The following is an 81,895-nucleotide window of genomic DNA, read 5'->3' on the forward strand; positions in this document are numbered from 1 at the left end:
CCAGCAGCTTCTCGCGCTGCACGAGGTCGACCTTGTTCAGCACCAGGATCTTCGGATGCGCGACGGTCTCGAGCTTGGCCAGGATCGCGTTGGCCTCCTCGTCGATGCCTGACTTGGCGTCGAGCAGCACGCAGACCAGATCAGCATCATGGGCGCCGCTCCAGGCGGTCGACACCATGGCGCGGTCGAGCCGGCGCCGCGGGGCGAAGATGCCGGGGGTGTCGACCAGGATGATCTGCGCGTTGCCCTCGATTACGATGCCGCGGATCAGCGCGCGCGTGGTCTGCACCTTGCGCGACACGATGGTGACCTTGGAGCCCACCAGCGCGTTGACCAGCGTCGACTTGCCGACATTGGGGGCGCCGATCAGCGCGACGAAGCCACAGCGCGTCGCGTCCCCCTGCCCTTTGGCTTCGTCAGTCATTGGTACCGACGCCTTCACGCTCGATCATCGCGGATGCTGCTGCCTTCTCTGCCGCGCGCTTGTTGCCGCCAAGGCCCTCGGCGGAGGCGAGGCCCGGCAAGTCGACTGCAACGCGGAATTGCGGATCGTGGTGCGGGCCGGTGCGTTCGACCTCGCGATAAACCGGTGTAGGCAATCCCTTGCCCTGCGCCCATTCCTGCAACACGGTCTTGGGATCGCGCAGCGGCCGGCGCAGCTTGTGCATGCGCTCGGTCCAGTTGCGCTCGACGAACTGGCGCGCGGCTTCGTAGCCACCGTCGAGGAAGATCGCCCCGATCACCGCCTCGCAGATGTCGCCGAGCACGGACTTGCGCAGCCGCGCGCCCTCGACCGCCTTCACCATGCCGAGCTTGATGTCCTCGAGCAGCCCGAGCGACTTGGCGACGTCGGCGCAGCTCTCCTTGCGCACGAGGTCGGCGAGCCGCTTCGACAATTCACCCTCGTCGGCCTTCGGGAACGCCCGGAACAGCATGTCCGACACGATCAGCCCGAGCACGTGGTCGCCGAGGAATTCCAGCCGCTGGTAGCTGTCGGCGCGGTTGCGAGTGGCGGGCTTCAGCGCGGAGACGTGGGTGAACGCGGTGGTCAGCAGCGCAGCGTCCGAGAACGTATAGCCGATACGCGCCTCGGTGCCGGCGATCGCCGCCTTCTCTTCAGCCGCCTTCGCAGCCTTGCTGCGCCGCTTCTTCGGCGCGGCTGTGCTTTCGGCGGCAGGCGTCGGGCTCGGCTCGCCGGTCGGCGCTTGATCGTTGATGGCTGCGGTATCGTCGTTCATCGCACGATGGAGAATAGGCGATTCCACCGCACCGCGAACGGCCAGCGCCAGACCATCCAGGCCTGCTCACCCTCGGCGATCGAGAAGAAGATCATCTGGGCACGCCCGATGATGTTCTCGAACGGCACGTAGCCGACCTGCGACAGGAAGCGGCTGTCGGTGGAGTTGTCGCGGTTGTCGCCCATCATGAAGAAATGCCCGGGCGGAACGGTGTAGACGATGGTGTTGTCCATGTAGCTGTTGTCGGTGCAGTCCAGCGTCTCGTAGCTGACGCCGTTCGGCAGCGTTTCCTTCCAGCGCTTGACCCGGGCGGTGGCATCCGCCGAGCCACAGGGGTCCTCGCCGACGAAATCGCTCAGCCGCTCGCGCTTGATCGGCTCATCGTTGATGTAGAGCAGCCCGCCCCTCACCTCGATGCGGTCGCCCGGCAGGCCGATGACGCGCTTGATGTAGTCGGTGGAGTCATCGCGCGGCAGGCGAAACACCACGATGTCGCCGCGGTTCGGCTCCGAGCCGAAGATGCGGCCCGAGAAAATGTTCGGCGAGAACGGGATCGAATAGTGGCTGTAGCCATACGAATATTTCGAGACGAACAGATAGTCGCCGACCAGCAGCGTCGCCTTCATCGACCCGGAGGGGATGTTGAACGGCTGGAACAGGAACGTGCGGATGACAAGCGCGATCAGAAGGGCATGGATGACGACGCGGATGGTTTCGCCCAAGCCGCTCTCAGATTTGGTCCCGGTGGTCGCGCTCATTGCTTTCCCAATTCCCGCAGGCCCTGATGCCCACGCGGTGGCAGAACGTTCTCTCCACGCGAGGCGTTCGCCCCCCGCGTGAGGAAAATGGCCTTGATTCTGATCTTGAGGGCAAATTCCGGCGTAAACCCGAAATCCGCGTCTCGCTCGATATACCCTGCGGCGTTTTAGACGGTTGTTCGCAGGGGCGCAATCAATCGCCGCCTCAAAACTTCGCAATTCATTGAAATGTCAATGATTTTTTAGTTTGCTGAAGTTTTCTGGCAGATTCCGGCGCCGCGCGCTCATCTGGCCGGGGCAACCGCCGAAATTATGACGAAGGCCTGCGCCAGCGGCCAGTCGTCGGTGATCGAAAGGTCGATCTGCGCCTGCATGCCCTCGGGCGTCAGTTCCTGGAGCCGGGCCAGCGCGCCGCCGGTCAGGTGCATGGACGGCCGCCCTCCCGGCAGGTTCACCACCCCCATGTCCTTCCACCACACCCCGCGCCGGATACCGGTGCCGAGCGCCTTGGAGCAGGCCTCCTTGGCGGCGAAGCGCTTGGCGTAGGTTGCGACCACCATCTTCTCGCTGTTGGCGCGGCGCAGCGCCTTGGCACGTTCGGCGTCGGTGAAGATGCGGTCGAGGAATCGCTCGCCATGGCGCTCGATCACCTTCGCGATCCGGGTGATGTCGATCAGGTCGGAGCCGATGCCGATGATCATGCGCCGGCCTTGCCGCGGCCGCGGTCCATCGCCGCACGCATCTCGCGCACCGTCTCCGCAATACCGACGAACAGCGCCTCGCCCATCATGAAATAGCCGATGTTGAGCTCGCGGATTTCCGGCAGCGCGGAGATCGTCTCCGCGGTCTCATAATCGAGCCCGTGGCCGGCATGGACCTCGAGCCCCGCCGCCTGCGCGAGCCTTGCGCCGGCGACGATGCGCGTCCATTCGGCCTCCGCCTTGTCCTTGTGGCCGTCGACCACGGCATCGCACCAGCCGCCGGTGTGGATCTCGATCACGGGCGCCTTCAGCTTGGCCGCCATCTCGATCTGCCTGGGATCGGCGGCGATGAACAGCGAGACCCGGATGCCCGCGTCATTGAGCCGCGCGATGAACGGCGCCAGCGCATTGTGCTGGCCGACCACGTCGAGGCCGCCTTCGGTGGTGAGTTCCTGGCGCCGTTCCGGCACCAGGCAGACCGCGTGCGGCTTGGTCGCGAGCGAGATACGCAGCATGTCGTCGGTCGCCGCCATCTCGAAATTCAGCGGCTTGGAAATCTCGGCCTTGAGCCGCGCCATGTCCTCGTCGCGGATATGACGGCGGTCCTCGCGCAGATGCGCGGTGATGCCGTCGGCGCCGGCCGCGATCGCGGCAAGCGCCAGCCGCACCGGATCGGGCCGCGCCCCGCCTCGTGCATTGCGCAGCGTCGCGACGTGATCGACATTGATACCAAGACGGAGCGGAGCAGCCTTTGACATTTCACTAACCTGCAATTCTAGCCTGTCATGCGCGGGCGCAACCGTTCAAAGGACGCCGTCGCGTCCGCTCGCCGGCGCATCCATCCTACCCATTGACGCGCTCGACCTTTGCGACAACGGCCTTGGCGCGCAACTGCGCGATGATAGCGAGGAGATGCTTGAGGTCATAGACCTCAAGATCGATGGTCAGCTCCGTGAAGTCAGGCGACTGGCGCGACATGTGGATGTTGTCGATATTGCCGTCGTGCTCGGCGATCACGGTCGCGATCTGGGCGAGGCTGCCGGGTTCGTTGACATTGTGGATCAGGATGCGCGCCGGGAAGCGCTGCGGCATGGTCTCGTCGATGTCCCAGCGCACGTCGAGCCAGCGCTCCGGCTCCTCCTCGAAATCCTTCAGCGCCGGCGACTGGATCGGGTAGATCGTGATCCCCTCGCCCGGCGTCACGATGCCGACGATCCGGTCACCCGGCACGGCGCCGCCGTTCGGCGCGAACTTCACCGGCAGATCGGAATTGATGCCGCGCACCGGGATCACCGAAGCGGCGCGCGCCGGGTGCGGCGGGGTCTGCGTCTTCAGCTTGGCGGCGAGCCCCTTCTTGGCACCGTAGCGCACCAGCCGCTCTTCCTTGTAGTCGGGATACATCGCGCGCGCGACGTCGGAAGCCTTGATCTCGCCGCGTCCGACCGAGGCCATCACCTCCTCGATCGAGGTGCGCGCGAGCCGGGGCAATGCACCCTTCAGCTTGTCGTCGGCATATTCGATCTTGGCGCGGGCAAACAGGCGGTCGACGATGCGGCGGCCGAGGCCGGCATACTGGTCGCGCACGGCGTCGCGGGTGGCACGCCGGATCGCGGCGCGCGCCTTGCCGGTGCGGGCGAGCGCCTCCCAGGCCGACGGCGGCGCCGACTGCGCCTTCGAGGTCAAGACCTCGACCTCGTCGCCGTTCTGCAACTCGGACGACAGCGGCGCGAACTTGCCGTTGATCTTGCAGCCGACCGCGCTGTTGCCGACGCCGGTGTGCACGGCATAGGCGAAATCGATCACGTTGGCGTTGCGCGGCAGCGCGATCAGCTTGCCCTTTGGCGTGAAGCAGAACACCTGGTCGTGGAACAGCTCGAGCTTGGTGTGCTCGAGGAATTCCTCCGGATTGCTGCTTTCGGAAAGGATGCCGATGGTGTGTCGCAGCCAGGCGAAGGCGTTGGACTCGTGCTTCAGCCGCTCATGCGGCGAGCCCGCGCTTCCTTGTAGAAGGCATGCGCGGCAATGCCGAACTCGGCGATCTGGTTCATCTCCTCGGTGCGGATCTGCAATTCGACGCGCTGCTTGCCCGGCCCGATCACGGTGGTGTGGATCGACCGATAGTCGTTCTGCTTCGGGGTCGAGATGTAGTCCTTGAAACGGCCCGGCACGACCGGCCAGGTGGTGTGGACGATGCCGAGCGCGCGGTAGCAGGCGCCGACATCGTCGAGGATGACGCGGAAGCCGTAGATGTCGGACAGTTGCTCGAAGCCGACCGACTTGCGCTCCATCTTGGTCCAGATCGAAAACGGCTGCTTGCGGCGGCCGAACACCCGCGCCGTGATGCCGTTCTTCTGCAGGTTCTTGGAGAGCTGGGTTTCGATCTCGCCGATCAGGTTGCGGTTGCGCTCGGCCAGTGAATCGAGCCGCTGCTTCACCACCGCATAAGCCTCGGGATCGAGCACGAAGAACGACAGGTCCTCCAGCTCCTCGCGCATCTCCTGCATACCCATGCGGCCGGCCAGCGGCGCATAGATGTCCAGCGTCTCCTCGGCGATGCGGCGGCGCGAGGCCGGCGGCATGAACTCCATGGTCCGCATGTTGTGCAGGCGGTCGGCGAGCTTGATCAGCAGTACGCGAACGTCGTCGGCGATCGCCAGCAGCAGCTTGCGCAGATTCTCGGCCTGCTTGGCCTCGCGCGACACCAGTTCCAGCCGCTTCAGTTTGGTCAGGCCCTCGACCAGCGCGCCGATCTCGTGGCCGAACACGTGGTCGATCTCGGCCCGCGTCGCCTCGGTGTCCTCGATCGTGTCGTGCAGCAGCGCCGCCACGATCGTGGCATCGTCGAGCTTGAGATTGGTGAGGATCGCCGCGACCTCGAGCGGGTGCGAGAAATAGGGATCGCCGGAGGCACGCGTCTGCGTCCCGTGCGCCTTCATGGCGTAGACATAGGCGCGGTTGAGCAGGTCTTCGTTGGTGTCGGGGTTATAAGAACGGACGCGTTCGACGAGGTCATATTGTCGCATCATGCGCGTCCGCGGCTTGGCCGGCCTCTCCGCCGTGGACGACGCCGGCGCCACCGCGACCGTTTCGGTTGCAGCCTGCATCTGGATGGAACTGCGGCGTCGATACGCCATGAACTCGCTGCCTCTCGCGGGACCCGATCGTCCCTTCTTGCTCAATCTAGTGCGCTTTCGAGTGAAGCTGCACCCCGCGCGGGCCCTGGAACCATTCAATTTCCCGCGCCCGCATAGGACGCACCGTAACAGCAAAATTGTCAACAAAAGCAAAGGCCCGGAGCGATGTCCGGGCCTTTTTCAAATCGGTACGAAACCGGGAGCTGAACGACGAGCTTACTCGTCTTCCTCGGGCTGCTCTTCCGGGGGCGCGAGGCCCTCGAGGCCCTTCAGCAGTTCTTCCTCGGTCATGCGCTCGACCGCGACCTCGGTGTCGTCGGCATCGACGCTGGCGCCGGCGGAACCGATCAGCGGCACAGTGTCCGGCTCGGGCTCGTCCACCTCGACGAACTTCTGGAGGGAGTGTACCAGTTCCTCCTTCAGGTCTTCCGGCGAGATCGTCGAATCGGCGATCTCGCGCAACGAGACGACCGGGTTTTTGTCGTTGTCGCGATCAACCGTGAGTTGCGACCCCGACGAGATCATCCGGGCGCGATGTGCGGCCAACAGGACGAGGTCGAAACGATTGTCGACCTTATCAATGCAATCTTCGACGGTGACGCGAGCCATCTCGAGGCGCTCCGTGGTAAAAGGGACCGAACATGTAGGTTATGAGGGTTAGTTATAGGGCTAGCCCCAGTTTCGCAAGGTAAAATTTGTGATTTGCCTTCCCAACAGGCTCTGATAACCCGGTCTGCCGGGGCCAGAAGGGCCGGAGCGTCTGACGACATGGCTAGGTTGCTGTCCCGGACAAGTAAATCTCTTCATTGCAATGTCAAAAGTCTAGGCTTTTTGCCCTCGCCTCACCATAATTGCGGTGGTGATTGTCGTGGGGAAAGATTCACTGAACTTTAGACAGCAACGCTGGAAATTGCGCGCGGTTGATCGCCGTTGCGCTAAGAACACTAACAACTACGCGAGAACACTTTGATGTCGTCACCTGTTTCCAACAAGATCGCGCTCTTCATCGATGGAGCCAATCTTTACGCAACCGCAAAGACGCTCGGCTTCGACATCGACTACAAGCGCCTCCTCAAGGAATTCCAGAGTCGTGGCACACTGCTGCGGGCGTTCTACTACACGGCGATCATCGAGGATCAGGAGTATTCGTCGATCCGTCCGTTGATCGACTGGCTCGACTACAACGGCTACACCGTCGTCACCAAGGCGACCAAGGAATTCATCGACGCCAGCGGCCGCCGCAAGGTGAAGGGTAATATGGACATCGAGCTCGCCGTCGATGCCATGGAACTTGCCGAGCACATCGACCAGATGATCCTGTTTTCCGGCGATGGCGACTTCCGCTCGCTGGTCGAGGCCGTGCAGCGCCGCGGCGTTCGTGTCACCGTGATCTCCACCATTGCCAGCCAGCCGCCGATGATCGCCGACGAGCTGCGCCGCCAGGCCGACGTCTTCACCGACCTCGTCGAGCTGCAATCCAAGCTTGGCCGCGATCCGTCCGAACGCCCGGCCCCGCGCGAACCCCGTCACCACTCCCCGCAATTCCTGCAGCGCGCGACCACCATGGCCCCACGGGGAGCCGATGACGATTTCGACGAGTAACCTCGTCGCCGCACCGCAGCGTCCCGACAGCAACTGTCAGCTCTGCCCAAGGTTGGCGGGCTTCCGCGCAGAGACCCGGGCGCGCCAACCGGACTGGTTCAACTCGCCGGTGGAATCGTTCGGTGATCCGAATGCGCGGCTCCTGATCGTCGGGCTCGCGCCGGGGATGCAGGGCGCCAACCGGACCGGCCGCCCCTTCACCGGCGACTATGCCGGCGACCTGCTCTACGCCACCCTGCTCGAATACGGCTTCGCCAGCGGCGTCTATCAGGCGCGCCCGGACGACGGCATGAAGCTGGTTGACGCCCGGATCAGCAACGCGGTGCGCTGCGTGCCGCCGCAGAACAAGCCGCTGCCGGCCGAGATCAACACCTGCCGGCAGTTCCTCAGCGCCACCATCGCTGCGATGCCGAACGTTCGCGCCATCGTGCTGCTGGGGCGCATCGCCCACGAATCGACCTTGAAGGCACTCGGGGTTCGCTTGGCCGCGGCGCCGTTTGTGCATGGTGCCGTGCATAGCATCGGCAAGTACAAGCTCTACGACAGCTACCACTGCTCGCGCTACAACACGAACACCGGCGTGCTGACGACCGACATGTTCCGCAAGGTGTTCGCGACCGTGCGCAAGGAACTCGGCTAGCGCTCCTTTCGGTATCCGCTTCGCGAAACCGCTATCCGAAGCCCGCAAATGCAGCGGGACAGACGTGCATTGTTTTCGGAATAATAGAAAAATAACCCTGAGTTGCCCGACGTGTCAAGTTGCCTGGCCGAACGCCGGCCGCCTCCGGCTGCTTTGCATGGGGTTGTTTTCGAGATTTTAGCAGCGCTCCCTGCGACGGCTGCTCCAGCTAGTCCTTCCGCGGATTGTCCTTCAGCCATTCCAACACGTCGCTCGCGTTCCGGTCGGGCGGAAACACCGGATAGAACACGTGCGTGATGCGCGCATCGTCGATCACAAGCGCGAGCCGCTTGATCAGGGTCAGGCCCGCCACCGACATCGTCGGCAACTTCAGCGCGTGCGTGAGTTCGAGCGCTTCGTCCGACAGCACCGGGAACGGTAAATGCAGGCGCGACGCCATCTCGATCTGATAGTCATTGCTTTGGGTCGACAGTCCGAACACCTGGGCGGCACCGGCCGCCTTCAGGTCGGCGAACAGGTCGCGGAAGGCGCAGGTCTGCGGCGTACAGCCACGGGCGCCGGGGATCATGTCCCAATCGTCGACCAGCCCGATCTTGCCGGGCTCGCCGGTTCGCGGATAGGCGAACACCACGGTGCGGCCCGCAAGCGCCGACAGCGTCACGGACGTGTCGTTGGTCGCCCGCAACGTCACAGGCGGAATCGTCATGCCGGAAAGGTGCGCCGCGCCACCATCGTCCTTCGGCGCCGGGATCTTGCTCCAGTCGACGTCGGTGAGGCTGCCTTGGCTCATCGGCCCATCTCCATCCGTCGTCATCGCAATGACGACTTGAACGCTACCCCCGCGCCCGCATCAGGCGGCCCTTTTCGCGGGACCAGTCACGCTTCTTCTCGCTCTCGCGCTTGTCGTGCAGCTTCTTGCCCTTGGCGACCGCGAGCAGCAGTTTGGCACGGCCGCGCTCGTTGAAGTACAGTTTTAGCGGAATGAGCGTCATGCCCTCGCGGTCGACCGCCCCGAGCAGCTTGTTGATCTGCTTGCGATGCAGCAGCAGCTTTCGCGGCCGCTTCGGCTCGTGGTTGAAGCGGTTGGCCTGGAGATATTCCGGGATGTTGGCGTTGATCAGCCAGATCTCACCGTTCTTGGAATCCGCATAGGATTCCGCAATCGTGCTCTTGCCGCTGCGGATCGACTTCACCTCGGTGCCGGTCAGCGAAATGCCGGCCTCGATGGTGTCCTCGATGGCGTAGTTGAAGCGGGCCTTTCGGTTTTCGGCGACAACCTTGATTGGGCGTTCGTTCTTGTCGGCCACTTTAGCTCTTCTTGAGGAGGTCGCGGATTTCCGTCAGCAGCACGACCTCGGCGGACGGCTTCGGCGGCTCGGCGGGCGCAGCCGCCTCCTTGCGCTTGAACTGGTTCATGGAGCGAATGACCATGAACAGCACGAACGCGACGATGATGAAATTCACGATCAGTGTGATGAAGCTGCCGTAAGCCAGCACCGCGCCCTGCTTCTTGGCATCGGCGAGGTTGGTGGCGACCACGTTCTTGGAGAGCGGGATGAAATAGTTGGAGAAGTCGAGACCGCCCAGCATGCCGACGATCGGCATGATGATGTCGTTGACCAATGACGTGACGATGCCGCCGAAGGCCGCACCGATGATCACGCCGACGGCGAGGTCGACGACATTGCCTTTCATGGCGAAATCGCGGAATTCCTTCAGCATCCCCATTCCCTTCTGTTCGACATTGCGCACGGCATTGTTTACGGCAGCACCGTCCCGGCTCAGTTGATCAGTCCGGCATGCACCATGGCGCTGCGGACGGCCTGGCGGGTGGATTCGGTGACCGGCACCATCGGCAGACGCAGCTTCTCCTCGAGCTTGCCGAGCAGCGACATCGCATACTTCACCGGCGCCGGATTGCTCTCGATGAACAGGTTGGTGTGCAGCGGCATCAGCTTGTCGTGGATCTTCAACGCGGTGGCGACGTCGCCTTCTGCCAGGCGGTCTGGAACTCGGAGCACAGCCGCGGCGCGACGTTCGAGGTGACCGAGATGCAGCCATGGCCGCCATGCGCCATGTAGCCGATGATGGTCGCGTCCTCGCCGGACAGCTGGTTGAAGTCCTCGCCCATCGCGGCGCGCTGCTGCGAGACCCGCACCATGCTGGCGGTCGCGTCCTTGACGCCGGCGATGTTCTTCAGCTCGAACAGCCGCTTCATGGTGTCGACCGACATGTCGATCACCGAGCGCGGCGGGATGTTGTAGATGATGATCGGAATGCCGATCGCATCGTTGATCGCCTTGAAGTGCTGGTACATGCCTTCCTGGGTCGGCTTGTTGTAGTACGGCGTCACCACCAGCACCGCGTTGGCGCCGGCCTTCTCGGCATGCTCGGCGAGCTCGATCGCCTCCTTGGTCGAATTCGACCCGGCGCCGGCGATCACCGGCACCCGGCCCTTGGCCTCCTCGATGCACCACTCGACCACGCGCTTGTGCTCGTCGTGGCTCAGCGTCGGGCTCTCACCCGTGGTGCCGACCGGCACCAGGCCGTGCGTGCCCTCGGCGATCTGCCAGTTCACAAGGCCGCGGAACGCCGCCTCATCGACCGAGCCGTTTTTGAAGGGCGTCACCAAGGCAGTGAATGATCCCCGGAATTTTGTCTTGGCTGCCATGGACTTCCTCCAAACGCTTCAGGCTAAAGGCTAGGTCGACGGACCCTTGTTGTTGTCGTGCTTTACGTCCGTGCAACCGGCACCCGGTTGATGCGAAACGCCATGAAAGGCAATTCATATCGGGTCTGGCCGACAGGCGAAAGGGCCGTACCGTACCTATTCCCAACGGTAATCCGCGGCGCGCGAAACCGCTTCCAGCCGCGATTTTGCCGTTGTGCTGGCGCAAACAGCCGCACCGGCAGGCTTCTTAGTATTTTGTCTACGTTTTCAATCAAATAAGAACCCATGGCCCAAACGACCAGATGATTCGGGGCCGCAGAGGACTTCTGTGATCCGTTCCGTTCGCGCAGGCACATTGCGGTTGACGGCGCTGGCGACGAGCCTGGCGCTCATGATCGGCCTTGCCTCCATCACGCCCGATGCCCGGGCCGCCGAGGATGCTCCAGCCGCAAAGCCGGCTGCGCAAGACACAGCTTCAAAGACCACAGCGCCGAAGACCACGGCTTCCAAGGCGGCTGCACCCAAGACCGGCGACGCCAAGAAGGGCGAAACCAAGCACGGCGCAGCCAAGACGGACACCACTAAGACGACTTCTTCCAAGTCCGGCGCGGCCAAGAGCGACGGTGCCAAGACCGGCGGCAAGGCCGCGGCTTCCAAGGCCACGGCTTCCAAGAGCGACACTCACAAGGCAGCGGCTCCGAAGACCACCGAGTCCAAGAGCACGGCGCCCAAGACCACAGCATCCAAGACCACAGCATCCAAGCCGGCCACTCCTGCTGCAACAGGAAGTCTGCCGACCAACAAGCCGGCCCCCGCCCGCACTGCAGCCCCCGCGCTGGTTCCGGCAACCCGCCAGCATGCCGCGCCGATCGCGCGCAAGCCGGTGCTGCCTGCGGCGGTGGCCGCGACATCGTCGACGTCGCAGTCGGACAAGGAAGCGCTCGCCAGCGTCGTCGAGCTGTTGCGCAAGCGCAGGCCCTCCGACGCGACCGAGGCCGAGGCTTCGATCTCCGATCCGGTGGCGCGCAAGCTTGCCGAATGGCTGATCCTGCGCAGCGAGGACAATGGCTCCTCGGTCGAGCGCTACCGCGCCTTCCTCGATGCCAATCCGAGTTGGCCCTCGCAGACCTTCCTGCGCCGCCGCATCGAGGCCTCGCTATGGGACGACCATCGCGACGACTCGACGGTCTGGGCCTGGTTCCAGAATGAATCGCCGGTCTCGGCCAAGGGCCGGCTTGCACTCGCCAAGGTCATGCTCGGACGCGGCGACCGCGGCAACGCCGAGCGCCTGGTCCGCGAAGCCTGGCGCAATGACGGGATGAGCGAGGAGACCGAAACCACCGCGCTCGAAATGTTCGGCTCGTTCCTGACCGCCGCCGACCACAAGGCGCGCATGGATACGATGCTCTACGGCACCGACAACGAGGCAGCCGGCATCCGCGAGGCCAAGCGCCTCGGCTCCGGCTATCTGGCGCTCGCCAGGGCGCGCATCGCCGCCAACCGCAAGGGCTCGAACCTGCGCGCGCTGCTCGAAGCGGTGCCGAGCGAACTGACCGGCGACACCGGCTATCTGTTCGCCAAGATCCAGCTGCTCCGCCGCGAGGAGAAGTTCACGGACGCCGCGCGGCTGATGCTGAGCGCGCCGAAGGACCCCGCGCGGCTCTACAATGCCGACGAATGGTGGGTCGAGCGCCGCCTGCTGGCGCGCAAGATGATCGACGTCAACGAGTTTCGTACCGCCTATCTGATCGCGCGCGACGCGGCGCTGCCGGCCCGCGACATCTACAAAACCGAGCAGGAGTTCACCTCGGGCTGGATCGCGCTGCGCTTCCTCAACGATCCCGCCCTCGCCTCCCAGCATTTCGCGCGGATCGGCGTCGGCAGCACCAACCCGACGGCGCTCGCGCGTGCCGGCTATTGGCAGGGCCGCGCCGCGGAAGCCGCCGGCCGCGGCCAGGAGGCGCGCGCGGCCTATGCACGCGCGGCCGAGCAATCCACTAGCTATTACGGCCAGCTCGCCCGCGCAAAACTCGGCCTGCCGCAGATCGAGCTGAACAGCGCGCCGCGCGGCCGCGGCGCCGACCGGCTGGAAATCGTGCGTGCGGTCGGACTGCTCTATGAAATCGACGCGCGCGAGCTCGCGATCCCGATCTTCGGCGACATGGGCGATAATGGCGATCCGGAAGCGCTGGCCGGTCTCGGCGAGCTCACCGCACGCCATGGCGATGCGCGCGGCATGCTGCTGATGGGCAAGTCGGCGCTCAACCGCGGGCTGCCGTTCGACCACTATGCTTATCCGGTGAATGGCATTCCGTCGTTCCGCCAGGTCGGGCCGGAAGTCGAACAGAGCGTCGTCTACGCGATCGCGCGCCAGGAAAGCGCGTTCAATCCGGCCGTGGTGTCGCCGGCGCAGGCCTACGGCCTGATGCAGGTGACGCCCGACGCCGGGCGCTATGTCTGCAAGCGCGCCGGCATCGGCTTCGACCTCAACCGGATGAAGACCGACCCGGTCTACAATGCGATGCTCGGCGCGGCCGAGCTCGGCGGCCTGCTCGAGGACTATCGCGGCTCCTACATCCTGACCTTCGCCGCCTACAATGCCGGCCGCGGCAGCGTGAAGAAGTGGATCGAGCGCTACGGCGACCCGCGCGACCCCAAGGTCGACGCGGTCGACTGGGTCGAGCTGATTCCGTTCTCGGAGACGCGGAACTACGTCCAGCGGATCATGGAGAACCTGCAGGTCTACCGCGCCCGCTTCGGCGGCGGCACCAGGTTGCAGATCGAGGCCGACCTGCACCGCGGCACCAGCGCGGAGTGAGCCGGCGCGGCCGGTTTTCAACAGCCTTGCGACCAGCAGCATGCAGGCTCCGCTAAATTCAACCTAACCCATTGTTATGTCTTCGATTTATTCCACTCAGGCGGACCTACACCGCCAAATCGCGGCTCTATATAGAGGCTCTGCGCCCGCTCCGGGCTGACTGGCGGCCGAGTTGCCCCTAAATCACCTTGTCGCAATCTGAATCTGCCGCTTGCGGCTCAGCGCCCAGTCGGGCATATCGGCGCGACCGGAGAGGTGGCCGAGTGGCTGAAGGCAACGCTTTGCTAAAGCGTCATACGGTCTCAAGCTGTATCGAGGGTTCGAATCCCTCCCTCTCCGCCAGCCACACAACCGGCTGCCCAACGAGGGTGTCCAAGTATCTCCGTGGAGATATGCGGGCTTCGGCCCGCCGGGTGTGAGCCGGCAGTCACCTCCGCGTGAATGAAACATCATTCCCGGCGCCGCGAAGCGAGCACGCAACAAATCGCGCCCAGCATCGTCGCACTGTTTTTCACCTGAACATTTCCGGGGTAAAGCCATGCAGCACCACGATGGCATTCAATTCCAGGATCTCGACCAGGTTTTGCGTAACGCCCAGCTTCGGCGCTCCGCCGACTTGAGCCCGCTGCTGGGACAGCGCTTCGCATCCAAGGCAGGCAGGTTCCTCATCGCAACTTCGCTGGCTTGCATGGTTGTTGTGCTGGCGATCATTGCTGCTCCACGGCAAGTCTCCAGCGCTGCGCTTGGCAGCGAGTGGCAATGCAGCAAGGCGGCGTTTGTATTGACGACCTGTCGTCAATACGGCTCTGCGCGCTCGTAGCAAGCGGCCGCTTCCTTCAGGGAACGTCGCCCGTGAAACCACGAGCCCTGCAGCTCCGTAGCTGGAGCGCCGGCCCATTTCTTCCATTTTGGTCCTACGGGCCGGCTGGGGCCGTTCGGTCTTTCCCAGTCTCGGACGGCCTCATCTTTGAGTAACGCCCAGGTAGCAAGCAGCAGGCTTCCCCTCGAGTCGATTATTTGGCATCAAATCGTCACGGAGCCTGTACGAAGAAGCCACCGGCTAGCGAGATCGGGCTGAAGGCGAAGAAACAAGATGGATGGCCGAACTCGCAGTCTCAGGTTGGCGATCTGCTGCGCACTGGTGATCGTCCTGCCTGCTGCGCAGACGCCGCCAAAGCTGCATTCACGGGACGAGTGGCGCGTCGTTGACAAGGAATGTCGCGATGTGTTGCCTGCGCAAGCAAAGATACGTGCGTGCCTCAACCTGCTGAGCGATCAACGGCTCTCGACCGCCTACCTTGCGCCGATCAACGGCGAGATATCGAGCACGTTCCAGAGCTTGCGGGACTACGACAACGCCATCAAGTACAAAAAGATCGAGATCGAACGCGCGAACAGCGCGGCGAAGCAACCTTCATCGTCGGACGAAGCACTGCCTGCAAGTTTTGGCGCGATGTCTCTGCGTTACATGGAGCTCGGATCACTCCAGTCGCTCAATCGCCTCGCCAACTTCAACAGCCAGTCGGATGAGGCCCGCCAGGTGGCCACTGAGGAGCAGAACAACTACAATCTGGCGCTCTCCTATAACCCGATGAACTACAGGGCCTATCGATACCGGGCTGAAATTCACAGCCTGTTCTGCGACAGCGCGTCCGCCGCGCAAGACATGGACGCCGCAGTCAGGTTTGCCGAGCAGACCGGAGATCAGGATGCGGCCCGCGACTACAAGCGCGCCACGCTCGGCGCCTGCATTCCGGCGTGGCGGAAAGACTAGTCTACGGCCCGTCAGACCGACGCCACCCGGCAGCGGCTCCCGTGCCAGACCCAACCGTATTGTTACGGGGCCGCGATTGGCAGGCTATTTGCGATGCATCCGTCAATGGTTCGGCGCCGGCTGTTCCCGGTGTGCCGAACTCAGACATTCGGAGCACGCACATGAACATGCACCATCGTTATGAGACAGTTCGCGGACGCGCGGGACGGGAGTCGACGATCAGCAAGATGCTGTCCGATCTTGTCCTCGCTTGCCGGCAGATCGAAACCGACATCGCGACCGAAGAGGCGCGCGCGGGAATTCATGACCGCTCGGACGCCAGGTACCCGATTTTGGCAAGGTCGCTCAATGAGCGGTACGCCAATCTCAAGGGGACCATCGCCACGCTCGAGCAGCGTGTCACCGGGAGTTCTCAGCACATGCCGGTCACCGACGCAGCATAGCCGATCCTTTGACTGCGTCCTGCTCGACGGAGAAGGTATTCCACCATCTCCGCCGGCCGCGGCACCGAGTCTTGGAAACGAAGGGGCCCGCTGCAAGCAGGCCCCTGTTTCCTTACTGGATCCCGATGCACTGCCGCTTGCCGTCATTGGGGCAGTAGAAGCAGGCCTTCGAAGAGCAACCCGACAAGTCTCCAGCCTTGTTCAGGGTGTAGTTGCACCCTGCGGTTCTGTCGCACGCCTTCACGACTGCCCCGATCGGGGCGGCAGACGCCGACTGACCGAACGTGAACAGAGCAATCGCAGTTGCAACGGCGAAGCTCAGTGTAATTGAACGCATGATTTACCCTCCTCCACATTGGGCCGACACACCATTGCATCGCCCTAGCCGGAACTCTCGTCGAACTGTTCCTCAACCGATGTGAGGCGGGTCACTCAGGCCTTCAGCTGGATGCGTCGGTGCAGCGCTGACCACGTCAGCCGCTGCCGCGGGTCGATGGATCGAGATTCCTGTTCTCGCCCGGCGGGATCGGCCCGAAGCCTGGATAGACGTAGCGGTCCGGCGGCACGACCTGTTCGCTTGGATGGAAGATGAGGTGCTGTCGCACGCGCCGGTGATGCCCGGTTGCGGCGTCAGCCGCACTGCACAGGGTCACGAGGGGTAGCATCAAGGCCAGGGAAATAGGTAACGAAATTCGCAAGGCAACACGCATGGCGATCACTCCGTTTCCGCGAACAAGTGATCGCGGACCGCGGCACCCTATTCTCGTCCGACCTTTCACACGGGATCAAAACCACGAGATCAGCAAGGTATCGCCTGCGAGTGATCACGCGCAGCTCCTGCGAGCCGGCAGTGCGAGCGATGTCTAATGATTTGCCTTAGCCGGGCGAGCCGGTGTCCATTCCGCCCAGTACTTCAGGAGCGGGATCGCACTTCCAACCCAACCTCCCGCCATCTTAGCCTCTTCCTCCTGATCCAGCATGCCGCCGGCAGCAGAGAGTTCGCCGATCGAATAGCGCCGCGATGGACACAGGATTTCACTCGCTTGCGCCCAGCAGTCCCACTCGCCAATCGTGACGCCTCCGAGCGCACCCGTCTTGCGGTTATAGAGAATTGCATTAGGTGATGAATTGGAGACGATGACAAGCCAATTTGGATCGCTGGCTATGCCGGTCGCGTAGAACGGCCACTCGCCGCCGAACAGGTCTCCGCGGCCAGGCATCATCAGCAGCGTGCCATCGCTCGCCGCCAACGCACCATAGGCAGCACGCACCGTCTTATCGAACATCTGGTAACTCGGCGCATCGAACCGGACGGATCCGTGCGAGGCAACGAAGGGATATCGAAACCTCGATTGATCAGCGATGTATTTCCATCGCGGCAACCCGAACTCGAAAGACGTCGTAGCCGCGTTGCCGATGGCGACGATCCTGTCCTGGTAAGTTGACAAGACATAAGCTGCGTCTTTGTCCCGATAGGCGCAGAACGGCGCCGACAGATTGGCAAACGTCGGACCGTTCGCGCCGTATATGTCCTTCAACTGAAGGCCCTTCGTCATCGTGAAAACGACGCCGGCCATTGGATCAGAACCTATCAGATCGCCCGAGCTCTCGTCTTCGTTGATGCAAGTGGCGAATTGAATCGATTCAGTGCCGATATTCGCAATCCTGGCGAGCTCTTGCCCGGTTTCAATTGACAGCTTGACGATGCTCCCCTGGCCCGAGGCGAAGACCTCTTCTCCGATGATCGTGATGCCGTGAGAGGCCAGCAGATCCCGCTTCCAGCGCGGAACCCATTTATCATCCACTCGTTCGAACATGGAGACCACGTTGCCGTCGTAGTCCGCCACGCCCATAAATCGACCTCCTCGCGAAATCGCCACTCCCTCCGCGCCCTTGATTCCGATATCCGCAATGCGCTCGGTGACCCGAAGCCTCGCACCGGTCGCGGTATGCTCAAGCTGCGCGACGATGATGTCGCCTCCGGCGTAGTTCGCGATGAAGATCCGATCATAGAAGGCCGAGTAGAACACGGCCGTCGGATTCCAGACGGGGAGCTCGAGGTCGATCTCGAGCGGGACCGCGGTGCGCTGATCCTGGTCAAACAGATAAACGTCCCGATAATTGGCGATGAGAAACTCTCGCGCTGAGATTTTCGTCATGGAGACCGGCGTCATCGGTCCATCTTCGCTCTTGAGCAGCGAAACGCGAATTGAGTTGCCCTGCAGATCGGGCGCGGGCCGACCGCGCTTCTGCCGATCGATCGCCACACCAAGGTCCGCCCGTAGCCTCTTTGCGGTCTCCTCGAGCTGACTTGCAGTCTGCTCCAGCCTGTTTGCAGCCTCCCCCTGCTTGCCTGCGGTCTGCTCCTGCTTGCTAGCAATCTGTTCTTGCCGACTTGCAGTCTGCTCAAGCCTGCCCGCGGCCTGCTCCTGCCTGCCCACAGCCTGCTCTTGCCTGCTTGCAGCTTGCTCCTGTCTGCCCACAGCTTGCTCTTGCCTGCCTGCAGCCTGCTCCTGCTTGCTTGCAATCTGCTCTTGCTTGCTCGCGGTTTGCTCCTGCGCGTCCAGGCGGTTGATGATCATAGCCGTGCGTTGACCGCTGAACAGCAGTGTCTCCGTCAGGAGATTCGCGGCGGTTCTGATCTTGTGCGCGAACAAGACCAGGACGATCGCGCCAACCAGAAGCGTGCCATATGCGATCTTCTTGTTCATGCCTCGCTCGAGACGACCACCGATGAAACCAGGAAACCCTCACGACTCGAAGTGAGAAGCTAGATATCCTTTAGTTTGATCGCGCTCGACGCAGAGCTCATCATCCAAGCGAGCTATGGGCACGCCGATTCGTCGGTGATCGAACATCAATCAGCAATGATTAGAAACATTCCCGCGTCTGGAACCGGTGAGTTGGGCCGGCACGATCAGTCATTGCTGTGACGATCGGTCACATCGACGGGAGAATCGTTCCATCGCGCTCAAGCACGCTCCGCTCGCAACAGCGGTCGGGGAAACGCCTGTGCGCAGGCGACACCGAGCAACGCTAGGCCGCCGCCGATGACATGGAATGACCTCACCGGCTCGCCCAGCATCACGATCGCGGCCGCGGCGGTCAGCACTGGCAGCAGGTTCATGAAAATCGCGCAGCGGTTCGGACCGAGCTGGGCGACACCGCGAATCCACAGGAACGGCAGCACCACCGACGCCAGCGCGCCGGCATAGACGATCAGCGGCCACGTCTCGGCGTTGATCTGACGTAGCGGCGCCGGCGTCGCAAGGAAGGCGGGAAACATCACGGCCAGCGCGCACAGCGCCTGCATGTAGGTGGACTGCCAGCCGGTGATCGGCAGATTCCAGCGCTTCAGCAGCACGCCGTACAGCGCGTAGACGATCGCGGCCAGCAGCATCAGGGCGTCGCCCGCATGCACGCCGTTTTGCAGCAACGACGACAAGTCGCCGCCGCTGACGAGATAGACGAGGCCCGCAAACGACAGGGGAGCGCCGCAAATCATGCCGAGCGTCGGCCGCTCGCCGAGCAGCGCTGCACTGAGGCCGACGGTCAGGAGCGGCGTCAGCGCGGTGAAGACAGCCATGTTGGTTGCAGTCGTGGTCTCCGCCGCCAGATACGACAGGCTCTGGAACAGGCACATCGCCAGGAAGCCGAGGATCGCGAGCGGCCCGAGATGGGGCCAGATCGCGCCGCGATCGTGCCAGGCGGCGCGCGCCACGAACGGAGACATCAGGAGGACCGCGACCAACAGACGATAGAAGGTGATCGCCTGCGGACCGATGGTGTGCGCCGACAGACGGGAGACGATGACGTTGCCCGCCCACAGCACGATGGCAACGAAGGGATAGAGAAGTGCGGCATTCTTCTTGAGCATGACCTGACGGAGCGTTGGTGAAGGAGGCTCCAGCAACTACCCGTCGCGCCGTGGTCCGTCTCACGCTAGAATGACCACACCTAGCGAGATTGGGACATGCGAGATTAAGACGTGTTGGACGAGCTCATCACACGGCACCTCGACTATCACGCCACGGCCCGGCCGATGGCGGCGATGGAGATCGACTACCCGAGCGGCGCGTCGACCGGCCTGCATGCGCATCCGCGCGGCCAGCTGCTCTACGCGATCGAGGGCGTGATGATCGTCCGCTGCGCCGAGGGCACCTGGGTGGTGCCGCCCAATCGCGCGGTGTGGCTGGTGGCCGATCTCGAGCACGAGGTCCGCATGTGCGGCGCGGTCAAGATCCGCACCGTGTTCGTCGACGCGGCCGTGGCGCCCAACCTGCCGCAGACCAGTTGCGTGTTCACGGTCTCGCCGCTGCTGCGCGAATTGTTCGTCGCCGCGATGCGGGTGCCGCTGGACTATGCGCCCGGGACTTCAGACGAGCGTCTGATGCGGGTGCTGCTCGATCAGCTGCGCGAAGTCGACGTGCTGCCACTGCACCTGCCGATGCCGCGCGACCAAAGGCTCGCACGGGTCTGCGCGGCGCTGCTGGCCCGCCCGGACGATGCCTCGACCGCCGAGCAGTGGGCACGCCGCTTGAGGTTGACGTCGAAGACGATCCACCGTCTGTTCGCCAGGGAAACCGGCATGACGTTCGGCGAATGGCGTCAGCAGGCGCGCCTGCTGTTCGCGCTTGAACGGCTCGCACGCGGCGCGCGGGTGGTCGATGTCGCGCTCGATGCCGGCTATGCCAGCCAGAGCGCCTTCACCGCGATGTTCCGCAGGCATTTTGGCGTACCGCCCAACGCGTTCTATCGGTAGGGCATCGGGGCGAAGAGCTAGCGCTCCGCAAGCGCCGACTGCGCCATCGGCCCCAGGATCCACTCCCGGAATGCTGCGATCTTCGGCAGCCCCTGGCGGTTGTCGGGGCACACGAGATAGTAGGCGAACTCCTCCAGATGTGCGGTCGCCAGCAGCTGGACCAGCTCGCCGCTCTCGATCTCGTTGGCGACCATCGCCGCCGGCAGCAGCCCAGCGCCCTGCCCGGTCAGCACGGCCTTCAGCAGCAGACCGCTGTCGTCGAACGAGGGTCCGCGCGGCGTGCGCACCTCGGCAATCCCGTTGGCCTGAAACCACAGGCTCCAGCCCTTGCGATCGGCGTCATGCACCTGCGGCCAGGTCGCAAGATCGCCGGGAGACGGCGGCCGCCCGAGACGCGCGACCAGCGAGGGCGATGCGACGGCCACCATCTCGACGGTGACGACGCGGTCGCTGCGCAGTCCCGGATAACGGCCGAGGCCATGGCGCACCGCGACGTCGATGCCGCTGCGCGAGAAATCGACCAGCGTGTTGCTGGTGACGATCTGCAGGTCGATCTCCGGATGCGTGCTCTGAAACGACGCCATGCGCGGCACCAGCCAGGCCGACGCAAAGAACGGCGTGACGCTGACCGTCAGCGTGCCGACATCAACGGATGCAGCGACGCGGCGCGATGCCTCCGCGATCTGGCGAAACGCGTTGCGGATCGACGGCAGATAGTCGCGTCCGGCGTCGGTGAGATAGATGCCGCGTGGCACCCGCTCGAACAGCTTGACGCCGAGATGGGCCTCCAGCGTCTTGAGCATCTGGCTGACCGCGCCCGGCGTCACGTATAGCTCCTCGGCCGCGAGCTTCACCGAGAGATGGCGGGCCGCGGATTCGAACGCCTTGAGTGCGTTCAGGGGCGGAAGCCGGTTTTCCATGATTTAGATTTTCTAATCTCGGTCGCGCAGCAAATCTGGTTTGCCAATCCGAGGGCCTAGGCGCTCAATCAGCATAACTTAATGCTGAAAGCCGCGTCAACGCAGAGAAAGTCGAACCAAGAAGATTAGATTATCTAATCTTTCGTTCCGGCACCCGCCAGCGGCTTTCGGTTCCTTGATGAAGCCAGGACTGATGGAACCAGGACATGATTGAGGCCCCAAACACACTCGCTCTGCATGAGACCGGTGCAGACGGCCATCCCAACCAACTCGTCGATCGCATCAATGCATCGCAAGTCGGCAGCCTGCCCGGACTGCTCGACTTCCGGTGGCTCGAAGCCGGACGCGGCCACATCAGCGGCCGCTTCGAGATTGCCGCGAAGCACTTCTCGCCGCACGGCCTGCTGCATGGCGCAAGCATCGTCGCGTTGGCGGACACCGCATGCGGCTTCGGCTGCCTCGCCTCCTTGCCGGATGGCGCGATCGGCTTCGCCACCGGAGAGTTGAAGACGAACTTCATCGGCGCCGCGCGCGAAGGCGTCGTGAGCTGCGATGCGCACCTCGTTCACGCCGGCCGCACCACCCAGGTCTGGGATGCCGAGATCCGCAGCGAGGCGACGGGCAAGACCATCGCGCTGTTTCGCTGCACGCAGATGCTGCTCTATCCGCCCGCCAAGGCAGGCGGTCGCACACCAAAGGGAGAACGATCGTGAGGAACGCCGTCATGCACGCCGGTTATCAAAGAGCAAAGCCGTTCTACGGCTGGGTCGTCGTCGCAGCGGCTTTCGTCCTGACGTTCATCGGCTTCGGCAGCGCCTACACGTTCTCGTCCTTTGTCGAGTCCCTGCAGCGGGAGTTCGGCGCTCGCGCGGCTCGGTGTCGCTGGTGTTCTCCTTCGCGGGCTTCCTGTATTTCGGTCTCGGCATCGTCTCCGGTCCGCTTGCGGATCGCTGGGGCGCACGCAGGCTCGCCGTCCTCGGAATGGCCCTCGTCGGTCTCGGCATGGTGCTGGCGGGACAGGCGCAGACCATCCTTCAGGTCTATGCCGCCTATAGCATCGGGATCGGCGCCGGGGTCGGCTGCGCCTATGTCCCGACGCTCGGCGCCGTGCAGCGCTGGTTCGTCAAGCGGCGCGGTTTTGCGTCGGGCCTCGCGGTCAGCGGGATCGGGGTCGGGACGCTGGTGATGCCGCCGCTCGCGACCTGGCTGATCACGAGCCTCGGCTGGCGCGATGCCTACGTGGTGCTGGGCGTGGTCGCCGCCGTCGCCGGGATCGGTGCATCGCTGCTGATCGCCGACGACCCGCGCCGCTACGGCACCGGACCGGACGGCGATCCGCTTGAGGCAGTCTCCGGCGCGCCGCTTCGTCACGGCGTCTCGATCCGCGGCGCGGTCAAGACCGCGCGCTTCGCCGGGCTCTATGCGGCCTGCCTGATCAGCGCGTTCGGGGTGTTCGTGCCGTTCGTGCACCTGGTGCCGTTTGCGGTTGATCATCGGGTGGCGCCGGCACTCGCCGTGCTGCTGCTTGGGATGATCGGCGTCGGCAGCACCGCCGGCCGCTTCTTCCTGGGCGGCATCGCCGACCGGGTCGGCCGCGATGCGTTCCTGATCGCGATGTATCTCGGCATGGCGGTCTCGCTGGCGATCTGGGCGATGGCCGGCAGCTTCTGGTCGCTCACGGTGTTCGCGCTGCTGTTCGGCGTGTTCTATGGCGGCTGGGTGGCGATCCTGCCCGCCGTGGTCACCGACCATTTCGGCGGCCGCAATGTCGGCGGCATCATCGGCATCCTCTACACCAGCGTCGCGTTCGGGACGCTGCTCGGTCCGAGCGCCGCGGGCTTCGCGTTCGACATCAGCCACAGCTATTTCATTCCGGTGGTGATCAGCGCCGCGGCCAACATCGTCGCCGCCTTGATCGCTGCCGCGACGATGCGAACGGCCTCGCCGATCGCCTCGATCGCACGGCCGTGACGCCTCATGACGGTCGGTGACATCAGTGCTAGGCTTGGGGATCACCGCCTCCTCGGTTCGAGACCCCCCGCGACCCCCGCTTCGCCATGACCAATGCCTGGAACTATCGGCGAGCAGATCGTGACGACATCGTCGAGCTGGCTTCGTGGCGCGGCGCCGGCTCGCTCGGCCTCAGGCCGCACTTCCATGATGAAAGCCAAATCGTGCTGGTGCTGTCGGGGTCACGCGCCTTTCGCATCGATGGCGCAACGGTGACGGTACCGGCCGGCCATGCGGCGCTCATCCCGGCGGGCATGTTGCACGCACCGCTGCCGATGCCGGACGAGGAGACGGTTTGCCTGAACGCCTATGTTCCGGCGAGCCGCGCCTGCTCGTCACTCCGGGTCATCGGCATCGGAGCGCGCTGGCAGCGCGTCGGCGAGATATCGCCCGAGCACATCCTCGAGATCGCCGACGACATGCTTTCGCGCACGCCGTCTCCATCAGCCGGGCTCGTCAACCGGTCCAGGCTCGGCGCCGCCCTGACGCAGAGCCTCGAGCCGATCGGCGCGGTTGCCGCAGGCTTCGGGCGAAGCCGCGAAGGGTTCAGCCGCATGGTGAGGCGCGAACTCGGCGTCGCGCCGCATGCGTTCCGCCTGCTCGCCCGGCTCAATCTTGCCCGGCAGTTGCTGCGCGCGGGCGAGCCGATCGCTGCGGTTGCGGCCGATGCGGGCTTCTCCGACCAGAGCCACCTCACCCGGCTGTTCCGCCGCACCTTTGGCACGACACCGGGCGTCTATTGGCGCGACTGAAGCGGCGTCACAGACGTTCCAGACGGACCGCGGCTCCGCCCGCTAGCCTGCTCACCCTCGAATTGGGTGACGCATGGATATCCAGACAAGTCTTCTGCTGCTCGCCGCCGGTATCGCCGGAGGCATCATCAACGCCCTGGCGGGCGGCGCGACGCTGATCACGTTTCCGGCGATGCTCGCGGCGGGCTTGCCGGCCGTCATCGCCAACGCATCGAATGCGGTGGCGATCTCGCCGGGGCATCTGATCGCAGCGCTCGCCGATCGCGGCAAGCTGCCGCCGCCGACACCGCGCACGATCAGCTTCGTCCTCGTCTCGACGCTCGGCGGCGCGATCGGCGCCGGCGTCCTGCTGCTGCTTCCCGAGCGGCTATTCGTGCTGCCGGTGCCGGCCCTGATCGGCTTCGCGACGCTGTTGTTTGCCTTCGCGCCGCAGATCCAGAGCCGGACCATCGGGCAGCAGAAGACCGCGACCCTGCCCTCGACCCGCGCGAGCGCGGCCGTGCTGGGACTGGCATGTGTCTATGGAGGGTTCTTCGGCGCCGGGCTCGGCGTCATCCTGACCGCGGTGCTGTCGGTCACGGAGCCCAACGACATCAGGGCGATCAAGGCGTTGAAGAACCTGCTCGCGACCTGCGTGTCGCTCGCCGCCACATTGATCTTCATCGTGCAGGGAGCGGTGTGGTGGCCGGAGACGTCGGCGATGCTGCTCGGCGCCATGGCCGGCGGCTATGCGGGAGGTCACCTGATCCGGGTTCTTCCCGCCAATATCGTCCGGCAGTTCGTGATCGTGGCCGGAGCGGTGATGACCGTGATCTACGCCGCGCGATACTGGTTCTAGATGGAGCGAGGGGAGCCGAGGCTCCCGGCTCGACAGCTGTTGAGCTTGAGCGTTTTCGCGCGAAGCGGTTACCGGTTCGCGGGGAGAAAGCGCGCCAAACGAAACCTAATGCGTCGTCATCCAGGCGCGGGCTTCGCGCTGGGCAGCCGCGATCTCGACATCGGACATCTGCTCGGCGACTTCGCGGCGGTGCGCGATCGCGTCGGTACGTCCCTTGAGCGCCGCCAGGTTGAACCATTTGTGCGCCGCGACGAGGTTGACCACGCCGGAGCGGCCGCTCGCCCAATACATGCCGCGCTCGAACAGCACGTCCTGGATTGCAGTCGCAGCAACCGGGACCGCGCTATCCTGATCGATGACCCCCTGAAACATTGTCGTCATTCCCCTTTTTTTGTTGGCCGCCGCTCCCCCGAGCGCGGCCCCCGTCCACTGTTCAACTACCCTGATATCCCCGCGCTGATCCTTGGATCATGCGCCGGGCTGATCTCTTGATCATGCCCCGCGCTGATCCCGAGGGATCACCGCTCGCCGGTTGCCGGCTTGTTGGGATGATCATGGCCCATCAAATTTGAAGAGCGGTTTAAGTATCGCGATGAACGGGATGTAAACCGGCGCCGCCGGGGGCGCCCGGCGAAATCGCAGAAGTGCCTGTGCCGCAGGCACTTCTGCGTATTCGTGAACGCCGGTTTACCCTGGTGCTTCGGACAACGATAACCATGGCGGACAATGGCCCGCGGGCGCGCGACGGCCCTGGCGCGCAGTCAGTCTCGAGAATGACGGACGGGTAGCACGACCGCGAGCGATCCACCGAACGGCGCGCAGCCGGGTGCACGCACACATGCAACGCGAGGCCGTAAAGCCTGACGTCGGTCCAGAACTGGAAATGGGAAAATGGTTGGCGGGGCGCGGACTGCGCAGGCCGCCGGAACGAGGGGGTCGGCGAACACGTCAGGACCAGATTTCAGTCGGCATTCTCGCCGGTGAAATTGCGGAACCAAGCCGGTCCCGCACCGAACGAAGAAATCTCTGTTTCTTCTGCCGGACCGGTTTTGGGAAGGTTGCCCTCTCCGAAATTCGATCCAGCCGTTTGACCTGATGTCTCGCCGACACCCTCTTTCGTCAGCCAGAGCCTTGGGTGGGATGTGCCTCTCAGCAGTCCGTCCGCTGGCTCTCGCGACGTGCCGGCGTCAAGCCGCCGGCAATCCTCTCAAGGCGAGAGGCTTACTTCTTCTTGGCGACCTTGCGGGTCTTCTTCGCAGTCTTCTTCACTGCGCTCTTCGCCTTCTTAACCTTCTTCGCCTTCTTTGCCTTCTTAGCCATGTTGCCCTCCAGTATGTGAGATGGCTCTACTTCGCTGCGTGCACTCGGGAATCGATATGCACTACTTCCCGAATACACCAACAGATCGAAAAAAACAGTGTCCCGCTTAAGGAAGTGTTGACGCAGCGGTGGCAGTGCGCACAGCGCGCGCCGCCGTTCAAATCGACGACGCATTCGCGCGACGATGCAAGAAGTGCAACAGCTGTCGACATCGGCATTTGTCAACGTTGCGGGAAATGCCTTGTATTGTAGGCTTTCATTGAATTCGCATTGAAGCGATCGATGCGCGATCGTCGTTGCGTTGAGTCGCGGGCGGCGACGAAAAGCGGCGCGTGGCCGACGCCGAGTCGTAATTTTTGGCAACGAAAAAATTTTCGTGGGAAAGACGGCTTTTGCCTCGTTTGCGGTCATCCGAGCCGGTTTCGCGAACGAATCGCAGCTTCGCCGATTCGGCGCCGAGGGCGTCAGTGCGACCGTCGAGGGAGGCTGTGAGCTGGGATCACGCCGCGTTCACGCGCGCGCGACGAGGCGAAAGGCGATCGCGCGAGAGCATGATCCGGTTGGATCATGCGCCAAGGACAACATCATTGTCCTGTTCGGTCAGATGCCGAGCTTCGACTTCAAGAGGTCGTTGACCGCCTGCGGGTTCGCCTTGCCGCCCGACGACTTCATCACCTGGCCGACGAACCAGCCGACCAGTTGCGGCTTCGCCTTGGCCTGCTCGACCTTGTCGGGATTGGCGGCGATGATGTCGTCGACCACCTTCTCGATCGCGCCGAGGTCGGTGACCTGCTTCATGCCGCGCGTCTCGACGAGCGCGCGCGGATCGCCGCCCTCCTGCCAGACGATCTCGAACAAGTCCTTGGCGATCTTGCCGGAAATCGTTCCCTCGCCGATCAGATCGACGATCGCGGCGAGCTGCTGTGCCGACACCGGCGAGGCCGCGATCGCAACGCTCTCCTTGTTCAGCCGGCCGAACAGCTCGTTGATCACCCAGTTGGCGGCGAGCTTGCCGTCGCGCGCCTTGTCGGCAAGACCCGACAGCACCGTCTCGTAGAACTCCGCGCTCTCGCGCTCGGCGACCAGCACGCTCGCATCATAGGGCGACAGGCCAAAGCCCGTAATAAAACGGGACCGCTTCTGATCAGGCAGTTCCGGCAGCTGCGCCTTGAGGCCGTCGACGAAGGACCGGGTGAACTCAAGCGGCAGGAGATCGGGATCCGGGAAGTAACGGTAGTCGTGCGCCTCTTCCTTGGAGCGCATCGAGCGCGTCTCGCCCTTGTTCGGATCGAACAGCCGGGTTTCCTGGTCGATGGTGCCGCCGTCCTCGATGATCTCGATCTGACGCCGCGCCTCGTACTCGATCGCCTGGCCGATGAAGTTGACCGAGTTCATGTTCTTGATTTCGCAGCGGGTACCGAACGCGGTCTCGCCGTAGCGGCGCACCGAGACGTTGACGTCGGCGCGCAGATTGCCCTTCTCCATGTCGCCGTCGCACGTGCCGAGGTAGCGCAGGATCGAGCGCAGCTTGGTGACGTAGGCCTTGGCCTGCTCGGCATCGCGGATGTCGGGCTTGGAGACGATCTCCATCAGCGCGACGCCGCACCGGTTGAGGTCGACATAGGACATCGTCGGCGACTGATCGTGCAGCAACTTGCCGGCGTCCTGTTCCAGATGCAGCCGCTCGATCCCGATGGTGACGCTGCGGCCGCCGTCGAGCTCGAGCGATACCTCGCCCTCGCCCACGATCGGCGACTTGTACTGGCTGATCTGGTAGCCCTGTGGCGAGTCCGGATAGAAATAGTTCTTGCGGTCGAACACCGAGCGCAGGTTGATCTTCGCATTCAGCCCGAGACCGGTGAGCACCGCCTGGCGGACACACTCCTCGTTGATCACAGGCAGCATGCCCGGCATCGCGGCATCGACCAGCGAGACATGGGAGTTGGGCTCGCCGCCGAACGCAGTCGACGCGCCGGAGAACAGCTTTGAGTTCGAGGTGACCTGGGCATGGACTTCCATGCCGATCACGACCTCCCAATCGCCGGTGGCGCTCTTGATCAGTTTATGCGGGGCGGCAGCTGCGGTCATGGATCTCGGTTTCCGGATAAGTGATATCTGGGATGGATTGGGCTTCGCGCAACCAACCGCGCCAGTCAAGCCGGCTTCCTATCCCCCTTGCAGTCCCTCGGGGCCCGGCGCCAGCGCATGAACGCGGATCAGAGCCCGCGCCGGAACTGCTGGTAGGCCTTGCTCGAGCGCAGCGCGTCCGCGCCGCCCGCGATCAGCTGATCGACCTGCTCCGGCGGCAGCGACAGCCGGGTCGGGATGGCGTTCAGGATCCCGGCGCGTTCCGGTCCCAGCCGGTCGAAGCCGAGCCGCTCGACATAGATCGCGACGTCGCCGCACTTCCAGCCGGGGCCGACGCCGAGCCGGCTCCGATCCGCCGCCGACAGGCCGCAGCGCCAGCGCTTCAGCTTGCCCGACCAGTCGCCGGCGAGCGACGTGAAGGCGGCGTAGCTCGAGCGCACGCTGGAATCGATCGCGGTGTCGGCGGCCGCGGACACCAGCTCGACGCCGTTCGGTCCTTCGAGCGTCTGCACGAAATCGCCGGAGACGCCGCGGCCGGCATCGACCACCAGGAACAGGATGCGCTTCAGCTTGGCCGCCTGTCGCTCGTCGAGCGGCTCGTAAGGACGCTGCGCGGCGAGCAGACCGATGCTGAGCGCAGACAGCCCGTAATTGTCGACGAGTCCGCCATCGAGCAGCTTGACGTAGCGCATCGAGCCGTCGCGGTAGCGGGCCTGGGCCTCGGCATAGGATCGCAGCAACGGTTGCGCGTTCGGATCGTTGCGCACCCGATCGTACCAGGGCGGCAGCGGCGCGGCGCAGCCGCCGGGATAGTTTGCAGCACGATCGGGGCGAATGCCAGCGGCACCGCGGCGGATGCCGCCACCGCTTCGGCGACACGATAGGAGCGGATGTCGCTGCACAGCGCGTCGAACGAGGCCTTGCCGAACACGAACGGCGTGCGGTTGTAGATGTCGGAGGCGTTGATCCACACCCGCGGCCGGCGGTCGTCGGGCAATGCCTCGAACCGCGCGCCGTCGAACAGGTTCTGGTCGAGCCAGTCGGTGAACTGGCTGTCGTTGACGCCGCCGCCCAGCGCCCGCCCGATATTACCGAGCGAGATCTTGGTCTTCAGTCCCTCCTCGGCATTGCGCAGCAGGAAGCGTTCGCGGAAATCGGCGAGCGCCGCACGCCGCTTCAATCCGAAATAGGCGGCGGTGACCGAGCCGCCGGAGACGCCGGAGACGAAGTCGACGCGATCGAGCAGCGTCTTGGTGCCGGCGGCGCTGGAGCGCACCCGGTCGAGTTCTTCCAGCACGCCGAACGAGAACGCAGCGGCGCGCGTGCCGCCGCCGGAGAACGACAGCGCGAGCAGCAGATCATCTTCATAAGGCGGGATTTCGCGGGCGCTGCTGTTGTCGTCGAGCGCGGCACCGAGCGGCACATTGCCGGGCAGATTGTAGACGGAGGCGCAGCCGGCAAGGCCCGCTGCCACCACGGCCACCAGCAGTGCTGACAGCCATCCCCCTATGCCCGACCCACGCACGAATACTCTCTTTGCCACTGGCCCCCGCCCGGTTCCACCAGCCTATCACGGCCAATCTGGGCGGCGGCATGGCGGCCGAAACACGGTTAATGCTCGCGGTGCCTCAGCACCGCGCCTCGCGCTCACGAGGCCGAAAGCGCGGAAACAATCCGCTCCCACTCGGCCTCGAGCGTGTCCTTTGCGACCGGCTGGCCGGCCTGGCGATACCAATAGCCGGCATTGCCGAGGTCGCCCTCGACGCGATGCAGATAGGCATGCACCCAGGCCGAATTGGCGTCGCTCTCATTCATCACGATGCGGTGCGCCTGGTCCCAATCGCCCTTCTTCGCCCACCACAGCGCCGCGAGCGGTGGCGGCAACGCGTCGTCAGGCGCAGCGTCAGCGAGACTGGCGCGGAAATCCGCCATCGCTCACCACCATTTGGGCGCCGTGAACCGGCCGGCCGCCTGCTCGATCACCTCGCCGAGCGAGAACAGCGTCTCCTCGTCGAACGGACGGCCGATCAGTTGCAGGCCGAGCGGCAAACCTTGGCTGTCCTTACCGGCGGGCACAGCGATGCCGGGCAGGCCCGCCATGTTCACGGTCACCGTGAAGATGTCGTTGAGATACATCTCGACCGGATCGGCCCCGCCCTTCTCGCCGATGCCGAACGCCGCCGACGGCGTCGCCGGCGTCAGGATCGCATTCACGCCCTTGGCGAAGCAGTCCTCGAAATCCTTCTTGATCAGCGTCCGCACCTTCTGCGCACGCAGATAATAGGCATCGTAATAGCCGGCCGAGAGCACATAGGTGCCGATCAGCACGCGGCGGCGGACCTCGTCGCCAAAGCCGTCGGCGCGAGTGTTCTCGTACATCTCGATGATGTTCTTGCCGGGATCGCGCAGTCCGTAGCGCACGCCATCATAGCGCGCGAGGTTCGACGAAGCCTCCGCCGGCGCCACGATGTAGTAGGCCGGCAGCGCGTATTTGGTGTGCGGCAGCGACACCTCGACGAGCTCGGCGCCGGCCGCCTTCAGCCATTGCGCGCCGTCGCTCCAGAGCTTTTCGATCTCGGCAGGCATGCCGTCGAGCCGATACTCCCTGGGAATGCCGATCTTCATGCCCTTCACGGACTTGCCGATCGCGGCTCGTAGTCCGGCACCGCGATGTCGACCGACGTGGTGTCCTTCGGATCGTGCCCGGCCATCGAGCGCATCAGGATCGCGGCGTCGCGCGTGGTGCGCGCGATCGGGCCGGCCTGGTCGAGCGAAGACGCAAACGCCACGATGCCCCAGCGCGAGCAGCGGCCGTAGGTCGGCTTGATGCCGACGGTCGCAGTAAACGCGGCCGGTTGGCGGATCGAGCCGCCGGTGTCGGTCGCCGTCGCGCCCATGCAGAGCAGCGCCGCCACCGCCGAGGCCGAACCGCCGGACGAGCCGCCCGGCACCAGCGTGGTGTTGCTGCCTTCACGGCGCCACGGATTGGTGACCGGTCCGAAGCACGAGGTTTCGTTCGACGAGCCCATCGCGAACTCGTCATTGTTGAGCTTGCCGAGCAGCACCGCGCCGTCGCGCCAGAGCTGCGAGGTCACCGTCGACTCGTAGGGCGGGATGAAGTTGCCGAGGATCTTCGAGCACGCCGTGGTCCTGATATCGCGGGTCGCGAACAGGTCCTTGATGCCGAGCGGGATGCCGGCCAGCGGTCCGCCCTCGCCCTTGGCGATCTTCTCGTCGGCGGCCCTCGCCATCTCGCGGGCACGGTCAGGCGTTTCGAGCACATAGGCATTGAGCACCCGCGCGGCCTCGATGGCGGCGAGATGCGCATCGGTCAGCTCAGCGGCGGTGAAGGACTTGCTCGCCAGGCCCTCGCGGGCCTCGGCGATCGTCAGCGATGTCAAATCGGTCATTTATTGATCGGGCTGCAGAAGAACGGAGACAGGGTTTTGTCGTTGGCGGGGTCGTCTTGGCGCGCCCGGTTGTTGGCATTTTCCTTGGCGCGGGCGGCATCGAGCGCCTCGAGATGGTCGAGCACGGCGTCCATCGCCGCATTGGGATCGGCGACCTTCCCCTTGCGCTCCATCGCATCGAGGAAGTCCATATAGGCCTTGTAGGCCTTCTCATCGTCGCAGAGCAGACACATTGGACTTATCCGATCGGGCTGTTTACTCGACCACCTTCGGCACCAGGAAGAAGTCGTTCACGGCATCGGGCGCATTGCGGACGATGACATCGGCGATCTCGCCGTCATTGACCACGTCGGCGCGCTTCTTCATCTCCATCGGCGTCACCGAGGTCATCGGCTCGACGCCCTCGATATTCACCTCCGACAGCTGCTCGACAAAGGCCAGCATCGCGTTCAGCTCGCCCTGGAGATGGGGAACTTCGGCGTCGCTGACCGCGATCCGCGCCAGATGCGCGATGCGGCGGACGGTCGTGGCATCTACGGACATTATATAGGGCCTCGGGTGGTCAGGCTGAAAGGTCAGCCTGCCGTATAGCAGAGGCCGGTTTTGCGCCGCAACCGCGCCAATTCCGCGCCTTCTGGGCTTCCGCCCCCCGGCTGTCCCCGTCGAGACATTTCCGGGCGGGCATTGGGGCTGCAAAACCCCGCGACGAAACCACTTCGTGCCCGCCACGAAGTTGTCCGGAAACATTGCCGGCGCCTACTCCCTCCAAACAGAAAAGTTCGGAGCGCGTCATGTCAATGCTCGAAAGCCGCCCCCGGTCGGAGGGCTGGGACCCCGCTCTGTGGTCGATCGGCACAGTGCTCGGGATCGCAATCGTATACGTGGCCTGCCTGGTCTGAGCGGGGCGAGCAATAGCCATGTCCCAGGCAAAGGCTCTGCAGGAAAAGGCCGAGATGTTCGAACGCCGCGCCGAAAGCGCCGCGGATCCGATTTCCCGGCAGCATTACAAGGAAATGGCCGCGCATTATCGCAGGCTCGCGACCGAGCACCTGGACATCAGCCGGGACGAGGCCGCGCGTCAGGCCTGAGACAGCGCCCCCATCCGCGCCAGCGCCGCGCCCGCCAGTGCGCGGGTCAGCTCGGCGGCCGGCATCTCCTTGCCCATCCGAACCGCCTGCCCGGCCCACAGATTGGTGAAATCGACCTTGCCCTGTTTTTCGGCAGCCGCCTTGATCGGCCCGAGCGCAGTGGCCGCGTGCGGGAACGCCGGCGCGTCAGGCGAGATCGGGCCGACTTCGCGCATCACACGATTGGCGACGCCGCGTGCAGGACGGCCGGTCATCACATTGGTGATGACGGTCGATTCATCGCTGGCCTGCGCCAGCGCAACACGGCCCTGCGCGCTCACCTTGGATTCCGGGCAGCGTAGATAGGCTGTGCCGACCTGCACGGCCGAGGCGCCAAGCGCGAAGGCCGCCGCGATCCCACGCCCATCGGCGATGCCGCCGGCCGCGACGACCGGCACCTTCACCGCATCCACCACCTGCGGCAGCAGCGAGAATGTCCCCGGCTGCTCGGCAATATCATCGGTCAGGAACATGGCGCGATGGCCGCCGGCGTCGGCGCCCTGCGCAATGACGACGTCGGCGCCGTTCTCCTCGAGCCAGATCGCCTCCTTCACGGTCGTCGCCGACGACATCACGATGGCGCCGGTCCCCTTCACCCGTTGCAACAGTGTTGGCTCGGGCAGGCCGAAATGGAAGCTGACGACCTCGGGCTTCAGCTCCTCGACCACGGCGCAGAATGCTGCATCGAACGGCGCGCGGTTCGCCGCGTTGACCGGTGCGTTAGGATCGAGGCCATGCTCGCGGTAGTAAGGCGCGAGCCGCTGCCGCCATTGTGCCTCGCGCGCCGGATCGGCATCGACCGCCTTGTGGCAGAAGAAGTTGAGGTTGACCGGCGCAGACACGCGCTGGCGGATGATGTTGACCTGCTCGCGCGCCTTCTCGGCCGACAGCATCGCGCATGGCAGCGAGCCGAGCCCGCCGCCCTGCGCCACCGCGATCACCAGTTCCGCGTCCATCACGCCGGCCATCGGTGCCAGCACGATCGGGAATTCGGTCTTGAAGCGATCGATCAATCGACGGTCCGGCCACATGGTGTGTCTCGCGTTTGTTCAGGTCAAAGAGGAGAGAAAGTTGCGCCGCCCCTGCAGCGACTGCTCGGCTTCGGCGACGATGCGGCCGACGATCTCGGCCGCGGGAACGATATCATGGATCAGGCCGACGGACTCGCCGGCAAACACCGCGGCAGTGTCGAAATTGCCTGCTTCCCTCGCGGCGGCATACTCCACCGCGATCTCGTCCGCGCGCTGCATCAGCTCGATCTCGCGACCGGACCAGCGCCGCAAATGATCGTTGGCAAGTGAACGCGCGGTGAACGGCGCCGGCCACATCAGCTTGCGCGACCAGTCCATCACCACGCCGCGCACCGTCTCGCCGCTCTTGGCCGCGCGGATCAACTGCTTCGCCTGCTCGGGCGCGTCGGCCTCGACGCTGGCATAGAAGCGCGTGCCCATCAGCACGCCGGAGGCGCCGAGCATCATCATCGCAGCCAAGCCGCGGCCATCAGCGATGCCGCCGGCCGCGACCACAGGCACAGTCCTGCCGCGAAATCGATGATCGCAGGCACGATGTCGAGCGTGGTGCGCGACGCGCCGTGACCACCCGCCTCCGTTCCCTGCGCGATCAGGATATCGGCGCCGCAATCGAGCGCCGCTTGCGCCATCTCCTCATTCTGCACCTGGCAGATCAGCAGCGCGCCGGCGGCTTTGATATCAGGCGCGAACGGCGCGGGATCGCCGAACGACAGCATCACCGCGCGCGGCCGCGCCTCCAGCGCGATGTCCATCAGCTCGGGTTGCTTGGCGAGACTCCAGGTGATGAAGCCGATGCCGAACGGACGGCGAAATCCCCTGAGCGCCGCGGTCTCCGCCGCGAGCCAGGCCTTGTCTCCGTAACCGCCGCCCAGAATGCCGAAGCCCCCCGCCTCGCTCACCGCCTTCACCAACCGGCTCCCCGTGATCATCGCCATCGGCGCCGCCAGGATCGGATGTTCGGTGCCCAGACGCGCCGTCAATTCGGTGCTGATCGGCATGCGCTTGCTCCCTGTTCTGGACTTGCTGTTCTGGACTCCAAGCCTAAGCGGGCCTAACATTCTGTCAAAATGAATACTAGAGAACGCTGCCATCTCTAAATTGAAACGGTGGTCCCAGATGGAATTGACCGACCTGCTCACCTTTTCCACGGTCGCCCGGCTCGGCGGCATCACCCGGGCCGCCGAAGAGCTGAATACCGTGCAGTCCAACGTCACCCAGCGCATCAAGGCGCTGGAGGCCGAGATCGGCACAGCGCTGTTCGAGCGTCACAGCCGCGGCATGTCGCTGACCGGCGCCGGCCGCCGGCTGTTGCCGTATGCGCAGCGCATGGCGGCGCTGTCGCGCGAAGCCGTGCTCGCCGCGCGCGACGACGGCGAGCCGAAGGGCCCGCTGTCGATCGGGTCGATGGAGACCACCGCAGCGGTGCGGCTGCCGACGCTGCTTGCCGAGTTTCACCGCCGCTATCCGGCGGTGCGCCTGACCTTGCGCACCGCGCCGACCGCCGATCTCGTGGCCGCCGTGCTTGACGGCTCGCTCGATGGCGCCTTCGTCGCCGGTCCGATCGAGCATGCCGAGCTGTCCGCAACATCGGCCTTCACCGAGGAACTGGTGCTCGTCACCGCGCAACGCTGGAAATCGCTTGCCGCGTTGCGCGCCGGCACATCGGAATCGGGCCCGACCGCACTGGTGTTCCGCACCGGCTGCACCTACCGGCAGCGCCTCGAACAGGTGTTCACCGAGTTCGGCTGGCCGTCCGCCGCGCGTTTCGAACTCGGCACGCTCGACGGCATGGTCGGCTGCGTCGCCGCCGACATGGGCGTGACGCTGTTGCCGCGCGCGGTCGTCGAACGCGACCACGTCCAGCGCGACATCAATATCCACAAGCTCAATCCGAAGCATGCACAGGTCGAGACGCTGTTCATCCAGCGCCGCTCCGCGCACCAGTACAGTCCGTTGCAGGGCCTTGTCGCGTGCCTCGGCGGCGACGATCGGGTGATCGCCGCCTGATCGGCATTTTCGCATGGAGGCCCGCCCGCCGGCGGGCTTTGCCTCGGCGCGCGGCTGCGTGCTAAGCGCAGGGCCATGCCCGCCCCTATCCTTCCCCTGATCGAAGCCGCGCCGCATTGGCCCGACCGCGGCGCGCTGGTCGGCCTCGACCTCGGCACCAAGACCATCGGCGTTGCCGTCTCCGATCCGGACCGGCGGCTCGCGACCGGCGTCGAGACCATCCAGCGCAAGCAGTTCAAGGCCGACGCAGCGCGGCTGCTCGCGATCGCGGCCGAGCGCAACGCGGTCGGTTTCGTGCTGGGCCTGCCGATCAACATGGACGGCAGCGAAGGCCCGCGCGCACAATCGACCCGGGCTTTTGCCCGCAATCTCGCCGGGCTCACCGCGCTTGCGATCGGGCTGTGGGACGAGCGGCTGTCGACCGCGGCGGTCGAGCGCGAGTTGATCGGGATGGACGTCAGCCGCGCCCGGCGCGCTGAGGTGATCGACGAGCATGCCGCGATCTTCATCCTGCAAGGTGCACTCGACCGGCTCGCAAAGCTGCGCGGAGAGCGCTGACGATGGCCGTGGTGATCGCGGCGCTGTTGCCGGTTTTCTTGCTGATCGTGCTCGGCTTCATCCTGAAGCGGACGCTGATGCGGCTCGACAGCCAATGGCATGGACTGGAGCAGCTCACTTACTACGTGCTGTTCCCGGTGCTGCTGGTGCAGACGCTGGTCAAGGCCGATTTGACCAAGGTGCCGGTCGCCGGCGTCGGCGGCGCGCTGCTGCTGGCGGCGCTCGTGATGTGCCTGCTCTGTCTTGCCCTGCGGGCCCCGCTGGCCCGCGCCGGCGTCGACGGCCCCGCCTTCAGCTCGATCTTCCAGGGCGCGACACGCTGGCAGACCTATGTCGCGCTGTCGGTGTCGCGCAATCTCTATGGCAGCACGGGGCTCGCGCTCGCCTCGGTCGCGATGGTCGCCATCATCCCGCTGGTCAATGTCTTCAGCGTCGCCGTGCTGGCCAAATATGCCTCCTCGGAGAAGCGGTCCGTGAGCGCCATCGTGATGACCGTGCTGAAGAACCCGCTGATCTGGGCCTGCGTGATCGGGCTCGTCATCAACGTCGCGCACATCCCGCTGCCGCAGATCTGGCACGATGTCGCCGACGCGCTCGGCGGCTCGTCGCTGGCGATCGGCCTGCTGGTGACCGGCGCCGGGCTGCATCTGGAAGGCATCTTCCGCCCCAGCCTCGCCGCCAGCATCGCACTGGTGCTGAAGCTGGTCCTGATGCCGGTATTCACGGTCGCGCTCGCGGTGTGGTTCGGCGTCACCGGCGCCAATCTCGCCATCGTCGCCGCCTGCGCCGCGGTGCCGACCTCACCGTCAGCCTATGTGCTGGCGCGCCAGATGGGCGGCGACGCCCCCCTGCTCGCCCAGATCATCACGCTGCAGACGATCCTGGCTGCGATCACCATGCCGATCGTGATCGCCGCGGTCGGGCCGTAAGGCGCTTGATGTTGTGACCGAGCGAGCGAAGCGTCGTCGCTACTTTCCGGACGAACCAGTGAACGCCGTATCGAGCACATCGCCGATCGGCTGCCAGCTGCGGCCATCGAATTGAAGCAACCGCAATTGCTCGACCGGTCGAAAGTGATCGGTGTTGATCTTGATGCCCGGGAGCAAGGCCGATGCCTGATAGTCCCTGAGCGCGGCGGCCTGCTTCATGACGTTTTCGCGCGACAGATCGTTGCCGCATTGCCTGAGCACCTGGACCATCGTTTCGGCGGCCGCATAGCCATAGACGGCAGCAGCGTCGTCCTTGCCGCCGGCTTTGGTATATTTGTCCAGGAAGCTGTGCCAGGCGCCCTGATCTTCCCTCCAGGCCGGATCGCTCGCATCCTTCAGGAAGGCGGCGGTGATGACGCCGGTCGCGTTCTCCGTGCCGGCCGCCTTCAGCACCGTCTCAATCGATGACGCCATCTGGTTCACGACAAACACCGGCCGCCAGCCATGGTCGGCCGCCGCCCGGATCACCTTGGCGGCATTTTCCGGCACGCCCGCAAACACGAAGACCTCGGCGCCCGATTGCTTCAGGATCGAGATGTGGCCGTCCAGATGCTGATCGTCGACATCATAGGCGATGTCGACCCTGATGTTGTGGGCGACGTCGCCCAGCCCTTGCACCAGCCCCTTGAACAATTCACGCCGAACTGGTCGTTCTCCCAGAGCGCCACGATCTTCTTTCCAGGATAGAAAGCCTGGATATAGTTGGCGTAGATCCGCCCCTCCTCGCGGTATGATGGCTGCCAGCCCATGGTCCACGGAAAGGCCGACGGCTCGCCGAAGTCCTGATCGCCGGAGGCAACGAAAAGCTGGGGGACTTGCCGTTCGTTGAGATACTTCCGCACGGCGAGATTATCCGGCGTCCCGAACGAACCGAACATCAGGAGCACATTGTCGGTCTCGACGAGAATGCGCGTGAGGTCCATCGCATTGGAGGCGTCGGACAGATCGTCGTAGGACATGAAGCGGATCTTGCGGCCGTTGATCCCGCCGCGTTCGTTGATCATGTCGAAATAGGCGGCTTCGGCCTTGCCGATCTGGCCGAAGATTTCCAGCGTGCCGCTATACGGCATCAGATTGCCGATCCGGATTTCGGTATCGGTCGCACCCTGGTCGCGCACCTGCTGCGTGATGGCGCCGAGCGACACCAGCGCGACGACGCTGGCCAGAACAGTTCGGAACAACGTAGCCATGGCAAGAGCTCGCACGACGGCAGCCGCCGCTGCCTGTTTTCGATCCGGCCCGCGCTCGTTCGTAGATTTGGATCATAGCACTATGACGGAGGCGCTTGCATCCTCTTCGTCAGGTTCCCGACGCGCTGCTGCTCGTCCGGCCCACCTCGCTGCAGACGATTTTGGCGCCGATCGGTACAGGTCGTGATCGGCGCGGTGGGGCATTGGAGGCGCACTTACAGAATCATCACGTCCGCTCTGCCTCGCGTGGCGACGTCAAGGCGCACGCGTCTATGCGTCGGCCCTGGGCCAAAAGCCATCGTTCGCGGAAAATGCACACAAATCGACTTTTTGCCTTTACCGTCATTTCAAGTCTACGTTGCTAGACCCATGATGCAACCAGCGGGCCGCATGCGTGAACAACAATTCCAATTCGTCGGCCTTTGACTCCCGTCAGCTCTGCCTCTGGCTCGCGACCCTTTCGCCCGGCGATCTGTCCGTAAATGAAGGCGCGGCGGCACGCCCCGGTAGCGCGATGATCACATCGGTGGGGAGCCACAATGATGTGCTGTGGTCGCAGATGGAACGCGCAGACTGGACACAACGGATCGCAGTCGACGACGTGCCCATGGCGCACCTGGCAAGCAGTTACACCTTCACTGAGGCGGGCGCGCGCGCCGTGCGGACCGCACTTGCCGAGCTTGTCAGCCGAAAAGTGCAGCTCATGAGGAACGTCAAGGGCTTCGACGCTAGCGCGCCGGAACGCGTGAGGCAGCTGTGCGGTGTCTTCAGTTGGCTGGGCCTGAGAACAATTTCCCAACTAACGCTTGCGCAGGAAGCGAAGCCCAGGACCAGTGAAGCCCAGGCTCGGCAGCGCGACTGCATCCTGGCACTGGAAGATATCCGTAAGGGTGTTTCAATGGCTGGACTGTACATCGCCGAGGCCATTTCGCGTGGTCCCGACAGCGATGTTGGCCAGGACTGCCTCGAGCGGACTACCAAAGGCCTGCGCTATGCAGAGCAATGTCTGATGGAATGGACGGCCGAGATGTATGCCGAGCGTCCCGGCAAACCCTCACTGCTGTCCTGAGCCGATCAGCCCGCCAGCCACCAGGTCTGGATCGTCGCGGCAAAATTGTTCAGCCCGTGCAGCAGGATGGTCAGCCAGGTCGAGCCGGTGCGGAAGCGCAGATAGCCGAACAGGAGCCCGATCGTCAGCACCTGGCAGAGGAAGAACCAGTCGTACTGCAGGTGCATCACCGTCCACACGAGCGACGACAACAGGATCGCGCCATACGGGCCGAGCCTGGATTCCGACCAGCCGCGATAGAGCCAGCCGCGCGCGAACAGTTCCTCCCAAAGCGGCGCGGCCACGGCGAAAGCGATCACCAGGAGCCACAGCGCGCTGTGCTCCTGTGCCGATTTCAACACGTCGCCCATGAAGCCAGGCGTCACCTCGCGGCCTGCGGCGCGGGACACCATGTCCCAGGCGCCGACCAGCACGACGAGCGCGACGATGCCGATGATCACGTTCCTCCACGACGTACCGCGCAGCCCGAGATAATCGGCGAACGAAATCCGGGTCCGGCGGATCGCGAACCACAGCACCAGCAGCACCATCGGCAGGCCGGCGAGGACCGAGAGCGAGATCGTCAGGCCGTCGGCGACCACATGGGTGATGCCGGCCGCCGACAATTCGCCGCCCTGCGCGATGATGCGCCAGACGATGACGGCGACCTGGCCGACGAACATCGCGGCGAAGATCAAAAAGCCCCACACCGCGGTGCCCCAGAACTTCCAGACCCGCGGGGGACGCGGCGGTGGCTCGAGGGAGGCCGGCGGATTATCGGGATTGAGAGCGTCCATCGGCAAACCTTCATGGTTCATGGCAACGCCCGCGCCAGCAGCGCGCGCTGATCGGCATCGGATAGGTCCACCGCGCCGTACATGCCGGCGTGGCGTTCGGCAAGCCTTGTCGCCGCAAACAATTCGGCATTGTCAGGCGAAACCTGGTTGAGCGCCGCTGACGCCGCCAGCAGCGCCAACTGCTCGACCGCAAGCCGCGCGATGCGCTCGCTGTCCGGGCGGCGGAACGCTCGACCGATCGACGCAACGGCCTCTGTGGCACCCGGCAGACCCTTGGTCTCATCGGCGAGCGCACGCAACACGGCGAGCGCGGCATCGGCCTCGCGGCCGAGTGCGCGCAGCACGTCGAGGCACATCACATTCCCCGAGCCTTCCCAGATCGCGTTGACCGGCGATTCCCGATAGTGCCGCGCCAGAATGCCCTCCTCGACATAGCCATTGCCGCCGAGGCACTCCATCGCCTCATAGAGGAAGCCGGGCGCGCTCTTGCAGGTCCAGTATTTGATCGCCGGCGTCAGCAGCCGCATATAGGCGGCCTCGCCCGCATCGGCTCCTGCGCGGTCGAAGGCGCGGCAGAGCCGCATCACCAGCGCGACCGACGCCTCGACATGCAGCGCCATGTCGGACAGCACCGCCTGCATCAACGGCTGGTCGGCGAGATGCTTCTGGAACACGCTGCGGTGCCGCGCATGATTGAGCGCATGCGCAAGCCCCGAGCGCATCAGGCCTGCGGATGCGATCGCGCAATCCTGCCGCGTCAGCTGCACCATCTGGATGATGGTGCGGATGCCCTTGCCCTCCTCGCCGATCAACTCGGCATGAGCGCCGTGGAATTCGACCTCGGACGAGGCGTTGGAGCGGTTGCCGAGCTTGTCCTTCAGGCGCTGGAAGTGGATCGCGTTGACGGTGCCGTCGGGCGCAAAGCGCGGCATGAAGAAACAGCTCAGACCGTCGTTCGCTTGCGCCAGCACCAGGAACGCGTCGCACATCGGCGCCGACATGAACCATTTGTGCCCGGTGATGCGCCAGGCGTCGCCATCGCGCTCGGCGCGCGTCATGTTGGCGCGCACATCGGTGCCGCCCTGCTTCTCCGTCATGCCCATGCCGAGCGTCATGCCGCGCTTGGTCCACCACGGCGCGAAGCTCGGGTCATACGCGCGCGTGCCGATCACCGGCATCGTCTTCGCCAGAATGTCCGGCTGCGAAGCCAGCGCCGCGACCGAAGCGCGCGTCATCGTGATCGGACAAAGGTGGCCAGTCTCGACCTGGGAAGCGATGTAGAATCTCGCCGCGCGCACTACCTCGGCCGCGCCGCCGGCCGGCTTGCCGTCCGCAGCCCAGGTCGAATTGTGCACCCCGGCATGGGCGGAATGCGCCATCAGCTCGTGATAGGCCGGATGAAACTCAACCTCGTCGCGGCGATTACCCCTGGCATCGAAGGTGCGCAGCTTCGGCGTGCTCTCGTTGGCGACGCGGCCGCGCTCGGCCATGACAGCGGAGCCCCAATGCTTGCCGAAATCGGAGAGCTCAGCTGACGCCGACGCCCCGCCATTGGCGGCCACCGCGGCCAAGAGCGGCGCATCGGTCGAGAACAGGTCGATGTTCTCAAACGGCGGCGATTGGTTCAGCACGTCGTGGGTGGCGAACGGAGCCTGCGTCATGGTCTCCTCGGGATGGTCTTTCTGCGCGCATAGTACCCGGACAACTGGCCTGCTCCGGTCGGGGATCGCGGCAGCTGGAATCGTGGAATAATAAGCCCGCGCGCCGGCGCGGGGCAGCGAAAAATGCGCACTCGGCTAGATGCTTCCGTGGCTCGGCGCGTGGCGGCCGAGCTTAAGATCCAGCCAGTCGTTGGCGCGGGTCTTGTTGGCGTCGTTGCGGGACGCCTGGACGGGGAAGATGTCGCCGGCGTGCAGCGGCCGGTCGTCGGGATAGGCCGCCATCTGCAGATTCGACTCATGCGTCGCCCCGTCCGCCGGGGAGATATAGGCAAACCGGATCTCGATCTTGTGCTTGATGTCGTAGCCCTGCCATTTCGGATGGTTGCGCGCCAGAAGCTCGGTTAGTTCGCACGGCAGCAGATCGGACGTCGAGCTCCGATTTCCCTCCGTCTTTTCCAGATAGCATTGCTCCTTGACGCTGCTGACGCGGGCGTCGATCGGGCGGAAGTTCACCCGCTTGTCGAACTCGCGATAGGCATAGAAGCCGGCAAGGCTGATGGCGATCATCCCGTAGACGCCGATACGCATGACGAGCTCCCAAACCGCCGCGATGATCAGATCATGCGCGTCTTGTCCGCCTTGGTCTTGGAGGCCAGGACCGGAAACATGTCGCCGGCGCGCAGCGGCTTGCCGTTCGGGAAGTAGGACATCTGCAGGCTCGACTGATGCGAGACGCCGTCGACCGGCGAGACGTAGACCACGCGAACCTCGATCTTGTGCCTCAGGTCGTAGCCCTGCCACTTCGGATGCTCCTTGCGGAGCAACTCGGCAACCTCACAACGGGTCAGGTCAGAGGTCCACGTCGTCTTGGTGATGACGCCGCGCTCGACCTTTTCCAGATAGCATTGCTCGTTGACGGCACTGATGCGTGCATCGACACGCTGATAATTCGCGCCCTTGTCGTATTGATCGTAGATCGCGATGCCGGCGGCGCCGACGGCAATAAGTGCAAAGGCTGCTAAACGCATGCTTCGTGCTCCCGCAATGCCCGCACCTCACACGGCCACAATTAAAGAGTGTTGAAACGGCATTCAGCCACTTATGCGATGGCAAGCTTTGTCTTGCCGGAATGCCTCGGATTTGAGGAAAACCGGCGCTAGTGCCCGCGTGTGATCGGGAAATCGTAGGCCGAGCCACCGGTCCCCGGCAGCGAAAAGTGCCACCACTCCTTTGAATAATTCACAAATCCCTGCCCGGCCATCGCCGCGACCAGCCTCGCCCGCCAGCGCTTCTGCGCCGGCGTGATCGAGCCGGTGGCGGTGTGGGCCTTGATATCGGAACAGTCATAGCCGGTGCCCATGTCGACGCTGCCCTCCGGGGCACGAGCTGTGGCCGGCGCAGTGCAGTCGGCATAGTCCTTGACCGGATCGAACTTGCGCGAATTGTCGGCGCCAAGATCGACCAGCGTGAGATCGACGGCAGACCCGGTCGAATGACCGGAATGGGTGGCGATATAGCCGAGGCGGAACAAATTCACCTTCGAGAATGCTGGGTTGTAGCGCCGTTCGGCGGCGGTCTCCTTGCCGTTCCGCGACCACGCCACCATGTCGGCGACCGCGCGGGCGGGCCGGTAGCAGTCGAACATCTTCAGCGACAGTCGTTGCCGCGCCAACTCCTGCTGCACGGCCTTGAGGCGCAACCCCACCTCCCGCTTCACCACGCATTCCGCGGCGCCGTAGCCCGCGATCGGCCGCCCCATGAAGTTGTTCGCACCGGCGTAGCGGATGTCCTGGATGATGGTCGGGTCGATGTCGCGGAGAAATACGAAGTCGCCCGGCAGGCCCTGAGCGAGCGCCGGCCAGATCAGGCCCGCAACAGCGACGGCGATCACGACAATTTTCACGAGCGCACGCTCCGGCGTCATCGCCGGGTTGATCCCCGGCCCTCCAGTTCTTGTTCCGGAAACACCTGCAAAAGCAAGGCGCGGATGCCCCGCGGAAGCCCGGTCGTGGCGGCCGGGAAACCCTGCCGCATCTTACTCGGGGAAAACTCCTGAGGGCCCTCTTCGCGCTTGCCCCACCGGCCATCCGCGCCTATAGCTCTGGCTTTAATGACCCCATCATTGAAATCGACTTTTGTCCTTGGTCACCGGCATCTGCTGGGCATCGAGGGCCTTTCCGCCGACGACATCACGGGCCTGCTCGACCTCTCCGAGGAGTACGTCGAGCTCAACCGCCAGGTCGACAAGAAACGCGCCAGTCTGCGCGGCCGCACCCAGGTCAATCTGTTCTTCGAGGCCTCGACCCGGACCCAGTCCTCGTTCGAGATCGCCGGAAAACGCCTGGGCGCCGACGTCATGAACATGTCGGTGTCATCGATGTCGACCCGCAAGGGCGAGACCTTGATGGACACCGCGGTGACCTTGAACGCGATGCATCCCGACATCCTGGTGGTGCGCCACCATGCCTCCGGCGCGGTCGAGCTCTTGGCGCGCAAGGTTGACGGTTCCGTGATCAATGCCGGCGACGGCAGCCACGAGCACCCGACCCAGGCCCTGCTCGATGCACTGACCATCCGCCGCAACAAGGGCCGGCTCGAGGGGCTCACGATCGCGATCTGCGGCGACGTGCTGCATTCGCGCGTGGCGCGCTCCAACATCTTCCTGCTCAACACGATGGGCGCCCGCGTCCGCGTGGTGGCGCCTTCCACATTGCTGCCGCCCGGCATCGAGCGGATGGGCGTCGAGGTCGCTCGCGACATGCGCGAGGGGCTGAACGGCGCCGACATCGTGATGATGCTGCGGCTGCAGCGCGAGCGCATGAACGGCTCCTTCGTGCCGTCGTCGGGCGAATATTTCCACTATTTCGGCCTCGACCAGAAGAAGCTCGGCTATGCCAAGCCGGACGCGCTGGTGATGCATCCGGGCCCGATGAACCGCGGTGTCGAGATCGACACCTTCGTCGCCGACGGCGCGCAGTCGCTGATCCGTGAACAAGTTGAAATGGGTGTGGCAGTGCGCATGGCGGTGCTGGAAGCGCTCGCCCGCAACCTGCCGAACGCGTGAGACCGATGCTGACCGATCGCCGCCCCATCCTGCTCGCCAACGCCCGTGTCATCGATCCGTCGCGCGACTTCGACGGTCCGGGCGACGTCCTGATCGCCGACGGCGTGATCCGTGACGCCAAGCGCGGCATCGGTGCCGCCGGTGTCCCCGAAGGCACCGACATCGTCAACTGCGCCGGCAAGATCGTGGCCCCGGGCCTGATCGACATGCGCGCCTTCGTCGGCGAACCCGGCGCCAGTCATCGCGAGACCTTCGCCTCCGCCAGCCAGGCCGCGGCCGCCGGCGGCATCACCACCATCATCTGCCAGCCCGACACCTCGCCGGTGATCGACAATTCGGCGACCGTCGACTTCGTGCTGCGCCGCGCCCGCGACACCGCGATCGTCAACATCCATCCGATGGCGGCGCTGACCAAGGGCATGCAGGGCCACGAGATGACCGAGATCGGCCTGCTCAAGGCCGCTGGTGCCGTGGCCTTCACCGACGGCGACCGCAGCGTCACCAACGCCCAGGTGATGCGGCGCGCGCTGACCTATGCCCGCGATTTCGATGCGCTGATCGTGCATCACACCGAGACCCGCATCTGGTCGGCGAAGGCGTCATGAACGAAGGCGAGTTCGCCACCCGGCTCGGCCTCGCCGGCATCCCGACCGCCGCCGAGTCGATCATGCTCGAGCGCGACATGCGGCTCGCAGGCCTGACCGGCGGGCGCTATCACGCGGCGTCGCTGACCTCGACCGAGTCGCTGGAGATCCTCAAGCGCGCCCGCGACGCCGGCCACAACGTCTCGGCCTCGGTCTCGATCAACCATGTGACGCTGAACGAGAACGACATCGGCCCCTACCGCACCTTCCTCAAGCTGGCGCCGCCGCTGCGCACCGAGGACGACCGCCGGGCGCTGGTCGCGGCGCTGGCCTCCGGGCTGATCGACGTCGTGATGAGCGATCACAATCCGCAGGACGTCGAGGTCAAGCGGCTGCCGTTCGCGGAAGCGGCCAGCGGCGCGGTCGGCCTGCAGACCATGCTGCCGGCGGCGCTCCGGCTGATCCACAATGGCGAGATGGAGTTCAAGACGCTGATCCGGGCGATGTCGACCCGGCCGGCGGAACTGCTTGGCCTGCCCGGCGGCACGCTGCGCGCCGGCGCCCCGGCCGACGTGATCGTGATCGACGCCGACACCCCCTGGGTGCTCGACCGCGACGACCTCAAATCACTGTGCAAGAACACGCCGTTCGACGACGCCCGCTTCTCGGGCCGCGTGACGCGGACGATCGTCGGTGGTCGGACGGTTTACGAACACGTCTGAAGCGTTTTCGGAGTGGAACCTAGCGCGCCGCGAGTTGCGACATCGCCTCCATCGTCGTCCCGACGACGATGGCTGCAACGTAAACGACAAAGAAAACCTGCTCCAGCCGCCTGCGAACAGAAGCCATGATAAGCTCCCTCATTTTCACGGCCATGGTGCGGATTGATGGTTAATATTTCGTTGACGGATTCGTCCAAATTGGATCGGACCGACCGTCCGGGGAGCCACCGCGATGTCTGCTGACGCGTTCCTGCCGGCCGCCTTGCTGATCGGCTATCTCCTGGGCTCGATCCCGTTCGGCATGATCCTGACGAGGCTCGCCGGTACCCAGGATCTGCGCACCGTCGGCTCCGGCAATATCGGCGCCACCAACGTGCTGCGCACCGGCCGCAAGGGCCTCGCCGCGGCGACGCTGATCGGCGACATGCTGAAGGGCACAGTTGCCGTCATCATCGCAGGGACGATCGACGGCCCGAATGCGGCCATGCTGGCGGCGCTCGGTGCATTCCTCGGCCACCTCTTCCCGGTCTGGCTGAAATTCCGCGGCGGCAAGGGTGTCGCGACTTATCTCGGCGTGCTGCTCGGCCTGTTCTGGCCGGCCGCGCTGATCTTTGCTGTGATCTGGCTCGGCACCGCCTACACCACACGCTACTCGTCGCTGTCGGCGCTGATCGCCGCCTTCGTGACGCCGCTGTTCCTGTGGTTCTTCGGCCACAACGCGCTCGCCTCGCTGTTCGCCGTGCTGACGCTGTTCTTGTTCTACATGCACCGCGAGAACATCAAGCGCCTGCAGGCCGGCACCGAAGGCAAGATCGGCGAGAAGAAATAACCCACTCCGTCATTCCCCGGTGCGCAATTGCGCATCTGAGGGCGATGCGTAGCATCGAACCCGGAATCCATTGGACCGCATGTCTTGCGGAGCGATGGATTCCGGGTTCTCGCTTCGCGAGCCCCGGAATGACGAGGTCCTAGACTCCTAACGCGTCCTCGACAAAGCTCGCCGCCGCCAGCGCCTTGGCGTCGTCGCCGAAGCCCGCAATGACGGTCACGCCAACCGGCAATCCGCCCTCGGCAACCAGCGTCGGCACGTTGACGCAGGGCACGCCCATCAAGGTCCAGAGCCGGTTGTAACGGGGATCGCCGGTCGAGGTCAGGCCCTTCGGCGCGGCGCCCGGCGCGGACAGCGTCAGCAGTACGTCGACCTCGGTGAGAACAGCGGCGAGCGCCTGCCGCGCGCGCAGCGTGACGCCCATCGCCGCGTCGTATTCCGCCGGCGTGCCGCCCTTGCTCTCGTCGAGCCGGCCGCGCAGCAGCGGCGGCATCGCATCGTAGTTCTGCCGGTATTCCCAGGCGAGCGACTGATGCGCCTCGAACTCCTGCACGTCAGGATGGATCCGCCACGCCTCCGCGATGACGTCAGGCACGGCAATCTCGCGGACGTTGGCGCCCGCCCGCTCCGCCGCGCGCGCGGCCCGCTGCAGCGCCTCCGCGCCGGACGGTTCAGGCGCGCCGGCGAAAGCCTGCATCACCACGCCGATGCGCGGCGCTGCGAGCCCCGATGGCACCACCAGGTCGGGCCGCCTCGTCATCGCAGCCAACCCCAGCGCGACATCGCGCACGCCGGCGCCGAACAGCCCGACAGTATCGAGCGTCCATGAAAAACACTTCACGCCGACGGTCGGCAGCAACCGGTAGCTCGGCTTGATTGCGGCGACACCGCAGAACGAGGCCGGCCGGATCACCGAGCCGCCGGTCTGCGTGCCCAGCGCCAGCGGGATCATTCCGGCGGCGACCGCGGCCGCCGAGCCAGACGACGAGCCGCCGGGCGTGTGCCCATGATTGTGCGGATTGACCGTCGCGGTCGGATCGTTCGCCGCGAATGCGGTCGTCGTGGTCTTGCCGATGATGGTCGCACCGGCCTGCTTCAGCGCCATCACCACAGGCGCATCGGCGCGCGGCCGATGGCCGCGGTAGATCACAGCGCCCATCTCGGTCGGGAAGTCAGCGGTATCGATGATGTCCTTGATGCCGACCGCGATCCCGCGCAACGGCCCGGCAGCTTGCGTGCGCGCCGACGCGTCATGGCAGACAAAGGCGCCGATCGCCTTGTCCTGCGCAGCAATCGCCTGCAGCGATTGGCGCACGGCCGTTTCAGGCGACAGCGCGCCCTGCTCGATACGCGTTGTGAGGTCGGCAAGTGAGATCATGGGCGGCTTCCCTGAAATTGGCGGCTGCTTTTAGCGCGTTGTACCGAGCTGCGCCAATGTCGCAGTTGATCACAATCTCAGGTTGGGCGAAGCTGCACCCCTCATGCATGACCGATCCCCCAACGCCGCAGAACTCACCGAGGCCGAACGGCTCAACCGGCTGCGGCTGATCCGTTCCGACAATGTCGGCCCGCGCACCTTTGCATCGCTGCTCCGCCATTTTGGCGATGCGGCGCATGCGCTGGAGCGCCTGCCCGATCTTGCGCGGCGCGGCGGCGCATCGGGCTCCTCGCGGATCTGTAGCGAGGCCGACGCCGCCGCAGAGCTCGCGGCCTGCCGCAGGTTCGGCGTCGATCTCGTCGCGCCCGAAGAGGCGCATTATCCGGCGCGGCTCGCCACCATCGACGACGCGCCGCCGCTGCTCGGCGTGCGCGGTGACCGCGACACCTTGATGCGGCCGATGATCGCGATCGTCGGCTCGCGCAATGCTTCCGGCGCCGGGCTGAAATTTGCAGGCGCGCTGGCGCGCGATCTCGGCGACGCCGGTTTTGTCGTGATCTCGGGCCTTGCCCGCGGCATCGACCAGGCGGCGCATCGCGCAACGGTCGCAAGCGGCACGGTCGCGGTGCTCGCCGGTGGCCACGACCGCATCTACCCGCCGGAGCACGAGGATCTGCTGGCCGCCTTGCTCGAACGGGGAGCGGCGATCTCGGAGATGCCACTCGGCCACGTGCCGCGGGCGCGCGACTTCCCCCGCCGCAACCGGCTGATCTCGGGCGCTTCGCTCGGCGTCGTGATCGTGGAAGCTGCGCATCGCTCCGGCTCGCTGATCACGGCGCGGATGGCGGCCGAGCAGGGCCGCGAGGTGTTCGCGGTACCGGGCTCGCCGATCGATCCGCGCGCCGCCGGCGCCAACGATCTGATCAAGCAAGGCGCCACGCTGGTGACCGAAGCCGCCGACGTCATCAACGCGGTCACGCCGATCATGGAGCGGCCCATCATGCTCGGCGCGCGCGAAGACGACGAGCCGCTGGATTTTGCCACTGATGGCGGTGATCGCGCCCGCATCATCAACCTGCTCGGGCCGAGCCCGATCAGCCTCGACGATCTGATCCGCATGGCGGACGTGTCACCGGCCATTGTCCGTGCCGTGCTGCTCGAGCTTGAATTGGCGGGCAAGCTCGAGCGTCATGGCGGCGGGCTGGTGTCGATGATCTAGCGACGACTAGACGGTTTGCTCTAAACCCGCACCGTCATCCTGAGGTGCGAGCAGAGCTCGCCTCGAAGGATGTACGGCCCCGCCGCTGGCCGTCGACCCTTCGAGACGCGCGCAAGGGCGCGCTCCTCAGGGTGACGGATCACTCCGCATTGCGCGCGTCAAAATCGTTCCGTGCGCCCTCGATCTCCGGCAGATGCGCGAACGCCCATTCGCCGAGCGCCATCACCGGCACCGCGAGCCCGCGCCCGAGATCGGTCAACTCGTAATCGACCCGCGGCGGAATGGTTGGAAACACCGTGCGCGTCACCAGCCCGTCGCGCTCCAGCCCGCGCAGAGTCAGGGTCAGCATGCGCTGCGAGATGCCGTTGATCATGCGCTTCAGTTCGTTGAAGCGGCGCGGTCCGTCACGCAACAGCATGATGACCAGCACGCTCCATTTGTCGCCGACGCGCGACAGCACCGAGGCCACGCCGCGGCAGTCCTGATGCTCCGCCGGATTGGGCGGCGGGCCGGTTACATGGATGTGCTCAGGTCTCATCGGTGTGCTCGGGTTTCAAAAATGTGCGTTCTTGCGGAGATTTAGGGCGGTCACTCATATAGCGCCAGTTACAAACCTATACCAAAGGTGACTTCAGCCATGAAACTTCTGCATATCGACTCCTCGGTCCTCGGCCCCCACTCCGTCAGCCGCCAGGTCTCCGCCGCTGCCGTCGAGCGGCTGCGCCAGGCCAATCCCGGCCTGGTCGTGAGCTACCGTGACCTCAGCCAGACCCCGCTCGCCCACCTCTCCGGCCTGCACCTTGCGGCCAGCCAGGGCGCGGCGCCCGACCCGTCGGTGCGCGACGACATCGCGACCGGCCAGGCGGTGCTGGACGAGTTCCTCGCCGCAGACATCGTCGTGATCGGTGCTCCCATGTACAATTTCACCATCCCGAGCCAGCTGAAGGCCTGGATCGATCGCATCGTGGTCGCGGGAAAGACCTTCAAATATGGCGCCGGCGGCGTCGAGGGACTGGCCGGCAACAAACGCGTCATCATCGCGATCTCGCGCGGCGGCTATTACGGCGCCGACACACCGATGGCCGCGCTCGAGCACCTCGAGACCTATCTGCGCGGGGTGTTCGGCTTCATCGGTGTCAGGAATCTCGAATTCATCCCGGCCGACGGCATCCAGGTCGGCCCCGAGCATCGCGAGAAGGCGGTCGCGGGCGCGCTGCAAGCCGCTGGTAGTTTGAACGCGGCCTGATGTGATCGAACACCTGCCGTCACCCCTGGCGGCGGCAGGCCTTCAGTTGATGGAACTCAGAACCAGACGCCTTGAATGCCGCAGATGACGGCGACGAGCGAAATCAACAAGCCGATGCCGGAAAACAGCGCGACGGTCACCAACTGTGCCGTGTCTGAATTGTCTGAACTCTGGGACGCTGACGAAACGGGGATCGACGTCGAAATGCGAGCTGCTGCTTTCGGCATGACGGCACTCCAAAATGATTCCGTGGTGAAAAAATTCCCCGCCCTCTTCAGGAGTCCCGGGAGTACGACAAAGGTTCAATGCGCGCGATGATAGTCGCAGACGAACTCGGCCGGTGTGATCGGTTTCACACCGGCCGTTGCTTACAATGAGAAACAAACTTTATCCGCGATAGATCGGCGCGCGGCGGGCGACGCCGTTGCGCCGCCATCGATGAAGAGTTCCTGGCCCTGCACATGCGCTGCGTCGTCGGATGCAAGGAACAGCACGGTCTTCGAGATGTGTTCAGGTTCACCGATTCGGCCGAGCGGCGTGGACTTGCCGATCCGCTGCTCGAATGCCTTCTCGGCTTCGGGCGTTGCGATCGCCGCACCCCAGATCGGCGTTCGCACCGCGCCCGGCGCCACCACGTTGACGCGGATGTTGCGGGGCGACAGTTCTGACGCCATCACCCGCGCCATCGCGCGCACGCCGGCCTTGCTCGCGGCATAGGCCGAGTAGCCGGGATTGCCGAGCACCGAAATCACCGAGCCGTTGAGAATGATCGACGCGCCGTCATTGAGATAGGGCGCGACCGCCTGCACGGTGAAGAACACGCCGGTGAGATTGGTGCGGATCACGTTCTCGAATGCCGCTAGCGTGGTGCCGCCGATCGGCGTCTGGCCGGGAATGCCGGCATTGGCGAACAGCACGTCGTATTTGCCGAATTTCTCCGCGCCCTGCTTCACCGCGGCTTCCAGCGCCGCGACATCGGTGGCATCGGCCACGACAGCGAGCGCGTTCGGCCCAAGCTCCTTGGCCGCCGCCGCGAGCGTCTCCTTGTTGCGCCCGGTGATAACGACCTTGGCGCCTTCGGCGACGAACAGCTTTGCTGTCGCAAGCCCGATGCCGCTGTTGCCGCCGGTGATCAGTGCCGTCTTGTTTGCCAGTCTCATGTCCGCCTCCAATTGGTTGCATTATTAAACTTCGTTGCATACCTAGGGCATCAGGTTTAATATTGCAACCACACAAGGTCGTGATGGCCCATCAAAGCGTTTTCGAGCGTGGATACCGGTTCGCGTGAAGAAAACGCGTCAACACAAGATTCCGGAGATGCGTGGTGAAACGAACCAGCCTTGCAGGCGACAGCTGCCCGGTGGCGCGCGCGCTCGACGTATTCGGCGACTGGTGGTCGCTTTTGATCATCCGTGACGCCAGCCTCGGCCGGCGCCGTTTCGGCGAATTCCAGGCGAGCCTCGGTCTTGCAAAGAACATCCTCGCCACGCGGCTGCGCACGCTGGTCGAGCGCGGCATCCTGAAGACGGTCCCCGCCTCCGACGGCAGCGCCTATCAGGAATATGTCCTGACGCCGAAGGGCCACGGCATCTTCCCGATCCTGGTCGCGCTCCGGCAATGGACCGAGGAGTTCGACGAGCATCCGGACGAGATCGCGACCATCATGGTCGACCGCGCCAACGGCAAACCGGTGAAGAAGCTTGCGCTGTTGTCGCAGGACGGCCGCGTGCTGGGTGCCGCGGACACGACACTGAAGCCGCGGCCTGCACCAAAGCGCGCGCGGCGCCTCGCGACTGCGTGAGTTGGGTGAAGCGCAGGCGCTCCACTGCCGTCGTCCTGGCGAGAGCCAGGAGACGAATGGAGGGAGCCTTGCGCAAAAGGCCGGCTCCCTCATCCTTCACGACAGCTTCCGCCGGCTGCGCGCCCGCAACTGCTCGTCAGCCTCGAGGCGCGTCATGGCGAGCAGATGATCCAGGACTTCGAATTTGTGGCGCTGGGTGAGTTTGGTGAGTTCGGTCGCGGCGGCTGCGATCAGGACCAGGGCGTCGTCGGATCCGCCCTCCCCAGCCATGTCCTCGCTCGCCGGTCGTCGCCGGCTGGGCGGCTTGCGCTTCCGGCCGCCCCCTATGCTGCTCAAAAGGCCTAATCCGATTCCCACCCTATATATAAAGAGATACGCCCTTTCCGACCGCAACTCTAGGACGCATTTTTCAACCTTTGAGATAGGAACTCCACAGTTTGAGCCCTGCTTTCAATATCTGGCGATTTGACACCGACCGCCCCAGCACCCATGTTCGCCCCGACACGGCGGGCCGCGAGTCTAGCAGAACCCGCCTTCAAGTTTTCCCGTAAGCTATTGGAATGACATGAATATCGTCATTGTGGAGTCGCCGGCCAAGGCCAAGACGATCAACAAATATCTGGGGTCCTCCTACGAGGTCCTGGCGTCGTTCGGCCATGTTCGCGACCTCCCGGCCAAGAACGGTTCCGTCGATCCGGACGCCAATTTCCAGATGATCTGGGAGGTCGATGCCAAGGCCGCGAGCCGGCTCAACGACATCGCGAAGGCACTGAAAGGCGCCGACCGCCTGATCCTCGCAACCGACCCTGATCGCGAGGGCGAGGCGATCTCCTGGCACGTGCTGGAGGTGATGAAGGAGAAGCGCGCGCTGAAGGACCAGAAGGTCGAGCGCGTGGTGTTCAACGCCATCACCAAGCAGGCCGTCTCCGAGGCCATGAAGGCGCCGCGCCAGATCGACGGCGCGCTGGTCGACGCCTACATGGCGCGCCGCGCGCTGGATTATCTGGTCGGCTTCACCCTCTCCCCGGTGCTGTGGCGCAAGCTGCCCGGCGCCCGCTCGGCCGGCCGCGTGCAATCGGTCGCACTGCGGCTGGTCTGCGACCGCGAGCTCGAGATCGAGAAGTTCGTGCCGCGGGAGTACTGGTCGCTGGTCGCGACGCTGCTGACGCCGCGCGGCGAAGCCTTCGAGGCGCGCCTCGTCGGCGCCGACGGCAAGAAGATCGCGCGACTCGACATCGGGTCCGGCGCGGAAGCCGAGGACCTCAAGAAGGCGATCGAGGCCGCGCTGTTCAAGGTTGCGACCGTCGAGGCCAAGCCGGCACGGCGCAATCCGCAGGCGCCCTTCACCACCTCGACCCTGCAGCAGGAAGCCAGCCGCAAGCTCGGCTTCGCGCCGGCGCACACCATGCGCATCGCACAGCGGCTCTATGAGGGCATCGACATCGGCGGCGAGACCACCGGCCTCATTACCTATATGCGAACCGACGGCGTGCAGATTGCGCCCGAGGCAATCACGCAGGCCCGCAAGGTGATCGGCGAGGACTACGGCAATGCCTACGTGCCGGATGCGCCGCGCCAGTACCAGGCCAAGGCCAAGAACGCCCAGGAAGCCCACGAAGCGATCCGCCCGACCGATCTCTCACGTCGCCCCGCCACCATTGGCCGCCGGCTCGATGCCGATCAGGCGCGGCTCTATGAACTGATCTGGAAGCGCACCATCGCGAGCCAGATGGAGTCGGCCGAGCTCGAACGCACCACGGTCGACATCGAGGCCAAGGCCGGCTCCCGCGTGCTGGAGCTGCGCGCCTCCGGCCAGGTCATCAAGTTCGACGGCTTCCTCGCGCTCTACCAGGAAAGCCGCGACGACGAGGAGGACGAGGATTCGCGCCGCCTGCCCGCGATGAGCGAGGGCGAGGCCGTGAAGCGCCAGAGCCTCGCCGTCACCCAGCATTTCACCGAGCCGCCGCCGCGCTTCTCGGAAGCATCGCTGGTGAAGCGGATGGAAGAGCTCGGCATCGGCCGCCCCTCGACCTACGCCTCGATCCTGCAGGTGCTGAAGGACCGCGGCTACGTCAAGCTCGAGAAGAAGCGGCTGCACGGCGAGGACAAGGGCCGCGTCGTGGTCGCGTTCCTGGAGAACTTCTTCTCGCGCTACGTCGAATACGACTTCACCGCCGATCTCGAGGAGCAGCTCGACCGCATCTCCAACAACGAGATCGCCTGGCAGCAGGTGCTGCAGGATTTCTGGCGCGGCTTCATCGGCGCGGTCAACGACATCAAGGACCTCCGCGTCGCCGAAGTGCTCGACGCGCTCGACGAGATGCTCGGCCCGCACATCTATCCGCCGCGCGCGGATGGCGGCGACGTCCGGCAGTGCCCGACCTGCGGCACCGGCCGGCTCAACCTCAAGGCCGGCAAGTTCGGCGCCTTCGTCGGCTGCTCGAACTATCCGGAATGCCGCTACACCCGTCCGCTCGCGGCCGACAGCGCCGAGAGCGCCGATCGCGTGCTCGGCACCGATCCCGACACCGGGTTCGACGTCACCGTGAAGGCCGGCCGCTTCGGCCCCTACATCCAGCTCGGCGAGCAGAAGGATTATGCCGAAGGCGAGAAGCCGAAGCGCGCAGGCATTCCGAAGGGCACCTCGCCTGCCGATGTCGATCTCGAACTGGCGCTGAAGCTGCTGTCGCTGCCGCGCGAGATCGGCAAGCATCCGGAAACCGGACAGCCGATCACCGCCGGCCTCGGCCGGTTCGGGCCGTTCGTGAAGCACGAGAAGACCTATGCCAGCCTCGAGGCCGGCGACGAGGTGTTCGACATCGGCTTGAACCGCGCCGTCACGCTGATCGCGGAGAAGATCGCGAAGGGCCCGAGCGGCCGCCGCTTCGGCGCCGATCCCGGCAAGCCGCTCGGCGATCACCCGACGCTCGGCGCGGTCGCGCTAAAGAACGGCCGCTACGGCGCCTATGTCGCGGCCGGCGGCGTCAACGCGACGATCCCAAGCGACCGCACGCCCGACGAGGTCACGCTTGCGGAGGCGATCGCGCTGATCGACGAGCGCGCGGCCAAGGGCGGCGGCAAGAAGGCCAAGAAGGCGGCGAAGCCTGCCAAGGTGGCCAAGGCCAAGCCTGAGAAAGCCAAGGCCGAAGCGGCTGACGGCGACGCCGAGGCCAAGCCCGCGAAGCAGGCTGGGTCGAAGAAGGCCGCGGCGAAACCGAAAGCGGATGCGACCAGCAAGGCGCGCGCGCCGGTCGCTTCCGGTGCCAAGACGTCGCCTTCAAAATCATCGGCACCAGCGAAAGCGCCCGCGAAGAAAAGCGCCGGCAAGGCACGAGGATAAGTGAAACGAAAACCCGACCATGGCTTTCCGGGCCGGGACGCCATCGTCGCCTTCATCCGCGCCAATCCAGGCAAGGTCGGCACCCGCGAGATCGCACGCGAGTTCGGCCTGAAGAACGCCGACCGCATCGAGCTGAAGCGGATCCTCCGCGAGCTCGCCGACGACGGCACGGTCGCCAAGCGCGGCCGCAGGATCCACGAGCCGGCGGCGCTGCCGCCGACCGTACTCGCCGACATCACCGGCCGTGACAGCGACGGCGAATTGATCGCCACCCCCGCCGAGTGGGACTCCGAGGAAAACGGCACCGCGCCGAAAATCCGTATCGAGACGCCGCGGCGGCCGAAGCCCGGCACCACCGCCGGCGTCGGCGACCGCGCGCTGCTGCGGGTCGAGGTGACCGACGAGCAGGACGGCACGCCCTATCGCGGCCGCGTCATCAAGGTGATCGATCACGGACGCACCCGCATCCTCGGCATTTTCCGCCGCAATCCGGATGGCGGCGGAAGGCTGATCCCGGTCGACAAGAAGCAGGCCGGCCGCGAGCTCAACATCGCCAAGCCAGATACCGGCGGCGCCGAGGACGGCGACCTGATCAGCGTCGACCTGATCCGCACCCGCGGCTATGGGCTCGCCTCCGCCCGCGTCAAGGAGCGGCTCGGCTCCATTGCCAGCGAGAAGGCGATCAGCCTGATCGCGATCAACACCCACGACATCCCGCAGGTGTTCTCGTCATCCGCGCTCCGCGAGGCCGAAGAGGCAAGACCCGCGACCTTGCAGGGCCGCGAAGACTGGCGCGACGTGCCGCTCGTCACCATCGATCCGCCCGATGCCAAGGATCACGACGACGCCGTGCATGCCGAGGTCGACCCCGATCCCAACAACAAGGGCGGCTTCATCGTCCATGTCGCGATCGCCGACGTCGCCTACTATGTGCGGCCCGGCTCGGCGCTCGACCGCGACGCGCTGCAACGTGGCAACTCGGTGTATTTTCCCGATCGCGTGGTGCCGATGCTGCCCGAGCGGATCTCCAACAATCTCTGCTCGCTGGTGCCGGGCGAGCCGCGCGGCGCGCTCGCGGTGCGAATGGTGATCGGCGCCGACGGCCGCAAGCGCTCGCATACGTTCCACCGCGTGCTGATGCGCTCGGCTGCGAAGCTCGCTTACGCGCAGGCGCAGGCCGCGATCGACGGCAGGCCCGACGACACGACGGGTCCCCTGCTCGATCCGATCCTCAAGCCGCTGTGGGCGGCCTATGAACTGGTCAAGCTCGCGCGCAACGAGCGCGACCCGCTCGATCTCGATCTGCCCGAGCGCAAGATCCTGCTGAAGCCGGACGGCACCGTCGATCGGGTGATCGTGCCGCAGCGGCTCGACGCGCACCGGCTGATCGAGGAATTCATGATCCTCGCCAACGTCGCCGCGGCCGAGATGCTGGAGAAGAAGGCGCTGCCGCTGATCTATCGCGTGCATGACGAGCCGAGCCAGGAGAAGGTGCACAATCTCCAGGAATTCCTGAAGACGCTCGACCTGCCCTTCACCAAGCAGGGCGCGCTGCGTCCCTCGCAGTTCAACCGCGTGCTGGCGCAGGTTGCCGGCGAGGACTATGAGCCGCTGGTCAACGAGGTGGTGCTGCGCTCGCAGGCGCAGGCCGAATACTCCGCCGAGAACTACGGCCATTTCGGCTTGAACCTGCGCCGCTACGCGCATTTCACCTCGCCAATCCGCCGCTACGCCGATCTGATCGTGCACCGCGCGCTGATCCGCGCGCTCGGTCTTGGCGAAGGCGCCTTGCGACCGACGAGAGCGTGGAGACGCTGGCCGAAATTGCTGCGCAGATTTCCGTCACCGAACGCCGCGCTATGAAGGCGGAGCGCGAGACCACCGACCGGCTGATCGCGCATTTCCTTGCCGACAAGGTCGGCGCCTCGTTCCAGGGCCGCATCTCCGGCGTGACGCGCGCCGGCCTGTTCGTCAAGCTCGACGACACCGGCGCGACGGCCTGATCCCGATCCGCACCATCGGCAGCGAGTATTTCAACTACGATGAGACGCGCCACGCGCTGATCGGCACGCGCAGCGGCGCCATGTATCGGCTCGGCGACGTCGTCGACGTGCGGCTGGTCGAGGCGGCACCAGTGGCGGGCGCGCTGCGCTTTGAGCTATTATCCGAGGGCCAGGCAATTCCGCGTGACAGAAAACGCGACGGCAAGAGAGCCGATCGCCGCGCCGCGGGATTTGGCAAGGGGCCTGGTAAAGGGTCCGGCAAGAAGGCGCACAAGGAAGGGAAGAAGCGCAGCAAGAAGGACCGCAAGCCGGCAAAGTCGAAGCCCGGCAAATCGAAGCGAGGCAAGTCATGGACGTGAAGTCATGGACGTGACACCGCCAACGGTGGTCTGGACTCGCGATGCGGCCGAGCCTGAAAAGCGCGACGTGTGGAGCGCGATGAAGCGCGGGTTCCGCGGCCGTTGTCCGCGCTGCGGAAATGGCAGACTGTTCCGCAAGTTTCTCAAATGCGACGGCCACTGCCCAGTCTGCGATCTCGACTTCTCACCGCATCGCGCCGACGATCTGCCCGCCTATCTCGTCATCGTCATTGTCGGCCATATCGTGGTACCGACCGCGCTGTGGATCGAGACCAACTATTCGCCGCCGGTGTGGCTGCAACTTGCGATCTATCTGCCGTTCACGCTGTTCGCGTCGCTGGCGCTGTTGCAGCCGGTGAAAGGAGCCGTGATCGGCTTGCAATGGGCTCTGCGCATGCATGGCTTTGACGAGAATCCCCCTAGCGACATCCCGCCGGTCTAGCTAAACCGGGCCGCAAAGAAGAAATGGAAGGGATGAAATGACTGAAGCTGCCGCACCCGCCGCCGTCGTCCACCAGGGCGAAAAAGAAGCCGATCATCACGCGTATTTCCGGCCGAAGGACGCCGCGACGCTGATCCTGATCGATCGCTCCGGCGCCAAGCCGAAGGTGCTGGTCGGCAAGCGCCACGACAAGGTCGTGTTCATGCCCGGCAAGTTCGTCTTCCCCGGCGGCCGTGTCGACAAGGCCGACAACCGCGTGCCGGTCGCGGCCCCGATCACGCCCGAGCTCGAAGCCAATCTGTTGAAGGGCAGCCCGAAGATCACGCCCGGCCGCGCGCGTGCGCTCGCCAATGCCGCGATCCGCGAAGCCTGCGAAGAAACCGGGCTCTGCCTCGGCCGCAAGGTCGAGAAGACAGCGAAGCTCGACGGCCCGTGGGCGCCATTCGCCGACGCAGGCCTGCTGCCGGATCCGTCCGGGCTGTTCCTGATCGCGCGTGCGATCACTCCGCCCGGCCGCGTCCGCCGCTTCGACACCCGCTTCTTCACCGCCGATGCGTCGACCATCGCGCATCGCGTCGAGGGCGTGGTGCATGCCGATGCCGAACTGGTCGAGCTGGTCTGGGTCGAGATCGGCTCCGAGCCGCTCGCCGACGCGCACGCCATGACCAAGAACGTGCTCGCCGAGCTCGACCGCCGTCTCGCCACCGGCCCGCTCCGCCACGACGCGCCGGTGCCGTTCTTCCATTTCTACGGCGGCAAGATGCAGAAGGACGTGCTGGGGGCGTAAGCTCCGAGCGCCGCGATAGAGTGTCAGTCAGCGCACCGCGCCCACCACTGCGGGCAGCATGTGGGCGGCGACCACCCTGTGTCCCTCCGGCGTGAAGTGAATGTGATCCGGCTGCACGTAATTGCGCAGGACCGCATTCCACCACATCGGGATTACGCGAATGTGCCGGCTGCGCAGCTTGGCTTCGATCGCAGCAAGCTCGGCGTTCTGATCCCCTCGGCCCAATCGCCTGGCGTTCCAGCCGCCACCGAAGCGGTCGAGCAGCACGATCCTGGTCCCTTCGGGGACCGCGGAATCGAGCCGGGCGAGCATGCCGGCATTGGTATCGCCGTTGATTCCGGCGTTGGTCACGTGCACATTGCGGCCCTTGGCGGCGAGCATGACCTCCAGCTGCGCCGGCCAGGCGTCCGAACTGCTCACACCCCTGCCCGCGACATTGCTCGCGCCGATCGCAACGATCTGGGCCCGTGCTTGGCTGCCAAAACAGAACACCAGCGCGAGCAGGACGGCAAAGATCGGCAAAGGCCTCGCCGGATGATTCATGTCCCGCTCCCCAATAACGACGGCATCGGGTTGAAAATATCCTCCGCTCGTCGCCCAGATTGCAAGATTCTTCTTGGCCGCCCTCATGGCGTTACCCGCCGGCCTCCCTATCTGTTCCGCTAACGACATCAAGAACGGAACGGGGCAATGGCGAAGCGTCAACTCAAGCTCGGCGCGTTCATGCGGCCGATCAGCATCCACACCGGCGCCTGGCGCTATCCGGGGGCGTGGCCCGACGCCAATTTCAACTTCGACCATATCAAGACGCTGATCCGCAAGCTCGAGGCCGGCAAGTTCGACGCCTTCTTCATGGCCGACCATCTGGCCGTGCTGAACATGCCGACCAATGCGCTGAAGCGCAGCCACACGGTCACATCGTTCGAGCCGTTCACCCTGCTCTCGGCGCTCGCGGCAGTGACCGAGAATATCGGCCTGATCGCGACCGGCTCGACCACGTTCGACGAACCCTACCACGTCGCCCGGCGCTTTGCCTCGCTCGATCACATCTCCGGCGGCCGCGCCGGCTGGAATATCGTCACCACGTCCAACCCGGACGCGGCGCTGAATTTCGGCCTCGACGATCACATGGAGCACGCCGAGCGCTACAAGCGCGCCCGCGAATTCTACGACGTCGTCACCGGTCTGTGGGATTCCTTTGCCGACGACGCCTTCGTGCGCGACGTCGAGTCCGGGCTGTTCGTCGATCCCGACAAGATGCATGTGCTCAACCACAAGGGCAAATATCTCTCGGTGCGCGGGCCGCTCAACATCGCCCGTCCCGTGCAGGGCTGGCCGCTGATCGTGCAGGCCGGCGCCTCCGACGACGGCAGGCAGCTTGCGGCCGAGACGGCGGAGGCCGTGTTCACCGGTGGCGGCAGCCTTGCGGACGGGCAGAAGCTCTACGCCGACATCAAGGGCCGCATGGAGAAGATCGGGCGCGATCCCGATCATCTGAAAATCCTGCCCGGCGCGTTCGTGGTGGTCGGCGACAGCGTCGAGGAAGCCAAGGAGAAGCGCGCACTGCTCGACAGCCGCGTGCATTACGACAGCGCGATTGCCTCGCTGTCCGTGATCCTCGGCACCGATGCCTCAGGCTTCGATCCCGACGGGCAATTGCCGCCGATCCCTGAGACCAACGCCAGCAAGAGCGGGCGGCAGCGCCTCGTCGACGTCGCCGCGCGCGACAAGCTCACGGTACGCCAGCTCGCCCAGCGCGTCGGCGGCTATGGCGGGCTCGCTTTCGTCGGCACGGCGCAGACCATTGCCGACCAGATGGAGGAATGGCTGACCGGTCGCGGCAGCGACGGCTTCAACATCATGTTCCCCTATCTGCCGCAGGGGCTGTTCGAGTTCGTCGACAAGGTCGTCCCGGAGTTGCAGAAGCGCGGGATCTTCCGGACAGAGTACGAGGGCAAGACCCTGCGCGAAAATCTGGGCCTGCCGCGGCCGAAGAACCAGTTCTTCGAAGGCTGATGATGAGGCGGCGGGTTCAAACTAGTCCGCGTCCGGCTCGGTGCCGACATAATCCTTGGCCGGCAGCTTCAGCTCGGCGCCGAGCGTGCGCGCGAACGCGTTCGCTTCGTCGCGCTTGGTGAATGAGGACACCTGGATCGGCGTCACGCCGCGACCGCCGCAGAGATTCACGTCGTACATCACGAGGCTGCAATCGGGATCGCTATCGTCGGTGATGCTGATGAACTTGAATTCGGTGAGTTGTCGCAGGCTGCGAAACCTGAGCGGACCGAACTGCTTGGTGACGACCAGCCGGCGCGTGATCGGATCGACCTCGATGAAGTAGCGCAGCGTCGCCAGGATCAGCCCGGGCAGGCCAATCACCAGCGCAAAGCCGGTCAGGAACAGCAGCCCGACCCAGTCCTCGCTCCAGTAGCCCGCCCCCGTCAGATCGGCCTTGAGGATCAGGCCGACGTAGTAGGCGAAGTAGAGGCCGCCCGCGAGGAACGGCAGCGAAGCGAGGCGGAAGTACCACTCCTTGAGCCACTCGACTCGCAGCCCCTGTTCGTCATGGGTGATCGCTACCGACATCCTGTCCTCTGCCATCAGTTGAAACTGGAACAGGCGGTAGTCGGCAGTCCGGGGCGCGAGGTTCGACGAGAATCGCCCCCTTTTGCGGCGAAACACCCCGAAATCGGGCCCGTTTCGGCCGGGAAATCCTTGACTTCTCACGGTTTGTGGCTAGTTTCCGGGCCAAACGCGGGCCGATTTGGCCGGCTCCCGATACCCCTTCATTTTCGAGGATTTGCACATGGCCAAAGCGGTCACCATCAAGGTCAAGCTCGTGTCGACGGCCGATACCGGCTTCTATTACGTCGCCAAGAAGAATTCGCGCACCATGACCGACAAGCTGGTCAAGAAGAAGTACGACCCGGTCGCGCGCAAGCACGTCGAGTTCAAGGAAGCCAAGATCAAGTAAGATCGCCTGCTTCTGACGTTTCAAACGGGGCCCTCGCGGCCCCGTTTTTGCTTTGTGGCCTAGCGTCATCCCTCATGTCTTTCGGGCAGGTCCCGGGCGCAGGGCTCACATGGTCGCAGGCTTGGACGAGGGCAATGTCGGCGGCTACTCGGTCGCCTACGGCCGCGAGGACACCTACTTTCCCGTCTATGTCACGGCCGCCCTCGCCGCGGTCTTCCTGACCGCGACGTGGATCACGGGCGCGATCTGGTGGCTGGCGCTGGCGGCGGCCGCCACCGGCTTCACCTATTACAACATCCCCCTGCTGGAGGCCGGTCGTCCGACCATCGGGGCCAACCAGTACGGCATCTTCATCCAGGCCTTCGGGCTGATCCGCTGGCGCGCCATCGCGCAGATCGATCTCGTCGAGATCGCAGAGCGGGCGATGAGCGTCCACGAATTGCAGATCGCGCTCAATGTGCCACTCGGCAGCGCACTGGTGGCCGACTGGCGCAAGCGGCCAGCCTATCGACTGCTGATGCGCCTGCCATGGCGCATGGACCATCGCGGCGTGGTGCGCATCAATCTCGAGCCGTTCGACCGGACGCCCGACGAGATCCACCGGACGTTCCTCAGGATGTGGCGCTACTATCGCAGCTAGAGCGCGATGAGATCTGGTTGAATCGTCATCGCGCTCTGGCTCATTGTCGGGGGCATGATCTCTTCGGAAAACTGCTTCGCACTTTTCCGGATCATGCTCTAGCGGCCGCCAAACGCCTCATCAGGCAGATGCGCATCCGCGATGCGTGCATCCGGATTGTGCGTGATGGTCATGAACCAAATGAGGCTGAAGAACAGCGACCACGCTGTGTTCCAATAGAACCAGTTCATCGGATCACCTCGAACAGCTTTGATCCGTGCCAGCCGGCAACGATCGCCGGCCGGCGCGGAATGCCGCCAAGTCTACTGCACGACCTCGCCGTGCAGCGCCAGATCCAACCCTTCGCGCTCGATATCCCGCGTCACGCGAAGCCCGACGAAGAGATTGATCACGAACAGGATGATCAGGCTCACGACCGCATCATACACGAAAACCGTCGCGACGCCGATGCATTGATTGAGGAACTGCCCGGGATTTCCCTCCAGAACGCCTGCCGTTCCGCCATACTGCTCGACCGCGAACACGCCGGTCAGCAGCGCCCCGACGATGCCGCCGAGAGCATGGACACCGAAGCAGTCCAGCGCGTCATCATAGCTGAACATGCGCTTCAAGCCGGTGCATCCCCAGTAGCAGCAGACGCCGGCGGCGATGCCGATGGCGAAGGCACCGACCGGCCCGACGAAACCCGAGGCCGGCGTGATCGCGACGAGGCCCGCGACGGCGCCCGAGCAGATGCCGACGACGGTGGGCTTGCCCTTCAATGCCCATTCCACCAGCATCCAAGTGAAGCCCGCCACCGCGGTGGCGATCTGGGTCACCAGCATGGCCATGCCGGCCTGCATTCCGGCCGTGACGGCGGAGCCGGCATTGAAGCCGAACCAGCCGACCCACAGCAGCGAGGCGCCGATGAAGGTCAGCACCATGTTGTGCGCCGGCCCGGTCTCGACGCGCTTGCCGAGCATGATCGCACACATCAGGCCGGCGACGCCGGCATTGATGTGCACCACGGTGCCGCCGGCGAAATCGAGAACCTTGACATAGGCGGCGTCGTTGCCCGCGGAGAATATGCCGTCCGGCCCCCAGACCCAGTGCGCGATCGGCGCATAGACGAGGATCGCCCACAGCCCGATGAACCAGAGCATCGCCGAGAACTTCATCCGCTCGGCAAACGCGCCGGCAATCAAGGCCGGCGTGATGATGGCGAACGTCATCTGGAAGCAGATGTAGACGGACTCAGGAATGGTCGCGGCGAGCGGATTGGGATTGCCGATGCCGCCCTTGCCGATGTCGCTCAGGATGTCCTTGAGGAACATGCGATCCAGGCCGCCGATAAACGGCGTGCCGGCACGGAACGCCAGGCTGTAGGTGAGGACGGCAAACAGGATCGTGACCAGGCAGGTGACGGCGAAGCTGGTCATCACGGTGTCGCCGACGTTCTTCTTGCGCACCATGCCGCCATAGAACAGGCCGAGCCCTGGAACCGTCATCATCAGGACCAGCGCGACCGATGTGAGCATCCAGGCGGTGTCGCCGGAATTCGGCGTGCACTTCTCGAGAATCTTGCCGCCGCAGGCAGGTGGCGCCACCGCATCTTCAGCCAGCGCAATGTCACTGAACAGCAGGCATAGAAACGCCACTCCCAGCAGAGCAATCACGATTCTCACGAGCTTCGGGCGCGTGTATGTCGCAGACTCCATCATCGTCCTCCCATCACAAGAAATGCTGGTGTTCGGAATGGGCGCGGCGCGTTCGGAGCGCGAACGCCGAAGACAGCGCGCTTTCGGTTATCGGGATCGCTCGAAGCGCCGCGGTACGACTGGCGGGATGCGGCGAAGGCGCAGCGGCATCAGGCCGGGCGCAAGGCACAAGCGCCTCCTGCTCGGCGGCGCGGCAAAGGCCGTGGTGCGCGGATGGCTGGAGAATGACGGCGACTAGCCTCATCGCGGCCAGCCCTTCCCATGGGTCCCCAGCCGGAACCTCAACGACGGTCCGGCATGATTTCTAGCCATATTCAATCAAGATTCGTGCCACCGGCGCGCACCGAGCAACGGATTGAATACGCAGTAAATTCAATCCGCGCGCGGAACGGCATCGCGCACTACTGCACGTTCTCGCAGCAAGCGATCGATGGAAAAATAGGCAGTAATCGACGACTGCCCTCGTATGGGGCAGTCGCCGGTTTGGCGAGATCGGAAGCTCACACGGCCTTGAGCAGCGGCGGCTGCGCCGGCCGGATCAGCGCGAAGGCGAGCTGGATGATGCCGCCGGCAAGACCGAGCGCGACGCCGATACGCCAGGCCATGGTGTAGGAGCCGAGTGAATCGTAGATCACCCCTCCGCCGTAAGCACCGAGGAAGCTGCCAACCTGGTGGCTCATGAACGCAAGGCCCTGGATCATCGCCTGCCAGCGCAGCCCGAACATCTCGGCCACCGCGCCCGCGACCAGCGGCCCGACACCCATCCAGAGGAATCCCATGATCGCGCCGAACAACAGCGTCGAACCGGGCGTTGCCGGCAGCATGAAGTACCAGGCGAGCGCCAGCGAGCGCAGGATGTAGATGCCGCCGAGCAGCGCGAGCTTGTTCCAGCGCTGGCCGGCCCAGCCGAAGAACAGCGAACCCAGCACGTTGAAGCCGCCGATCATGCCGAGCGTCTGCGCGCTCAGCATCGGATCGAGCCCGCAGATCGCGAGATACGACGGCAGATGCGTGGTGAGGAAGACGAGCTGCATGCCGCAGACCATGTAGGCGCAGGTCATCACCACGAAGGACGCGTTGCCGAACGCGGTCTTCGCCGCGGTCGCCGCCGTCGCGTTGCCGATGTCGTCACCCGCGGGCTTCGGCAGCGGGATGTTGTCGACACGACCGGCATACAACGCCGCTGGGATCATGCCGATCGACAGGATGACAAAGCCGGCGAGCCCGACGCGCCAGCCGAACCCCTCATTGAGGATCTGGCCGATCGCGCCGACAGCAGCGCGCCGAGCGAGCCCGCGGCAGAGACCATGCCGAGCACGGTCGAGCGCACCATCTCCGGCACGGCGCGCGCGGCGACCGACATCGCGATCGCATTCGCGGTACAGGCGAGCGAAATGCCGATCAGCACGCCGGCGCCGATCATGATGCTGACGAGGCCATGCGCCGTCGTCATCAGCACGAGGCCCGCGATGTAGGCCAGCGCGCCGACCACCATGATCGGGCGGAAACCGTAACGCACGGTCATCGCGCCCGCGAGCGGCTGCAGGAAGCCCCAGGCAAGGTTCTGCACCGCGAGCGCGAGCGTGAAATGCGACACCGTAATTCCGATGTCGTGCGTCAGCGGCTGCATGAAGATGCCGAGGCTCTGCCGCAGGCCCATGCTCAGCGTGAGCATGATGGAGGCGCCGATCAGAATGGGAAGTGTGGGACGCAGGACCTGCAACAGGGGCATTGTTCTTGTTCTCCCAAAGGGGCGCGGCACGATAGCCGCAGCCTGCGATTCCCGCTTATTTTAGGTACACAGACCTGTGTAACTAGGCTATACAGAGCCGCTGTTGTCAAGCGAACAGGATCACCGCCGGCGCATGGCTTCCCCGCCTCCCAAACAGACCATGAAAGAGCGGATCCTCGAGACCGCCGACAAATTGTTCTACCTGCAGGGCATTCGTGCGATCGGCGTCGACACCATCGCGGCCGAGATCGGCATCAGCAAGCGCACGCTCTACAATCACTTCCCGTCGAAGGACGCGCTGATCGAAGCCTATCTGCAGCGCCGCTTCGTCCAGCCCCGCCCGTCCGACAAGCCGCCGGCCGAGCAGATTCTCGCAACCTTCGATTCGCTGGAGCGGCGCTTCGCGGCAAAGGATTTTCGCGGCTGCCCGTTCGTGAATGCGGTGGCGAGCTCGGCCCGGAGGACGAGGACCGCAGCGTTCGCAACATCGCCGTCGCCTTCAAGGAAAGCCGCCGGGTCTGGTTTCGCGATCTGCTGCGGCAGCTCGGCGTCGCCGATGCGGAGGGACTTGCAACCCAGCTCACGCTGCTGGTCGACGGATCGATCGCCCAGGACCTGGTGCGCGACGATCCGGCCATGGCGCGCGCGGCCAGGGAAGCGGCGCGCGTGCTGCTGGCCAACGCCGGCGTCAAGGTCGGCGGCTCCGCGCCCGCGGACAAGAAACGCACTGGATAAATCCGGTTGCGTAGACAGGTCCGGTTTGGTTGTTAGCTGCGACGGCATGCGACGGCATTCCCAGTTTGGATATTCCGTCCGGCGAGATTGACAGCGACCGCGCGACAACCTGCGGCACAACTGGGGAACAACCATGGAAGATCTGAAGGTGACGGCCACCGGCTACGATTTCGCGCCGGCGCGCGCCGCCATGCAGCGCTACATCGACAACAATCTGCTGTCCGGCATCTCGTCCGCGGTCATGGTCGGTCGCGATCTCGTCGATGTCTCCTGCGTCGGCTGGGCCGACAAGGAAGCGCAGATCCCGCTGCGCACCGACCACGTCTTCCGGGTGTTCTCCAACACCAAGCTGATCACCTCCTGCGCCGCGCTGCTGCTGTTCGAGGAAGGCCGATTCCGGCTCGACGATCCGATCGAAACCTACATCCCGCAGCTTGGAAACCGAAAGGTGCTGCGGCAGGGTGCAACGTCGATCGACGACACCGAGCCGGCGCGGAGCTCGATCACCATCCGCCAATTGCTGAGCCACAGCGCCGGCTTGAGCTACGGCTTCTTCGATCCCGGCACCGTGATCTTCAAGGCGCTCAACGAGCGCGGCGTGCACAATCCCAACGCGACCCTAGCCGAGATGGTCGATGTGCTGGCCGGTCTGCCGCTGATCTACCAGCCGGGCACGTCGTGGGAATACTCGCTCGCGATCGACGTGGTCGCGCGCCTGGTCGAGGTGGTCAGTGGCCAGCGCTTCGACGAATTCATCAAGGCGCGCATCCTCGATCCGCTCGGCATGGTCGATACCGGCTTTGTCGTTCCCGAGCAGGACCAGGGTCGCCTCGTCGCGTATTACGCTGGCGCGGATCTGATGGAGCCGATGAAGCCGGGCCTCACTCGCACCGACAATGCGCCCTTCCCCGGCGCCTATCTGCGCCCGGTCGCACGGCTCAATGGCGGCGGCGGCCTGGTGTCGACGCTGCCCGACATGGTCGCATTGATCCGCAGCCTGCTGCCCGGCGGTCCGACGCTGCTGAAGCCGGACACCATTGCAGCGATGATGTCCAACCAGTTGCCCGACGGCCAATGGATCCGCTTTGCGATGATGGGCGAGCAGCCCGGCAAGGCGCATGGACTGGCCGGCGGCCTGATCCTCAATCCCTCGCCGATCGATCATCCCGATGCGGCCGGCGAATTCTACTGGGGCGGCGTCGCCGGCACGCAGTGGTGGATTTCGCCCAGAAAGGGCATTGCCGGCGTGATGATGGCGCAGCGCCAAATGGCCTTCGTCCATCCGTTCTCGTTCGAGTTCAAGCGGATGGCGTATGACGCGGTGAAGCGCGGACGTTAGCAGACTGCGTTTACGACAATGCTGTCGTCACCCGCGAAAGCGGGTGACCCTGTATTCCAGAGACGGCTCAGCTTGAATCGAGAGGCCGCGGCGTACTGGATACCCCGCATTCGCGGGGTATGACGGCGAGTGTTGTGGATGTTGTGAAGCGCGGCCGTTAGGCCGCCGCGGAAACCACGCGGTTGCGGCCGTCGTGCTTGGCGCGATAGAGCGCGGTGTCGGCGCGCTTCAGCACGTCCGAGACCGGCTCGCCCTTGCGCTCCAGCGTGGTGAGACCGATCGAGATCGTCACCGTGATCCGCTTGCCGCCCTTGTCGACGGCGAACGGCTCGCCCGCGATCGAGCGGCGCAGCCGCTCGGCAACCATGCCGGCGACATGCAGATCGGTCTCGGGCATCACGATCACGAACTCCTCGCCGCCATAGCGGCAGGCCAGATCGATGCCGCGGATCGACTTGCGGATGCGAACGGCGAATTCGCGCAGCACGTCGTCGCCGGCATCGTGGCCGTAGGTGTCGTTGATCGCCTTGAAGTAGTCGATGTCGAGGATCATCAGCGCCAGCGGCTTGCCGCGGACCGAGGCCTGCTCCGCCAGCGTCGCGAGGTGGCTCTCCATGTAGCGCCGGTTGTTGAGGCCGGTCAGCGCATCCGTGATCGCCATCTCGATCGAGTTCTGCACGTTGTCGCGCAGATGATCGGTGTAGCGGCGACGGCGGATCTGGGTGCGCGCCCGTGCCAGCAATTCATTCTTGTCGACGGGACGCAGCAGATAGTCGTTGACGCCGATCTCGAGCCCGCGCATCAGCCGCGTGTTGTTGTCGGCATCGGAGACGGCGAGAATCGGCACCTGCCGCGTGCGCTCCAGCGAGCGGGCCTGACTGCACAGCCGCAGGCCGTCGTAATTGTCGAGGCTGAGCGACACGATCAGGAGGTCGTAATTGCCCTCCGCGGCGTGGAACAAGGCTTCCGACGGATTAACCTCGACATCGACGGTATGCTCGGCGGCGAGGATCGGCGCCAGCTTCTCGTAGGACGATGGCCGGTCGTCCACCAAGAGGATGCGGCCGCCGGTGCCACGATCCGCAATCGCGCTGCGCTCGGGCGCCTGCATGCCGATCTCGAGCGAGGTGATGGCGCGCATGCGCAGCTCATCAGTCATCATCTTCAGCCGCGTCAGCGAGCGCACGCGCGCGATCAGCACGACGTCGGACACCGGCTTGGTCAGAAAGTCGTCGGCGCCGGCTTCAAGCCCACGCACGCGGTCGGCGGGACTGTCGAGCGCGGTGACGATGACCACCGGAATGAAATGGGTCGCCGGATTCGACTTCAGCCGGCGGCAGACCTCGAAGCCATCCATATCAGGCATCATGACGTCGAGCAGGATGATGTCGCATTCGGCGCGCGCGCAGAGTTCCAGCGCCTCGGTCCCGTTGGAGGCGGTCAGCACATCGAAGTATTCGGCCGACAGGCGGGCTTCCAACAGCTTGACGTTCGCCGGAACGTCATCGACGACGAGGATACGCGCGGACATTGCACCACAACTCCCCTATCCGATAAAGCGTCGGACAGTCTCAATAAATTTGCCGACCGAGATCGGCTTGGACAAATAGGCTTCGCAGCCGCCCTCGCGGATGCGTTCTTCGTCGCCCTTCATGGCGAAGGCGGTGACCGCGACCACCGGAATCGCACGCAGATCGGGATCGTCCTTGATCCAGCGCGTGACCTCGAGGCCGGAAACCTGGGGTAGCTGAATATCCATCAAAATGAGATCGGGGCGCAGCTTGCGGACGAGATCAAGCGCTTCGAAGCCATTGCTGGTGCCCGAAGTCTGATAGCCATGCGCTTCCAACAGATCGCGAAAGAGCTTCATGTTGAGCTCATTGTCCTCCACGATCAGGACGGTTTTGGCCATCCCGTCCCTCCCAAACCCAGGAGACGCGCCCGGCTGCGGCACCTCACGCACCGCGCTCGGGACGCGTCGAAAATGTGAATTCAAACTAGCGCCAGAATCGCTCTAACCCGTTAACCCGACATCCAACTTCCGCAGCGTGGTTTCCGTTGCTTGAACACACGCGGAAGACTCGGGCATGATGGGCTTCTCAATAGAGACCATAAGTTAACGGAAAGGCAAACCGGCGCGTTGAAAAAGCCTGTTCACAACCCCCGGGAAGTTGCTGAAATCGTTGCGATTCAGGCGCTCGGCTTCATTGCCGGCGATCCCGAACGGCTGGGCTTGTTCCTGGCTGAGTCCGGAATCGGTCCGGAGACGCTGCGGAACGCTGCGTCCAATCCTCAATTTCTTGCGAGCGTGCTCGATTTCGTGATGCGCGACGACGCCACCGTGAAGGCGTTCGCCGCCGCCTCCGAACTGCACCCGACCAACATCGCTGCCGCCCACCAGGCGCTGGGCGACCCGAGATGGGAGCGCGACGTGCCGTGACGACGGCGGCGGCAGCTCCCGACGGCCCCCTCAGTTTCTGCCGAGACTGCCTCGGCGATCTCGATATCAAGGTGAAGCGATGCAGCCATTGCGGGTCGCCGCGACTGGTACGTCACCGCACCCTGCCCGCGCTGGCGCTGGCGCATATCGATTGCGACGCGTTCTACGCCACCGTCGAGAAACGCGACAATCCTGAGATCGCCGACCGCCCTGTCATCATCGGCGGCGGCAAACGCGGCGTCGTGTCGGCCGCCTGCTACATCGCCCGCACCTACGGTGTCCGCTCGGCGATGCCGATGTTCAAGGCGCGGGAACTCTGCCCCGACGCAACCGTGATTCCGCCCGACATGGCGAAATATGTCCGGGTCGGCCGCGAGGTGCGCCAGGCGATGCAGGCGCTGACGCCGCTGGTCGAGCCGCTGTCGATCGACGAGGCGTTCCTCGATCTCTCCGGCACGCAGCGCGTCCACGGCATGATCCCTGCCAAGGTGCTCGCCAAATTCGCCCGCGAGGTCGAGCGCGACATCGGCATCACGGTGTCAGTCGGGCTGTCCTGCAACAAGTTCCTCGCCAAGATCGCCTCCGATCTCGACAAGCCGAGGGGCTTTGCCGCGCTCGACCAGGACGAGGCACGCGAGATGCTGGCCGGCAAACCGGTCGGCTTCATTTATGGCGTTGGCCCGGCGACCCAGGAGAAGCTCGTGCAGCGCGGTTTCCGCGTCATCGCCGATTTGCAGCGCGCCGACGAGAACGAGTTGATGAAGCAGTTCGCGAGCGAAGGCCGCAGGCTGTGGCGGCTGGCGCGCGGCATCGACGACCGCAGCGTGGTGCCCGATCGCGGCGCCAAGACGATCTCGAGCGAAACCACTTTCGAGACCGATATCCGCGATCTCGCAACGCTGGAAAAACTGCTCTGGAAGCTGTCGGAGAAGACCTCGGCGCGGCTGAAGAGCAGCGACCTCTCTGGCTGCACCATCACGCTGAAGCTGAAGACCGCGGACTTCCGCCAGCGCACCCGATCGCAATCGATCCAGACCCCGACCCAATTGGCCGCAAAGATCTTTGCGGTGACGCGCGAGATGCTGGCCAGGGAGATCGATGGCACCGCGTTCCGCCTGATGGGCGCCGGCGTCAGCGCGCTGCGCCCGGGCGCGCAGGCCAATGATTCCGACATGCTCGACCGCCGCTCGGCGCACGCCGAACGCGCGATGGACAATCTGCGCAAGAAATTCGGCAACGCCGCCGTGATCCGGGGCATTGCCTATGAGGGGCCGGGAAAGCCGGAATAGTCCGGGGCTCGACCGCGACGCGAACTCCGTCATCGCGAGGAGCGCAGCGACGAAGCGATCCATCGCTCCGCACGCGCGGAGGTATGGATTGCTTAGCTGCGCTCGCAATGACGGAGAGCGTCTTCCCTCAATCCGTAACCGCAACAGCCTCGATCTCGATCAGCCATTCCGGCGCTGCGAGCGCGGTGACGCCGACGAGCGTAGAGGCCGGCGGCTCCATGCCCTCGAAGAACGCCGAGCGCGCCTTGCCGATGATCGGGCGGAGCTCCGGCTTGTAGCCGACCACGAAGGTCGTGATCTTGACGATGTTGGAATAGCTCGCACCGGCGGCCTTCAGCGCCATGCCGAGGTTCTGCATCACCTGCGTGGTCTGCGCGGCGAGATCGCCGGCACCGACCACCCGCCCCTCCTCGTCCGTGGACACCTGACCCGAAATGTAGATCGTGCGCGCGCCAGAGGCGACGACGACGTGGGAGTAAGCCGGATTGTGATGCAGGCCGCTGGGACGAAGGTGGTCGCGCTTGCTCATGATGTGCCTCCCTGACACGAATGTATCGGGAAGCGTACTCGTGTCGGATGGTTCCGGCCAGAGCAGTCTCGCGGGGGATTTTTTGCTCCGCTGTCGTCCCTGCGAAAGCAGGGACCCATAACCACCGAAGGTGATTATTGCGCGACGCTGGAGCCACAGCCCCCTTAATAACTCAACGCGGTGGTTATGGGTCCCGGGTCGCGCTCCGCTTGCCCGGGACGACACTGAATGTGTGGCTACAGCCAGCCGCTCACTTGCAGGGCTTGGAATCCCTGACGTCGAACTTGTCCAGCGCGCCGGAGATCACGAAATCGTTGTAGTCCAGCACCAGCGCGCGGGAGACACCGTTCTCGTAGAGCTCGAACGACATCGCGTAGACCGGCGTCTGCTCGCCATCCTTGGCCCGCGCGTCGCTGTCATAATAGCTCACCGTCACCGGCCAGCGCGTCATGGTCTTCATCGCATCGCTCGCGGTCGACGGATCGGGCGACGACGGCGCGCGGTCGCCCGCGATCGGCCGGCCGATCACGGTCAGCGTGTTGTAGATCTTCTCGCCATTGTCGGAGCCGTCATAGACGGTCTGTTCCAGCACCGATTTGCCGTCACGGGCCGCGGCGATGATGTGCTGGATCTGCTCGGTCGGGAACACGATCTTGCCGTCGATATTGAATGTCTTCTTCACCGGCTGGGTCAGCTTCACGGTGATATGATCGCCGACCCGCTCGGCGATGCCGTCGACCGGCGAGGATGCACTGTCGTTCATCCGCGTGTCGATCTTGAAGCGGTAGCTCTTGCCCGACGCGTCCTCCCAGGACGAGGAGCGCAGGTCGGACAGCGTCACCTTGCCCTCACCGCTGTCGAGCTCCGACACCTGGCGGAATTCCGAGGTGTAGCCTTCGCAGGAGTTGCCGGAGAAATTGTACAGGATGCGCCCGCGTGCATCGCTGACCGAATTGGAGCCGCGTGATTTCACGAGGCTCAGATCGTACAGCGCCTGGTGCGCGAGAAACGGCCCGCTTGCCGCGGCGGCGGCCCCATGAACCGGAGCGGATCCTGCGGCAACGGCGATCGTAAGCACCAGGGCACGCGACGGATTCCGGAACGGCAAGATCATGGTTTGTCCTCGAGGAGGCAGGGATTCGGCACAATAGTGACGGTGGTATTGCGCCGCAACTGGGGCAAGTCTGACAAAATTGCAATGTCGGCGGCGAAATTGCCGTGGTTTTCGGCAGTTCTCCCTGCAATTCCGCACGTCGCGGCCACCACGCCCTCACGTGACCGTCGCTTGCAACCGGCGGCACGATGCGCGAAACAATCGAAACAAACTTGGCCCTGACCGCGTTTCAGGCTTCGTGCAATCCAATTGGGGGACAAAAAATGGCGGGTACCGTCGAACAGAAACTGGCGTCACAGGGCATCACACTTCCCGAGCCGACCTCCCCGGTCGCGAACTATGTCCCCTTCGTCCGCAGCGGAAACCTGCTGTTCATCTCCGGCCAGGTCTGTTTCAACGCCGAAGGCAAGCTGATCGCCAAGGGCAAGCTGGGGGCCGGCGTCACGCTCGAGCAAGGCGTCGCCGCGGCGCAGGGCTGCGCGATCAACCTGCTGGCGCAGATCAAGGCCGCGCTCGGCGATCTCGACAAGGTCGTGCGCGTGGTGCGATTGGGCGGCTTCATCAACTCCGCGCCCGACTTCTTCGACGGCCCGAAGGTGCTGAACGGCGCCTCCGATCTGATGGTCGCGGCGTTCGGCGACAAGGGCCGCCACGCCCGCACCACCGTCGGTGTCGCCTCGCTGCCCGCAGATGCCGCGGTCGAGGTCGAAGGCGTGTTCGAAGTCGCCTGATCGATGCGCGCGCCTGATTGGCTGACGAAACGGCCGGTCGCCCATCGCGGCCTGCACGATGCCGCACGCGGTATCATCGAGAACATGCCGGCCGCGGCCAATGCCGCGGTATCGGGCAACTTCGCGATCGAGTGCGACATCCAGCTCACCGCCGACGGCGAGGCCATGGTGCATCACGACGATGCGCTCGGCCGCCTCACCGAAGGTTCAGGCCTGTTGGCGAACAAGACCGCGGCCGAGCTGAAGGCTGTGAAGTTCAAGGGCACCCCCGAGCAGATGATGACGCTCGGGGAGCTCTGCGCGCTGGTCGCCGGCCGCGTGCCGCTGGTGGTCGAGGTGAAGAGCCATTTCGACGGCGACCGCAGGCTGCTGCGGCGGATGGCCGAGGTGCTGTCGTCCTATTCCGGCCCTGTTGTCGGCATGTCCTTCGATCCCGACCAGGTGCTGGGATTGCGCGAGATCATGCCGAACCTGCCGCGCGGCATCACCGCCCAGCGCACCTATGACGACAGTTCCTGGACCAAGCTGACGCCGGCGCAGCGCGACGGCATGCTGTATCTGCGCCACGGCTTCAGGACCGAGCCGCATTTCGTCGCCTTCTGGGTCAACCAGCTCCCGGCGCCGCGCCCTGGATCGCCCGCAATGTGTTCGGCTGCCCGCTGCTGGCGTGGACCGTGCGGACGGCGGAACAGCGCGCGCGTGCGGCCCGCTATGCCGACCAGATGATCTTCGAGGGGTTTGTGCCGGGAACCTGACATGCCACCGGCAGTCTTGAACTCGTCGCTGCGACGCACGATGTTGTCGGGAGTTGGTCGTCATCGGCGATGGCGGAATGCGGAGCATGATCCGGAAGTGGAGCCAGCTGTTCCGGAAAGATCATGCTCAAACGAGGCACCGGTCTTCACTTTCGATGGCGTCGTCTGAAATCACCCTAGAGGCTGTGGCTGACATCGGCGGCATTCCGGCCGCCGAGTGGGACGCCTGTGCCAATCCCAAGGCGGACGCCGACAGCATCCATAACCTCGACACGCTGGCCTCGCCCGCCGCCGCAAGCGATTGCCAGACCGCCGCAAGTTCGAGCTATAACCCGTTCGTTTCCCACGCGTTTTTCGCCGCTGCCGAAGCCTCCAAATCGGCCTGCCCGCGGACCGGCTGGGGACCGCGGCATCTGGTGGCGAAACTCGATGGCCGGATCGTCGGTGTCGTGCCCTGCTATCTGAAATCGCACTCGCAGGGCGAATACGTATTCGATCGTGGTTGGGCCGAGGCCTATCACCGTGCCGGCGGCAGCTACTATCCGAAGCTGCAGGTCTCCGTCCCCTTTACGCCCGCGACCGGGCCGCGGCTCCTGATCCGTGACGGCGTCGACCGCGAGGTGATCGGCTCCGCCTTGGCGCGGGGCCTGCGGGCGCTCTGCGATGCCACCGAGGCCTCTTCCGTCCACGTGACGTTCGCCCGCGAGGACGAAGCAAAATTCCTCGGCGCACACGGCTTCCTGCTGCGGACCGACCAGCAGTTCCACTGGCACAATGAAGGCTACAAGACCTTCGACGATTTCCTGGGATCGCTGAACTCCCGTCACCGCAAGGGCATCAAGCGCGAACGTCGCGAGGCGCTTGCCGCCGGGATCACGATCCACTGGCTGACCGGCCCCGACATCACCGAGGACGCCTGGGACGCGTTCTTCGAGTTCTACATGGAGACCGGCTCGCGCAAATGGGGCCGGCCGTATCTGACCCGCGAATTCTTCTCGCTGATCGGCGAGAGCATGGCCCGCGACGTGTTGCTTGTGATGGCCAAGCGCAACGGCCGCTGGATCGCCGGCGCAATCAACTTCATCGGCTCGGACACGCTGTTCGGCCGCAACTGGGGTGCGATCGAACACCACCCGTTCCTGCATTTCGAGGTCTGCTACTACCAGGCGATCGATTTCGCGGTTCAGCGCGGGCTCAAGGTGGTGGAGGCCGGCGCACAGGGCGAACACAAGCTGGCGCGCGGCTACCTGCCGCAGACCACCCACTCGGCGCACTTCATCGCCGATCCCGGGCTGCGCCGCGCGATCGCCGACTACCTCAAGCGCGAGCGCGACTATGTCGCCGAGGTCGGCCGCGAGCTCGCCGAGGCCGGCCCGTTCCGCAAGACGGTCGACGACGACGCTTGACGTTTCGGCCGCGACCTAGACATTAGCGCAATAAAATTGAGGAGCCGCCGCCATGCCCGCCTACGACAACAACAACCCCTTCGCAAAAATCCTGCGCGGCGAGTTTCCGTCCTACAAGGTCTATGAGAACGAGCACGTGCTGGCGTTCCTCGACATCATGCCGCGCTCGCCCGGACACACGCTTGTGATCCCGAAGGCCGCTGCCCGCAACATCCTCGACATCACGCCTGATGATTTCGCCCATGTCGCGCGTGCCGCCCACAAGATCGCGGCCGCCGGAATGAAGGCCTTTGAAGCCGACGGCATCACGGTGCAGCAATTCAACGAGCCCGCCGGCGGCCAGGTCGTGTTCCACCTCCACATGCATGTGATGCCGCGCAAGAACGGCGTCGCGCTGCTGCCGCCCGCGAGCCACAAGGAAGACGGCAAGGTGCTGGAGGCGCACGCGGCGAAGCTGATCGCAGCGTTGAAGTAACCTTCACTGCCCGTTATTCCCGGGCGCGCGTAGCGCGAGCCCGGAATGACCGCGGTGAGACTTCACTCCGTCTCGAAATCCCCGGCCTGCGGCGGAGCCAGCGGGGTGAACTCGCAGCGATCGGGCTTGACGTCGATCAGCGGCGTCTCGTCGAGGCAGTCGAGGCCGCGCACCAGGATGACGTTGCCCTCGACGCCGACCAGTTTGACGATCGAGGTCCCGATCGGATTGGGCCGCACCGGCGAGCGCAACGAGAAGGTACCGCGGGTGCTGCCGTTGTTCTTCGGGCTTTGCAGCACGATGTCGCGGCGGGACTGGTGCAGCCAGTACAGCACTTCGAGATTGCTGTAGAAATCGACGCCCTTGATGGCGGCGACCCAGGGCTCGAAGATCTCGAGCCGGCACACCGGGCCGTCATGCCGCCCTTGCCGCGGCGTCGCCAGCCGCGAGGTCCAGGGCGTACGGATGCGGCCGATGAAGACCAGCCAGGCATCGCGCGCCGCCGGCATGTCGACGGCGACCTCGCCCTGGCGCAATTCCATTTCACGTACCATGTCTCAATCCAGCGATATGTTCAGCGCCTTGACTACATCAGCCCATCGCGCGCGATCGGCATCCACGAACTTGTCGATCTCGGCCTGGCTCTTCGCACGCAGCGGCGGGAAACCGATCTTGACCAGCGAAGCGCGGAACGCCTCGTCGTTCAAGGCCCGGTCGAGGCTCGCCTTGATCTTGCCGGCGATCTCGTCAGGCACCTTCGACGGCGCTGCAATACCATACCAGACGCTGACCGCATAATCGGGATAGCCGCTCTCGGCGATCGTCGGAAGGTCAGGTAAATCCGGGATGCGCGCGGTGGAGCTGACGCCGAGTGCACGCAACATGCCGGACTTGACCGGCGGCAGCGCGGTGCCGAGCGTATCGAACATCAACTGGATGTTGCCGGACAGCAAATCCTGCAGCGCGGGTCCGGCGCCCTTGTAGGGCACGTGGGTCATCTCGACGCCGGCCATCTGCTTGAACATCTCGCCGGCGAGATGAACCGTGCCGCCGGTGCCGGCCGATCCGAAATTGAGCTTGCCGGGATTCTTCTTGGCGTAGGCGACGAACTCCGCCACCGTCTTCGCAGGCACCGAAGGATTCACCTCCATGATCATCGGCGCATCGGTGATGACCGACAGCAGGCGGAAATCCCTGGCGGGATCGTAGGGCAGCTTCTTGTAGAGCAGCGGATTGAGCACGAAGATCGAGGCGGCCGTCACGAACAGCGTGTAGCCGTCGGGATCGGAGCGCGCCACCGCCTCGGCGCCGATCGCGCCCTGCGCGCCGGCCTTGTTCTCGACCACGACCACCTGCTTGAGATCGCGCCCGAGATATTCGCCGACGAGGCGGCCGAGCACGTCGGTCGGTCCGCCTGCGGCATAGGGCACCACCAGCTTGATCGGACGCATCGGATAGTCTGCGGCGCGCGCCGGCAGCGCCGCCACCAGCAACACCGTCAGAGCAACAATGAAGTGCGATGATACGCGCCGCTGCATGCCGTTTCCCCGTTGTCTTGTTCTTGGGAAACGAGACTAGCGGATAATGCGGTGGCCGCAATCAGCCGAGCCAGTATTTGCCCGCGATCATCACGACTTCGCCGACGATCACGCCGGCGAAGATCGATTTTCGCGCCAGCATGAACGCGACGAAGCCGGCGGCGACGGCGCCGTAACGCAGCCAGTCCGGCACGCCGGCGAGCGCGCCCGGCGGCTGCACCACGATCTGCGCGATGATCCCGGCGAGGATCGCGGTGGCGACCGCCCTCACCCAGACCAGCAGTTCAGAGTTCTCGTCGATGCCGCCGCCGAACCAGAGGCCGAGCATACGCCAGATCTGATTGGGGATGACGCCCGCCACGAACAGGATCGCAAGCGCGTGCCAGTCGCCGATGAAGGTGCTCATGCCCGCGCCCTCACCGTGCCGGCCCGCGCGCGATGCACGCCATAGGCGATGGTTCCCGCGACGACGCCGCTGACCAGGATGTCGACGCCGCTGTTGAGCAGCGCGGCCAGCGGGAACAGCAATAGCCCAAGCACCAGCGCGATGACGTCGGCGAACTCGCGGCAGTTGCGCGCGGTCGAGAACAGGAAGGCGAGCGGTGTCAGCATCAGCATGCCGGCGGCGAGCAGCGGCGTGAGGTTGGCGGCGAGCATATAGCCGATCGTGTTCGCGATCAGGCAAACCGAGACCAGCCCCAAGCCGAGCCCATGGATGAAGGCGATCCGGCGGTTGCGCGGCACCTGCGGCAGGAAGCGGTAGCATTCGACCCACAACGTCACGGCGGTAAGATGCGCCACCAGGATCAGATGCCGCCGCTTGGTCTGTTCGGTGCGCATCAGCGGCAACACCGAGACCACCATCGGAAACAGCCTGATCGCACTCACGGTGACCGCGATCGCCGATTGCAGCACGGTGGCGCCGGAGCCGAGCGTCGTGATCACGATGATCTGCGCGGGCCCCGCCCAGACGAACGCCGTGCTCGCCAGGGTCCAGCCCAACGAGAAGCCGCTATCATGCGCCAGCGCGCCGATCCCGAGATAGGTGGCAAACAGCACCAGCGTCAGCACGGTCGCGCCGATCGACCGCGCGCCCCACAGGAAGGCGCGGAACGAGGTCTGCCATTGCGGGGAATCGAGCGGAGGAAGCGCCACGGTGAACCGGATGGTTTTGCAATGGCGGCGGCTTAGGGCGCGGTGCTCAACGGGTCAAGCAAGCGGCTGCACAGGGCGGGTATGCAGCGGCGATAACCCCACTCGTTATTGCGAGCGGAGCGAAGCAATCCATTGCTCTGCTTGCACGGACAGATGGATTGCTTCGTCGCTTCGCTCCTCGCAATGACGTGGAGAGGTCCGTGCCTCACGCCCGGTTCTTCAGCACGAAGCATGCTCCGCCCGCCTTGCGGATGCGGTTGCACAGGCCGTCGGCCTCGGGGCGAGTGTCGGCGCCGATGCGCACCTGGTAGAACGTCGCGCTGCCGCGGCTGCGCAGCCGCGAGCCGAGCAGGCTCGGATCCTGATCGCCGATCACCGCGGACAGCCGCTTCATGGCGCGGGCATACATCGCAAGCGCCTTGTCGCGGCTGAAGCCGGCGGCGAGCTGTACGCCCCACACCTTGGCCGCCGACAGCGTGATGTGCTGCTCGAGCCCGGCCACGAACGGGTTGGGCGCACGCTTCAACAGCGCCATCAGCTCGCGGCAACTCTTGGTCGGCGGACGCGCCCGCATCTTGCCGTTGTTACGAGCGGCGGCAGCCCAGTCGTCGACGCTGGAGCCGGTGATCGCCGAGACATAGTTGCGCGTCTCCTGCGGCATATAGCCGGTGCCGGCGAGCCAGTCCTGGATCCGGCGCGGACCGGCGTTATAGGCGGCCGCTGCAAGGCCGAGATTGCCGAACTGGTTGCGCAGCTCGCTCAAAAATTCGGCCGACTTCGGCAGCGCCTGGACGGGATTGAACGGATCGAGCACCCCGCGCTCGTTTGCGGTGCCCGGCATGAACTGCGCGATGCCCTGCGCACGCTGGCCGTTGCGGGTGATCGGACCGATCGCATCGGCCTGGAAGCGGCTCTCCTGCCAGATCACGCGCGCGAAGAATTCGAGCGGTAGATCGTTGGCCCGCGCCGCCGATTCGATCATCAGGCACATCGCCTCGCGGGTGTCGCTCTCGCGCGCGTCATCCGCCGGCTTGTCGGCTGTGGCCGCAGGTTTCTCGGCGGACGTCGCGGGCGGCTCCACCGGAGGCGTCGCAGGTTTCTCCGCCGATGGAGCGACCTGCCCTGCCGGCGGCGGCGCAGGCGCCTCGGCCGGCACCTCAGCGGGCTTTTCGGCGGGCGCAGCCGGCTTGTCCGCAGGCGGCGCTGCGGGCTGCTCGGCGCCGGGCGCCGGGGCTGCGGCAGGCGCGTCCTCCGCGCCGGCGCGATCGGCGGCACCAGCGTCAAA

77 protein-coding genes, 1 tRNA gene and 10 pseudogenes (1 of these 88 running past the window's edge) are annotated in these 81,895 nt (G+C 64.9%); 37 read left to right on the top strand and 51 right to left on the bottom strand.

The features are described 5' to 3' along the window. The 7 genes and pseudogenes from era to rpoZ all read right to left on the bottom strand — a co-directional run. Positions 1-424, bottom strand: partial view of a GTPase Era gene (gene era / locus ALC15_RS12160; RefSeq protein ID WP_050627418.1) — the beginning only. It extends 500 nt beyond the left edge of the window; 424 of the gene's 924 nt are visible here — the first part of the coding sequence; it begins with the start codon at positions 422-424; its stop codon lies off the left edge, out of view. Next, positions 417-1,238 (bottom strand): ribonuclease III, encoded by an 822-nt coding sequence (gene rnc / locus ALC15_RS12165; RefSeq protein ID WP_050627419.1) that lies wholly within the window; start codon positions 1,236-1,238, stop codon positions 417-419. The genes era and rnc overlap by 8 nt, the downstream gene beginning before the upstream one ends. Then, positions 1,235-1,996: a signal peptidase I gene (gene lepB / locus ALC15_RS12170; protein ID WP_050627420.1), complete on the bottom strand. Its 762-nt coding sequence runs from the start codon at positions 1,994-1,996 to the stop codon at positions 1,235-1,237. Before lepB ends, rnc begins: the two co-directional genes overlap by 4 nt. A 284-nt stretch (positions 1,997-2,280) precedes the next feature. Continuing rightward, entirely contained in the window at positions 2,281-2,697 is a 417-nt protein-coding gene (gene acpS / locus ALC15_RS12175; protein WP_050627421.1) for a holo-ACP synthase, read from the bottom strand. Next, entirely contained in the window at positions 2,694-3,455 is a 762-nt protein-coding gene (locus ALC15_RS12180; RefSeq protein ID WP_050627422.1) for a pyridoxine 5'-phosphate synthase, read from the bottom strand. Before ALC15_RS12180 ends, acpS begins: the two co-directional genes overlap by 4 nt. Before the next feature lie 85 nt (positions 3,456-3,540). Further along, a pseudogene (locus tag ALC15_RS12185) lies at positions 3,541-5,831 on the bottom strand (RelA/SpoT family protein). 216 nt (positions 5,832-6,047) lie between these two features. After that, the gene (gene rpoZ, locus ALC15_RS12190; RefSeq protein WP_016844003.1) at positions 6,048-6,440 is read right to left on the bottom strand and encodes a DNA-directed RNA polymerase subunit omega; all 393 of its coding nucleotides are present in this window, start codon (positions 6,438-6,440) and stop codon (positions 6,048-6,050) included. Between the two features lie 360 nt (positions 6,441-6,800). On the opposite strand from rpoZ, the gene ALC15_RS12195 reads away from it, so the two are divergent. Together ALC15_RS12195 and ALC15_RS12200 are read left to right on the top strand one after the other, a co-directional pair. Further along, a complete protein-coding gene (locus ALC15_RS12195; protein WP_016844002.1) occupies positions 6,801-7,433 on the top strand; it encodes a LabA-like NYN domain-containing protein in 633 nt (210 codons plus the stop codon). Next, positions 7,414-8,073 carry a uracil-DNA glycosylase gene (locus tag ALC15_RS12200; protein WP_050627423.1) on the top strand — a complete coding sequence of 220 codons (660 nt, stop codon included), beginning with the start codon at positions 7,414-7,416 and terminating at the stop codon, positions 8,071-8,073. Before ALC15_RS12195 ends, ALC15_RS12200 begins: the two co-directional genes overlap by 20 nt. Before the next feature lie 208 nt (positions 8,074-8,281). Here ALC15_RS12200 and ALC15_RS12205 read toward each other — a convergent pair whose 3' ends face one another. From ALC15_RS12205 to dapA, 4 genes and pseudogenes are all read right to left on the bottom strand, one after another. Then, positions 8,282-8,863 (bottom strand): peroxiredoxin, encoded by a 582-nt coding sequence (locus tag ALC15_RS12205; protein WP_050627424.1) that lies wholly within the window; start codon positions 8,861-8,863, stop codon positions 8,282-8,284. A gap of 43 nt (positions 8,864-8,906) precedes the next feature. After that, on the bottom strand, positions 8,907-9,380 hold the full coding sequence (gene smpB, locus ALC15_RS12210) for an SsrA-binding protein SmpB (RefSeq protein ID WP_050627425.1): 474 nt from the start codon (positions 9,378-9,380) through the stop codon (positions 8,907-8,909). Between the two features lies 1 nt (position 9,381). Beyond that, complete coding sequence (gene mscL / locus ALC15_RS12215) at positions 9,382-9,795, bottom strand: large conductance mechanosensitive channel protein MscL (RefSeq protein WP_050627484.1); 414 nt, start codon at positions 9,793-9,795, stop codon at positions 9,382-9,384. A gap of 59 nt (positions 9,796-9,854) precedes the next feature. Then, a pseudogene (gene dapA / locus ALC15_RS12220) lies at positions 9,855-10,744 on the bottom strand (4-hydroxy-tetrahydrodipicolinate synthase). Between the two features lie 391 nt (positions 10,745-11,135). Here dapA and ALC15_RS12225 point away from each other — a divergent pair. Both ALC15_RS12225 and ALC15_RS12230 read left to right on the top strand, forming a co-directional pair. Continuing rightward, positions 11,136-13,562, top strand: coding sequence for a transglycosylase SLT domain-containing protein (locus tag ALC15_RS12225; RefSeq protein ID WP_050627485.1), 2,427 nt, complete (start codon positions 11,136-11,138; stop codon positions 13,560-13,562). Positions 13,563-13,811: 249 nt separating this feature from the next. Then, a tRNA-Ser gene (locus ALC15_RS12230) sits at positions 13,812-13,904 on the top strand. A 169-nt stretch (positions 13,905-14,073) separates the two neighbouring features. Here the strand turns inward: ALC15_RS12230 and ALC15_RS43325 are convergent. Beyond that, positions 14,074-14,469, bottom strand: a complete 396-nt coding sequence (locus ALC15_RS43325) for a hypothetical protein (protein WP_128089505.1) — start codon at positions 14,467-14,469, stop codon at positions 14,074-14,076. Positions 14,470-14,703: 234 nt separating this feature from the next. Here ALC15_RS43325 and ALC15_RS12240 point away from each other — a divergent pair, with 234 nt between their 5' ends. Together ALC15_RS12240 and ALC15_RS12245 are read left to right on the top strand one after the other, a co-directional pair. After that, the gene (locus ALC15_RS12240; RefSeq protein ID WP_244486039.1) at positions 14,704-15,336 is read left to right on the top strand and encodes a hypothetical protein; all 633 of its coding nucleotides are present in this window, start codon (positions 14,704-14,706) and stop codon (positions 15,334-15,336) included. Between the two features lie 161 nt (positions 15,337-15,497). Continuing rightward, a complete protein-coding gene (locus ALC15_RS12245) occupies positions 15,498-15,779 on the top strand; it encodes a hypothetical protein (protein ID WP_050627428.1) in 282 nt (93 codons plus the stop codon). A 473-nt stretch (positions 15,780-16,252) separates the two neighbouring features. On the opposite strand, the gene ALC15_RS47175 is transcribed toward ALC15_RS12245, so the two are convergent. The 3 genes from ALC15_RS47175 to ALC15_RS12265 all read right to left on the bottom strand — a co-directional run bounded on the left by ALC15_RS47175 (position 16,253) and on the right by ALC15_RS12265 (position 19,656). Continuing rightward, positions 16,253-16,384: a hypothetical protein gene (locus ALC15_RS47175; protein ID WP_283806266.1), complete on the bottom strand. Its 132-nt coding sequence runs from the start codon at positions 16,382-16,384 to the stop codon at positions 16,253-16,255. A gap of 258 nt (positions 16,385-16,642) precedes the next feature. Then, positions 16,643-18,490: a YncE family protein gene (locus ALC15_RS12260; RefSeq protein ID WP_050627430.1), complete on the bottom strand. Its 1,848-nt coding sequence runs from the start codon at positions 18,488-18,490 to the stop codon at positions 16,643-16,645. A 260-nt stretch (positions 18,491-18,750) separates the two neighbouring features. Beyond that, entirely contained in the window at positions 18,751-19,656 is a 906-nt protein-coding gene (locus ALC15_RS12265; protein ID WP_050627431.1) for a DMT family transporter, read from the bottom strand. 111 nt (positions 19,657-19,767) lie between these two features. Between ALC15_RS12265 and ALC15_RS12270 the strand changes: the two genes are divergently transcribed. Next, on the top strand, positions 19,768-20,541 hold the full coding sequence (locus ALC15_RS12270) for an AraC family transcriptional regulator (protein WP_244486040.1): 774 nt from the start codon (positions 19,768-19,770) through the stop codon (positions 20,539-20,541). Between the two features lie 17 nt (positions 20,542-20,558). Here the strand turns inward: ALC15_RS12270 and gcvA are convergent, their stop codons facing one another. Then, positions 20,559-21,461 (bottom strand): transcriptional regulator GcvA, encoded by a 903-nt coding sequence (gcvA, locus tag ALC15_RS12275; protein ID WP_050627432.1) that lies wholly within the window; start codon positions 21,459-21,461, stop codon positions 20,559-20,561. A gap of 206 nt (positions 21,462-21,667) precedes the next feature. On the opposite strand from gcvA, the gene ALC15_RS12280 reads away from it, so the two are divergent. The 4 genes from ALC15_RS12280 to ALC15_RS12295 all read left to right on the top strand — a co-directional run bounded on the left by ALC15_RS12280 (position 21,668) and on the right by ALC15_RS12295 (position 25,061). Beyond that, positions 21,668-22,174 carry a PaaI family thioesterase gene (locus tag ALC15_RS12280; RefSeq protein ID WP_050627433.1) on the top strand — a complete coding sequence of 169 codons (507 nt, stop codon included), beginning with the start codon at positions 21,668-21,670 and terminating at the stop codon, positions 22,172-22,174. Between the two features lie 172 nt (positions 22,175-22,346). After that, complete coding sequence (locus tag ALC15_RS12285; RefSeq protein ID WP_347336285.1) at positions 22,347-23,432, top strand: MFS transporter; 1,086 nt, start codon at positions 22,347-22,349, stop codon at positions 23,430-23,432. Between the two features lie 86 nt (positions 23,433-23,518). Further along, the gene (locus ALC15_RS12290) at positions 23,519-24,223 is read left to right on the top strand and encodes an AraC family transcriptional regulator (RefSeq protein ID WP_050627434.1); all 705 of its coding nucleotides are present in this window, start codon (positions 23,519-23,521) and stop codon (positions 24,221-24,223) included. 73 nt (positions 24,224-24,296) lie between these two features. Further along, positions 24,297-25,061, top strand: a complete 765-nt coding sequence (locus tag ALC15_RS12295; RefSeq protein WP_050627435.1) for a sulfite exporter TauE/SafE family protein — start codon at positions 24,297-24,299, stop codon at positions 25,059-25,061. Between the two features lie 105 nt (positions 25,062-25,166). Here ALC15_RS12295 and ALC15_RS12300 read toward each other — a convergent pair whose 3' ends face one another. The 7 genes and pseudogenes from ALC15_RS12300 to gatC all read right to left on the bottom strand — a co-directional run bounded on the left by ALC15_RS12300 (position 25,167) and on the right by gatC (position 32,422). After that, a complete protein-coding gene (locus tag ALC15_RS12300) occupies positions 25,167-25,433 on the bottom strand; it encodes a hypothetical protein (RefSeq protein WP_050627436.1) in 267 nt (88 codons plus the stop codon). A 1,548-nt stretch (positions 25,434-26,981) separates the two neighbouring features. Next, on the bottom strand, positions 26,982-28,469 hold the full coding sequence (gene gatB / locus ALC15_RS12305) for an Asp-tRNA(Asn)/Glu-tRNA(Gln) amidotransferase subunit GatB (RefSeq protein WP_050627437.1): 1,488 nt from the start codon (positions 28,467-28,469) through the stop codon (positions 26,982-26,984). Positions 28,470-28,597: 128 nt separating this feature from the next. After that, a pseudogene (locus tag ALC15_RS12310) lies at positions 28,598-29,958 on the bottom strand (patatin-like phospholipase family protein). A 158-nt stretch (positions 29,959-30,116) separates the two neighbouring features. After that, complete coding sequence (locus ALC15_RS12315; RefSeq protein ID WP_050627438.1) at positions 30,117-30,401, bottom strand: hypothetical protein; 285 nt, start codon at positions 30,399-30,401, stop codon at positions 30,117-30,119. Between the two features lie 3 nt (positions 30,402-30,404). Further along, positions 30,405-31,879 (bottom strand): annotated as a pseudogene (gene gatA / locus ALC15_RS12320) (Asp-tRNA(Asn)/Glu-tRNA(Gln) amidotransferase subunit GatA). Beyond that, complete coding sequence (locus ALC15_RS12325; RefSeq protein ID WP_021078336.1) at positions 31,876-32,112, bottom strand: hypothetical protein; 237 nt, start codon at positions 32,110-32,112, stop codon at positions 31,876-31,878. Before ALC15_RS12325 ends, gatA begins: the two are co-directional and overlap by 4 nt. 22 nt (positions 32,113-32,134) lie before the next feature. Further along, entirely contained in the window at positions 32,135-32,422 is a 288-nt protein-coding gene (gene gatC / locus ALC15_RS12330; protein WP_050627439.1) for an Asp-tRNA(Asn)/Glu-tRNA(Gln) amidotransferase subunit GatC, read from the bottom strand. 374 nt (positions 32,423-32,796) lie between these two features. Here gatC and ALC15_RS44135 point away from each other — a divergent pair, with 374 nt between their 5' ends. Further along, positions 32,797-32,967 (top strand): hypothetical protein, encoded by a 171-nt coding sequence (locus ALC15_RS44135; protein ID WP_157860905.1) that lies wholly within the window; start codon positions 32,797-32,799, stop codon positions 32,965-32,967. On the opposite strand, the gene ALC15_RS12335 is transcribed toward ALC15_RS44135, so the two are convergent. Then, positions 32,958-34,037 (bottom strand): NAD(P)H-dependent flavin oxidoreductase, encoded by a 1,080-nt coding sequence (locus tag ALC15_RS12335; RefSeq protein ID WP_050627440.1) that lies wholly within the window; start codon positions 34,035-34,037, stop codon positions 32,958-32,960. The genes ALC15_RS44135 and ALC15_RS12335 overlap by 10 nt on opposite strands. Before the next feature lie 18 nt (positions 34,038-34,055). Then, a pseudogene (locus ALC15_RS12340) lies at positions 34,056-35,035 on the bottom strand (NAD(P)H-dependent flavin oxidoreductase). Positions 35,036-35,153: 118 nt separating this feature from the next. On the opposite strand from ALC15_RS12340, the gene ALC15_RS12345 reads away from it, so the two are divergent. The 3 genes from ALC15_RS12345 (at position 35,154) to ALC15_RS12355 (ending at position 37,531) form a co-directional block, all read left to right on the top strand. Continuing rightward, the gene (locus tag ALC15_RS12345) at positions 35,154-36,044 is read left to right on the top strand and encodes a LysR family transcriptional regulator (RefSeq protein ID WP_050627441.1); all 891 of its coding nucleotides are present in this window, start codon (positions 35,154-35,156) and stop codon (positions 36,042-36,044) included. 75 nt (positions 36,045-36,119) lie between these two features. After that, on the top strand, positions 36,120-36,602 hold the full coding sequence (gene ruvX, locus ALC15_RS12350; protein WP_050627442.1) for a Holliday junction resolvase RuvX: 483 nt from the start codon (positions 36,120-36,122) through the stop codon (positions 36,600-36,602). A gap of 2 nt (positions 36,603-36,604) precedes the next feature. Beyond that, positions 36,605-37,531: an AEC family transporter gene (locus tag ALC15_RS12355; RefSeq protein WP_050627443.1), complete on the top strand. Its 927-nt coding sequence runs from the start codon at positions 36,605-36,607 to the stop codon at positions 37,529-37,531. 39 nt (positions 37,532-37,570) lie between these two features. Here the strand turns inward: ALC15_RS12355 and ALC15_RS12360 are convergent. Next, positions 37,571-38,781, bottom strand: a pseudogene (locus tag ALC15_RS12360) (ABC transporter substrate-binding protein). Positions 38,782-39,175: 394 nt separating this feature from the next. Between ALC15_RS12360 and ALC15_RS12365 the strand changes: the two are divergent. Next, complete coding sequence (locus tag ALC15_RS12365; protein ID WP_128089506.1) at positions 39,176-39,850, top strand: hypothetical protein; 675 nt, start codon at positions 39,176-39,178, stop codon at positions 39,848-39,850. A gap of 5 nt (positions 39,851-39,855) precedes the next feature. Here ALC15_RS12365 and ALC15_RS12370 read toward each other — a convergent pair whose 3' ends face one another. From ALC15_RS12370 to ALC15_RS12390, 5 genes are all read right to left on the bottom strand, one after another. Further along, complete coding sequence (locus ALC15_RS12370) at positions 39,856-40,647, bottom strand: CPBP family intramembrane glutamic endopeptidase (RefSeq protein ID WP_430649158.1); 792 nt, start codon at positions 40,645-40,647, stop codon at positions 39,856-39,858. Continuing rightward, complete coding sequence (locus ALC15_RS12375; RefSeq protein WP_050627445.1) at positions 40,644-42,287, bottom strand: acyl-CoA dehydrogenase family protein; 1,644 nt, start codon at positions 42,285-42,287, stop codon at positions 40,644-40,646. Before ALC15_RS12375 ends, ALC15_RS12370 begins: the two co-directional genes overlap by 4 nt. Before the next feature lie 135 nt (positions 42,288-42,422). After that, positions 42,423-42,875 carry a hypothetical protein gene (locus tag ALC15_RS12380; RefSeq protein ID WP_050627446.1) on the bottom strand — a complete coding sequence of 151 codons (453 nt, stop codon included), beginning with the start codon at positions 42,873-42,875 and terminating at the stop codon, positions 42,423-42,425. A 26-nt stretch (positions 42,876-42,901) separates the two neighbouring features. Next, a complete protein-coding gene (locus ALC15_RS12385; RefSeq protein WP_050627447.1) occupies positions 42,902-43,315 on the bottom strand; it encodes a hypothetical protein in 414 nt (137 codons plus the stop codon). 128 nt (positions 43,316-43,443) lie between these two features. Next, positions 43,444-44,211, bottom strand: coding sequence for a M15 family metallopeptidase (locus tag ALC15_RS12390; protein ID WP_050627448.1), 768 nt, complete (start codon positions 44,209-44,211; stop codon positions 43,444-43,446). Between the two features lie 186 nt (positions 44,212-44,397). Between ALC15_RS12390 and ALC15_RS12395 the strand changes: the two genes are divergently transcribed. The 3 genes and pseudogenes from ALC15_RS12395 (at position 44,398) to plsY (ending at position 47,486) form a co-directional block, all read left to right on the top strand. Then, positions 44,398-45,351 carry an aspartate carbamoyltransferase catalytic subunit gene (locus tag ALC15_RS12395; protein WP_026192854.1) on the top strand — a complete coding sequence of 318 codons (954 nt, stop codon included), beginning with the start codon at positions 44,398-44,400 and terminating at the stop codon, positions 45,349-45,351. A gap of 5 nt (positions 45,352-45,356) precedes the next feature. Beyond that, a pseudogene (locus ALC15_RS12400) lies at positions 45,357-46,657 on the top strand (dihydroorotase). A 232-nt stretch (positions 46,658-46,889) separates the two neighbouring features. Continuing rightward, a complete protein-coding gene (gene plsY / locus ALC15_RS12405) occupies positions 46,890-47,486 on the top strand; it encodes a glycerol-3-phosphate 1-O-acyltransferase PlsY (RefSeq protein WP_050627449.1) in 597 nt (198 codons plus the stop codon). A gap of 139 nt (positions 47,487-47,625) precedes the next feature. Here plsY and ALC15_RS12410 read toward each other — a convergent pair whose 3' ends face one another. Beyond that, positions 47,626-48,864, bottom strand: a complete 1,239-nt coding sequence (locus tag ALC15_RS12410; RefSeq protein WP_050627450.1) for an amidase — start codon at positions 48,862-48,864, stop codon at positions 47,626-47,628. A gap of 103 nt (positions 48,865-48,967) precedes the next feature. On the opposite strand from ALC15_RS12410, the gene dprA reads away from it, so the two are divergent. Then, positions 48,968-50,083, top strand: coding sequence for a DNA-processing protein DprA (gene dprA / locus ALC15_RS12415; RefSeq protein ID WP_050627451.1), 1,116 nt, complete (start codon positions 48,968-48,970; stop codon positions 50,081-50,083). Positions 50,084-50,222: 139 nt separating this feature from the next. Here the strand turns inward: dprA and ALC15_RS12420 are convergent, their stop codons facing one another. After that, the gene (locus tag ALC15_RS12420; RefSeq protein WP_050627452.1) at positions 50,223-50,621 is read right to left on the bottom strand and encodes a winged helix-turn-helix transcriptional regulator; all 399 of its coding nucleotides are present in this window, start codon (positions 50,619-50,621) and stop codon (positions 50,223-50,225) included. 99 nt (positions 50,622-50,720) lie between these two features. On the opposite strand from ALC15_RS12420, the gene ALC15_RS12425 reads away from it, so the two are divergent. After that, complete coding sequence (locus tag ALC15_RS12425) at positions 50,721-51,329, top strand: FMN-dependent NADH-azoreductase (RefSeq protein WP_050627453.1); 609 nt, start codon at positions 50,721-50,723, stop codon at positions 51,327-51,329. Between the two features lie 56 nt (positions 51,330-51,385). On the opposite strand, the gene ALC15_RS44795 is transcribed toward ALC15_RS12425, so the two are convergent. Continuing rightward, positions 51,386-51,556, bottom strand: coding sequence for a hypothetical protein (locus ALC15_RS44795; RefSeq protein WP_094193845.1), 171 nt, complete (start codon positions 51,554-51,556; stop codon positions 51,386-51,388). A gap of 141 nt (positions 51,557-51,697) precedes the next feature. Next, complete coding sequence (locus ALC15_RS12430) at positions 51,698-52,489, bottom strand: SDR family NAD(P)-dependent oxidoreductase (protein ID WP_488240845.1); 792 nt, start codon at positions 52,487-52,489, stop codon at positions 51,698-51,700. A gap of 161 nt (positions 52,490-52,650) precedes the next feature. Between ALC15_RS12430 and ALC15_RS12435 the strand changes: the two genes are divergently transcribed. Then, positions 52,651-53,130 (top strand): winged helix-turn-helix transcriptional regulator, encoded by a 480-nt coding sequence (locus tag ALC15_RS12435; RefSeq protein ID WP_050627454.1) that lies wholly within the window; start codon positions 52,651-52,653, stop codon positions 53,128-53,130. A 96-nt stretch (positions 53,131-53,226) separates the two neighbouring features. Here the strand turns inward: ALC15_RS12435 and ALC15_RS44800 are convergent, their stop codons facing one another. Next, positions 53,227-53,400 carry a hypothetical protein gene (locus tag ALC15_RS44800; protein WP_167350142.1) on the bottom strand — a complete coding sequence of 58 codons (174 nt, stop codon included), beginning with the start codon at positions 53,398-53,400 and terminating at the stop codon, positions 53,227-53,229. Positions 53,401-53,695: 295 nt separating this feature from the next. Here ALC15_RS44800 and topA point away from each other — a divergent pair, with 295 nt between their 5' ends. From topA to ALC15_RS12460, 4 genes and pseudogenes are all read left to right on the top strand, one after another. Next, complete coding sequence (gene topA / locus ALC15_RS12445; RefSeq protein ID WP_050627456.1) at positions 53,696-56,470, top strand: type I DNA topoisomerase; 2,775 nt, start codon at positions 53,696-53,698, stop codon at positions 56,468-56,470. After that, positions 56,471-58,832: pseudogene (gene rnr, locus ALC15_RS12450) on the top strand (ribonuclease R). It abuts the gene before it with no gap. 4 nt (positions 58,833-58,836) lie between these two features. Further along, positions 58,837-59,274, top strand: a complete 438-nt coding sequence (locus tag ALC15_RS12455; RefSeq protein WP_050627457.1) for a DUF983 domain-containing protein — start codon at positions 58,837-58,839, stop codon at positions 59,272-59,274. Between the two features lie 37 nt (positions 59,275-59,311). Then, positions 59,312-60,061 (top strand): NUDIX hydrolase, encoded by a 750-nt coding sequence (locus tag ALC15_RS12460; protein WP_050627458.1) that lies wholly within the window; start codon positions 59,312-59,314, stop codon positions 60,059-60,061. A 27-nt stretch (positions 60,062-60,088) separates the two neighbouring features. On the opposite strand, the gene ALC15_RS12465 is transcribed toward ALC15_RS12460, so the two are convergent. After that, a complete protein-coding gene (locus tag ALC15_RS12465; protein ID WP_244486041.1) occupies positions 60,089-60,766 on the bottom strand; it encodes an SGNH/GDSL hydrolase family protein in 678 nt (225 codons plus the stop codon). On the opposite strand from ALC15_RS12465, the gene ALC15_RS12470 reads away from it, so the two are divergent. Further along, positions 60,752-62,077, top strand: a complete 1,326-nt coding sequence (locus ALC15_RS12470) for an LLM class flavin-dependent oxidoreductase (RefSeq protein WP_050627459.1) — start codon at positions 60,752-60,754, stop codon at positions 62,075-62,077. The two genes, ALC15_RS12465 and ALC15_RS12470, sit on opposite strands and share 15 nt — an antisense overlap. Before the next feature lie 21 nt (positions 62,078-62,098). On the opposite strand, the gene ALC15_RS12475 is transcribed toward ALC15_RS12470, so the two are convergent. After that, the gene (locus ALC15_RS12475) at positions 62,099-62,647 is read right to left on the bottom strand and encodes a hypothetical protein (protein ID WP_050627460.1); all 549 of its coding nucleotides are present in this window, start codon (positions 62,645-62,647) and stop codon (positions 62,099-62,101) included. Positions 62,648-62,867: 220 nt separating this feature from the next. On the opposite strand from ALC15_RS12475, the gene rpmG reads away from it, so the two are divergent. Both rpmG and ALC15_RS12485 read left to right on the top strand, forming a co-directional pair. Next, on the top strand, positions 62,868-63,035 hold the full coding sequence (rpmG, locus tag ALC15_RS12480) for a 50S ribosomal protein L33 (protein WP_018271988.1): 168 nt from the start codon (positions 62,868-62,870) through the stop codon (positions 63,033-63,035). Between the two features lie 109 nt (positions 63,036-63,144). After that, positions 63,145-63,675 carry a hypothetical protein gene (locus ALC15_RS12485; protein ID WP_050627461.1) on the top strand — a complete coding sequence of 177 codons (531 nt, stop codon included), beginning with the start codon at positions 63,145-63,147 and terminating at the stop codon, positions 63,673-63,675. Positions 63,676-63,773: 98 nt separating this feature from the next. Here ALC15_RS12485 and ALC15_RS47180 read toward each other — a convergent pair whose 3' ends face one another. The 4 genes and pseudogenes from ALC15_RS47180 to ALC15_RS46140 all read right to left on the bottom strand — a co-directional run bounded on the left by ALC15_RS47180 (position 63,774) and on the right by ALC15_RS46140 (position 67,384). Next, positions 63,774-63,905: a hypothetical protein gene (locus tag ALC15_RS47180; protein ID WP_283806267.1), complete on the bottom strand. Its 132-nt coding sequence runs from the start codon at positions 63,903-63,905 to the stop codon at positions 63,774-63,776. A gap of 72 nt (positions 63,906-63,977) precedes the next feature. Further along, positions 63,978-65,375, bottom strand: coding sequence for an ammonium transporter (locus ALC15_RS12490; RefSeq protein ID WP_050627462.1), 1,398 nt, complete (start codon positions 65,373-65,375; stop codon positions 63,978-63,980). Between the two features lie 497 nt (positions 65,376-65,872). Further along, positions 65,873-67,104: pseudogene (locus ALC15_RS12500) on the bottom strand (MFS transporter). Positions 67,105-67,210: 106 nt separating this feature from the next. Then, positions 67,211-67,384, bottom strand: coding sequence for a hypothetical protein (locus ALC15_RS46140; protein ID WP_244486044.1), 174 nt, complete (start codon positions 67,382-67,384; stop codon positions 67,211-67,213). On the opposite strand from ALC15_RS46140, the gene ALC15_RS41890 reads away from it, so the two are divergent. Continuing rightward, positions 67,325-67,930 (top strand): TetR/AcrR family transcriptional regulator, encoded by a 606-nt coding sequence (locus tag ALC15_RS41890; RefSeq protein WP_244486043.1) that lies wholly within the window; start codon positions 67,325-67,327, stop codon positions 67,928-67,930. The genes ALC15_RS46140 and ALC15_RS41890 overlap by 60 nt on opposite strands. A gap of 42 nt (positions 67,931-67,972) precedes the next feature. Continuing rightward, positions 67,973-69,178 (top strand): serine hydrolase domain-containing protein, encoded by a 1,206-nt coding sequence (locus ALC15_RS12510; RefSeq protein ID WP_244486042.1) that lies wholly within the window; start codon positions 67,973-67,975, stop codon positions 69,176-69,178. Positions 69,179-69,335: 157 nt separating this feature from the next. On the opposite strand, the gene ALC15_RS12515 is transcribed toward ALC15_RS12510, so the two are convergent. Both ALC15_RS12515 and ALC15_RS12520 read right to left on the bottom strand, forming a co-directional pair. Beyond that, positions 69,336-70,709: a PleD family two-component system response regulator gene (locus ALC15_RS12515; RefSeq protein WP_050627465.1), complete on the bottom strand. Its 1,374-nt coding sequence runs from the start codon at positions 70,707-70,709 to the stop codon at positions 69,336-69,338. Between the two features lie 15 nt (positions 70,710-70,724). After that, positions 70,725-71,090, bottom strand: a complete 366-nt coding sequence (locus ALC15_RS12520; RefSeq protein WP_028336390.1) for a response regulator — start codon at positions 71,088-71,090, stop codon at positions 70,725-70,727. Between the two features lie 228 nt (positions 71,091-71,318). On the opposite strand from ALC15_RS12520, the gene ALC15_RS12525 reads away from it, so the two are divergent. Further along, positions 71,319-71,618, top strand: a complete 300-nt coding sequence (locus tag ALC15_RS12525) for a DUF3572 domain-containing protein (RefSeq protein ID WP_050627466.1) — start codon at positions 71,319-71,321, stop codon at positions 71,616-71,618. Then, positions 71,597-72,907, top strand: a complete 1,311-nt coding sequence (locus ALC15_RS12530) for a DNA polymerase IV (protein ID WP_094193846.1) — start codon at positions 71,597-71,599, stop codon at positions 72,905-72,907. The genes ALC15_RS12525 and ALC15_RS12530 overlap by 22 nt, the downstream gene beginning before the upstream one ends. Positions 72,908-73,034: 127 nt before the next feature. On the opposite strand, the gene ALC15_RS12535 is transcribed toward ALC15_RS12530, so the two are convergent. Both ALC15_RS12535 and ALC15_RS12540 read right to left on the bottom strand, forming a co-directional pair. After that, on the bottom strand, positions 73,035-73,436 hold the full coding sequence (locus ALC15_RS12535) for a RidA family protein (RefSeq protein ID WP_050627467.1): 402 nt from the start codon (positions 73,434-73,436) through the stop codon (positions 73,035-73,037). A 250-nt stretch (positions 73,437-73,686) separates the two neighbouring features. After that, entirely contained in the window at positions 73,687-74,550 is an 864-nt protein-coding gene (locus ALC15_RS12540; protein ID WP_050627468.1) for a cell envelope integrity EipB family protein, read from the bottom strand. Positions 74,551-74,813: 263 nt separating this feature from the next. Here ALC15_RS12540 and ALC15_RS12545 point away from each other — a divergent pair, with 263 nt between their 5' ends. The 4 genes and pseudogenes from ALC15_RS12545 (at position 74,814) to ALC15_RS12560 (ending at position 77,917) form a co-directional block, all read left to right on the top strand. Then, positions 74,814-75,281 carry a RidA family protein gene (locus tag ALC15_RS12545; protein ID WP_050425560.1) on the top strand — a complete coding sequence of 156 codons (468 nt, stop codon included), beginning with the start codon at positions 74,814-74,816 and terminating at the stop codon, positions 75,279-75,281. A 3-nt stretch (positions 75,282-75,284) separates the two neighbouring features. Further along, a pseudogene (locus ALC15_RS12550) lies at positions 75,285-76,036 on the top strand (glycerophosphodiester phosphodiesterase). A 155-nt stretch (positions 76,037-76,191) separates the two neighbouring features. After that, entirely contained in the window at positions 76,192-77,442 is a 1,251-nt protein-coding gene (locus tag ALC15_RS12555; protein ID WP_050627469.1) for a GNAT family N-acetyltransferase, read from the top strand. Positions 77,443-77,494: 52 nt separating this feature from the next. Next, complete coding sequence (locus ALC15_RS12560) at positions 77,495-77,917, top strand: HIT family protein (RefSeq protein WP_050627470.1); 423 nt, start codon at positions 77,495-77,497, stop codon at positions 77,915-77,917. A 62-nt stretch (positions 77,918-77,979) separates the two neighbouring features. On the opposite strand, the gene tsaA is transcribed toward ALC15_RS12560, so the two are convergent. The 5 genes from tsaA to ALC15_RS12585 form a co-directional block, all read right to left on the bottom strand. Beyond that, on the bottom strand, positions 77,980-78,471 hold the full coding sequence (gene tsaA / locus ALC15_RS12565; RefSeq protein WP_050627471.1) for a tRNA (N6-threonylcarbamoyladenosine(37)-N6)-methyltransferase TrmO: 492 nt from the start codon (positions 78,469-78,471) through the stop codon (positions 77,980-77,982). A 3-nt stretch (positions 78,472-78,474) separates the two neighbouring features. Further along, positions 78,475-79,455, bottom strand: a complete 981-nt coding sequence (locus ALC15_RS12570) for a Bug family tripartite tricarboxylate transporter substrate binding protein (protein ID WP_063781809.1) — start codon at positions 79,453-79,455, stop codon at positions 78,475-78,477. 61 nt (positions 79,456-79,516) lie between these two features. Beyond that, positions 79,517-79,861: an AzlD domain-containing protein gene (locus ALC15_RS12575; protein ID WP_050627472.1), complete on the bottom strand. Its 345-nt coding sequence runs from the start codon at positions 79,859-79,861 to the stop codon at positions 79,517-79,519. Continuing rightward, positions 79,858-80,610, bottom strand: a complete 753-nt coding sequence (locus ALC15_RS12580; protein WP_050627473.1) for an AzlC family ABC transporter permease — start codon at positions 80,608-80,610, stop codon at positions 79,858-79,860. The genes ALC15_RS12575 and ALC15_RS12580 overlap by 4 nt, the downstream gene beginning before the upstream one ends. Positions 80,611-80,815: 205 nt before the next feature. Beyond that, positions 80,816-81,766 (bottom strand): lytic transglycosylase domain-containing protein, encoded by a 951-nt coding sequence (locus ALC15_RS12585; RefSeq protein WP_050627493.1) that lies wholly within the window; start codon positions 81,764-81,766, stop codon positions 80,816-80,818. Positions 81,767-81,895 lie beyond the last annotated feature (129 nt).

Source organism: Bradyrhizobium viridifuturi (genome assembly GCF_001238275.1).
In the GTDB taxonomy this organism is placed as follows: domain Bacteria; phylum Pseudomonadota; class Alphaproteobacteria; order Rhizobiales; family Xanthobacteraceae; genus Bradyrhizobium; species Bradyrhizobium viridifuturi.

What these genes read in the sequence shown, in the direction of transcription:
- ALC15_RS12425 (WP_050627453.1), top strand. Translation starts at nt 50,721, where the DNA reads ATGAAACTTCTGCATATCGACTCCTCGGTCCTCGGCCCCCACTCCGTC.
- ALC15_RS12490 (WP_050627462.1), bottom strand. Translation starts at nt 65,375, where the DNA reads ATGATGGAGTCTGCGACATACACGCGCCCGAAGCTCGTGAGAATCGTG.
- ALC15_RS12180 (WP_050627422.1), bottom strand. Translation starts at nt 3,455, where the DNA reads ATGTCAAAGGCTGCTCCGCTCCGTCTTGGTATCAATGTCGATCACGTC.
- dprA (WP_050627451.1), top strand. Translation starts at nt 48,968, where the DNA reads ATGCATGACCGATCCCCCAACGCCGCAGAACTCACCGAGGCCGAACGG.
- ALC15_RS12530 (WP_094193846.1), top strand. Translation starts at nt 71,597, where the DNA reads ATGGGAGCGCGACGTGCCGTGACGACGGCGGCGGCAGCTCCCGACGGC.
- ALC15_RS12485 (WP_050627461.1), top strand. Translation starts at nt 63,145, where the DNA reads ATGGTCGCAGGCTTGGACGAGGGCAATGTCGGCGGCTACTCGGTCGCC.
- ALC15_RS44795 (WP_094193845.1), bottom strand. Translation starts at nt 51,556, where the DNA reads ATGCCGAAAGCAGCAGCTCGCATTTCGACGTCGATCCCCGTTTCGTCA.
- ALC15_RS12575 (WP_050627472.1), bottom strand. Translation starts at nt 79,861, where the DNA reads ATGAGCACCTTCATCGGCGACTGGCACGCGCTTGCGATCCTGTTCGTG.
- acpS (WP_050627421.1), bottom strand. Translation starts at nt 2,697, where the DNA reads ATGATCATCGGCATCGGCTCCGACCTGATCGACATCACCCGGATCGCG.
- ALC15_RS12520 (WP_028336390.1), bottom strand. Translation starts at nt 71,090, where the DNA reads ATGGCCAAAACCGTCCTGATCGTGGAGGACAATGAGCTCAACATGAAG.
- mscL (WP_050627484.1), bottom strand. Translation starts at nt 9,795, where the DNA reads ATGCTGAAGGAATTCCGCGATTTCGCCATGAAAGGCAATGTCGTCGAC.
- ALC15_RS12380 (WP_050627446.1), bottom strand. Translation starts at nt 42,875, where the DNA reads ATGCGTATCGGCGTCTACGGGATGATCGCCATCAGCCTTGCCGGCTTC.
- ALC15_RS12455 (WP_050627457.1), top strand. Translation starts at nt 58,837, where the DNA reads ATGGACGTGACACCGCCAACGGTGGTCTGGACTCGCGATGCGGCCGAG.
- ALC15_RS12410 (WP_050627450.1), bottom strand. Translation starts at nt 48,864, where the DNA reads ATGATCTCACTTGCCGACCTCACAACGCGTATCGAGCAGGGCGCGCTG.
- tsaA (WP_050627471.1), bottom strand. Translation starts at nt 78,471, where the DNA reads ATGGTACGTGAAATGGAATTGCGCCAGGGCGAGGTCGCCGTCGACATG.
- ALC15_RS12560 (WP_050627470.1), top strand. Translation starts at nt 77,495, where the DNA reads ATGCCCGCCTACGACAACAACAACCCCTTCGCAAAAATCCTGCGCGGC.
- ALC15_RS12195 (WP_016844002.1), top strand. Translation starts at nt 6,801, where the DNA reads ATGTCGTCACCTGTTTCCAACAAGATCGCGCTCTTCATCGATGGAGCC.
- ALC15_RS44135 (WP_157860905.1), top strand. Translation starts at nt 32,797, where the DNA reads ATGTCCCAGGCAAAGGCTCTGCAGGAAAAGGCCGAGATGTTCGAACGC.
- ALC15_RS12295 (WP_050627435.1), top strand. Translation starts at nt 24,297, where the DNA reads ATGGATATCCAGACAAGTCTTCTGCTGCTCGCCGCCGGTATCGCCGGA.
- ALC15_RS12290 (WP_050627434.1), top strand. Translation starts at nt 23,519, where the DNA reads ATGACCAATGCCTGGAACTATCGGCGAGCAGATCGTGACGACATCGTC.
- gatB (WP_050627437.1), bottom strand. Translation starts at nt 28,469, where the DNA reads ATGACCGCAGCTGCCGCCCCGCATAAACTGATCAAGAGCGCCACCGGC.
- rnc (WP_050627419.1), bottom strand. Translation starts at nt 1,238, where the DNA reads ATGAACGACGATACCGCAGCCATCAACGATCAAGCGCCGACCGGCGAG.
- ALC15_RS12420 (WP_050627452.1), bottom strand. Translation starts at nt 50,621, where the DNA reads ATGAGACCTGAGCACATCCATGTAACCGGCCCGCCGCCCAATCCGGCG.
- gcvA (WP_050627432.1), bottom strand. Translation starts at nt 21,461, where the DNA reads ATGGAAAACCGGCTTCCGCCCCTGAACGCACTCAAGGCGTTCGAATCC.
- ALC15_RS12225 (WP_050627485.1), top strand. Translation starts at nt 11,136, where the DNA reads ATGATCGGCCTTGCCTCCATCACGCCCGATGCCCGGGCCGCCGAGGAT.
- ALC15_RS12315 (WP_050627438.1), bottom strand. Translation starts at nt 30,401, where the DNA reads ATGGCGGATTTCCGCGCCAGTCTCGCTGACGCTGCGCCTGACGACGCG.
- ALC15_RS47180 (WP_283806267.1), bottom strand. Translation starts at nt 63,905, where the DNA reads ATGAACTGGTTCTATTGGAACACAGCGTGGTCGCTGTTCTTCAGCCTC.
- ALC15_RS12545 (WP_050425560.1), top strand. Translation starts at nt 74,814, where the DNA reads ATGGCGGGTACCGTCGAACAGAAACTGGCGTCACAGGGCATCACACTT.
- ALC15_RS12385 (WP_050627447.1), bottom strand. Translation starts at nt 43,315, where the DNA reads ATGCGTTTAGCAGCCTTTGCACTTATTGCCGTCGGCGCCGCCGGCATC.
- ALC15_RS12345 (WP_050627441.1), top strand. Translation starts at nt 35,154, where the DNA reads ATGGAATTGACCGACCTGCTCACCTTTTCCACGGTCGCCCGGCTCGGC.
- rpmG (WP_018271988.1), top strand. Translation starts at nt 62,868, where the DNA reads ATGGCCAAAGCGGTCACCATCAAGGTCAAGCTCGTGTCGACGGCCGAT.
- ALC15_RS12460 (WP_050627458.1), top strand. Translation starts at nt 59,312, where the DNA reads ATGACTGAAGCTGCCGCACCCGCCGCCGTCGTCCACCAGGGCGAAAAA.
- ALC15_RS12390 (WP_050627448.1), bottom strand. Translation starts at nt 44,211, where the DNA reads ATGACGCCGGAGCGTGCGCTCGTGAAAATTGTCGTGATCGCCGTCGCT.
- ALC15_RS43325 (WP_128089505.1), bottom strand. Translation starts at nt 14,469, where the DNA reads ATGGAAGAAATGGGCCGGCGCTCCAGCTACGGAGCTGCAGGGCTCGTG.
- gatC (WP_050627439.1), bottom strand. Translation starts at nt 32,422, where the DNA reads ATGTCCGTAGATGCCACGACCGTCCGCCGCATCGCGCATCTGGCGCGG.
- plsY (WP_050627449.1), top strand. Translation starts at nt 46,890, where the DNA reads ATGTCTGCTGACGCGTTCCTGCCGGCCGCCTTGCTGATCGGCTATCTC.
- ALC15_RS12265 (WP_050627431.1), bottom strand. Translation starts at nt 19,656, where the DNA reads ATGCTCAAGAAGAATGCCGCACTTCTCTATCCCTTCGTTGCCATCGTG.
- ALC15_RS44800 (WP_167350142.1), bottom strand. Translation starts at nt 53,400, where the DNA reads ATGGCTGGGGAGGGCGGATCCGACGACGCCCTGGTCCTGATCGCAGCC.
- ALC15_RS12555 (WP_050627469.1), top strand. Translation starts at nt 76,192, where the DNA reads ATGGCGTCGTCTGAAATCACCCTAGAGGCTGTGGCTGACATCGGCGGC.
- ALC15_RS12200 (WP_050627423.1), top strand. Translation starts at nt 7,414, where the DNA reads ATGACGATTTCGACGAGTAACCTCGTCGCCGCACCGCAGCGTCCCGAC.
- lepB (WP_050627420.1), bottom strand. Translation starts at nt 1,996, where the DNA reads ATGAGCGCGACCACCGGGACCAAATCTGAGAGCGGCTTGGGCGAAACC.
- ALC15_RS12205 (WP_050627424.1), bottom strand. Translation starts at nt 8,863, where the DNA reads ATGAGCCAAGGCAGCCTCACCGACGTCGACTGGAGCAAGATCCCGGCG.
- topA (WP_050627456.1), top strand. Translation starts at nt 53,696, where the DNA reads ATGAATATCGTCATTGTGGAGTCGCCGGCCAAGGCCAAGACGATCAAC.
- ALC15_RS12430 (WP_488240845.1), bottom strand. Translation starts at nt 52,489, where the DNA reads ATGAGACTGGCAAACAAGACGGCACTGATCACCGGCGGCAACAGCGGC.
- ALC15_RS12325 (WP_021078336.1), bottom strand. Translation starts at nt 32,112, where the DNA reads ATGTGTCTGCTCTGCGACGATGAGAAGGCCTACAAGGCCTATATGGAC.
- ALC15_RS12475 (WP_050627460.1), bottom strand. Translation starts at nt 62,647, where the DNA reads ATGTCGGTAGCGATCACCCATGACGAACAGGGGCTGCGAGTCGAGTGG.
- ALC15_RS12280 (WP_050627433.1), top strand. Translation starts at nt 21,668, where the DNA reads ATGATTGAGGCCCCAAACACACTCGCTCTGCATGAGACCGGTGCAGAC.
- ALC15_RS12515 (WP_050627465.1), bottom strand. Translation starts at nt 70,709, where the DNA reads ATGTCCGCGCGTATCCTCGTCGTCGATGACGTTCCGGCGAACGTCAAG.
- ALC15_RS12570 (WP_063781809.1), bottom strand. Translation starts at nt 79,455, where the DNA reads ATGCAGCGGCGCGTATCATCGCACTTCATTGTTGCTCTGACGGTGTTG.
- ALC15_RS12260 (WP_050627430.1), bottom strand. Translation starts at nt 18,490, where the DNA reads ATGAACAAGAAGATCGCATATGGCACGCTTCTGGTTGGCGCGATCGTC.
- ALC15_RS12245 (WP_050627428.1), top strand. Translation starts at nt 15,498, where the DNA reads ATGAACATGCACCATCGTTATGAGACAGTTCGCGGACGCGCGGGACGG.
- ALC15_RS12395 (WP_026192854.1), top strand. Translation starts at nt 44,398, where the DNA reads ATGACCCCATCATTGAAATCGACTTTTGTCCTTGGTCACCGGCATCTG.
- ALC15_RS12370 (WP_430649158.1), bottom strand. Translation starts at nt 40,647, where the DNA reads ATGAACCATGAAGGTTTGCCGATGGACGCTCTCAATCCCGATAATCCG.
- ALC15_RS12355 (WP_050627443.1), top strand. Translation starts at nt 36,605, where the DNA reads ATGGCCGTGGTGATCGCGGCGCTGTTGCCGGTTTTCTTGCTGATCGTG.
- ALC15_RS12300 (WP_050627436.1), bottom strand. Translation starts at nt 25,433, where the DNA reads ATGTTTCAGGGGGTCATCGATCAGGATAGCGCGGTCCCGGTTGCTGCG.
- ALC15_RS12510 (WP_244486042.1), top strand. Translation starts at nt 67,973, where the DNA reads ATGGAAGATCTGAAGGTGACGGCCACCGGCTACGATTTCGCGCCGGCG.
- ALC15_RS12540 (WP_050627468.1), bottom strand. Translation starts at nt 74,550, where the DNA reads ATGATCTTGCCGTTCCGGAATCCGTCGCGTGCCCTGGTGCTTACGATC.
- ALC15_RS12335 (WP_050627440.1), bottom strand. Translation starts at nt 34,037, where the DNA reads ATGTGGCCGGACCGTCGATTGATCGATCGCTTCAAGACCGAATTCCCG.
- ALC15_RS12470 (WP_050627459.1), top strand. Translation starts at nt 60,752, where the DNA reads ATGGCGAAGCGTCAACTCAAGCTCGGCGCGTTCATGCGGCCGATCAGC.
- ALC15_RS12535 (WP_050627467.1), bottom strand. Translation starts at nt 73,436, where the DNA reads ATGAGCAAGCGCGACCACCTTCGTCCCAGCGGCCTGCATCACAATCCG.
- ruvX (WP_050627442.1), top strand. Translation starts at nt 36,120, where the DNA reads ATGCCCGCCCCTATCCTTCCCCTGATCGAAGCCGCGCCGCATTGGCCC.
- ALC15_RS12375 (WP_050627445.1), bottom strand. Translation starts at nt 42,287, where the DNA reads ATGACGCAGGCTCCGTTCGCCACCCACGACGTGCTGAACCAATCGCCG.
- rpoZ (WP_016844003.1), bottom strand. Translation starts at nt 6,440, where the DNA reads ATGGCTCGCGTCACCGTCGAAGATTGCATTGATAAGGTCGACAATCGT.